The 114,014-nt window shown below is 70.0% G+C and carries 103 protein-coding genes, 2 pseudogenes and 1 riboswitch (2 of these 106 only partly in view); of the genes and pseudogenes, 50 read left to right on the forward strand and 55 right to left on the reverse strand.

Features of this window, described 5'->3' with window-relative positions:
• The 8 genes from tkt to pgl all read left to right on the forward strand — a co-directional run.
• A protein-coding gene (tkt, locus tag ACH34W_RS12365; protein ID WP_395960937.1) for a transketolase crosses the window boundary here: on the forward strand, positions 1 to 467 show its end. 1,660 nt of this gene lie to the left of the window's left edge; only the last 467 of its 2,127 coding nucleotides appear in the window; its start codon lies off the left edge, out of view; its stop codon occupies positions 465 to 467.
• Between the two features lie 48 nt (positions 468 to 515).
• Positions 516 to 1,634 carry a transaldolase gene (tal, locus tag ACH34W_RS12370; protein ID WP_395960938.1) on the forward strand — a complete coding sequence of 373 codons (1,119 nt, stop codon included), beginning with the start codon at positions 516 to 518 and terminating at the stop codon, positions 1,632 to 1,634.
• Positions 1,631 to 3,313 (forward strand): glucose-6-phosphate isomerase, encoded by a 1,683-nt coding sequence (locus tag ACH34W_RS12375; RefSeq protein ID WP_395960939.1) that lies wholly within the window; start codon positions 1,631 to 1,633, stop codon positions 3,311 to 3,313. The genes tal and ACH34W_RS12375 overlap by 4 nt, the downstream gene beginning before the upstream one ends.
• 115 nt (positions 3,314 to 3,428) lie before the next feature.
• Positions 3,429 to 5,123 carry a phosphoheptose isomerase gene (locus ACH34W_RS12380; RefSeq protein WP_395960940.1) on the forward strand — a complete coding sequence of 565 codons (1,695 nt, stop codon included), beginning with the start codon at positions 3,429 to 3,431 and terminating at the stop codon, positions 5,121 to 5,123.
• The gene (locus ACH34W_RS12385) at positions 5,120 to 6,778 is read left to right on the forward strand and encodes a glucose-6-phosphate isomerase (RefSeq protein ID WP_395960941.1); all 1,659 of its coding nucleotides are present in this window, start codon (positions 5,120 to 5,122) and stop codon (positions 6,776 to 6,778) included. The genes ACH34W_RS12380 and ACH34W_RS12385 overlap by 4 nt, the downstream gene beginning before the upstream one ends.
• A gap of 124 nt (positions 6,779 to 6,902) precedes the next feature.
• Positions 6,903 to 8,429: a glucose-6-phosphate dehydrogenase gene (gene zwf / locus ACH34W_RS12390; protein ID WP_395960942.1), complete on the forward strand. Its 1,527-nt coding sequence runs from the start codon at positions 6,903 to 6,905 to the stop codon at positions 8,427 to 8,429.
• Between the two features lies 1 nt (position 8,430).
• Positions 8,431 to 9,381 (forward strand): glucose-6-phosphate dehydrogenase assembly protein OpcA, encoded by a 951-nt coding sequence (locus tag ACH34W_RS12395; RefSeq protein ID WP_395960943.1) that lies wholly within the window; start codon positions 8,431 to 8,433, stop codon positions 9,379 to 9,381.
• Positions 9,378 to 10,160 carry a 6-phosphogluconolactonase gene (gene pgl / locus ACH34W_RS12400; protein WP_395960944.1) on the forward strand — a complete coding sequence of 261 codons (783 nt, stop codon included), beginning with the start codon at positions 9,378 to 9,380 and terminating at the stop codon, positions 10,158 to 10,160. Before ACH34W_RS12395 ends, pgl begins: the two co-directional genes overlap by 4 nt.
• Before the next feature lie 207 nt (positions 10,161 to 10,367).
• On the opposite strand, the gene ACH34W_RS12405 is transcribed toward pgl, so the two are convergent.
• Positions 10,368 to 10,955, reverse strand: coding sequence for a hypothetical protein (locus tag ACH34W_RS12405; protein WP_395960945.1), 588 nt, complete (start codon positions 10,953 to 10,955; stop codon positions 10,368 to 10,370).
• Positions 10,956 to 11,058: 103 nt separating this feature from the next.
• Here ACH34W_RS12405 and ACH34W_RS12410 point away from each other — a divergent pair, with 103 nt between their 5' ends.
• The gene (locus ACH34W_RS12410) at positions 11,059 to 12,270 is read left to right on the forward strand and encodes an Ig-like domain-containing protein (protein WP_395960946.1); all 1,212 of its coding nucleotides are present in this window, start codon (positions 11,059 to 11,061) and stop codon (positions 12,268 to 12,270) included.
• A gap of 59 nt (positions 12,271 to 12,329) precedes the next feature.
• On the opposite strand, the gene ACH34W_RS12415 is transcribed toward ACH34W_RS12410, so the two are convergent.
• The gene (locus ACH34W_RS12415) at positions 12,330 to 13,853 is read right to left on the reverse strand and encodes an alpha/beta hydrolase (RefSeq protein ID WP_395960947.1); all 1,524 of its coding nucleotides are present in this window, start codon (positions 13,851 to 13,853) and stop codon (positions 12,330 to 12,332) included.
• Between the two features lie 170 nt (positions 13,854 to 14,023).
• Here ACH34W_RS12415 and ACH34W_RS12420 point away from each other — a divergent pair, with 170 nt between their 5' ends.
• From ACH34W_RS12420 to ACH34W_RS12435, 4 genes are all read left to right on the forward strand, one after another.
• A complete protein-coding gene (locus ACH34W_RS12420; protein ID WP_395960948.1) occupies positions 14,024 to 15,229 on the forward strand; it encodes a sensor histidine kinase in 1,206 nt (401 codons plus the stop codon).
• Positions 15,230 to 15,272: 43 nt separating this feature from the next.
• Positions 15,273 to 15,941: a response regulator gene (locus tag ACH34W_RS12425; RefSeq protein ID WP_395961186.1), complete on the forward strand. Its 669-nt coding sequence runs from the start codon at positions 15,273 to 15,275 to the stop codon at positions 15,939 to 15,941.
• 76 nt (positions 15,942 to 16,017) lie between these two features.
• A complete protein-coding gene (locus tag ACH34W_RS12430) occupies positions 16,018 to 16,992 on the forward strand; it encodes an ABC transporter ATP-binding protein (RefSeq protein WP_395960949.1) in 975 nt (324 codons plus the stop codon).
• Positions 16,989 to 17,765 carry an ABC transporter permease gene (locus ACH34W_RS12435; RefSeq protein ID WP_395960950.1) on the forward strand — a complete coding sequence of 259 codons (777 nt, stop codon included), beginning with the start codon at positions 16,989 to 16,991 and terminating at the stop codon, positions 17,763 to 17,765. The genes ACH34W_RS12430 and ACH34W_RS12435 overlap by 4 nt, the downstream gene beginning before the upstream one ends.
• A 92-nt stretch (positions 17,766 to 17,857) precedes the next feature.
• Here the strand turns inward: ACH34W_RS12435 and ACH34W_RS12440 are convergent.
• Both ACH34W_RS12440 and ACH34W_RS12445 read right to left on the reverse strand, forming a co-directional pair.
• Positions 17,858 to 17,977: pseudogene (locus ACH34W_RS12440) on the reverse strand (winged helix-turn-helix transcriptional regulator); the annotation flags it as partial.
• A gap of 16 nt (positions 17,978 to 17,993) precedes the next feature.
• On the reverse strand, positions 17,994 to 19,052 hold the full coding sequence (locus tag ACH34W_RS12445) for an amidohydrolase family protein (protein WP_395960951.1): 1,059 nt from the start codon (positions 19,050 to 19,052) through the stop codon (positions 17,994 to 17,996).
• 115 nt (positions 19,053 to 19,167) lie between these two features.
• Between ACH34W_RS12445 and ACH34W_RS12450 the strand changes: the two genes are divergently transcribed.
• On the forward strand, positions 19,168 to 19,656 hold the full coding sequence (locus tag ACH34W_RS12450; protein ID WP_395960952.1) for a MarR family winged helix-turn-helix transcriptional regulator: 489 nt from the start codon (positions 19,168 to 19,170) through the stop codon (positions 19,654 to 19,656).
• Positions 19,657 to 19,705: 49 nt separating this feature from the next.
• Here the strand turns inward: ACH34W_RS12450 and ACH34W_RS12455 are convergent, their stop codons facing one another.
• On the reverse strand, positions 19,706 to 20,089 hold the full coding sequence (locus ACH34W_RS12455) for a RidA family protein (protein WP_395960953.1): 384 nt from the start codon (positions 20,087 to 20,089) through the stop codon (positions 19,706 to 19,708).
• 73 nt (positions 20,090 to 20,162) lie between these two features.
• On the opposite strand from ACH34W_RS12455, the gene ACH34W_RS12460 reads away from it, so the two are divergent.
• Positions 20,163 to 21,101: a LysR family transcriptional regulator gene (locus tag ACH34W_RS12460; RefSeq protein WP_395960954.1), complete on the forward strand. Its 939-nt coding sequence runs from the start codon at positions 20,163 to 20,165 to the stop codon at positions 21,099 to 21,101.
• Positions 21,102 to 21,150: 49 nt separating this feature from the next.
• Here the strand turns inward: ACH34W_RS12460 and ACH34W_RS12465 are convergent, their stop codons facing one another.
• Together ACH34W_RS12465 and ACH34W_RS12470 are read right to left on the reverse strand one after the other, a co-directional pair.
• On the reverse strand, positions 21,151 to 22,158 hold the full coding sequence (locus tag ACH34W_RS12465; protein WP_395960955.1) for a hypothetical protein: 1,008 nt from the start codon (positions 22,156 to 22,158) through the stop codon (positions 21,151 to 21,153).
• A 39-nt stretch (positions 22,159 to 22,197) separates the two neighbouring features.
• Positions 22,198 to 23,067: a LysR family transcriptional regulator gene (locus ACH34W_RS12470; protein ID WP_395960956.1), complete on the reverse strand. Its 870-nt coding sequence runs from the start codon at positions 23,065 to 23,067 to the stop codon at positions 22,198 to 22,200.
• 75 nt (positions 23,068 to 23,142) lie between these two features.
• On the opposite strand from ACH34W_RS12470, the gene ACH34W_RS12475 reads away from it, so the two are divergent.
• Complete coding sequence (locus tag ACH34W_RS12475) at positions 23,143 to 23,289, forward strand: hypothetical protein (RefSeq protein WP_395960957.1); 147 nt, start codon at positions 23,143 to 23,145, stop codon at positions 23,287 to 23,289.
• Here the strand turns inward: ACH34W_RS12475 and ACH34W_RS12480 are convergent, their stop codons facing one another.
• The gene (locus ACH34W_RS12480) at positions 23,290 to 23,715 is read right to left on the reverse strand and encodes a hypothetical protein (protein ID WP_395960958.1); all 426 of its coding nucleotides are present in this window, start codon (positions 23,713 to 23,715) and stop codon (positions 23,290 to 23,292) included. It lies immediately after the preceding gene.
• 163 nt (positions 23,716 to 23,878) lie between these two features.
• On the opposite strand from ACH34W_RS12480, the gene ACH34W_RS12485 reads away from it, so the two are divergent.
• Together ACH34W_RS12485 and ACH34W_RS12490 are read left to right on the forward strand one after the other, a co-directional pair.
• Complete coding sequence (locus ACH34W_RS12485; RefSeq protein ID WP_395960959.1) at positions 23,879 to 24,643, forward strand: hypothetical protein; 765 nt, start codon at positions 23,879 to 23,881, stop codon at positions 24,641 to 24,643.
• Positions 24,643 to 25,413, forward strand: coding sequence for an isocitrate lyase/phosphoenolpyruvate mutase family protein (locus ACH34W_RS12490; protein ID WP_395960960.1), 771 nt, complete (start codon positions 24,643 to 24,645; stop codon positions 25,411 to 25,413). The genes ACH34W_RS12485 and ACH34W_RS12490 overlap by 1 nt, the downstream gene beginning before the upstream one ends.
• Here ACH34W_RS12490 and ACH34W_RS12495 read toward each other — a convergent pair.
• The 4 genes from ACH34W_RS12495 to ACH34W_RS12510 are packed head-to-tail and all read right to left on the reverse strand — an operon-like array spanning position 25,390 to position 28,478.
• Entirely contained in the window at positions 25,390 to 25,713 is a 324-nt protein-coding gene (locus ACH34W_RS12495; RefSeq protein WP_395960961.1) for a DUF1330 domain-containing protein, read from the reverse strand. The two genes, ACH34W_RS12490 and ACH34W_RS12495, sit on opposite strands and share 24 nt — an antisense overlap.
• Before the next feature lie 17 nt (positions 25,714 to 25,730).
• Positions 25,731 to 27,158: an NAD(P)/FAD-dependent oxidoreductase gene (locus tag ACH34W_RS12500; protein WP_395960962.1), complete on the reverse strand. Its 1,428-nt coding sequence runs from the start codon at positions 27,156 to 27,158 to the stop codon at positions 25,731 to 25,733.
• Between the two features lie 56 nt (positions 27,159 to 27,214).
• On the reverse strand, positions 27,215 to 27,796 hold the full coding sequence (locus tag ACH34W_RS12505) for a GNAT family N-acetyltransferase (protein ID WP_395960963.1): 582 nt from the start codon (positions 27,794 to 27,796) through the stop codon (positions 27,215 to 27,217).
• Entirely contained in the window at positions 27,789 to 28,478 is a 690-nt protein-coding gene (locus ACH34W_RS12510) for a carboxymuconolactone decarboxylase family protein (protein ID WP_395960964.1), read from the reverse strand. Before ACH34W_RS12510 ends, ACH34W_RS12505 begins: the two co-directional genes overlap by 8 nt.
• Before the next feature lie 224 nt (positions 28,479 to 28,702).
• Here ACH34W_RS12510 and ACH34W_RS12515 point away from each other — a divergent pair, with 224 nt between their 5' ends.
• Complete coding sequence (locus ACH34W_RS12515) at positions 28,703 to 29,488, forward strand: class I SAM-dependent methyltransferase (RefSeq protein ID WP_395960965.1); 786 nt, start codon at positions 28,703 to 28,705, stop codon at positions 29,486 to 29,488.
• Positions 29,489 to 29,498: 10 nt separating this feature from the next.
• The gene (locus tag ACH34W_RS12520; protein ID WP_395960966.1) at positions 29,499 to 30,374 is read left to right on the forward strand and encodes a DUF4429 domain-containing protein; all 876 of its coding nucleotides are present in this window, start codon (positions 29,499 to 29,501) and stop codon (positions 30,372 to 30,374) included.
• 81 nt (positions 30,375 to 30,455) lie between these two features.
• On the opposite strand, the gene glyA is transcribed toward ACH34W_RS12520, so the two are convergent.
• Positions 30,456 to 31,727: a serine hydroxymethyltransferase gene (gene glyA / locus ACH34W_RS12525; RefSeq protein ID WP_395960967.1), complete on the reverse strand. Its 1,272-nt coding sequence runs from the start codon at positions 31,725 to 31,727 to the stop codon at positions 30,456 to 30,458.
• A 57-nt stretch (positions 31,728 to 31,784) separates the two neighbouring features.
• Positions 31,785 to 31,870, reverse strand: a riboswitch (ZMP/ZTP riboswitch).
• 51 nt (positions 31,871 to 31,921) lie between these two features.
• On the opposite strand from glyA, the gene ACH34W_RS12530 reads away from it, so the two are divergent.
• Together ACH34W_RS12530 and ACH34W_RS12535 are read left to right on the forward strand one after the other, a co-directional pair.
• Positions 31,922 to 32,818: a M23 family metallopeptidase gene (locus tag ACH34W_RS12530; RefSeq protein ID WP_395960968.1), complete on the forward strand. Its 897-nt coding sequence runs from the start codon at positions 31,922 to 31,924 to the stop codon at positions 32,816 to 32,818.
• A gap of 189 nt (positions 32,819 to 33,007) precedes the next feature.
• Entirely contained in the window at positions 33,008 to 34,300 is a 1,293-nt protein-coding gene (locus tag ACH34W_RS12535) for an acyltransferase family protein (RefSeq protein WP_395960969.1), read from the forward strand.
• Between the two features lie 220 nt (positions 34,301 to 34,520).
• Here the strand turns inward: ACH34W_RS12535 and ACH34W_RS12540 are convergent, their stop codons facing one another.
• The 9 genes from ACH34W_RS12540 to uvrC all read right to left on the reverse strand — a co-directional run bounded on the left by ACH34W_RS12540 (position 34,521) and on the right by uvrC (position 43,647).
• On the reverse strand, positions 34,521 to 34,895 hold the full coding sequence (locus tag ACH34W_RS12540) for an RNA polymerase-binding protein RbpA (RefSeq protein ID WP_395960970.1): 375 nt from the start codon (positions 34,893 to 34,895) through the stop codon (positions 34,521 to 34,523).
• A 95-nt stretch (positions 34,896 to 34,990) separates the two neighbouring features.
• A complete protein-coding gene (secG, locus tag ACH34W_RS12545; protein WP_151560601.1) occupies positions 34,991 to 35,230 on the reverse strand; it encodes a preprotein translocase subunit SecG in 240 nt (79 codons plus the stop codon).
• 163 nt (positions 35,231 to 35,393) lie between these two features.
• Positions 35,394 to 36,188: a triose-phosphate isomerase gene (gene tpiA, locus ACH34W_RS12550; RefSeq protein ID WP_395960971.1), complete on the reverse strand. Its 795-nt coding sequence runs from the start codon at positions 36,186 to 36,188 to the stop codon at positions 35,394 to 35,396.
• Positions 36,189 to 36,191: 3 nt separating this feature from the next.
• Positions 36,192 to 37,379 carry a phosphoglycerate kinase gene (locus ACH34W_RS12555; RefSeq protein WP_395960972.1) on the reverse strand — a complete coding sequence of 396 codons (1,188 nt, stop codon included), beginning with the start codon at positions 37,377 to 37,379 and terminating at the stop codon, positions 36,192 to 36,194.
• 73 nt (positions 37,380 to 37,452) lie between these two features.
• Complete coding sequence (gap, locus tag ACH34W_RS12560; protein WP_395960973.1) at positions 37,453 to 38,457, reverse strand: type I glyceraldehyde-3-phosphate dehydrogenase; 1,005 nt, start codon at positions 38,455 to 38,457, stop codon at positions 37,453 to 37,455.
• Between the two features lie 150 nt (positions 38,458 to 38,607).
• The gene (gene whiA, locus ACH34W_RS12565; RefSeq protein WP_395960975.1) at positions 38,608 to 39,588 is read right to left on the reverse strand and encodes a DNA-binding protein WhiA; all 981 of its coding nucleotides are present in this window, start codon (positions 39,586 to 39,588) and stop codon (positions 38,608 to 38,610) included.
• 60 nt (positions 39,589 to 39,648) lie between these two features.
• Complete coding sequence (gene yvcK / locus ACH34W_RS12570; RefSeq protein WP_395961187.1) at positions 39,649 to 40,602, reverse strand: uridine diphosphate-N-acetylglucosamine-binding protein YvcK; 954 nt, start codon at positions 40,600 to 40,602, stop codon at positions 39,649 to 39,651.
• A 40-nt stretch (positions 40,603 to 40,642) separates the two neighbouring features.
• Positions 40,643 to 41,521: an RNase adapter RapZ gene (rapZ, locus tag ACH34W_RS12575; RefSeq protein WP_395960976.1), complete on the reverse strand. Its 879-nt coding sequence runs from the start codon at positions 41,519 to 41,521 to the stop codon at positions 40,643 to 40,645.
• Positions 41,518 to 43,647, reverse strand: coding sequence for an excinuclease ABC subunit UvrC (gene uvrC, locus ACH34W_RS12580; RefSeq protein WP_395960977.1), 2,130 nt, complete (start codon positions 43,645 to 43,647; stop codon positions 41,518 to 41,520). The genes rapZ and uvrC overlap by 4 nt, the downstream gene beginning before the upstream one ends.
• A gap of 73 nt (positions 43,648 to 43,720) precedes the next feature.
• Between uvrC and ACH34W_RS12585 the strand changes: the two genes are divergently transcribed.
• The gene (locus tag ACH34W_RS12585; RefSeq protein WP_395961188.1) at positions 43,721 to 44,842 is read left to right on the forward strand and encodes a mechanosensitive ion channel family protein; all 1,122 of its coding nucleotides are present in this window, start codon (positions 43,721 to 43,723) and stop codon (positions 44,840 to 44,842) included.
• A 29-nt stretch (positions 44,843 to 44,871) separates the two neighbouring features.
• Here the strand turns inward: ACH34W_RS12585 and ACH34W_RS12590 are convergent, their stop codons facing one another.
• Entirely contained in the window at positions 44,872 to 45,375 is a 504-nt protein-coding gene (locus tag ACH34W_RS12590) for a Rieske (2Fe-2S) protein (RefSeq protein WP_395960979.1), read from the reverse strand.
• Between the two features lie 407 nt (positions 45,376 to 45,782).
• On the opposite strand from ACH34W_RS12590, the gene ACH34W_RS12595 reads away from it, so the two are divergent.
• Both ACH34W_RS12595 and ACH34W_RS12600 read left to right on the forward strand, forming a co-directional pair.
• The gene (locus ACH34W_RS12595) at positions 45,783 to 46,166 is read left to right on the forward strand and encodes an STAS domain-containing protein (protein ID WP_395960980.1); all 384 of its coding nucleotides are present in this window, start codon (positions 45,783 to 45,785) and stop codon (positions 46,164 to 46,166) included.
• A 44-nt stretch (positions 46,167 to 46,210) separates the two neighbouring features.
• Positions 46,211 to 46,792, forward strand: a complete 582-nt coding sequence (locus tag ACH34W_RS12600; protein WP_395960981.1) for a GAF domain-containing protein — start codon at positions 46,211 to 46,213, stop codon at positions 46,790 to 46,792.
• A gap of 171 nt (positions 46,793 to 46,963) precedes the next feature.
• On the opposite strand, the gene ACH34W_RS12605 is transcribed toward ACH34W_RS12600, so the two are convergent.
• Positions 46,964 to 47,188, reverse strand: a complete 225-nt coding sequence (locus tag ACH34W_RS12605; protein ID WP_395960982.1) for a hypothetical protein — start codon at positions 47,186 to 47,188, stop codon at positions 46,964 to 46,966.
• Positions 47,189 to 47,456: 268 nt separating this feature from the next.
• Between ACH34W_RS12605 and ACH34W_RS12610 the strand changes: the two genes are divergently transcribed.
• On the forward strand, positions 47,457 to 47,660 hold the full coding sequence (locus ACH34W_RS12610) for a cold-shock protein (RefSeq protein WP_395960983.1): 204 nt from the start codon (positions 47,457 to 47,459) through the stop codon (positions 47,658 to 47,660).
• A 96-nt stretch (positions 47,661 to 47,756) separates the two neighbouring features.
• Here ACH34W_RS12610 and ACH34W_RS12615 read toward each other — a convergent pair whose 3' ends face one another.
• The 12 genes from ACH34W_RS12615 to ACH34W_RS12670 all read right to left on the reverse strand — a co-directional run bounded on the left by ACH34W_RS12615 (position 47,757) and on the right by ACH34W_RS12670 (position 64,592).
• Positions 47,757 to 48,341: a sarcosine oxidase subunit gamma gene (locus tag ACH34W_RS12615; RefSeq protein ID WP_395961189.1), complete on the reverse strand. Its 585-nt coding sequence runs from the start codon at positions 48,339 to 48,341 to the stop codon at positions 47,757 to 47,759.
• Positions 48,334 to 50,853, reverse strand: a complete 2,520-nt coding sequence (locus ACH34W_RS12620) for a 2Fe-2S iron-sulfur cluster-binding protein (protein WP_395960984.1) — start codon at positions 50,851 to 50,853, stop codon at positions 48,334 to 48,336. The genes ACH34W_RS12615 and ACH34W_RS12620 overlap by 8 nt, the downstream gene beginning before the upstream one ends.
• Positions 50,850 to 51,104 carry a sarcosine oxidase subunit delta gene (locus ACH34W_RS12625; RefSeq protein WP_395960985.1) on the reverse strand — a complete coding sequence of 85 codons (255 nt, stop codon included), beginning with the start codon at positions 51,102 to 51,104 and terminating at the stop codon, positions 50,850 to 50,852. The genes ACH34W_RS12620 and ACH34W_RS12625 overlap by 4 nt, the downstream gene beginning before the upstream one ends.
• A gap of 29 nt (positions 51,105 to 51,133) precedes the next feature.
• Positions 51,134 to 52,351, reverse strand: a complete 1,218-nt coding sequence (locus ACH34W_RS12630; protein WP_395960986.1) for a sarcosine oxidase subunit beta family protein — start codon at positions 52,349 to 52,351, stop codon at positions 51,134 to 51,136.
• Entirely contained in the window at positions 52,344 to 54,743 is a 2,400-nt protein-coding gene (locus ACH34W_RS12635; RefSeq protein ID WP_395960987.1) for an FAD-dependent oxidoreductase, read from the reverse strand. The genes ACH34W_RS12630 and ACH34W_RS12635 overlap by 8 nt, the downstream gene beginning before the upstream one ends.
• A 64-nt stretch (positions 54,744 to 54,807) precedes the next feature.
• The gene (locus ACH34W_RS12640; RefSeq protein ID WP_395960988.1) at positions 54,808 to 55,773 is read right to left on the reverse strand and encodes a glycine betaine ABC transporter substrate-binding protein; all 966 of its coding nucleotides are present in this window, start codon (positions 55,771 to 55,773) and stop codon (positions 54,808 to 54,810) included.
• 68 nt (positions 55,774 to 55,841) lie between these two features.
• The gene (locus ACH34W_RS12645; protein ID WP_395960989.1) at positions 55,842 to 57,791 is read right to left on the reverse strand and encodes an ABC transporter permease; all 1,950 of its coding nucleotides are present in this window, start codon (positions 57,789 to 57,791) and stop codon (positions 55,842 to 55,844) included.
• Positions 57,788 to 58,873: a glycine betaine/L-proline ABC transporter ATP-binding protein gene (locus tag ACH34W_RS12650; protein ID WP_395960990.1), complete on the reverse strand. Its 1,086-nt coding sequence runs from the start codon at positions 58,871 to 58,873 to the stop codon at positions 57,788 to 57,790. Before ACH34W_RS12650 ends, ACH34W_RS12645 begins: the two co-directional genes overlap by 4 nt.
• A 34-nt stretch (positions 58,874 to 58,907) precedes the next feature.
• Entirely contained in the window at positions 58,908 to 60,380 is a 1,473-nt protein-coding gene (locus ACH34W_RS12655) for an aldehyde dehydrogenase family protein (protein WP_395960991.1), read from the reverse strand.
• Between the two features lie 100 nt (positions 60,381 to 60,480).
• A complete protein-coding gene (locus tag ACH34W_RS12660; protein ID WP_395960992.1) occupies positions 60,481 to 61,275 on the reverse strand; it encodes an IclR family transcriptional regulator in 795 nt (264 codons plus the stop codon).
• Between the two features lie 14 nt (positions 61,276 to 61,289).
• The gene (betA, locus tag ACH34W_RS12665; RefSeq protein WP_395960993.1) at positions 61,290 to 62,924 is read right to left on the reverse strand and encodes a choline dehydrogenase; all 1,635 of its coding nucleotides are present in this window, start codon (positions 62,922 to 62,924) and stop codon (positions 61,290 to 61,292) included.
• Between the two features lie 132 nt (positions 62,925 to 63,056).
• The gene (locus tag ACH34W_RS12670) at positions 63,057 to 64,592 is read right to left on the reverse strand and encodes a trimethylamine methyltransferase family protein (protein ID WP_395960994.1); all 1,536 of its coding nucleotides are present in this window, start codon (positions 64,590 to 64,592) and stop codon (positions 63,057 to 63,059) included.
• 12 nt (positions 64,593 to 64,604) lie between these two features.
• Here ACH34W_RS12670 and ACH34W_RS12675 point away from each other — a divergent pair, with 12 nt between their 5' ends.
• From ACH34W_RS12675 to ACH34W_RS12695, 5 genes are all read left to right on the forward strand, one after another.
• Positions 64,605 to 65,375, forward strand: coding sequence for an IclR family transcriptional regulator (locus ACH34W_RS12675; protein ID WP_395960995.1), 771 nt, complete (start codon positions 64,605 to 64,607; stop codon positions 65,373 to 65,375).
• A gap of 66 nt (positions 65,376 to 65,441) precedes the next feature.
• Positions 65,442 to 66,113, forward strand: coding sequence for a corrinoid protein (locus ACH34W_RS12680; protein ID WP_395960996.1), 672 nt, complete (start codon positions 65,442 to 65,444; stop codon positions 66,111 to 66,113).
• 11 nt (positions 66,114 to 66,124) lie between these two features.
• Positions 66,125 to 66,976: a dihydropteroate synthase gene (locus ACH34W_RS12685; RefSeq protein ID WP_395960997.1), complete on the forward strand. Its 852-nt coding sequence runs from the start codon at positions 66,125 to 66,127 to the stop codon at positions 66,974 to 66,976.
• Entirely contained in the window at positions 66,973 to 68,772 is a 1,800-nt protein-coding gene (locus ACH34W_RS12690) for an ASKHA domain-containing protein (RefSeq protein ID WP_395960998.1), read from the forward strand. The genes ACH34W_RS12685 and ACH34W_RS12690 overlap by 4 nt, the downstream gene beginning before the upstream one ends.
• Positions 68,773 to 68,785: 13 nt before the next feature.
• Positions 68,786 to 69,364, forward strand: coding sequence for a DUF1638 domain-containing protein (locus ACH34W_RS12695; protein ID WP_395960999.1), 579 nt, complete (start codon positions 68,786 to 68,788; stop codon positions 69,362 to 69,364).
• On the opposite strand, the gene uvrA is transcribed toward ACH34W_RS12695, so the two are convergent.
• Both uvrA and ACH34W_RS12705 read right to left on the reverse strand, forming a co-directional pair.
• Positions 69,361 to 72,198, reverse strand: a complete 2,838-nt coding sequence (uvrA, locus tag ACH34W_RS12700) for an excinuclease ABC subunit UvrA (RefSeq protein WP_395961000.1) — start codon at positions 72,196 to 72,198, stop codon at positions 69,361 to 69,363. The two genes, ACH34W_RS12695 and uvrA, sit on opposite strands and share 4 nt — an antisense overlap.
• A 198-nt stretch (positions 72,199 to 72,396) precedes the next feature.
• Positions 72,397 to 73,257 (reverse strand): SMP-30/gluconolactonase/LRE family protein, encoded by an 861-nt coding sequence (locus ACH34W_RS12705; RefSeq protein ID WP_395961001.1) that lies wholly within the window; start codon positions 73,255 to 73,257, stop codon positions 72,397 to 72,399.
• A 270-nt stretch (positions 73,258 to 73,527) separates the two neighbouring features.
• On the opposite strand from ACH34W_RS12705, the gene ACH34W_RS12710 reads away from it, so the two are divergent.
• The 3 genes from ACH34W_RS12710 (at position 73,528) to ACH34W_RS12720 (ending at position 76,209) form a co-directional block, all read left to right on the forward strand.
• Positions 73,528 to 73,833: a hypothetical protein gene (locus ACH34W_RS12710; RefSeq protein ID WP_395961002.1), complete on the forward strand. Its 306-nt coding sequence runs from the start codon at positions 73,528 to 73,530 to the stop codon at positions 73,831 to 73,833.
• On the forward strand, positions 73,830 to 75,389 hold the full coding sequence (locus ACH34W_RS12715) for an amidase (protein WP_395961003.1): 1,560 nt from the start codon (positions 73,830 to 73,832) through the stop codon (positions 75,387 to 75,389). Before ACH34W_RS12710 ends, ACH34W_RS12715 begins: the two co-directional genes overlap by 4 nt.
• A gap of 73 nt (positions 75,390 to 75,462) precedes the next feature.
• Complete coding sequence (locus ACH34W_RS12720; RefSeq protein ID WP_395961004.1) at positions 75,463 to 76,209, forward strand: maleylpyruvate isomerase family mycothiol-dependent enzyme; 747 nt, start codon at positions 75,463 to 75,465, stop codon at positions 76,207 to 76,209.
• Here the strand turns inward: ACH34W_RS12720 and ACH34W_RS12725 are convergent.
• From ACH34W_RS12725 to ACH34W_RS12735, 3 genes are all read right to left on the reverse strand, one after another.
• On the reverse strand, positions 76,204 to 77,019 hold the full coding sequence (locus ACH34W_RS12725) for a Crp/Fnr family transcriptional regulator (protein ID WP_395961005.1): 816 nt from the start codon (positions 77,017 to 77,019) through the stop codon (positions 76,204 to 76,206). The genes ACH34W_RS12720 and ACH34W_RS12725 overlap by 6 nt on opposite strands.
• Positions 77,020 to 77,101: 82 nt before the next feature.
• On the reverse strand, positions 77,102 to 80,926 hold the full coding sequence (locus ACH34W_RS12730; protein ID WP_395961006.1) for a tetratricopeptide repeat protein: 3,825 nt from the start codon (positions 80,924 to 80,926) through the stop codon (positions 77,102 to 77,104).
• Positions 80,923 to 81,414 (reverse strand): hypothetical protein, encoded by a 492-nt coding sequence (locus ACH34W_RS12735; protein ID WP_395961007.1) that lies wholly within the window; start codon positions 81,412 to 81,414, stop codon positions 80,923 to 80,925. Before ACH34W_RS12735 ends, ACH34W_RS12730 begins: the two co-directional genes overlap by 4 nt.
• A 167-nt stretch (positions 81,415 to 81,581) precedes the next feature.
• On the opposite strand from ACH34W_RS12735, the gene ACH34W_RS12740 reads away from it, so the two are divergent.
• The gene (locus ACH34W_RS12740; protein WP_395961008.1) at positions 81,582 to 82,235 is read left to right on the forward strand and encodes an MBL fold metallo-hydrolase; all 654 of its coding nucleotides are present in this window, start codon (positions 81,582 to 81,584) and stop codon (positions 82,233 to 82,235) included.
• Positions 82,236 to 82,719: 484 nt separating this feature from the next.
• Positions 82,720 to 83,055, forward strand: coding sequence for a LysR family transcriptional regulator substrate-binding protein (locus ACH34W_RS12745; RefSeq protein ID WP_395961009.1), 336 nt, complete (start codon positions 82,720 to 82,722; stop codon positions 83,053 to 83,055).
• A gap of 136 nt (positions 83,056 to 83,191) precedes the next feature.
• Here ACH34W_RS12745 and ACH34W_RS12750 read toward each other — a convergent pair whose 3' ends face one another.
• Genes ACH34W_RS12750 through ACH34W_RS12770 form a run of 5 tightly spaced genes read right to left on the reverse strand, consistent with a single transcriptional unit; the run spans position 83,192 to position 87,141 of the window.
• Positions 83,192 to 84,013: an alpha/beta fold hydrolase gene (locus ACH34W_RS12750; protein WP_395961010.1), complete on the reverse strand. Its 822-nt coding sequence runs from the start codon at positions 84,011 to 84,013 to the stop codon at positions 83,192 to 83,194.
• Positions 84,010 to 85,194 carry an aminotransferase class I/II-fold pyridoxal phosphate-dependent enzyme gene (locus tag ACH34W_RS12755; protein WP_395961011.1) on the reverse strand — a complete coding sequence of 395 codons (1,185 nt, stop codon included), beginning with the start codon at positions 85,192 to 85,194 and terminating at the stop codon, positions 84,010 to 84,012. The genes ACH34W_RS12750 and ACH34W_RS12755 overlap by 4 nt, the downstream gene beginning before the upstream one ends.
• Positions 85,195 to 85,199: 5 nt before the next feature.
• A complete protein-coding gene (locus ACH34W_RS12760; RefSeq protein ID WP_395961012.1) occupies positions 85,200 to 85,814 on the reverse strand; it encodes an RraA family protein in 615 nt (204 codons plus the stop codon).
• Positions 85,811 to 86,476 carry an RraA family protein gene (locus tag ACH34W_RS12765; protein ID WP_395961013.1) on the reverse strand — a complete coding sequence of 222 codons (666 nt, stop codon included), beginning with the start codon at positions 86,474 to 86,476 and terminating at the stop codon, positions 85,811 to 85,813. The genes ACH34W_RS12760 and ACH34W_RS12765 overlap by 4 nt, the downstream gene beginning before the upstream one ends.
• A complete protein-coding gene (locus ACH34W_RS12770) occupies positions 86,473 to 87,141 on the reverse strand; it encodes an RraA family protein (RefSeq protein ID WP_395961014.1) in 669 nt (222 codons plus the stop codon). Before ACH34W_RS12770 ends, ACH34W_RS12765 begins: the two co-directional genes overlap by 4 nt.
• 74 nt (positions 87,142 to 87,215) lie before the next feature.
• Here ACH34W_RS12770 and ACH34W_RS12775 point away from each other — a divergent pair, with 74 nt between their 5' ends.
• The 4 genes and pseudogenes from ACH34W_RS12775 to ACH34W_RS12790 all read left to right on the forward strand — a co-directional run bounded on the left by ACH34W_RS12775 (position 87,216) and on the right by ACH34W_RS12790 (position 92,365).
• Positions 87,216 to 88,121, forward strand: coding sequence for a LysR substrate-binding domain-containing protein (locus tag ACH34W_RS12775; RefSeq protein ID WP_395961015.1), 906 nt, complete (start codon positions 87,216 to 87,218; stop codon positions 88,119 to 88,121).
• A 50-nt stretch (positions 88,122 to 88,171) separates the two neighbouring features.
• The gene (locus ACH34W_RS12780; RefSeq protein ID WP_395961016.1) at positions 88,172 to 88,315 is read left to right on the forward strand and encodes a hypothetical protein; all 144 of its coding nucleotides are present in this window, start codon (positions 88,172 to 88,174) and stop codon (positions 88,313 to 88,315) included.
• 420 nt (positions 88,316 to 88,735) lie between these two features.
• A pseudogene (locus ACH34W_RS12785) lies at positions 88,736 to 89,263 on the forward strand (TerD family protein); the annotation flags it as partial.
• A 1,791-nt stretch (positions 89,264 to 91,054) separates the two neighbouring features.
• Positions 91,055 to 92,365 carry a hypothetical protein gene (locus ACH34W_RS12790; RefSeq protein ID WP_395961017.1) on the forward strand — a complete coding sequence of 437 codons (1,311 nt, stop codon included), beginning with the start codon at positions 91,055 to 91,057 and terminating at the stop codon, positions 92,363 to 92,365.
• 71 nt (positions 92,366 to 92,436) lie between these two features.
• On the opposite strand, the gene ACH34W_RS12795 is transcribed toward ACH34W_RS12790, so the two are convergent.
• Together ACH34W_RS12795 and ACH34W_RS12800 are read right to left on the reverse strand one after the other, a co-directional pair.
• Positions 92,437 to 93,144: a cache domain-containing protein gene (locus tag ACH34W_RS12795; protein WP_395961018.1), complete on the reverse strand. Its 708-nt coding sequence runs from the start codon at positions 93,142 to 93,144 to the stop codon at positions 92,437 to 92,439.
• Positions 93,145 to 93,175: 31 nt separating this feature from the next.
• Complete coding sequence (locus ACH34W_RS12800; protein ID WP_395961019.1) at positions 93,176 to 93,910, reverse strand: FadR/GntR family transcriptional regulator; 735 nt, start codon at positions 93,908 to 93,910, stop codon at positions 93,176 to 93,178.
• Positions 93,911 to 94,033: 123 nt separating this feature from the next.
• Between ACH34W_RS12800 and ACH34W_RS12805 the strand changes: the two genes are divergently transcribed.
• The 7 genes from ACH34W_RS12805 (at position 94,034) to ACH34W_RS12835 (ending at position 101,691) form a co-directional block, all read left to right on the forward strand.
• On the forward strand, positions 94,034 to 95,272 hold the full coding sequence (locus ACH34W_RS12805) for a (Fe-S)-binding protein (protein WP_395961020.1): 1,239 nt from the start codon (positions 94,034 to 94,036) through the stop codon (positions 95,270 to 95,272).
• Positions 95,269 to 96,795, forward strand: a complete 1,527-nt coding sequence (locus tag ACH34W_RS12810; protein ID WP_395961021.1) for an FAD-binding oxidoreductase — start codon at positions 95,269 to 95,271, stop codon at positions 96,793 to 96,795. The genes ACH34W_RS12805 and ACH34W_RS12810 overlap by 4 nt, the downstream gene beginning before the upstream one ends.
• On the forward strand, positions 96,792 to 97,061 hold the full coding sequence (locus ACH34W_RS12815; RefSeq protein ID WP_395961022.1) for a hypothetical protein: 270 nt from the start codon (positions 96,792 to 96,794) through the stop codon (positions 97,059 to 97,061). The genes ACH34W_RS12810 and ACH34W_RS12815 overlap by 4 nt, the downstream gene beginning before the upstream one ends.
• Positions 97,058 to 98,599: an APC family permease gene (locus tag ACH34W_RS12820; RefSeq protein ID WP_395961023.1), complete on the forward strand. Its 1,542-nt coding sequence runs from the start codon at positions 97,058 to 97,060 to the stop codon at positions 98,597 to 98,599. Before ACH34W_RS12815 ends, ACH34W_RS12820 begins: the two co-directional genes overlap by 4 nt.
• Positions 98,596 to 100,011: a gamma-aminobutyraldehyde dehydrogenase gene (locus tag ACH34W_RS12825; RefSeq protein ID WP_395961024.1), complete on the forward strand. Its 1,416-nt coding sequence runs from the start codon at positions 98,596 to 98,598 to the stop codon at positions 100,009 to 100,011. The genes ACH34W_RS12820 and ACH34W_RS12825 overlap by 4 nt, the downstream gene beginning before the upstream one ends.
• Positions 100,012 to 100,039: 28 nt before the next feature.
• Entirely contained in the window at positions 100,040 to 101,101 is a 1,062-nt protein-coding gene (locus ACH34W_RS12830) for an LLM class flavin-dependent oxidoreductase (RefSeq protein ID WP_395961025.1), read from the forward strand.
• Between the two features lie 206 nt (positions 101,102 to 101,307).
• Positions 101,308 to 101,691, forward strand: a complete 384-nt coding sequence (locus ACH34W_RS12835; protein ID WP_395961026.1) for an Lsr2 family protein — start codon at positions 101,308 to 101,310, stop codon at positions 101,689 to 101,691.
• A 41-nt stretch (positions 101,692 to 101,732) separates the two neighbouring features.
• On the opposite strand, the gene ACH34W_RS12840 is transcribed toward ACH34W_RS12835, so the two are convergent.
• The 5 genes from ACH34W_RS12840 to ACH34W_RS12860 form a co-directional block, all read right to left on the reverse strand.
• Complete coding sequence (locus ACH34W_RS12840; RefSeq protein ID WP_395961027.1) at positions 101,733 to 102,953, reverse strand: sulfotransferase family protein; 1,221 nt, start codon at positions 102,951 to 102,953, stop codon at positions 101,733 to 101,735.
• Positions 102,950 to 104,017, reverse strand: coding sequence for a hypothetical protein (locus tag ACH34W_RS12845; RefSeq protein WP_395961028.1), 1,068 nt, complete (start codon positions 104,015 to 104,017; stop codon positions 102,950 to 102,952). Before ACH34W_RS12845 ends, ACH34W_RS12840 begins: the two co-directional genes overlap by 4 nt.
• A gap of 289 nt (positions 104,018 to 104,306) precedes the next feature.
• Entirely contained in the window at positions 104,307 to 105,548 is a 1,242-nt protein-coding gene (locus tag ACH34W_RS12850) for an amidohydrolase family protein (protein ID WP_395961029.1), read from the reverse strand.
• A 43-nt stretch (positions 105,549 to 105,591) separates the two neighbouring features.
• Positions 105,592 to 106,371: an alpha/beta fold hydrolase gene (locus ACH34W_RS12855; RefSeq protein WP_395961030.1), complete on the reverse strand. Its 780-nt coding sequence runs from the start codon at positions 106,369 to 106,371 to the stop codon at positions 105,592 to 105,594.
• 23 nt (positions 106,372 to 106,394) lie between these two features.
• The gene (locus ACH34W_RS12860) at positions 106,395 to 107,282 is read right to left on the reverse strand and encodes a fumarylacetoacetate hydrolase family protein (protein WP_395961031.1); all 888 of its coding nucleotides are present in this window, start codon (positions 107,280 to 107,282) and stop codon (positions 106,395 to 106,397) included.
• A 140-nt stretch (positions 107,283 to 107,422) separates the two neighbouring features.
• Here ACH34W_RS12860 and ACH34W_RS12865 point away from each other — a divergent pair, with 140 nt between their 5' ends.
• The gene (locus ACH34W_RS12865; RefSeq protein ID WP_395961032.1) at positions 107,423 to 108,085 is read left to right on the forward strand and encodes a FadR/GntR family transcriptional regulator; all 663 of its coding nucleotides are present in this window, start codon (positions 107,423 to 107,425) and stop codon (positions 108,083 to 108,085) included.
• A 30-nt stretch (positions 108,086 to 108,115) separates the two neighbouring features.
• Here ACH34W_RS12865 and ACH34W_RS12870 read toward each other — a convergent pair whose 3' ends face one another.
• Complete coding sequence (locus ACH34W_RS12870; protein WP_395961033.1) at positions 108,116 to 108,946, reverse strand: SAM-dependent methyltransferase; 831 nt, start codon at positions 108,944 to 108,946, stop codon at positions 108,116 to 108,118.
• A gap of 116 nt (positions 108,947 to 109,062) precedes the next feature.
• On the opposite strand from ACH34W_RS12870, the gene ACH34W_RS12875 reads away from it, so the two are divergent.
• Both ACH34W_RS12875 and ACH34W_RS12880 read left to right on the forward strand, forming a co-directional pair.
• The gene (locus ACH34W_RS12875; RefSeq protein WP_395961034.1) at positions 109,063 to 111,618 is read left to right on the forward strand and encodes a molybdopterin-dependent oxidoreductase; all 2,556 of its coding nucleotides are present in this window, start codon (positions 109,063 to 109,065) and stop codon (positions 111,616 to 111,618) included.
• Entirely contained in the window at positions 111,615 to 112,568 is a 954-nt protein-coding gene (locus tag ACH34W_RS12880; RefSeq protein ID WP_395961035.1) for an FAD binding domain-containing protein, read from the forward strand. The genes ACH34W_RS12875 and ACH34W_RS12880 overlap by 4 nt, the downstream gene beginning before the upstream one ends.
• A gap of 49 nt (positions 112,569 to 112,617) precedes the next feature.
• Here the strand turns inward: ACH34W_RS12880 and ACH34W_RS12885 are convergent, their stop codons facing one another.
• A protein-coding gene (locus tag ACH34W_RS12885) for a (2,3-dihydroxybenzoyl)adenylate synthase (RefSeq protein ID WP_395961036.1) crosses the window boundary here: on the reverse strand, positions 112,618 to 114,014 show its 3' portion. 271 nt of this gene lie beyond the right edge of the window; only the last 1,397 of its 1,668 coding nucleotides appear in the window; its start codon lies beyond the right edge, outside the window; the stop codon is at positions 112,618 to 112,620.

The following is a 114,014-nucleotide window of genomic DNA, read 5'->3' on the forward strand; positions in this document are numbered from 1 at the left end:
GCGGCAACGGCATCGCCCCGGCCGACGGCGTGGCCAAGGGCGGCTACGTGTTGGCCGACGCCTCGAACGGCTCACCCGAGGTGATCATCATCGCCACCGGCAGCGAGGTGCAGCTGGCCGTCCAGGCCCGCGAGACGCTGGAGGCCGAGGGCACCCCGACCCGGGTCGTCTCGATGCCGTGCGTCGAGTGGTTCGAGGAGCAGGACGACGCCTACAAGCAGCAGATCCTGCCGCCGTCGGTGAAGGCCCGCGTCTCCGTCGAGGCCGGCGTCACCCTCGGCTGGCGCGGCTATGTCGGCGATTCCGGGGAATCGGTGGGCCTGGAGCACTTCGGTGCTTCGGCCGACTACAAGACGCTGTACGAGCAGTTCGGCATCACGGCGGAGCGCGTCGTGGCCGCCGCCCACTCCAGCCTGATCAAGGCCGGCACCGACAACGCGGGCCGCGGCCACACCACCGGCAACTGACTCGCTCTGGCCTAGCACAGCAGACGGCTCGAACTGCAGGAGGAAGCGATGAGTGACAACCTGAAGAAGCTCTCCGACGAGGGTGTGTCGATCTGGCTCGACGACATCAGCCGGGAGCGGCTCCGCACGGGCAACCTCGAGAAGCTCGTCAAGGAGAAGCACGTCGTGGGCGTGACCTCCAACCCCACGATCTTCGCCAAGGCGCTGAGCAAGGGCTCGGCGTACGACGAGCAGGTCAAGGATCTGGTGCTGCGGGGCGTGGACGTCGGCGAGGCGTCGCGCGCGATCACCACGTACGACATCCGCTGGGGTTGCGACGTGCTGCGGCCGGTCTACGACCGCACCGACGGCCTGGACGGCCGGGTCTCGATCGAGGTCGACCCGCGGCTGGCCCGCAAGACCGGCGAGACGATCGCCGAGGCGCGGGCGCTGTGGTGGCTGGTGGACCGGCCCAACCTGTTCATCAAGATCCCGGCGACCGAGCAGGGCCTGCCCGCGATCACCGCGGCGCTGGCCGAGGGCATCAGCGTGAACGTGACGCTGATCTTCTCGCTGGAGCGGTACGGCAAGGTCATCGACGCGTACTTCGCGGGGCTGGAGAAGGCCCGCGAGAACGGCCACGACCTGTCCAAGATCGCCTCGGTGGCGTCGTTCTTCGTCAGCCGGGTCGACACCGAGATCGACAAGCGCCTCGACAAGATCGGCACCGACGAGGCCAAGGCGTTGCGTTCCAAGGCGGGCGTCGCCAACGCCCGGCTCGCGTACGCGCTGTACGAGGACAAGTTCGGCACCGACCGGTGGAAGGCCCTCAAGGACGCCGGGGCGCGGCCCCAGCGGCCGCTGTGGGCGTCGACCGGCGTGAAGGACCCCGACCTTCCCGACACGCTCTACGTCGACCAGCTCGTCGCCCCCGGCACGGTCAACACCATGCCCGAGGCCACGCTGGAGGCGGCGGCCGACCACAGCGACGTCGTGGGCGACACCGTCACGGTCAACTACGACGACGCCCGCGCCCACATGGAGGCCCTCAAGACGGCCGGCGTCGACTACGACGACGTCGTCAAGGTCCTGGAGGACGAGGGCGTCGACAAGTTCGAGGTCTCCTGGAACGAGCTCCTCGGCACGATCTCCGGCGAGCTCGACGACAAGCAGGGGGCAGGCGCGTGACCTCGGTGGTGACCGCCGGCGGGGTGTCGGTCACCATCCGGGGCGCGTACGGGCTCGCTGACCTCGTGGATGAGACCGAGACGGTCCTGGACCGGCTCGTCTCCGACGGCGTCCCGGGTTCCCTGACGTCCCGGCACGCCGGTCTCTGGGGACCGGACGCCGCACGCGCGGCCACCCGGCGGCTGGGCTGGCTCGGCCTGCCGGAGAGCTCGCGGGCGCTGCTCGGCCGCCTCGCCGAGCTTGTCGGCGAGGCGCGCGGCGCGGGGCTCGACCGGATCGTGCTCGCGGGCATGGGCGGCTCGTCCCTCGCGGCCGAGGTCATCGCCGGGGCCGGCGGTGCGGAGCTGACCGTCCTCGACACCATCGATCCGCACCAGGTGGCCGACGTGCTCGCCGACCGCCTCGACCGCACCCTCGTGGTGCTGTCCAGCAAGAGCGGCGCCACGGTCGAGACCGACGCGCACCGCCGCGTCTTCGAGCAGGCGTTCGCCGAGGCCGGGATCGGCGGTGCCGATCTGAGGCGCCGCTTCGTGGTCGTCACCGACCCGGGCTCGCCGCTGGAGGCCGTCGCCAACGCGGCCGGCTACCGGCTCGTGCTCGCCGATCCGGACGTGGGCGGCCGCTACGGCGCGCTGTCCGCGTCCGGCCTGGTGCCCGGCGCGCTGGCCGGCGTGGACGTGGTGCGGCTCCTGGACGAGGCGGCGGCGCTGGTCCCCGCGCTCCAGCAGCCGTACGACAATCCCGCGCTGGCGCTGGGCGCCGTCCTCGGCAGCTCGGCCCTCGGCGGCCACGACAAGCTGGTGATCGCAGACAACGGCTCCGGCCTGCCGGGCCTCAGCGGGTGGATCGAGCATCTCGTCGCAGAGTCCACGGGCAAGGACGGCAGGGGCCTGCTCCCGGTCGTCGTCGAGAGCGTGGACGCGCCCGGCTTCGAGGTGACCGGAGACACGCGCCGGGTCGTGCTGGGCAGCCGCCCGGACGAGCTCGGCGCCGGCCGTGACGCGGGGCTCGGCGTCACGGGCCCGCTGGGGGCGCAGTTCCTGCTCTGGGAGTACGCCACGGCGATCGCGTGCCGTGTCCTCGGGGTCGATCCGTTCGACGAGCCGGATGTGCAGGAGTCCGAGGACAACACCGCGGCGCTGCTGCGGGCCGAGGAGGGCCTCGCCCCGACCGTCGTCCGCACGGCTCCCGCGCTGGTCGAGGGCGCCGTGGAGGTGCACGCCGGCGAGGAACTCCTGAAGGGGGCCAAGGATCTCGCCGGGGTGCTGGAGGCGATCCTGACGGCGGCGCCCGATCGCGGCTACCTCGCGGTGATGGCCTACCTGGATCGGTTCGGCGACGCTTCGGCGGCCGGGTTCCGGTCCTTGCTGGCCGAACGCGGCGCAGGGCTCCGCAAGCGCGCCGTCCCGGTCACGTTCGGCTGGGGCCCGCAGGTCCTGCACACCACCGGGCAGTACCACAAGGGCGGCCCGCAGAACGGGGCGTTCCTGCAGATCACGGGTGGCGTCCGGGAGGACGTCGCGGTGCCGGACCGGCCCTACACGCTGGGGCAGCTGCAGCTCGCCCAGGCGTTCGGAGACCTGCGGGTGCTGCGGTCGCTGGGCCGTCCCACGTTCCGGATCCACCTGCGGGACCGCGACGAGGGCATCGCGCAGCTGACCAAAGTGCTCACAGGCTGATCGTGCGCCACAGCGTGTTCCGGTCGTTCAGTTTGCACGAAATCGTCATCCAGAAGATCGCCGATTTGGTGGCTGTTGCCCGTTCTCTCCTGAAACGATGGCGGTAGGAGGAACGGTGGCCGGATTCGACGTACTGACCCGCGGTGACGCGCTCGACGCGGCGCTGCAGGCTCGCGACTACCTCGTGAGCTGCGGTGTTCCCGGCGCGCTCGCCGCGAAGGACCCCCGGCTCTGGGGGCGGCGCACGGTGGACCACAGCCGGCTGGGCTGGCTGGACCTGCCGTTCGCGTCCCACGGTCTGCTCAACCAGATCGAGGGCCTGGTCTCCGAGGCCCGCTACTCCGGCCTGGACCACATCGTGCTCATCGGCATCGGCGCCGAGACGCTTGCGGCGCAGGCGATCGTCGAGGCGCACTCGCCCGCCGGACGCCCGCTCGCCGTCCAGACCGCGGGCGGTGCCGCCGGCGCCCCGGGTGCCGGCGATGACCAGGGCGCCGAACGGTCCGGCGAGCTCACGGTGCTGGACGGCGCCGACATCGCCGCGCTCATGTTCGCCCTCGAACGCCTCGACCGCACGCTCGTCGTTCTCTCCAGCAAGGCGGGCGTCTCGCTGGAGGGCGACGCCTACCGGCGCATCTTCTCCGCGGCCTTCCGCGAGCACGGCCTGTCCGAACGCGAGATCGCCGGACGGTTCCTCGTCATCACCGACCACGGCAGCCCCCTGCACGACTTCGCGCGCCAGTGCGGTTACCGGGTGGGCCTCACCGACCCCTACCTGCCCGGGCACTACGGCGCGCTGTCGGCCTACGGCCTGGTCCCGGCGTTGCTGGCGGGCGGCGACGTCTACCAGTTGCTCGATGAGGCCGCCGCGCTGGTGCCCTCCCTGGCCCGCGAGGACGAGAACCCCGGGCTGCTGCTCGGCGCGGTCCTCGGCGGCTGCGCGCAGCAGAGGCCGGGCGGCTCCGCCCGCGACAAGGTCGTGCTGCGGGAGCCCGGCGGGCCCAGCGCCCTGAGCGCGTGGATCTCCCAGCTCCTCGCCGTCGGCACCGGCAAGCGCGGCCGCGGCGTGCTGGCGTTCGAACCGCCCGGCAGTCCCGGCCCGGGCCCCGACCTGCACGCCGTGGCGCTCAACCCCACCGCGGCGACCGGCGCCGACGCGGACACCTCGCTGTGGGCGCCGCTGGGCGGCCAGTTCCTCGTCTGGGAGTACGCGACGACGGTGGCGGGCTGGCTCCTCGGGGTCAACCCGTTCGAGCCCGGCGGCCCGGTCGTGCAGGACGCCGAGGACGACGCGGCGACCATCCTGCGGGCGGCGGGCGAGGGCCCGCTGATGTCCGGCGAGCCCGCCTTCGTCGACGGCGACATCGAAGTCCACACCGACCTGGCCCACACCGGCGGCACAGGACTGGACGCCGCCCTCGGCGACCTGCTGAGCCGCATCCCGGCCAACGGATACCTGTCGGTGGTCACCTATCTGTCAGGCGACTTCTCCGGCCGCTATCTGGCGCCCGCCCTGTCCCGCCGCACCGGGCGCCCGGTGTCGTACGGCCCCGGCCCCGGCTACCTGCACGCGACGGGGCCCGTGCACAAGGAAGGGCCGGGCAACGGCGTGTTCCTCATCATCACCGGTGACGCGGTCCAAGACCATCCGGTCCCGGGACGCCCGTACACGCTCGGCAAACTCCAGCTGGCCCGCGCCGTGGCCGAGGTGCGGGCGCTGCGTCAGCGCGGCCTGCCTGTTCTGCGACTGCACCTGCGGAACCCCGCCGAGGCGGCTGGCCGCCTCGCCGAGGCGGCCCGCTCGACGTGACCGTGACGAGCTTCACCGCGGTCGTCTCCGGCAACACGACCGTCACCGCACGCGGCCCTGTGAGGGACGCCGCCGAACGCATGCTGGGCAGGCTCTGGATCGACCAGGTGCCGGTCCGGCTGGCGTCGGAGGATCCGGCCCTCTGGCCGTCGGCCACCGCGGCGGCCGATGACGGCCGCGCGCTCTGCTGGCCTGGCCAGCCCGGGTTCTCCCGCGCGATCCTCCCCCGGATCGACGAGCTTCGTGCGAGGGCCCGCGCGGAGGGGCTGACGGAGCTGGCACTGCTCGGGCGGGGCGCTCCGGCCCGCGCCGCCGGTCTCATCGTCCGCAACTCTGCCGCCGCAGGGCCGCTGACGTTGCTGGAGAACGCCGAGCCCGGTCCGGTGGTGCGCATCGGCGCCGACCGCGAGCGGCTGCGCCACACGATGGTCGTCGTGACGGGGGACGACACCGTCACCGAGACGCTGCGCCGCATCTTCATCCGGATGTTCGAGGACCTCGACCTGTCCCCTGCACAGATCGCCCGGCGTTTCGTCACCGTCGCCGAACCCGGCTGCGCCGCGGCGAAACGGGCGGACGAGGCGGGTCATCCGCTGATCGAGGCACCGGGACGCACGCCGTTCGGAGCGCTCTCCCCGTACGCGCTCGTCCCGGCCGCGCTCGCCGGGACCGACGTGGCCAGGCTCCTCGACCATGCTGCCGAAGTGCTGCCCGCGCTCACCCGCCCGGAGAACAACCCCGGCCTGGTGCTGGGAGCCATCCTCGGCGGCGCCGCCCGGGCGGGCCGTACGACCGTCGTCCTCGGCGACTACCCGGCGTCCCTGCCGGGACTCGCCGACTGGGTGGCGGTCCTGCTCGCCGAGGCGACCGGCGGCCGGATGCTCCCGCTCGTCCAGCACGGCGGCCTGCCGGTCGTCCCGTCCGACGATGTCTTCCTCGTGACGCTGGACGGACGGCCGCGGCAGGACGACGCCACCGTCACCGCTCCCCCGTCCGCGCAGCTGGTGGTCTGGGAGTACGCCGCCGCCGTGGCCGCCCAGCTGCTCGGCATGGACCCCCTGGCGCCCCTGCCCGGCGCTCCCGCGCCGCACGACCCGCCCGCCGGCTCCACGCCGTCCTCCACCGCGCCGTCCCCCTCCCCAGTGGAGGAATCCATGGCGGCCGCCGTGTTGACGGAGGGCGAGCCTGGGCAGGCCGTCGAAGTGCACACCCACGATCCGGTGCTCGCCGGCGCCAGAGATCTGGCCGGGCTGTTCGACGCCCTGGCCGAACGCGTCGGCGCCGACGGTCACCTGGCGATCGTCGTCCACCTGGACCATGACCGGGCCCGCGGGCAGGGCACGCAGGTGCGCCGGCTCGGCGCGCTGCTGGCCGCCCGGTGTGCCCGCCCAGTGACGATCAGCTGGGGCTGCCGTTACCCGGCAATCGGGAATGATCGCCAGGAGAGGGGCGTATACCTGGTGTTGACCGGGAACGTCGTCCACGACGTGCCGGTCCCGGGCCGGCACTACCGGTTGAGCCGGCTCCAGCTGGCGCAGGCCCTCAGCGAGGCCCGCGCGGCTCGGGCCGGCGGCCGCCCGGTGGTCCGGTTGCACCTGCAGAACCGCTGGGCGGGACTCGCCCGGCTGCTCGAATCCGCCCGAGGAGAGGCATGAGGTCGGCACGACCTGCGACAGCCAGAGACATCGCGACAGCCAGAGATACAGCGATAGCCAGAGATACAGCGACAGCGAGAGTCACGGCGACGGCCGGAGATGCACCGGCAGAGGGGGCCACCACGTGAGCACGAAAGACAATCCGCTCCGGGATCCGCGGGACAAGCGGCTGCCCCGGGTGGCGGGGCCCTGCGTGCTGGTGTTGTTCGGTGTGACCGGGGACCTGTCACGCAAGAAGCTGCTGCCCGCCATCTACGACCTGGCCAACCGTGGTCTCCTGCCCCCCGGCTTCTCGCTGGTGGGCTTCGCCCGCCGCGACTGGGACCACCAGGACTTCCGCCAGATCGCCTACGAGTCGGTCAAGGAGCACGCGCGGACCCCGTTCCGCGAGGACGTCTGGCAGCAACTGTCCGAGGGCATTCACTTCGTGCCCGGAGAGTTCAGCGACCCCGGCGCATTCGACGCCCTGGCCATGGCGGTCAAGGAGCTGGACACCACCCGCGGCACCGGCGGCAACTACGCGTTCTACCTCTCGATCCCCCCGAAGTTCTTCCCCCAGGTCGTCGAGCAGCTGCAGCGCAGCGGGCTGGCCGAGCACGACGAGAAGTCCTGGCGCCGGGTGGTCGTCGAGAAGCCGTTCGGGCACGACCTGACGAGCGCGGTCGAGCTGAACGACACCGTGCACCGCGTCTTCCCCGAGGAGTCGATCTTCCGGATCGACCACTACCTCGGTAAGGAGACGGTGCAGAACATCCTGGCCCTGCGGTTCGCCAACACGATGTTCGAACCCATCTGGAACCGTTCCTACGTCGACCACGTGCAGATCACCATGGCCGAGGACATCGGCATCGGCGGCCGTGCGGGTTACTACGACGGCATAGGCGCCGCCCGCGACGTCATCCAGAACCACCTGCTCCAGCTGCTCGCGCTCACCGCCATGGAGGAGCCGACCTCGTTCAGCGCCGAGGCGGTCCGTGCCGAGAAGGCCAAGATCCTCTCCTCGGTCCGGCTGCCCGAGAACCTGGGCCTGGCCACGGCCCGCGGGCAGTACTCGGCGGGCTGGCAGGGCGGCGTCAAGGTGCGCGGCTACCTGGACGAGGACGGCATCCCGCCCGACTCCAGGACCGAGACGTACGCGGCCATCAAGATGGAGATCGACACCCGCCGGTGGGCGGGCGTGCCGTTCTACCTGCGGACCGGCAAGCGGCTCAGCCGCCGCGTCACCGAGGTCGCGATGATCTTCCAGCAGGCCCCGCACCTGCCCTTCTCGCTGACCGACACCGAAGAGCTCGGCGAGAACGCGCTGGTGATGCGGGTGCAGCCGGACGAGGGCATCACGGTCCGGTTCGGCTCCAAGGTGCCCGGCACCTCGATGGAGATCCGGGACGTGAACATGGACTTCGCCTACGGCGAGTCGTTCACCGAGTCCTCCCCCGAAGCGTACGAGCGCCTGCTGCTCGACGTGCTGATCGGCGACCCGCCGCTGTTCCCGCGCCAGGAGGAGGTCGAGCTGTCCTGGAACATCCTCGACCCCGTGACGGAGTACTGGGCGTCCAAGCCCAAGGTCGAGCAGTACAAGTCCGGCGGCTACGGCCCCGCCGGCGCCGACGAGCTCATGGCCCGCGACGGACGCGCTTGGAGGCGAATCTGAGATGAACATCGACCTCACCGACACCAGCACCCGCCGGATCCAGGAGGCGCTCACCCAGGCACGGCACCTGATGGGCGGTCCCGCGGTCGGCATGGTGCTGACACTGATCATCGTGACCGACGAGTCGGCGCAGTACGACGCCGTCCGGGCCGGCACCGAGGCGTCCCGCGAGCACCCGTGCCGCGTCCTGACGGTCATCTCCCGGGAGGCGCGCGGCAGCACCTCGCGCCTGGACGCGGAGATCCGGATGGGCGAGACCGGCCCGGGCGAGACCGTGCTGCTCCGGATGTACGGGCCGCTCGCCGAGCACGCCGACTCGGTCGTGGTCCCGCTGCTCATGCCGGACACGCCGGTGGTGACGTGGTGGCCCGGCGGCAAGGTCCCGAAGATCCCCAGCGAGGACCCGCTGGGCGCGCTGGCCCAGCGCCGGGTGACCGACTCCTATGCGGCCCATGACCGGCTCGGCACCCTGGCCAAGCTGGCGGAGGGTTACCGGCCGGGCGACACCGACTTCACCTGGACGCGGCTCACCTCGTGGCGGTCGCTGCTCGCGGCCGCGCTCGACCAGGACCACGACGAGATCGTCGGCGGCGAGGTGTCCGCGGAGCCCGACAGCCCCAGCGCCGAGCTGCTCGCGGCGTGGTTGTCAATCCGGCTCGGGGTGCCGGTGTCCCGGGTCGTCTCCGACGGCCCGGGCATCACCGGCGTCCGGCTGACCACGACGAGCGGCGACCTGGCGGTGTCGCGCTGCGACGGGCGGGTGGCCACGCTGTCGCGTCCCGACCAGCCGGACCGGCAGGTGTCGCTGATGCGCCGCCCGATGGCGGAGCTGCTGGCCGAGGAGCTGCGGCGGCTCGACCCGGACGAGCCCTACCACGAGGCGGCGGCCCGGTTCGCCAAGGACCTGTCCAGTGCCAAGGCGGCCGCGCCGGAGCAGGCGGACGGCCTATGACCACGCCGACCGTCCTCATCCACCGGGACCAGGCGCTGCTGGCGCAGGCGGTCGCGGCCCGGCTGGTGACCCGGATCGTCGACGTGCAGGCAGCCCGGGGCACCGCCTCGGTGGTGTTGACCGGCGGCGGAGTGGGCACCGCGGTGCTCGCCGAGCTCTGCGCCAGCGGGGCGCGCGACGCCATCGACTGGCGGAGCCTGGACATCTGGTGGGGCGACGAACGTTTCCTGCAGACCGGCGATCCGGAACGCAACGAGACCGGTGCCCGCAAGGCACTGCTCGACCACGTGGACGTCGACCCGGCCCGGGTGCACGCCATGCCCGCCACCGACGGCCCCGACGGGAACGACCCGGAGGCGGCGGCCGAACGGTACGCCGCGGAGCTGGGTACGTCGGCCAGGCCAGAGGACCACGGGCCGGTGCCCTCGTTCGACGTCCTGATGCTGGGGGTGGGGCCGGACTCGCACGTGGCGTCGTTGTTCCCGGAGATGCCGGCGGTCTACGACGAGCGGCCGGTGGTGGCGGTTCGGGGCGCGCCCAAGCCGCCGCCCACCCGTATCTCCCTGACGTTCCCCTCGATCAGGGCCGCCCGCGAGGTCTGGATCCTCGCGGCGGGCGAGGAGAAGGCCAGGGCGGTGCGGCTCGGGCTGTCGAAGGAGGCGGGCCCGGTGCAGGTACCCGTCGCCGGGGCGCGCGGGCGCCAGCGAACACTGTTCCTGCTGGACCGGACCGCGGCGTCGCAGCTGCCACCCGGCATCGAACGCATCGCCTCACCCTGATGTTGTTCCCCAAGCACACGTGGGCGGGCCTCGCCGACGGGACGATCACTTTGGCGTTCCGCCGCTGGGACCGTCCGCGGGTGCGGGCGGGGACGACCTTGCGAACGGCGGTGGGGGTACTCGCCGTCGAGGACTCCCGGTCGGCTACCGGATCTCGCCGCGGGGCGAGACCGTGCTCCAGGCACTGCTCCGGGCGCTCGGAGCGGGCTAGCGCACACCGCGCGGCTTGCGGCGGCCGCCCTTGCGGTCCTTGGAACGGCGGTCACCGAGACCCGGGTCGTAGACGGGCACCCGCCACGAGAGGGCCATGCCCTCCCCCGCCGGGATCTCCGCCCAGCGGTCCGCGGCGGCGCGCAGCGCGCTGATCGCCCGTTCGACGTCCTCGACGCCGACCGGCAGCGGCTCGGTGCTCACGGAACTGTGCATCTTGCGCAGCGCCTCCAAGGCACGCTCGGCCGTGTGGCCTTCCTCGACCGCGTCGTGGATCGCCCCGGCGACGGCCTCCCCGGCGCCGAGCCACAGGCCGTTGGCCTTCATGATCCGCTTGGAGCGCTCGTCGGCGTGCGGCCGCCGCCGACCCTCGACGACCTTCATGTTCGTGAACATGGCGCCCGCCGCGACGCTCCCCCAGAAGGCCCTGGCCAGCCCGAATTCGCGCTCGGCGACGAAATGGGCGAGGTCATGCGGGACCGGGCTGGTGCGGTCGTAGCCGGGCACCCGCACGGTCACGCCGTCGTCCCTGGCGGCGGTGCTGAAATAGACCGTGTCCGACACCCGCTGAAAGATGACCTCCATGCGTCAAGGGTCACGGATCGTCCGAGACGGCGGCAAATGGTTTTCCCCGGACATACTCTGTCGAACGAGGGGAACCCCTTCTCGAATGATGCGGAGGCGCACAGTGGTGAACGGTCGGGCCGGAAGCGCCTGCGCGGCGGCCATGCTCGCGGTGGCCGTCGCCGCAGCCGGATGCTCGTCGGGCGGGAAGGACGACGGCGGGAAGAGCGGCGGAAACGGCGGAGGCGGCGGGAAGAGCGACGCCGCCAAGCTGGCGATCACGCCTGCCACCGGCACCAAGCAGGTCGCGCCCGACCAGCCGGTCACGGTCAAGGCCGACAAGGGCAAGCTGACCGAGGTGACGGTCGCCGACGCCAAGGGACGGAAGGCGGACGGCGCGCTCGCTCCGGACGGGCTGTCGTGGAAGTCGCGGTGGACGCTGCGTCCGGCGACCACGTACACCGTCACGGCCAAGGGCACCGACGACGGCAAAGCGGTCACCGCCACCTCCACGTTCACCACCCTCACCCCGCGCAAGAAGCTCGAAAGCGGCATGGCTCCACTGGAGGGCGAGAAGGTCGGGGTCGGCATGCCGGTCCAGCTCCTGCTGACGCAACCGGTGTCCACCAAGGAGGGCCGGGCGGCCGTCGAACGGTCCCTCGAAGTGCGCATGTCCAAGCCGGTCGAGGGCGCCTGGCACTGGATCAGCGACAAGGAGGTCGACTTCCGGCCCCGCGAGCACTGGCCGTCGGGCTCGAAGGTCCAGGTCGTCGCGCATCTGGCGGGCGTCAAGGCGGGCAACGGGATGTACGGGGTGAAGGACCGCACGCTGAACTTCAGCATCGGGGCCGATCACTACACGAAGATCAACGCCAAGACGCACAAGGCGACGGTGAAGGACGGCGACCGGACCGTCCGGACGATGAAGGTCAGCCTCGGCAAGCCCGGGGACGACAGCTACACCGGCATCATGATCGCGCAGGAGAAGCTCGCGCACATGGTCATGGACTCCTCCACCACCGGCAACCCGGGTGACTACCGCACGCCCACCGACTGGAACGTCCGCACCACCTACAGCGGCACGTTCGTCCACTCGGCCCCCTGGTCGACCGGCTCGCAGGGCAGCGCCAACGTCAGCCACGGCTGCGTCAACGCCTCGCCCTCCGACGCGAAGTGGTTCTACAACTTCACCCAGCGCGGCGACATCATCGAGGTCACCGGCACCACCCGTAAGCTGCGCTTCGGCAACGGGCCGACGCCGTGGGCGATCTCGTGGAACGGCTGGCTCAAGGGCAGTGCGCTCGGCGCTCCAGTCATGGGCCAGCCGCTCAAATAGCATCCAAGCGCTCCAGTAGCACCCACCCGCTCAAGTCGCATACGGGTGACAGGCGCTGGTCAGTCGCAGGTGATGTTGCGGCTGGGCAGGACGCCCGTGGCCAGGTAGCCGTTCACCTGATCGTTGACGCACGCGTTGCCGTACGCCGCCTGGTAGGGCGCGTGGAAGTCGGCGCCGCGCAGGGTGATCAGGCGTGAGCCGCGCAGCAGGCGGTGCAGTGTCCGGCTGTCCTGGTAGATCGTGCGGGTGTCGCCCGTGGCTCCGACGACCAGCGAGGGCAGAGTCGTGGAGACGCGGGTCGGCTCCTCGCGCGGCGTCCTCGGCCAGAACGCGCAGGGATTGATGTTGTGCGCGACGGGTCCGAACACCGGGTGCCGCTTGCGGCTCCGCTGGATCTCCTGCCAGAAGGTCTCGGGATCACGTTCTCCCGCGGCGTCCCCGCACAACAAGGCGAGCTGGGCACTGCCGTAGCGCGATTCCGTCCCGGTCAGCATGAAGGCCAGTTCCTCACCGAGCCGGGCCCCTGGCTCGACCGGGCGCCCGGCGGCGGCCGTCTTGAAGACCTTCACCGCGTCGGCCAGGTCGGAACGCGCCGGGTCGCGGTCATCTCCGAGATAACCGAACAGAAGGCTGGGAAGCACGTTGTCGTCCACCGTGAACTTCCCCACCCGCAGCGGCTTGTCGGCGGCAGCGCCGATGACGCGCTGGACGGTGTCGAGCACCTCACGCCGGGTCGTCCCCAGGCCGTAGACGGCATTCCTCCGTGCCGTCCAGCCGGCCCAGTGCGCCAGCGCCCGCTCGTTCGCCTCGCCGGTGCCCTTGAGGAGCCCCGGCCCCCACTTGGCAGGATCCACCGCGCTGTCGAGCAGGGTGCGGTCGAGCCGCCCGGGGAACATCTGGGCGTAGACGGCGCCGAGGTACGTGCCGTACGAGGCGCCGTTGTAGGAGATCTTCCGTTCACCGAGGACGCCGCGGACGACGTCGATGTCGCGGGCGGCGTTGCGGGTGCTGATGTTGGCCATGAGCTCGGGATCCACCCGGGCGCACCGGTCGGCGAGGTCCTTGGCGAAGGCGACCGCACGGTCGAAGCCGCGGCGGTCTACACCGGCCGACCTGATCCACGTCCCGGCCGGCCAGCCGCAGTCCACGGGCGCGCTGCGGCCGATCGACCGCGGGTCCATGCCGATCAGGTCGTACCGCTTGCCGGCGTCCCCCATGAGGTCGCGGATGTACGGGGGCATGTCGATCGCGGGGCCCGGGCCGCCGCCGTTGATCAGCATGGTGCCGATCCGGTTCGCGCCGCCGGTGGCGGCCAGCCGCGAGATCGCCACCTTGATCGTGCGGCCGCCGGGCCTGGCGTAGTCGAGCGGCACGGTCACGTCGGCACACCTGGCGCCGGCCTTGTCGAGGTCCTTGCCCACGTCGTCGCCGGGGCCGAGGGTGCAGCGCTTCCAGGTGATCTTCTGCGTGTAGAAGCGGCCGAGGCCGTCGGGGTTCGCGTTCGCCGAGCCCGGCACTGCCACGAGTCCCGCGACGGTGGCAAGCCCCGCGCCCGCAACGATCAGCTTTGGGGTGATGGTCATGTGCAACGACGCTATGGAGGGGACGCGGCACGCACAGGAGAGTGCCCTCCCGAATCAGGAGTGGGGCAGGCCGGTCCGCCGTTCCGGGGGCTGGCTCCATCGACCAAAGTCGATGGCGCATCGACCTGCGGTCACTGCCCGGAGACCGCCGGGTCGGTAACGTTGATCGGGTGCAACTGCGGCGGTCGAAGCGCGAGTGGTTCGCCGACGCCGGCGTCACCGCCTTCGCGGCGATGGTGGGCCTCGTCATGCTGGCCGCGTCGCTCGACAGCTTCCCCGACGAGAAGAAGAACGCGATCATCCCCGACATGGCGGTCGGGGCGGTGGGCTGCGTCCTGCTCCTGCTGTTCCGGCGGACCCGGCCGGTGACGCTCGCCGTCGTCCTCATGATCATCCAGATCCTGGCCTCGACCGCCTACGGGCCCGCCGCGCTGGCGGTATGGACGGTCGCCGCCCGTTGCTCCTGGCGGGTGACCGCGCTCGTGGCCGGGGCCAACCTCTCGATCATCGCGAGCGTCTTCAAGCTCGCTCCGATCAGCCCCTCGGAGTACCGGGACGGGCTGGTCACGTTCGGTCTGGGCTACGCGGTCCTCATCACCCTCGGGTTGCTGGTCCGCTCGCAAAGCCAGCTCATCAAATCGCTGCGCGAGCGGGCCCGGGAGACAGAGGAGGGCCAGCGGCTTCGGGTCGAGGAGGCCCGGCTGCTGGAACGCGAGCGGATCGCGCGGGAGATGCACGATGTCCTCGCGCACCGCATCTCCCTGCTCTCGGTGCACGCGGGGGCGCTGGAGTTCGGCCCGGACGCCCCGGCGCCGCAACGCGAGGCGGCGGGGATCATCCGGCAGACCGCGTATGAGGCGATGGAGGACCTGCGCGAGGTGATCGGCGTGCTCCGCGCCGACGCCGCGTTCACCCATGCCGACGCGGGGACGGCCGGCGAACGGGACCGGCCGCAGCCGACGCTCACCGATCTCCCCGCGCTGATCGACGAGTCGCGCGAGGCCGGGGCGCACGTCGTCCTGGACGCCCGTGTCTCCGACCCGGCCGCGATCCCCGCCCGGATCGGCCGGCACGCCTACCGCGTCGTCCAGGAGGGGCTGACCAACGCCCGCAAGCACGCGCCCGGCTCGCACGTGCGGGTCACGGTCGAGGCGGTCGGCGGCGCCGAGCTCACCATCGAGGTCGCCAACCGGCTGCTGCCCGCCTTGGCCGCGCTGGACCTCCCCGGCGCGCGGGCCGGGCTCGTCGGCCTCCGCGAACGCGTCGACCTGGTCGGCGGAACGATCGAACACGGCCGGACCGGAGACGAGTTCCGGCTGCGCGTGTCCCTGCCCCTGCCCGCCCGGCCAGGCCATGACGCCGGGCCCGACCAGTAAGCGACGGTATCTGTCAGTGACGGAAACGGACTCACCCATCCGCGTGCTCATCGTCGACGACGACGCCCTCGTCCGGAGGGGCCTGTCCATGATGCTGGCGGGCGCGGACGACCTGGAGGTGGTCGCGGACGTCGGCGACGGCACCGAGGTCGTGGCGGCGGTCAACCAGCACCGGCCGGACGTGGTGCTGATGGACATCCGGATGCCGCGGATGGACGGGCTCGCCGCCACCGAGCTGCTGCGTTCGCGGCGGGAGCCACCCGAGATCATCATCTTGACCACGTTCGACACCGACGACCACATCCTGCGCGCGATGCGCGCCGGGGCGGGCGGGTTCCTGCTCAAGCACACGCCGCCGCCGGAGATCATGCGCGCGATCCGGCAGGTCGCGGCCGGTGAGCCGATGATGTCGCCGCCGGTACTGCGCCGGATGATGTCGTACGTGGCGGACGCCGGCGTCGACCCCCGGCAGGCCCGGGCCCGCGAGCGGCTGGACGGGCTGAGCGGGGGCGAGCGGGCCGTCGCGCTGCTGGTCGGGCAGGGCAAGACCAACAGCGAGATCGGAAAGGAGCTCTCGCTCAGCGTCGCCACCGTCAAGGCCTACGTCTCGCGGCTCCTCACCAAGCTGGAGCTCAACAACCGGGTCCAGATCGCGCTGCTCGTGCACGACGCGCACGGCGGTGATCCAAGCGACGATCCATCGGACGACTGACCACCGACTTTGGTCGAGCCGGCTCTCGACGCCCGGCCGACGCGCCGGCCCGGCCGTGACCGGCAGCCTTGAAGGCATGATCAGTGTTGAGAGTCTGACCAAGCGCTATCGCGAGGTCAACGCGGTCGAGAACGTCTCGTTCCGCTGCGAGCCGGGAACGGTCACCGGCTTCCTCGGCCCCAACGGGGCGGGCAAGTCGACCACCATGCGGATGATCTGCGGCCTCACCCCGCCCACCACGGGATCGGCGACGGTCAAGGGCGTCCCGTACCGCCGGATCAGCAATCCCGGCCGCCACGTCGGCGTCCTCCTCGACGCCGCCGCGCAGCACTCCGGCCGCACCGGCCGAGAGACGCTCGCCCTCACCGCGCAGGTCCTCGGTGTCGACCAGGAGCGCGTCAGCCAGATGCTCGACCGGGTGGGACTGTCGCCCAAGGCGGCCAAGCGCCGGGTCGGCGGCTACTCACTCGGCATGCGGCAGCGCCTCGGCATCGCCCAGGCCCTGCTCGGCGATCCCAGCGTGCTCATCCTGGACGAGCCCGCCAACGGTCTCGACCCGGAAGGCATCCACTGGATGCGTTCCATGCTGCGTGACTTCGCCGACCGGGGCGGGACGGTCCTGCTCTCCTCCCACCTGCTGCTCGAAGTGGAGGCCGTCGCCGACCGCTTCGTGGTCATCGCGGGCGGGCGCGTCGCCGCCCAGGGCACCAAACATGAACTCCTCACCAAGCCCACCGGCGTCGTGGTCCGCGCCCTGGACGGCGCCGCCCTGCAGGCGGCGCTGGCCCAGGCGGGGCTGCCTGCCCGGCCCGACGGCCAAGGCGCCTTCGTCGTCAACGCCCCCGCCGAGGCGGTGGGACGTGCCGCCGCAGCCACCGGCACCGTGCTGCTCGAACTGCGCCAGGCCAGCGGGGGCGGTCTGGAAGAGCTGTTCCTCTCGCTCACGAATCCATCTCTTGCCAACCCGTCCCTTGCCAATCCATCCCTCACCAACCCGGCCCTTGCCAACCCGGCCGCGGCGGCCCCCGCTACGCAGGAGACACTCCGATGACCGCCATGACCGCGCCGTCCGCCCTGCTGGAGCCGGCCCGCCCGCCCCTCCTCCGGCTCACGGCCGTCGAGCTCCGCAAGATGACCGACACCCGCTCGGGCCGCTGGCTGCTCATCCTCATCGGTCTGACCGCCGTGGCGATGATGCCGGTCGTGCTCTTCGCGGTGCCGAAGCAGGAGCAGACGCTGCTGGAGTTCTTCACCGCCTCGCAGACCGGCGTCTCGTTCCTCCTTCCCGTCCTCGGCATCCTCGCGGTCACGACCGAATGGTCCCAGCGCACGGCGCTCACCACGTTCACCCTCGTCCCTGAACGGCCCCGGATCCTGGCCGCCAAGCTGATCGCGGGCTCGGCGCTCGGTGCCCTCTTCGCCTGTGTCGGGCTCGTGACGGCACTGATCGCCCGTACGGTCGGCGAACTGATGGGCCGTTCGGACGGGAGCTGGTCGCTGAGTCCGGGCCGCTTCGGCCTGACGGTCCTCTTCGCGGTGCTCCTGCTTTTCATGGGCATCGCGTTCGGCATGCTCTTCATGAACTCGCCGCTCGCGATCGCGTCCTTCTTCGTGCTGCCCACGCTCTGGTCGGCGCTCGGCGAGATGATCAGCAAGCTCAAGGGCCCGGCGAGCTGGCTGGACACCAACCGCACGCTCACCGCGCTCAGCGAGCCCGGCATCACCGCCGAGGAATGGGCCCGCGCCGGAACATCACTCGCACTCTGGCTGCTTCTCCCGCTCGTCATCGGGACGATCCGCCTCATCAAGCGTGAGGTGAAGTAGCCGGGCCGGGCAGCTGAAGACGGGGTGACGGCCTGGCCGTAGGCCTCGTGGCGGACGGTCATCGGGGGGCCGTCCTCACCCGCCGTCCAGCGGTCGCCCCAGGCCATGAGCGCGAGCAGCATGGGCACGTGCTCACGACCACGTTCGGTGAGCACGTACTCGTCGCGCGGCGGGCGTTCGCTGTAGGGGCGGCGGGCGAGGATCCAGGCGATCGAGCAGGGGCGTGGATCACGCTCGTACGCGGCGGGCGAGCGTGGGCATGAGGCGGAGGGCGTTGCCCTGGTAGATGGCGTCGCGCATGCGGTCGTTCAGCACCGGGTCGCGTTCGATGCCGCGTGTGGTGTGCCTGACGTCATCCGCCGTCGTCTGCGCCCAGTCGGTGCCGTAGAGAAGCTGCCCGGCACCGGCGGCGGCCAGCAGGGTGGGCGTCGCGTACGGCGACGGCGGCGCGGCCGTGTCGTAGTAGAACCGGCGGACCGCCCGGCGGAAGGCGGCCGGGCTGGGACCGCGTCCCGTTCTGCCAGCGTGCTCGATCCGGCCGCCGATGTACGGGAGGAAGCCGCCGGCGTGAGAGAGGATCACCGAGATCCGGGGATACCGGTCCATCGTCCCGGAGGCGGCCAGGTTGAAGGCGGCCCTGGTCGTGTCCAGCATGAAGTCGGCGATCCAGTCCTCCATTCCCGGGACCTCGATGTGCTCCCCGGGAAGCGAGAAGGGATGGGTGAAGATCACGGCCTGCCGCCGGTTGAGCTCTTCGAAGAGCGGGTCGAACGCCTTGTCCCCGAGGTAACGGGTCCCGTCGTTGGTCATCAGCAGCACGCCGTCGGCCTTGAGCACATCGAGCGCGTACGCGGCCTCCTGCAGTGCGACGTCGATGTGGAGCAGCGGAAGGTAGGCGAAGAAGCCGAACTTCGTGGGGTGCTTGCGGACGAGGTTCGCCAGGTCCTCGTTGATGATCCGCGTCCCGGACACCGCCACGGCCCGGTCGCGGAACGCCATGGACGGGACCGGCGCCGACGCGACACCCATCGCGATCTGGTTGCGCTCCATCGTCTCGAGCGTCTCGGACAGGCTCCACTGCCCCCACCGCGGCCCGCCCTCCGGGGGCAGCAGGCCCTGCTCGACCGCCCACTTGCGCATCTCCTTCGGAACGGCGTGGTGGTGGGTGTCGATCCGGAAAGGGCGGTTTCCGGCGGCCCCAGCGGTCCCGGCGGCCGCGGCGGACGAACCGAGCCCGACCGCAGCCGTGGTGACAGCGGCCGCCTGAAGGGCCTGCCGCCTGCTCATGTGGCGCATCGCATCTCCCATGCTTGAACATCTCCCCTACGTTGAAGCCGCCCAATTTGGGAGCATACAAGAATGTCTCACATGAGACTATATCGGATGCCTCTAAGATGGAGCCGTGCAACCACCGGAGACGCCGTCGGTCCTGGGCGACCCGCGCGGCGACGACCTCGCGCTGGGATTTCTGCTGGCGACAGCGCACTTCAACTCGCGCCAGAAGCTGAACGACCGCCTGCAGCCGTTCGGCATCGAGGTCCGTCACCTCGGCGTGCTGTCGGCACTGGACCTGCACGGGCCGACCAGCCAGCGCCACCTGAGCGAGCTCCTCGACCTGGACAAGTCGGCGATGGTCCGGATCATGGACGAGCTCGAACGGTTCGGGCTGGCCACCCGCCGCCGGGCCGCCCACGACCGCCGCGCGTACGCGATCGAGCTCACCGGCGAGGGCCGCGCGCGCCTGCACTTCGCGCAGGCCGAAGCCGCGGTGGTGGGCGAGGAGATCTTCGGGTGGCTCCGGCCTGCCGACCGCGAGCGACTGGTCGGGCTGCTGGAGGAACTCGTGACGCGGATGGACCGTCCAACGGAGATCAAACCCGGAGGATCTTGATCCTCGGCGAGACCCACGGCGTCCCGCTCACCGGCCAGGTGACGGCGGGTCAGGCGCGGCGGGCGGTGACCTCGATCTCGATGCGCATCCTCGGGTCGGCCAGACCGCAGGAGATCATGGTCGCGGCGGGCCGCGCGGTGCCGAAGGCCTTGCGCAGGGCCGGCCAGCACGGCTCGAAGTCCGCCGGGTCGGGCAGCATGTAGCGGACCCGGACGACGTCGTCGAACGTGGCGCCGGCCTCGGTGAGCGCCGCCTCGATGTTCGCGAGGCACTGCTCGGCCTGGGCGACGACGTCGTCCTGGATGGTCATCGTGGCGTAGTCGAATCCGGTGGTCCCGGAGACGTGCACCCACTCGCCGTCCACCACCGCCCGCGCGTAGCCGATCTGCTCTTCGAACGTGGACCCGGACAGGATCGATCTGCGGTTCTGCATGATCGGGACTCTAGGAAAACGCCAGGTCATACGTCCAATACGCCATATGGGGCCTTGTGATATCTCTGACCATATGATGCTGCCCGCGCCGGAACTCGAACTGCGCCAGCTGCGTGCGTTCCTCGTGGTGGCTGAGACGCGGCATTTCGGGCGGGCCGCCGAGCGGCTGGGCATTTCGCAGCCACCGCTCAGCCAGCAGATCCGCCGTTTGGAGGACCGGGTCGGCCATCCGCTGTTCGAACGGCACGCGCGCGGGGTGACCCTCACCCCAGCAGGCCGAGAGCTGCTTCCAGCCGCGCGGGCCGCGCTCGACCAGGTCTCATCCGGGTTAGACGCGGCCCGCAGGGCCGGCCTCGGTCAGACGGGGCTTCTCCGGGTGGGGTTCGCGGCCTCGCTCGCGTTCACCCTGCTGCCCAAGGTGATCGGCGCGTACCGTGCGCGGTTCCCCGGTGTGCGGCTCGACCTCCGTGAGCTGACGAGCACGCCGCAGGTGGAGGCGCTGCGGACGGGGAACCTCGACGCCGGGTTCGTGCGCGAGGCGCCGTCCGAGCCGGACCTCGCCTCCGTGCCCGTGCTCCATGAACGTCTCGTGGCCGTCCTGCCTCGCACTCATCCGCTCGCCGCGGAACGGGAAGTGCCGGTCGCCGCACTGGCCGAGGAGCCGTTCGTGCTCTTTCCGCCTGCCGAGGGGCCCGCGTTCCACGCGAGGATCCTGCGCGTCTGCACGGACGCGGGCTTCACACCGCACATCGCCCAGCAGGCCGTGGAATGGCAGACCCTGGTCGCCTTCGTCGAAGCGGGCCTCGGCGTCACGATCGCGCCTGCGGGAGTGGCCCGTATCCGGCTGCGGGGCGTCGCGTTCCGCCGCCTCTCCCCCGATCCGGATCCCTGCGTCGTGGCCCTCTGCCGGCCGGCCGGAGAGCCGGGCCCACTGCTCAGCGCGTTCGTGGCAGCCGTGGTCAGCTCAGCAGGCCCGCCTGGTGGGCGAGGGCGGCGGCCTGCACACGGCTGATGAGTATACGGCTGACGTGCATCCGGGCGGCCAGCGTCACCCCTTGCTGTTATTGGAGGGCGGTGAACGGTGGGTGCCCGGGCTCCTGGAGGCAGTGGTAGATCTGCAGGGTGTAGCCGCGGCCTACGGTCACCATCGTGGGACAGTCTTCGCTTGCGTGTAGGTCTTCGAGTGGACGCCAGCTGCCGCTCTCTCCGTCCCATTCGCTGCTGTCGATGGTGAGGAGGGCCTCCACGGGTGCACCGCAGCGGCACCGCAACTCGTCGGGCTCGGCAGGGCCGCGGAAACTCCACGGGGCGGGCCAGCCACCGACCTTCCAGCCGGGAGCCCCCGAGAGGGCGCCCCTGTACCGGGGCTGTTCCGTGTCATCGGAGAAGATGAGCTCTCGTTCGCGGGCGATGACGCGTTGCGCGAGATCCTCGTCCAGCTCGTGGATCGGCGGATACTCCGCCACCTGCTCGGGGTGCAGGACGCATGGAGCCGGTACGTAGTCGGCGAGGCCGACGTAGGCGGGCTCGGGCGGGTCTGACAGGACTTCCTTCACATGGCTGGACTGCCGCCATCGCAAGTGCACTGCTGAGGAAAGCTCGAGGAGTTCGTCGAACGGGCACCAGAGGACTTGCAGCATGTCCGTGCCCCCGGGACAGGGCAGGTCGGGCACGTCTCGTGCGTACAACTGTGCCAGCGGGATGAGCGGCAGGGGCTCGGGTGGCAGCAGGGCCGCGTCGTGTCCGGCGTTGATGCGATCCACGATCGCCTGCTCGTCCGGCGTCAGTAGGTTGGTCCGGGGCGGCCTGGGTCGCGCCCACGCCTCGGCGAGAATGCGGCGGCGCGTCCGGACGTCCTCCAGCGTCGTCAGCCTGTGCACGTCGTGGCCGTCGGCGCAGGTCGGCCACGGCTCGTCGGCAGGCCACAACAACGGCCCGCCCACCGAGCTGTCGTGCACCGTTGGGTCGCCGGGACGCGGGTGGAGGCGAGTGGCGGTCCTGGTCGTACCGGCCAGCTCTGGAAAGAGCGAGACCACGTCCAGCGGGCGCGGGGGCGTCGTGAGTGTCATGCCTTCCCTCAAGATCGATTGTCCGTATCCAAGCACGTCTCACGAGGTCAGGTGATCCAGGAGGGCGGCGGCGGCCGGGTTCGTCGGCTGGGGAGTGCGGCCCACGAGGACCGTTGTACGGGCGGGTTCGGGCTGGCGGATCGTGAGGCAGGGAAGTCCGGCCCGCTCCCCCACCAGGCGCGGAACGATCGCGATCCCGATGCCGGCCCTCACAAGCTCGACCAGGAGCCTGATCTGGGTGACCTCGCAGGTGATGTGCCGATCCAGACCGCAGCTCGCGGCCAGCCGGCGTACGGCCACCTCCAGGCCGGTCCCCGCGCGGAAGTCGACGAAGTGTTCGTCGGTCAGGTCAGAGAAGAGCGCACGACCGTCACCGGCAAGCCTGTGGCCGGGCGGCGTGACCAGGACGAGCTCCTCCTCCCAGGCGCCGAACGCGGTCAGCCCATCCGGAACGGTCGGGCCCGCTGCGGCGAGGTAGGCCAGATCCAGCTCGCGCGCAAGGAGGCGATCGACCAGCTCGCCGACCGGCGCCTCGTGCACGGAGATCTGGACGCCCGGCCACTTGAGGTGGAACGCGGCGAGCTCCGCGGCCAGATCGACCCTGGTCAGGGTCTGGAATGTGCCGATCGCGACACGCCCCGTTTCCAAGCCGGTGACCGCCGCCACCGCCTCGCGTGCCGCCGTCGCGTCGGCCAGGAGCGCACGCGCCGCCGGGAGGAAGGCCTCCCCGGCGGGTGTGAGCACTGGCCGCCGCCCGGTGCGGTCGAAGAGATCCGCGCCGAGATCCTGCTCCAGCTTCCGGATCGACGTGCTCAGCGCCGACTGAACGATCAGCTCCGCGCGCGCCGCCGCCGTGAAGCTGCCGTGCGTCGCGACCGCCACGAAGTGGCGAAGTTGCCGCATCTCCATCCATCTACGTTAGCGATGGCTGGTAGCAAAATGATGTGTTGGACCGATGGCCCGGGCGAGGGCGAGGCTGGATTCATGAACCGCGTGCCCATCCTGTGGTCCGCCGCGTACGGACCCAACCGATCACCTGTGACCCGCTACCTGGCGAGGCGGGCCCTCAAGGTGAAGGCCTTCGCCCGAGATCTTGCCCGTGCGGATCACTACCCGTTCACCAGCTACTAGTCACGCGTACACGGCCACCGAGTTGGAGCAGTTGGAGTAGTCGCCCCTCACCATGCACACGTACATGTAGTACTTGGCGCCCTCGCGAAGGTTGCCCGAGGCGTAATCGTCGTAGCGGGCACTGTGCCCACGGGTGGAGGCGATCCGCTGCGGGCTCGTGGTCAGGTGCGTTTCGACGCCGTAGCCGTCGGCCTGTGTGTCGCTCGCCACGAGCGTGTCCCCCGGATAGGAGCCGCTGGGGTCCTTCAACCATAGGCCGGCACCCACGATGGTGCTGCCGTTGTAGGGATAGATGTTGTACCCGTTGTTCGTCGGGTCGTAGTTGAAGGTGAAGTTGGGAGCGGCGGAAGCGGCGGGAGCACCGGCCAGCAGTGCTCCGGCAGCGAAAATGAACCCTGCCGAGCCTGCCGCCAGTCGCGTTTTCATGCGTCTCATACCGGCCATCTTCATCTAGATGCGCACGACCGGCTTCGAACAGCAAACAAGATTGAGGGTTTCCTAACAACTATCTGCGGGCGGGACGCCAGGTAAGCGATGGCCGCTGAACACTTCGGCTGGCGTCGAAGCGACTCCGCCCTACGTTCGGGGCATGGAGATCCGAGCCCACGCCGACATAACGGCCGTGCTGTCCGATGACCGCTACGCCGTTCCCCCGGTCCCGGGCCACGCCGCACGCGGCACGCTGCAATGGCTGCGCCAGAACGTGTGCCGCTTCAGTGAGGGCGAAGACCACGACCGCCGCCTGGCCATCGTGACCAAAGAACTGGCGCAGATGGACCCCGCAGCCCTGCGCCAAGGAGCCTATGAACGCGCCACAACCATCCTGAAGACCTCCCCGCAAGACCCCGTCGCCGCCGTAGCCCGCCCCGTCCCCACCGCCGTGCTGGGACGTGCCCTAGGAGTGACCGACCTGGACGCCCTGATCAAGGCCGTCCCGATCGCAGCGGCCGTCTACTTGACAGGCACAGACCAGCCCCAGACGGCCGACAGAGCCGTCTCCACCCTCGTCGACCTCCTCTCCCCCGGCTCCGACGAGGAGAGCGCCAACCGCCTGGCGATCCTCATGCAGTCCTGCGAGGCGACCGCCACCCTGATCACCAAGGCAGCCACCCGCACCTTCGTGGACAGCGAGTCGATCATCACGGACACCCTGCGCTTCGACCCGCCTGTCCCCGCCCTCCGCCGCCTCGATCCCAACGGCACCCTGGTGACCTTGGACATCAAGACCGCCAACCTCGAGGGCTTCCCGCACCTGACCTTCGGCGCAGGCAGGCGCCCATGCCCCGGCGCCGATCACGCCGTCCAGTTGGCCGCCGGCGTCCTCGATGCCCTTCGCGCGGAGGGGATCCACTAATGGACTTCCATGCCCTGCACCATGGTGACGAGCCGTTGCTGTTGCCGAACGCCTGGGACTTCGCCAGCGGTGCCCTCATGGCCGGGGCTGGCTTCCCCGCCATCGGCACGACGAGCCTCGGGGTGGCGGGCGTGGCCGGGAAGCCCGACGCCTCGGGCGACACGAAAGACGAAACCATCGTGCTCGCACGGCGGCTGGCTCGGCTGCCGGTCCCGGTCACGGTGGACATCGAAGGCGGATACTCCGAGCGGCCGGACGAGGTAGGTGCACTGGTCAGCGAGCTGGTCTCGTTTGGCATCGCCGGCGTCAATCTCGAAGACGGTTACGCCGACGGGACACTGAGGCCGATCAACCAGCAAATCGCGATGATCGAGGCCGTCAAGGCGGCTGCGCCGGAGGTCTTCCTCAACGCTCGGACGGACCTGTTCTGGCTCGGGAAGGGAACCCTGGACGAGACGCTCGAACGGGCCAACGCGTACGCCGATGCGGGCGCGGACGGCATCTTCGTACCGGGTGCCGCCGAGGACGACGACGTGCGCGCGTTGGTTGAGGGACTCCCCCTACCTCTGAACGTCCTGCACATGCCAGGCCGCACCGACTTCGTCCGGCTGGCCGAGTTGGGCGTTAAGCGGGTCAGTTGCGGCTCGTTGCTCTATCGCGCGGCCCTCCAGACCGCCATCAACACCGCCTTCGGCGTTGCGGGAAAGCCAGCCGACCACCCGGTCCCGTCTTACGCCGACGTCCAGTCACTCCTTGAGGAGGGGGCGTAGGTCTTCTAGCTTGTCGAAGAGGTGCCAGATGTAGGCGGACGAGCCGTTCTCACGGTGCGGGTGCAGGTCCGCTAGCGCCGGGTCGTTGCGGTAGGAGTCGAAGGCCTCCTTGGACTCCCATTCGACGAGGATCAGCACCTGGCGTGGCTCTACTTCGCCGGTGACGGACTCACGGAATTTGCCTAGCGCCACTACCCGGCCGCCGTGCGCGGCTACCTCGCGGGCGGAACGGCGGGAGTAGGCGAGGTACTCGTCGCGGTCGGCGACGTCGAAGAGGTTGAGCGCGTATACCGGGGCCATTCACGCAATTTAACGGTTCAGTGGCCGGTGATGGTGTCGGCTGCGTGGGCCAGGAGTGAGGTGCGGGACGAGCCTGAGGCCGACTCGCGGGCGTCGGCAGCGCGGTAGAGGGCGTACATCGCCTGGACGCCGAGCCACCGGAGCGGCTCGGGCTCCCAGCGGCGGACGCGCCAGTTCACCCAGGGCAGCGCGGTGAGGTCGGTGTCCTCGCGCAGGACGAGATCGCGGAGGGTGCGTCCGGCGAGGTTGGCGGTCGCCACGCCGTGGCCGGTGTAGCCGCCGGCGTGGCCGAGGCCGGACTCGTGGTCCACCACGACGGTCGAGCACCAGTCACGCGGGACTCCGAGAACACCTGACCAGGCGTGGGCGACCTCGCCCTTGTCTGCGACGGCCGGGAACATCTCCGTGAGCATCCGCCACAGGAGGTCGATGGTCTGCGGCTGGGTACGGCCCCCGTCGTCGATCCGCGACCCGAAGCGATAGGGCTTCCCCCGGCCGCCGAACGCGATGCGATCGTCGGCGGTGCGCTGGGCGTACATGTAGTAGTGGGCCATGTCGCCGAGGAGCTCGCCGTTCTCCCAGCCGATGCGCGCCCAGACGTCCGCGGGCAGCGGCGTGGTCACGATCATCGAGCTGTTCATGGGCAGCCAGTCGCGGTGGTGCCCGGGCAGGGCGGCGGTGAAGCCCTCGGTGGCGCGGATGACATGGTCGGCGGTGACGGTGCCGTAGGGCGTGGTCGCGGCCGGGGGGACATGGGCGGTGCGGGGGCGGATCCTGATCACCGGGGTGCGCTCGAAGATCTCCACGCCCAGATCACGGACCGCCTTGGCCAGTCCGCGGGCCAGCGCCGCGGGCTGGACGCGGGCGCAGTGCGGGCTCCAGACGGCGCCGACCGCGCCCTCGATCTCGATGCGGTCGCCGGGTCCCGTCACGACGAGGTCCTCTTCGGTCCAGCCCCACTCGCGGGCGTTCCGCACCAGGCCGGTGAGGCGGGCACGCTGCGCCTCGTTGCGGGCGACGGTCAGGACGCCGCCCTTCACCACGTCCGCGTCGATGCCCTCCTTGGCCGCGACCCGGACGACCTCGTCCACGGTGTCGAACATGGCGCGCTGCAGAGCCACCGTCGCGGCCTGGCCGTGCCGCCGGGCGTACCCCTCGCGGGATCCGGCGAGCTCGCCCACCACCCAGCCGCCGTTGCGGCCGGACGCGCCGAATCCGGCGAACTCCTTTTCCAGAACGACGATGCGCAGATCCGGCCGCGCGCGCTTGAGGTAGTACGCGGTCCAGAGGCCGGTGTAGCCGGCGCCCACGATGCAGACGTCGCAGGCGCGCGCGCCCGACAGGTGTGAGCCTGGCTTGGGCACGCCTCCGTCCCGGAACCAGTACGAGACCTCGCCGTTGACGTGGTCGTCGGAACGCGGCGCGGGCGGCAGAGTCGAACCCATGCCCACATCCTGGCGTAATCACCCTCCAAAGGCATCACGTAGCACTGAATCAGTCGTCATGCATCGATGGAATGGCGTGATCCGTGCCAGCTGACGCGTTCGGCCTGGTAGTGCCCGGGGTCGCCGTTCGGGCGCATGCCCAGCCGTTCGGCCAGCTCGGCCGAGGATCCGTTGGCCGCGTCGATCTCGGCGGTGACCCGGCGCAGCTGGAGTACGTCGAACGCGTAGTCCAGCACCGCGCGCGACGCCTCCTCCGCGAGACCCTGCCCCCACCAGTCGGGTTCGAGGCTGTAGACGATCTCGACATCGGCGCCATGGCCGCGCAGCCCGGCGACCCCGACGAGCGAGCCCGCAGGCGGCACCCCGTCGATCGCGTCGCCGCGGGCGGCCGCCCGGAGCGCCCACAGCCCGTAGCCCTCGGTGGCGAAATCCCGCTGGCTGACCGCGATGATCTCGGTGACCTCCAGGGCCGAGAGCGTCTTGTCGTCGAAGAGGTACCGGCGTACGAGCGGGCCGGTCCAGTGCGCCAGCAGCGCCCTGTGATCGCTCATGCTGACCGGGTGCAGCGCCAGCCGGTCGGTGCGCAGCACGTCATCGCCAAAGATCACGCCGTCGCTCATGCCCACGCCGTCACTCATGCCCACGCTCTCTCCACTCGGGGGCCGGTCCGGGTTCCTTCCAGACCGGGGCGGGCTCGCCCTCCGGCACGCCCGCCCGGAACACACGCAACTGCAGCGCCAGTGCCGCGTAGTAACCGACCAGGGTGACCAGCTCGACGAGGGCGGAACGGCCCAGGGTGGCGACCGCCTCGGTGTAGAGCGCGTCGCCGAGGTCACGTTCGGCGGCGAGCTGCCGGGCCGCCTCGTACACCACCCGCTCGCGCACGTCGCCCAGCATCGGCGCGCGGCCCTCGCGCAGGGCGTCGAGCTCCTCCTCCGTCAGGCCGGCCCGGCGGCCGACCCGCTCGTGCGCGTACCACTCGAAGTCCGAGCGCCAGTGCTCGGCCACCACCAGCGTCGCGATCTCACGTTCCCGTTTGGTGAACGAGGTCTGGAAGCGCAGCGCCGCGCCGAGCTCCTGCAGCGGGCCGCCGACCGCGGGGCTGTAGAGCATGGCGTTGAACGGGCCGAGGAGACGGCCGTCGTCGTCCACGAACCGGAAGACCGGTGCCCGCCCGCTCCGCGGACCGCCGCGCACGGCGTCGTAGACCTCGCGTTGTTCGTCGCTCAGCATTCCCGGCGGCAGGAGCGGCAGCCGGGCGGGACGGCCGGTGGTCACGGGTTGCTCGTTGACGTCCTCACCACTCAGCGGGTCGATCACTTACGGCACGGTATGCGCTCGGGGGACGCGCCTCAACCCCGTCCCGAAAGGTGAAACCGTCAGCTCATGATGACGTAGCCATTCCGTAACAGCGATGGGCGAACGCGAGTGATGTACGCACCACCGCACCATCTGCCAGATAACACGCTGCCAGATGACACACACCTCTCATCCGCGCTGCGTTCATGGCCGGTCCATCCCGGCGGGACTGGGAGGATGGCCCGGTGACCGGCATCTATGACGACCCGTGGGCCTATGAGCTGGCCTGCTCGTTCCGTAACGTGCCCGCCGAGGTGGACGTCCTCCTGTCCTGGTGTGCCGAGCATTCGGGCACGCCGGCCGGGACCGCGCTCGAACTGGCCGCCGGACCGGCCGAGCACGCCCGCGAGCTCGCCCGGCGCGGGATCCGGGCGACCGCGCTGGACCTCAACCCGGCGATGTGCGCGTACGCCGCCGAGCAGGCCAAGCTCGCCGGCCTGGAGGTCGAGGTGGTGCAGGCGGACATGACCGCCTTCGATCTCGGCCGCCGGTTCGGCCTGGTCATCACCATGCTCGACTCCACGTCCCACCTGATGACGCTCGACGCGTTCACAGCGCATCTCGACCGTGCCGCCGCGCACCTCGCCGACGGCGGGCTCTACGTCGTGGAGATGTCGCACCCGAAGGACCGGCTCACCGACGAGCCCAGCGTGGGAACGGCCTGGACGGTGGATCGCGACGGCGTGCACGCCACCGTCCGCTGGGGTGAGCCGTCCGACCGGCTCGATCCCGTCACGCAGATCGCCGACGACCATGTCACGATGACGATCGCCGAAGGCGACCGCGCGCCGCGGGTGATCCGCGACGTCGTGCCCTACCGGTTCTGGACGGCGACGGAGCTCACCGCCGCGATCCGCCTGTCCGGCACGCTGGAGGTGGTGGCTCAGTACGGGGACTTCGGGGAGGTCGGACTCGCTGATCCGGAGGCCTGGCGGATGATCACTGTTCTCCGGCGTGCGGAGCCGTCCTAGGATCTCCTCCATGGAGGTCATTGCGCGCGACGGCACGTGGACGTTCGACGGTGAGGTGCTCCGGATCGTCCCTGGCCGGGACCGGGGCGTGCACAAACTTCGCAAGGCGCTCGGCGAGCTCGTCGTACCGCTGGAGGCGGTGGCAGGCGTGGCGTTCGAGCCGGGCCGCAAGGGCGGGCGGCTGCGGCTGAGGCTGCGCGCCGCCTCAGATCCATTCAGCCAGGCCGTCGCGGGCGGCCTCTCCGATTCCGCCGCCGATCCGTACCGGCTGTCGGTGGACGGCGGGCGCACGGGCGTGGCCGAGTATTTCGTCGACGAGGTGCGCAACGCGATGCTCCTCGAACAGGTGCCGGACGGGCCGTGCGACCGTTACCTCATGCCCGGGCCGCCGGTGCCGGTGAGCGCCTCGGCGGGTGACGGGACGGCCTCGTTCGACGGCGAGCGCGTCCGTCTCGAGTTCAACTGGATGGCGAACTCGAAGAAGGAGGAGGCGGGCCCGCAGCTGTTCGAGCTCGCCGAGATCGCGGGCGTGGAGTGGGCGCCACAGTCCGGGATGGGGTACGGCTGCCTCCGCTTCCGGCTCAAGAAGGGCGACTCCAGGCTCACGGCCGAGGAAGACCCCCAGTGCCTCGCCTGGGGCATCCAGAAGGAGGGCGGCCTGACCGCACTGGTGGCGGCCGCCGTCGTGGCGCACCTGCCGCATCCGGCCGCACCACCGATCGAGATTGAGGCGCCGAGCCCGGAGCCCGCGCAGGCTGAGACTCCGGGCGAGGATCACGACACTTTGCTGCGGCGCCTCCGCGAACTCGGCGCACTCCACAAGGAGGGCATCCTGAACGACGAGGAGTTCGCCACGGCCAAGCAGGCGCTGCTCCGCCGGTTCTGAGACCGGCACGGCGTCAGAACCAGCACAGCGTCAAGACCAGCACAGCGTCAAGACCGGCACAACGTCAAGACCGGCGGGGCGTCACGGCGTCGGTGCCCAGCCGGGCATCGGATAAGCCGCGAGCAACTCGCGCACCTGGTCGGCGATCCGTGCCAGCACGGCCTCGTCGTCCTTGGCGGTGGCCTGCACCACATCGTCGATCCAGGCGGCCACCTGCGGCATCTGCTGCTCGGTCAGGCCGCGGGTGGTGATCGAGCTGGTGCCCAGGCGCAGGCCGGACGGGTCGAACGGCTTGCGCGGGTCGAACGGCACCGCGTTGTAGTTGAGCTCGATCCCGGCGCGGTCGAGGGCCTGTGCGGCGGGCTTGCCGGCGACCCCCTTGTTGGTCAGGTCGATGAGGATCAGGTGGTTGTCGGTGCCGCCGGACACCAGGTCGTAGCCGCGTTCGAGCAGCGCGTCGGCGAGGGCGCGGGCGTTCGCCACGATCTGGCGGGCGTAACCGGCGAAGTCCGGCTGCGCGGCCTCCTTGAGCGCGACCGCGATCGCGGCGGTGGTGTGGTCGTGCGGGCCGCCCTGGAGACCGGGGAAGACCGCCTTGTCGATGGCCTTGGCGTGCTCCGCCGTGGACATGAGCATCGCGCCGCGCGGGCCGCGCAGCGTCTTGTGCGTGGTGGTGGAGATGACCTCGGCGTGCCCGGCCGGCGACGGGTGCGCGCCGCCGGCGATCAACCCGGCGATGTGCGCGATGTCGGCGGCGAGCACGGCGCCCGCCTCCCGCGCGATCTCGGCGAACGCGGGGAAGTCGATGGTGCGCGGGATCGCGGTGCCGCCGCACCAGATCAGCTTCGGCCGCTCCTTCAGCGCCAGGTCGCGGACCTGGTCCATGTCGACGCGGCCCGTGTCGGCGCGCACGTCGTAGCGCACGGGCGTGAACCACTTGCCGGTGGCCGACACCGACCAGCCGTGCGTGAGGTGGCCGCCCATCGGCAGCGACAGGCCCATCACCTTGTCACCCGGGTCCAGGAACGCCATGTAGACCGCGAGATTGGCGGGCGAGCCCGAGTACGGCTGCACGTTGGCGTGCTCGACGCCGAAGAGGGCCTTCGCGCGCTCGATCGCGAGGAGCTCGATCGGGTCGACGTTCTGCTGGCCCTCGTAGTAGCGGCGGCCCGCGTAGCCCTCGGAGTACTTGTTGGTGAGGACCGAGCCGGTGGCCTCCAGGACCGCGGGAGAGACGTAGTTCTCGGAGGCGATGAGGCGGATCTTCTCGTACTGGCGGCGGGCCTCCGCCTCGACCAGCCCGGCGATGTCGGGATCCTGGTCGTGCAGATGGGGAATGGCCGGCTGATGCATGACAACCTCCGCGCTGATCACACCCGGGGCTCGTGACGGGAACCCCCGGCTGAGGGACCCGTACACCCAGGCGCGCGGTGTGCGGACGGTCTTCGCTCCCCGGTGGTGGCTCCACCTTGACTGCGCCAGTCGCGTGGCCGCAAGCATAGCTCAGCTCGGATTGACGGAATTCCGTAAATCCGTAATCTGGAGTCATGAGGACTTTCGCCTTGCACGTGAGCCGCTTCAAGACGCTGATCATCTTCATCGGTGCCGTCCTCGCCCTGTCGACGTACCTGCATGGCAACCGTTGGGTGCTGCTGGCGGCACTGTTCATGATCGTCGCGGGGTTCGCACTGATGCTGGTGCACCCGGCCCGGCTCGCCCCGCAATGCTTCGCCGGCAGGCCGCTGAACGCCCCGGCCGCCGACGACGCTCATGCCGACGGCGCGCCGCGCTCCATTCAGGCGCCGGTACGAGGCAGCTGGGTCCCCGTGCACAGCCCGGCCGACAAGGTGCCCAGCCACGGCGTGGACGCGTATGGCCAGACCTACGCCATTGACCTCGTCCATCACACGGACGAGGAGGACGACTGGTCCGGTGTGCACGCCTGGCCTCCGGCGCGGCGGGCCGGGACCTTCTCCGGCTTCGGACAGCCGATCTTCGCGCCGGCCGACGGTGAGGTCGTCCGGGTGGCCGGCTGGCACCGCGACCATTGGAGCCGCAACTCGTGGATCGCGCTGCCGTTCATGATGGTCGAGGCCATGGTGCGCGAGCTGGGTGGTCCCGGCTTCATTATCGGCAACCACGTGATCCTCGACCTGGGCGACGGCACGTACGCGGCGTTCGCCCACCTCAAGCGCGGCTCGATCAAGGTCAAGCCCGGTCAGCGCGTCCGGGTCGGCGAGCACATCGCCGACTGCGGCAATTCGGGCAACACCTCCGAGCCGCACCTGCACTTCCAGCTGATGGACCGGCCCCGGCCTATGATCGCCAACGGCGTGCCCTTCGCCTTCGAGCGCTACGAGGTCGACGGCGAGGAGCAGCGTGGCGTCCCGGGCGGCCACCGCCCGTTCACCGTGCCCACCACCGATCACGCCCCGGCACCTTGACGATGCCGCAATAAGAAAGTGATTAAACTTCAATGAATCCGTGAGGATCGGGCCCGGGCATGTCACCGGTGCCACTAGGGTCCCTGGATGACCAAAACCGGACAACCCGCCTCACCTATTCCGGGAGCCGTGCCACCGGGGCCCGCGTCGGTGGGTGCCGAGTCAGCGGGTGGCGTGTCACCGGGTGCTGTGCCACGGGGTGCCGCGTCAGCGGGTGCCGGGCGGCTCGGCTGGCTGGACGCGCTGCGCGGCCTCGCCGCGCTCACCGTGGCCTTCCATCACGGCACGGCTCGGTTCATGCCGTCCTTCCACAAGGACGTGCTCGCGTGGTTCGACCCCGGGTTGGCCGGTGTTCTGGTCTTCTTCCTGGTCAGCGGTTACATCATCCCCGCCTCGCTGGAGCGCACCGGCTCGCTTCGCCGGTTCTGGATCAGCCGGGCCTTCCGGATCTATCCGCTGCTCCTGGTGGCGCTGGGCGCGGTCCTGATGCTGGAGGCGGCCTCGCTCGACGTGCTCCCCGGCGGTCTCGTCGACGCGTACGACCCGATCGCCCTGGTGACGTCCCATCTGACGATGTTGCAGGATCTCCTCGCGGTGCCCAGCGCGCTCAAGGTGATGTGGACGTTGTCGTACGAGATGGTGTTCTACCTGCTGGCCGTCGCGTTCTTCACGGCCGGGCTCCACCGGCGGTCGAGCAGCATCGCGCTGGCCCTGACCGTCGCGGCCCTGCTCCTCGCGGGCGTGCTCCCCAGCATGGCGCTGGCCACCGGCGCCGGAGTCACCCCGGTCGTGCTCGGCACCGGCATCACCGTCGTCACCGCCATCGGCCTCGCCTGCTCGCGCAGCCCGGGGATGCGCCGGGCGGGCGCGTTCCTGGGCGCGGCGGTGGCCGCCGGGCTCCTGCTGTTCAACGCCCGCATCCCGGCCTGGGAAGGGTTGATCATCCTCGCGGTCATGTTCACCGGCACCGCGCTGCACCGGGCGGAACAGGGCCAGATCCGGTGGCGCTCGGCCGTCCTCACGGCCGCCGCGGTGATCGGGGCCGCCTGCGTGCTCGGCATGACGCGGCTGGCCGCCTGGAACCCGGAGACCACCGACTGGGCCGTCCGGCGCGCCTGGATCTCCGCCGTGCTGGTGGCGGCGCTCGTCTTCGCGATCGGGTACGCGCTCCGCCACCGCTCCATGCCGCGGATCCTGACCTGGCTGGGAGTGATCAGTTACTCGGTCTACCTGCTGCACCCGGTGGTGCTGGTGGTCCTGGAGGAGATCGTAGGGCGGTCCCCCGCCGACCGCCCGCTCCTCATGATCGCGTTCGTCGCCGCGCTGCTCCCGCTCTCGCATCTCACCCAGCGCCTCGTGGAGGCCCCCGCCCAGCGCCTGGGCCGCCGTCTGGCCCGCCGCGCCGAGCCCTCCGCCGCGCCGCCCAGGCCGCCCGTCCCCCGGGAGGCACCCGAGCCCGTCCTGGCCTCCGCCGGCCCCTGACCCCGCCGACGACGGACCCGGCAACGACAGACCCGGCAACGACAAAGGGCCCGGCTCTCCCGATCGGAGAGCCGGGCCCTGTCGTATCTGTGCATCCTGTGCGTCGCACCCTGTGCGTCTGCGCCCAGCGTGTGGGCCGCGTCAGCGTGTGGTCCGCGCCAGCGTGTGCGCCGTGTGCGCCGTGTCCGTGCGTCCGCCGGTCTCGGGCCGGCGGCAGGCCTCAGACGCGGGCAGCGGCCTCCATGGCGGCCTTGACGGCGGCGCGCTTCTGGCGCAGCTTGGCCAGGGCCTCCTCAAGGATGGCCTCGCCGTCCTCGTCGCTGCGACGCTCCTTCACGTACGCCAGGTGCGTCTTGTAGGGCTCCGTCTTCGGCGGAGCGGGGGGATTGTTGGAATCCTGGCCCGCCGGGAACCCGCAGCGCGGGCAATCCCACGTGTCGGGCACCGCGACGTCCGTCGCGAAGCTGGGGCGGGTCTCGTGCCGGTTGGCGCAGTAGAAGGTCACCCAGACACGGGGGGCTGCATCCCCGCGCTCGGCCTCTCCCATCGGCCCTGCCCCGACACGGCTGCCCCGAATCGCGTTGCCACTACCCACGGACTACTCCTCGCTCAAAGTTCCGCTGCCGCCCGCCTGCCTGACCCCAGGGCGGAGCGGCGATCGTTCGTGTGTCGCCTGCCTGCCTGCTCGGCTCAGGCGCCCTTGCTCTTGAACAACAGCCCGAGGACGATGATCGAGGCGAACCAGATCACGCCCGTGCCGATCGTCAGCCGGTCGAGGTTGCGCTCCACCACCGACGAGCCACCCAGCGAGGACGACACGCCGCCGCCGAACATGTCGGACAGGCCGCCGCCCTTGCCCTTGTGCATCAGGACGAGGACCACCATCAGCAGGCTCGTGAGGATGAGCACGATGGACGTTGCGAGAATCACTGCAGTTGCGCCTCTTCTGGCCACCCCCGCTGACGCGGGGCTTGTCGTATTCAAGGACGGAGGAACGAGCCGGGCGGTTTACCCGTCAGCTACGAAGGGTACGACGAACTCTTCGCTGGTTCGTCAAGAACCCCCATGTCGTCGCCGAATTGATCAGAATTGATCAGACGGGCAGGTCCCGGTACCGGCAGATCTTGACGAACTCACCCGGGTCGAGGCTGGCACCTCCGACCAGTGCCCCGTCCACATCGGGCTGGGCCATGATCCCGGCGATGTTGGCGCCCTTCACCGACCCTCCATACAGGATACGTACGGAATCGGCGATCTCGCCGTCATACAGCTCGGCGAGCCGCGCCCGGATCGCGCCGCAGACCTCCTGGGCGTCCTGCGGGGTGGCGACCTCGCCGGTGCCGATGGCCCAGACGGGCTCGTACGCGATCACGATCGTCCTGGCCTGGTCGGCGGGGATCTTCTCCAGCCCGCCGTCGACCTGGGCCAGGGTGTGGGCGACCTGCTCGCCCGCCTTGCGGACGTCCAGGCCCTCGCCGACGCACATGATCGGCGTCAGTTCATTGGCGAAGGCGGCCTTCACCTTGGCGTTGACCTCCGCCTCGTCCTCGGCGTGGTACTGGCGGCGCTCGGAGTGCCCGATCACCACGTACGAGCAGCCCAGCTTGGCCAGCATCGCGCCGGAGATCTCACCGGTGTACGCGCCGGACGCGTGCTGGGAGATGTCCTGCGACCCGTACTTGATCTGGAGCCGGTCGGCGTCCACCAGCGTCTGCACCGAGCGGATGTCGGTGAACGGCGGCAGCACGACCACGTCGACGGCCTCGTGGTCGGCCTCCTTGAGACCGAACGCGAGCTTCTGCACCAGCGCGATCGCCTCGAGGTGGTTGCGGTTCATCTTCCAGTTGCCGGCCATCACCGGCTTGCGGGAAGGAGCCTTGGGAGCCATGGTTCAGTCCTCCAGAACCTGCAGGCCGGGCAGCGTCTTGCCTTCGAGGTATTCGAGGCTGGCACCGCCGCCGGTGGAGATGTGGGAGAAGGCGCTCTCGTCGAAGCCGAGGGTCCGCACGGCCGCGGCGGAGTCGCCGCCGCCGACGACGGTGAAAGCGCCGGAGTCGATCAGGCCCTGCGCGACGGCGCGGGTGCCGTGGGAGTAGGGCTCCATCTCGAAGACGCCCATCGGGCCGTTCCAGAACACCGTCCTGGTCCCGGCGAGACGGGACGCGAAGAGCTTGCCGGACTCGGGGCCGATGTCGAGGCCGATCCGGTCCGCCGGGATGGCGTCGGCAGCCACCACGCCGTGGTCGGCGTCGGCGGCGAAGGCCGTCGCGGCGACGATGTCGACCGGCAGCACGAACTCCACGCCCGACTCCTCCGCCCGGCGCAGGTAGTCGCGGACGGTGTCGAGCTGGTCCTCTTCGAGAAGGCTGTTGCCGACCTCGTGCCCCTGGGCCTTGAGGAACGTGAAGACCATGCCGCCGCCGATGAGGATGCGGTCGGCCTTGCCCAGGAGGTTGTCGATCACGCCGAGCTTGTCGGAGACCTTGGAGCCGCCGAGCGCCACCGCGTACGGGCGTTCGACCTCCTCGGTGAGCTTCTTCAGGACCGCGACCTCGGTGGCGATCAGGCCGCCGGCCGCGTGCGGGAGCCGCTGGGGGACGTCGTAGACGCTGGCGTGCTTGCGGTGCACCGCGCCGAAACCGTCGCCCACGTACACCTCGGCGAGGGCGGCGAGCCGGTCGGCGAACTCGCCCCGCTCGGCGTCGTCCTTGCTGGTCTCCCCCGCCTCGAAGCGGAGGTTTTCCAGCAGCGCCACCTGGCCGTCGCCGAGGCCGCTCACCGCAGCCTGGGCGGAATCGCCGACGACGTCGCCCGCGAACGTGACGTCGGCCCCGAGCAACTCCCCCAACCGCCCGGCAACGGGCGCGAGCGAGAACTCAGGCTTCACGTCGCCCTTGGGACGGCCGAGATGGGCGCAGACGATGACCTTGGCGCCCTTCTCCCGCAGCGCCGTGATCGTCGGCACGCTGGCCCGGATCCGGCCGTCGTCGGTGATCTTCCCGTCCTGCAGGGGAACGTTGAGGTCCGTGCGGACCAGCACCCGCTTCCCGGCGACGTCGAGATCGTCAATCGTGCGCATCGAAACGCGTGTCCTTCCGGAAGACGACGCCGCCGTGATCACGTGCGAACGTGATCACGGCGGAACGGGCCGATTAGAGGCTGCTGCCGACGAGCTTGACGAGGTCGACGAGGCGGTTGGAGTAGCCCCACTCGTTGTCGTACCAGCCGACGACCTTCACCTGGTTTCCGATGACCTTGGTCAGGCCGGAGTCGAAGATGCAGGAGGCCGGGTCGGTGACGATGTCGGAGGACACGATCGGGTCCTCGGTGTAGGTCAGGTAGCCCTTCAGCGGCCCCTCGGCGGCGGCCTTGAACGCGGCGTTGACCTCGTCCACCGTGACGTCCTGGCCGAGCGTGGCGGTCAGGTCGGTGGCCGAGCCCGTCGGCACCGGGACGCGCAGCGCGTAACCGTCGAGCTTGCCGTTGAGCTCGGGCAGCACGAGGCCGATGGCCTTGGCGGCGCCGGTCGAGGTCGGCACCACGTTCAGCGCCGCCGCACGGGCACGCCGCAGGTCCTTGTGCGGGGCGTCCTGGAGGTTCTGGTCCTGGGTGTACGCGTGGATCGTCGTCATCAGGCCCTTTTCGATGACGAAGTTGTCATGCAGCACCTTGGCCAGCGGGGCCAGGCAGTTGGTGGTGCAGGACGCGTTGGAGATCACCGTGTGGGCCGCCGGGTCGTACTTGTCCTCGTTGGCGCCCAGGACGAGGGTGATGTCCTCGTTCTTGGCCGGCGCGGAGATGATGACCTTCTTGGCGCCGTTGTCGGCGTGCACCTTGGCCTTCTTGCCGTCGGTGAAGAAGCCCGTCGACTCGACCACGATGTCGATGTCCAGGTCACCCCACTTGAGGTTGGCCGGGTCACGCTCCTCGAAGGCCTTGATCGCCTTGCCGCCCACGATGATCTCGTCGGCGGTGGCGGTGACCTCCTCGGGGAAACGTCCGAGGATGCTGTCGTACTTGAGCAGCGTGGCGAGGGTCTGGTTGTCGGTCAGGTCGTTGACCGCCACGATCTCGACGTCGGCCCCGCTCGCCTTGACCGCGCGGAAGAAGTTACGGCCGATGCGGCCGAACCCGTTGATGCCTACTCGGATGGTCACGGAACGACACTCCTCGTACGTCGAAGTCCAGCATGCTGCAGAGAAGCCCCCTGGCCCCTCCATCTGCGACCCTACCGAACCCAAGACCCGCACATCGCCACCGGCGGCGTGTGATGTGAAGGGTGAGTCGCACTCCCCCATCAGAGGGATTTACGGCGACAGCATGTCCGCTGTCAGATTGGCTTCTGTGCCGGGGACGCCCTGGTCTTGAGCGCGTTTGTCGGCCATGGCCAGCAGACGCCTTATACGGCCCGCGATCGCGTCCTTGGTGAGCGGCGGGTCGGCGAGCTGGCCGAGCTCCTCCAGCGAGGCCTGCTTGTGCTCCAGGCGCAGCCGGCCCGCGTTGACCAGGTGCTCGGGGGCGTCGTCGCCGAGGATCTCCAGCGCGCGGGCGACCCGGGCGCCGGCCGCGACGGCGGCGCGGGCCGAGCGGCGCAGGTTGGCGTCGTCGAAGTTGGCCAGCCGGTTGGCGGTGGCCCGGACCTCGCGGCGCATCCGCCGCTCCTCCCAGGCCAGCACGCTGTCGTGCGCGCCGAGCCGGGTGAGCAGCGCGCTGATCGCGTCGCCGTCCCGCACCACGACCCGGTCGACCCCGCGGACCTCCCGCGCCTTGGCGTGGATCTTGAGCCGGCGGGCGGCGCCGACCAGGGCGAGCGCGGCCTCCGGTCCCGGGCAGGTCACCTCCAGTGACATCGAGCGGCCGGGCTCGGTGAGCGACCCGTGCGCGAGGAACGCGCCGCGCCAGGCGGACTCGGCGTCGCAGGCCGCACCCGCGACCACGTGCCGGGGCAGCCCGCGCACGGGCCGCCCGTTGTTGTCGATCAGACCGGTCTGCCTGGCCAGGGACTCGCCGTCCCGGAACACCCGGACCACGTAGCGGTTGCCCTTGCGCAGGCCGCTGGGCGCCAGCACGACCACATCCGACGTGTGCCCGAACACCTCGGCGATGTCCTTGCGCAGCCGCCGGGCGGCAGAACCGGTGTCGATCTCTGCCTCGATCACAATGCGTCCGCTGACCAGATGCAGGCCGCCGGCGAAGCGCAGCAGTGTCGACACCTCGGCCTTGCGGCAACACGGCTTCATGATGGACAGCCTGCTCAGCTCGTCCTTCACCACACCGGTCATCGCCATAGATGAACCCTCCCCCTAATGAACTTCCTGCAGTCTGGCCGATCGCGGCCCGCGCGGTTGTCAGTCAGCGAATATCTGTACGAAGGCTTGGGCCAGCAGGGTGGGATCATGACGCGGCGACCCGTCCGCCGCGGCGACGTCGGTGAGCACCAGGCTGCCGCCGAGGGCCTGTACGGCCTTGTCCAGCGCCGCGGCGTCGTCGACGACGCCGCGGTCTGCGAGGACGACGTCGATCCGGAGGTCGGGGGCGTGCGCCTGCAGCACCTCGAGGTGGTTCTGCGGCGAGAAATCGTCGGTCTCCCCGGGCTGCGGCACCAGATTCAAGGCGACGATCCGCCGGGCACGGGTCTCAGTCAAGGCCCGGGCCAGCTCGGGGACCTTCAGATGCGGGAGAACGCTGGTGAACCAGGAGCCCGGACCGAACACGACCCAGTCGGCCTCCTGCACCGCCTGCAGCGCCTCGGGGCACGCGGGCGGGTCGGTCGGCACCAGGGACACGCTCAGCACCGTCCCGGGCGTCTTGGCGCACGCCACCTGGCCCTTGACCCTGGAGACGGCGTCCGGGTGAGCCGGGTCGGCGCCCCGTACCTCCGCCACGATGTCCATCGGCACCGACGCCATCGGCAGCACGCGCCCGTGGGCGCCGAGCAGGCGGCCCACCCAGTCGAGCCCCTCGACGGCGGAGTCGGCCCCGAGCAGCTCCCAGAGCGCGACGATCAGCAGGTTGCCGACGGCGTGGTCGTGCAGGTCGCCCTGGCTGCGGAACCGGTGCTGCGCCACGTCGCGCCAGGTCTGGCCCCACTCGTCGTCGCCGCAGAGCGCCGCCAGCGCCATCCGCAGATCGCCCGGCGGCAGCACACCGAGCTCCTTGCGCAGCCGGCCGCTGGAGCCGCCGTCGTCGGCGACCGTCACCACGGCGGTCAGCCGGTCGGTCACCCGGCGCAGCGCCGACAACGACGCGTAGAGGCCGTGGCCCCCGCCGAGCGCGACGACCTTGGGCCCAGGGGAGTTCACCGTGCCGCTCGTCTCCTCGTGCCGGACCTGATCGGAACGCTCACTCACGACCGAGATCACGATGGGCCACCTGAACCTCGATGCCCTCGTCCCGCAGCCGGGTGGCGATTTGCTCCGACATCGCAACACTACGGTGTTTGCCGCCTGTGCATCCGACAGCGAGCGTGACGTAGTGCTTGCCCTCGCGCTCGTAGCCGTCGGTCAGCAGCCGCAGCACCTCGGTGTAGGCGTCGAGGAACTCCTTGGCGCCGCGCTGAGCCAGCACGTATTCGCGCACCGGGGCGTCGCGGCCGGTCTGGGGCCGCAGCTCGGGCACCCAGTGCGGGTTGGGCAGGAACCGGCAGTCGACGACGAGGTCGGCGTCGACCGGCAGGCCGTACTTGTAGCCGAACGAGAGCACGGTGGCGCGCAGCCGGGACTCGCCGGTGTCGTCGCCGAAGAAACTGACGATCTTGGCGCGCAGCTGGTGCACGTTCAGATCGCTGGTGTCGAGGACCAGGTCGGCCTCGGCGCGCACCTCGCGGACCCGCTCGCGCTCGCGGGAGATGCCGTCGATCAGGGTGCCGTCGCCCTGCAGCGGGTGTGGCCGCCGCACGCTCTCGAAGCGCCGCACCAGGGCGGCGTCGGAGGCCTCCAGGAACACCACGCGCGGATGCACGCCGCGGGCCTCCAGATCCTCGATCGAGGAGTGCAGGTCGGCGGTGAAGGCGCGGCTGCGCACATCGACCACGACGGCGATGCGCGGCACCGCGTCCTTGACCCGGCCGCCGAGGTCGGCCATGGTCGCCAGCAGCCCCGGCGGGAGGTTGTCGACCACGAACCAGTCGAGGTCCTCCAGCGACTTGGCGGCCGTGCTGCGCCCCGCCCCGGACATGCCGGTGACGATGACGATGTCCGGGACCTGTGTCTCGGCGGTCATCCGGGCTCCCCCCTGTGCTCCCCGTCGTCGGTGCCCGCGCGTTCCTCGCTCGCCCGTTCCTCGCTCGCCCGTTCCTCAACCGCCCTGGTCGCGGACCCGCCCGGGACCGGCGCTCCCCCGAGCGCGGCGGCGATCTGCGCGGCGCTGCGCAGCCCGATGCCCGGCACCTCGGCGATCTGCTCGGGTGTCGCTTCCTTCAAGCGTTTGAGAGAGCCGAAATGTTTCAGCAGGGCCTTGCGGCGGGCCGGGCCCAGGCCGGGAACGTTGTCGAGCTCGCTCGCCGTCATCGTCTTGGAACGTTTCTGGCGGTGGAAATTGATCGCGAACCGGTGCGCCTCGTCCCGGACCCGCTGGACGAGGTACATGCTCTCGCTGTTGCGCGGCAGGATCACCGGGTCGTCGTCGCCGGGCAGCCAGATCTCCTCCAGCCGCTTGGCGATGCCGCACAGCTCGATGTCGTCGATGCCGAGCTCGTCCAGCGCCCGCTGCGCCGCCGCGACCTGTGGCGGACCACCGTCGACGACGACCAGGTTGGGCGGGTAGGCGAACTTGCGTGGACGGCCGGTCTCGGGGTCGATCGGCTGGTGCGCCGCGCCGATCTCTGCGCCGCTCTGCGGGCCGCCCTCCGGGCTCCCCGCTGTGCCCCCTTCCGGCGCCCTTTCCAGCCCCTCTTCCAGCTCGGCCTCCATGGCCGCCTCGGGGTCGCCGAGGGTGTCGAGCTCGCCGGTCTTCTCGCTCTCGGCGAGGTAGCGCTTGAACCGGCGGGAGATCACCTCGTGGATGGACCGGACGTCGTCCTGCCCCTCCACCGCCTTGATCGTGAAGCGGCGGTATTCGCTCTTGCGGGCGAGCCCGTCCTCGAACACCACCATGGAGGCGACCACGTTGGTGCCCTGGAGGTTGGAGACGTCGTAGCACTCGATCCGCAGCGGCGCCTCGTCCAGGTCGAGGGCGTCCTGCAGCTCCTGCAGCGCCTTGCTCCGGGTGGTGAGATCGCTGGCCCGGCGCGTCTTGTGCTGCTTGAGCGCCTCCATCGCGTTGCGCTGAACGGTCTCCAGCAGGGCCTTCTTGTCGCCGCGCTGGGGCACCCGCAGGTGCACCGGGCCACCGCGCTGCTCGCTCAGCAGCTCGATCATCGCCTGCTCGTCCGGCGGCATCGCGGGGACCAGGACCTCGCGCGGCACCGAGTCGCTCTCGCTGTAGATCTGGATGAGGAAGTCCTCGACCAGGTCGCCGGTGGTGACGGCCTCGACCTTGTCGACGACCCAGCCGCGCTGGCCGCGGATGCGCCCGCCCCGGACGTAGAAGACCTGGACGGCCGCCTCCAGCTCGTCCTCGAAGAAGGCGATCATGTCGCAGTCGGTCGTGTCGCCGAGCACGACGGTCTGCTTTTCGAGCGCGCGCTCGAGCGCACGGATGTCGTCGCGCAGCCGCGCGGCCCGCTCGTACTCCTGTGACGCGGCGGCCTCGCGCATGTCGCGCTCGAGCCGCTTGATGAAGCGGCTGGTGTTGCCCGCCATGAAGTCGCCGAAATCCTCGGCGAGGAGCCGGTGCTCCTCGGCCGTCACCCGCCCCACGCAGGGCGCCGAGCACTTGTCGATGTAGCCGAGCAGGCAGGGCCGGTCGAGCTGGTGCTGCCGCTTGAACACGCCCGGCCGGCAGGTCCGCACCGGGAAGACACGCAGCAGCTGGTCGACCGTCTCCCTGATCGCCCACGCGTGGGAGTAGGGGCCGAAGTAACGCACTCCCTTGCGTTTGGCGCCTCGCATCACCATCACCCTTGGAAACTCCTCGTCAAGGGTGACGGCCAGATACGGATAGGACTTGTCGTCGCGGTAACGGACGTTGAACCGGGGGTCGAACTCCTTGATCCACGAGTATTCGAGCTGCAGCGCCTCGACCTCGGTGCCGACGACCGTCCAGTCGACGCGGGCGGCGGTCTGCACCATCGTCTGCGTGCGGGGGTGCAGACCGGCGAAGTCGGCGAAGTAGGAGTTGAGCCGGGAGCGCAGGCTCTTGGCCTTGCCCACGTAGATGACCCGCCCGTGCTCGTCACGGAAGCGGTATACCCCCGGCGAGTCTGGGATGGACCCCGGGGCGGGTCGGTAGGTCGCCGGATCTGCCACGTCATAAAGCCTAGTGGGCGCAGCCGACAACGCAGATCTCACAGGGTGATCCAGATCTCGATTCGGACCCGTGATGATCGGAAAGGGACTACCGGATGGCATCCAGTCCGCGATCAAGATCAAGGGAGGTCGTCCGGACGTGTCCGCGCTCTGGTCCTGGATCATTCTTGCGATAGCGGTCATCACCTCGGTGGTCGTGGTGGAGGGAGGCCGGCGCCTGCTGGCCGGCCGGTTGTCCGCGCGGTGGCCCGCGGTCGGGGCGGTGGCCCGCCGCTGCACCGCGCCCGCGTTCGCCACCGCGGCTGTGATCAGCTCGAACGCGGCCATGCCGTACCAGTTGCTGGGTGCCGGCGCGAGCGGGGTCGTCCGGCACGGGATGCGGATCGCGGCGATCGGCGCCGCCACCTGGCTGCTCCTGCGGATCTCGTACGCGCTCACCGACCCGGCGCTGAACCGGCTGACCCGCATCGAGGGCGAGCGCAACCGCCGCGCGCGGCGGGCCCGGACCCAGATGATGCTGCTCCGCAGGATCGCGGCGGTCGTCGTGGTGGTCGTCGCGGTCGGCGCGGCGTTGTTCACGTTCCCGGCTGTGCGGGCCCTCGGAGCCGGAGTGCTGGCCTCGGCCGGTGTGGCCGGGCTGGTCGTCGGCATCGCGGCCCGGCCGACGCTCGGCAACCTGTTCGCCGGGCTGCAGCTGGCGTTCAGCGACGCGCTGCGCCTTGACGACGTGGTGGTCGTCCAGGGGCAGTGGGGCCGCGTCGAGGAGCTGACCCTGTCGTACGTCGTGGTGCACCTCTGGGACGACCGGCGGCTGATCCTGCCCGTGTCGTACTTCACCGAGCAGCCGTTCGAGAACTGGACCCGCCACTCCAGCAGGGTGATGGGCACGGTGGTGGTCCACGTGGACTGGTCGGTGCCGGTCGAGGAACTGCGTACCGAGGTCTACTCGTTCCTGCGCGAGAGCCCGCTCTGGGACCGCCGCGAATGGGTGCTGGAGGTCACCGACGTCCTCCCGAACGGGCTGGTGCAGGTCCGCGCCCTGATGAGCGCCGCCGACTCAGCCAGCGCCTGGGATCTGCGCTGCGACGTACGCGAACACCTGGTGCGCTATATCCGCGAGAACCACCCCCATGCCCTGCCGAAATTCCGCACGGAACTCCCCGAGCCCCTCCTCTCCCATGCCGATGGCCGGTAGAGGGGCCCGGGACCCGCGGAACGCGGCCGTCAAGCGAGCTTGATCTGCCCGTCCGCGACCGTGACCTGCTTCTCCTCCAGCGGCTCGGTCGCGGGGCCCGCGGCCACCGAGCCGTCCGCGATCTTGAACTTGCTGCCGTGGCACGGGCAGTTGATCGTGCCGCCGGCGACCTCGTCGACCGGGCACTTCTTGTGCGTGCAGATCGCGCTGAACGCCTTGTACGCGCCCTGCGTCGGCTGGACCACGACGACCTTCTGGTCCTTGAAGACCTTGCCGCCGCCGACCGGGATCTCGCTCGCCTGCGCCAGTGCGGCTCCGCCACCCGCATTCGGCGACTGCTGCCCAGCCGAGCCGTCTCCCCCGGAGTCACCCGAGTCGTCGGATCCGCCGCACGCCGCGACCACCCCTGCGGCGCCGGCTAGCCCGACTCCAATGAGAACCCCGCGCCGGGTGTTGCCCCCCTCCGGTGCCGCAGTGGCCGGCTTCTCGATCTCTTCCACCTGCGATGCGGGCTCCATCACCATGAACTTCATACCTCCGTGTGCGGCATTCGATTACTCCCCTGTCACAAGGAGGAACGGATGCGTCACGCGGACGGTTCAATCCTGAACTGATCAGCTGCGAGCGATCCCGGTCCCCCGCAGATACCCTTCCCACCAGGCTCGAGCTTGACCTTTCCCGACCATGCCGTGCGGCTATCGTGGCCGGGCGCGATCGCAGTTGAAGGCGTACACTCATGTCGAGCGAGGGTCTGCAGGTGCCGACAGCAAAGCCGGCGTCGCCCTGGTTCTCACTTCATGGGCCCCCGGGCCCAGACAGGTCCGGCGCCCATGCCGCCGCATCACCAGCTCCGAAGCCGCTACGCGGGATGAGGCCCACGCCCCTCGCCATGTCCGGCAGCGCCGCCGGCCTTCACAGCCTTGGATCGGAGATCCGGCCCATGACCGACCACGTTTCGCTGGACGACGCCGGAATGACCCTCGAACGTTCGACCGGGCACCTCCTCATCACCCTCCGGGGCGAGCTCGACATCGCGTCCATCCCGGAGCTCCGCGGTCCGCTGTACGTGGCCCTGCGGGACCCCGGTCCCCTGGTGGTCATCGACCTCTCGGGCGTGACGTTCTGTGACGTGTCCGGCCTCGCCCTGCTGGTCGGAGCCCGCCGCCGGACGGCGGCGCGCGACATCTCGATCGTTCTCGCCGGACCCCGGCCGCACATGGAACGGCTGCTGAGCCTCACCGGCCTCAAGCGCGCCTTCACCATCCGCCGGTCGGTGCGCGACGCGCTCCAGCCGGGCCCCGGCGCCCGTTCGACCGCGGCGTGACCGCGGCCGAGGGCACCCCTACGAGAGCCCAGGTGGTCCAGAAGATGTGGAATGACGAGATAGCGGACGACGAGGTCGCGCCGATCAGGTGGGGCCCCGCCGGACGGACCTGGAGCCCCGGGGACCCCGAACGGCTCACGGCGTCATTCGACCTGATGGCTGCGGTCCTGGACGGCACCGGCCTGCCGGAGATGCTCGTACGCGTCGCGACGCACGCACGCGTCATGGCCCGGGCGCGCCTGGCCTTCATCGCACTACCGCAGGACGACCCCAACCTCCTGCGCGTCGACATCGCCGTCGGCGACGACGGCGACCGCATCCACGGCCTGACGGTCCGCCGTGGCCGCTCGATGATCGGGCGCGTGTTCGCCACCCGGCGCGCACTGTCGGCGCGGGTGGCTGTGGATCAGGCCCTCACGGGCCTGCCGGCCGGTCCCATCCTGCTGCTGCCACTGGAGACGGGCGAGGCCACCCGCGGCGTGCTGGCCGTGGTCGGCCGTCCGGGCGATCTGCCGCTCAGCGCCTCGGTCACGCGAAGTCTCGCGCTGTTCGCGGGCATGTCCGCCACCCTGATCGAGCTGGCCGAGGAACGCCGTGCGGCCGACCGGACCGCAGAGCTGCGTTAGCGGAGCCGCGTTGGGGAACGCGGAGTCATCAAGGGACACAGAGTATTTGAGGGACGCAGAGTTATCGGGAAACACGGTGTTGCGTTGAGGGACAAGGGGCGCGGATAGGGAGCACGAGACTCGGGCCCGTGCCCCCATCCGGGGCCCGGGCCTGGTCCGGCCTCGGACGGCTCAGAGCTTGAAGAGCTTGGCGTAGGGCGCGATGATCCGCGCCTTCACCGTGCCGAAGTCGACGAGGACGGCTTGCCCCTCGACCTCGAGAACGCGTCCAAGACCGTGCTTGTCGTGAGTCACCTGGTCGCCCAGCTCGAACTCCTTGACCGGCGGTGCCGGGAGCGGAGGCTTGAAGGGGCTGGTCGGCAGGTGTCGCCGCTTGGCGGCTCGAGAGGGTTTCATCACTTGCCAGTATGCGCCACCCGGGACGATTCCGGGGCATTTCCCCGGTACCTGACCTTGAATTTTGCGTTGACGGGCACGCTTGGGCAGGTGGCCGGGATGTGTGCTATCGTAGATGCGTTGCGGTTCCCATAAACATTGTTGTGTGCGCCTGACGGATCCATCTCAGGCGCTTTTTGTTTTTTCTGGATCTTCCGGATGGGCTGTCGCGGCGTCCCCGTGCCCACAAGGGGTGGGTTCGGGGCCTATCCAGAAGAAGGAGATGGCTATGGCCACCGGTACGGTCAAGTGGTTCAACGCGGAAAAGGGCTTCGGCTTCATCGAGCAGGACGGCGGAGGCCCCGATGTCTTCGCTCACTACTCGAACATCGCTTCGCAGGGCTTCCGTGAGCTCCTTGAGGGCCAGAAGGTCTCGTTCGATGTGACCCAGGGCCAGAAGGGCCTCCAGGCCGAGAACATCGTTCCCGCCTGACCCGACCTGCTGACGATGCCCTCGGCGGGCACGGCCTCACGGCCGTCGCCCGCCGGGGGCATCGTGCGTTTTCACGGTGGTCAGGCTGCAGGTCGTCTAGGAACGAGCCAGATGTTCGGTCATGGCGTCCAGGAGCCAGCGGGTCAGGTAGTCGGCGTAGGACGAGCGGACGAAGATCCGGTAGTCATGGGGCGCGGTCTGGTGCAGCACTATCTGGGCTTGGGCGAGGTTCGTCTGGGCGCAGGTGCCCGGAGTGAAACTGCGGGGATGCAAGTCCAGGGCGCAGCCGTGGCGGAGGACTTCTTGGGCGGCGGGCCCGCTCAGCTCCAGGACGGTGCGTGCCGCCGAGACGTCCACGGCCGAGCCGCAAGTGCCGCCACAGTCGCCGCCTATCGCGGAGAGCAGGCCTGCCAGGAGACCGAGCGCGCGGTTCTGGCGGTCGACGACGAGATACCAGCCGGGGCCCATCCAGAGGATGTGCGGGTCGCCCTTACCCGTGGCCCGGTGGGGGGCGGGGATCTCGCAGGAGAGGAACTGACCCACGCGAGGGCCGAAGGAATCGGCGTCTTCGTCGTCCAGGCGGAGTTCGACCTGGGACAGGAAAGGCAACTCGCGTAGGCGGGCAGGGCCTCCGGTGCGGGCCAGCGCGCCGGAGAGATGCTCGATCGCGCTTCTAGGCATCGCCGTCACGGCGGCTCCCCTCCTTGTCATAGGCGATCGGGTCGGTGACCTCCACGGGGATGGCCCTGGTGGAGTCGACCGCGTAGATCCGTTCGCCGAGGCGGCTGCTCCCGTCAGCGAGGAGCGCCAGGGCGAATGAGCCGATCGTGCCTCGGTAGGCAGAGGTCACGTGGCCCTGCATGGCAGTCGCCTCGGGAGCGGCGACGAGCTGGGAGCCTTCGGTCAGGACGTGGGACTGGTCGAGGGGGCGCAGGCCCACGAGTTGTTTGCGGCCGGGACGGGTGGTGTCGGGGCGTCGCAGGGACCGGCGGCCGAGCCAGTCGCCGTCGGATGCCACAGCCCAGGACAGGCCCGCATCCAGGGGTGTGACCGTGCCGTCCGTCTCTTGACCGGCGATGATGTAGCCCTTTTCGGCGCGGAGGACGTGCATGGTCTCGGTGCCGTAGGGGGTGGCACCGGCCTTGATCACCGCCTCCCAGAGGGTCAGGCCGTGCCAGGAGGGGACGTTGATCTCGTACGCGAGTTCGCCGCTGAAACTGATGCGGAACACGCGGGCGGGCAGGCCGGCGACGACGGCCGGACGGACCGCCATGAACGGAAAGGGCTCCGGAAGGACCGTGAGGGTCTGGAGCGCGTCCCGGGAACGGGGTCCCACGAGGGCGACCGTGGCCCACTGGTCGGTGACCGACGTACAGCGGACCCGCAGGTCCGGCCACTCGTCCAGCCACTCCTCCAGCCAGTCGAGGACGATGGCGGCGTTGCCCGTGGTCGTCGTCAGATGGAAGTGGTCTTCGCCCAGCCGCGCCGCCACGCCGTCGTCGAAGATCATGCCGTCGGTGCCGCACATGACGCCGTAGCGGCACCGGTTGATCGCCAGGGTGGAGAACCGGCCGGTGTAGACCCGGTCGAGGAACCCGGCGGCGTCCGGGCCCTGGACGTCGATCTTGCCCAGGGTGGACGCGTCGAGGGCGGCGACGGACCCGCGGGCCGCCCGGCATTCGCGCAGGACCGCCTCCTCCATGGACTCGCCGTCGCGGGGGTAGTACCAGGGGCGCTTCCAGTCGCCGACGTCCTCGAAGACCGCGCCGTGCTCCTCGTGCCAGCCGTGCATCGGCGTGCGGCGCGCGGGAGACAGCAGGTCGCCCCTGTCCCGCCCGGCGAGGAGGGCGAACGAGATCGGCTCGACCGGCGGGCGCTGCGTCGTCGTCTGCTCACCGAGGAGCCGGGCGGTGATCACACCCGAGGTGCGGCCCTGGTCGGCGGCGGTGCCGATCGTCGTGTAGCGCTTGACGTGCTCGCCGGAGGCCAGGCCCGCCCCGGTCGCGCGTCGCACGTCCGCGAGGGTGGCGTCCCGCTGGAGATCGACGTACACGCGCGAGGCGTCGCGTTCAGGGACGTGTTCGGCGGCGCGGCCGGGGACGCCGAGCGCCGTGCCCACGACCTCGATGTCGCCGCGTTCTCCCCCATCCGGGACGAACGCGGCGTGCTCATCCGACCAGCGCGTCCGGCCGCCCGCCTGCGAGTAGAGGCTCAGGTTGGGGCTCCAGCCACCGGAAACGGCCAGGAGATCGCAGGGCACCCGTTCGCCTCCGACGAACGCAGCGCACAGGACACCGTTCTCGTCGGCCTCAGTGCCTTCCACGGCAAGCCCGGCGCGCGCATCCACGATGCGGGCGATCTCGATGCCCGCGGCTTCCAGCGCGGCAGCTGAGCTAAGGGCGTCGTCGTGTGCGGCGAAGACCACGGCCCGGCGGCCCGGCAACACGCCGTAACGTTCGACGTAGGCGGCCGCGGCTCCGGCCAGCATGATCCCGGGCCGGTCGTTGTCCGGGAAGAGCATCGGGCGTTCGAGTGCGCCCGTGGCGAGCACCGTCCGTTCCGCGCGGATGTGCCAGAGGCGCCGGCGGGCCATGTACGGGGGCGCGTCATCGCCCAGATGATCCGTGCGCCGTTCGACGGCCACCAGGAAGTCATGGTCGTAGTAACCGGTGACGGTGGTGCGTTTCAGGACGGTGAGGTCCTTGTGGTGCTGGAGGTCGCCGCTCAGCTCGGGCTGGTCGTCGGCGAGGATGACGCGCGCCCCGGACGCGGCGGCCATGCGGGCGGCGGCGATCCCCGCCGGGCCGCCGCCGACGACCAGGACGTCGCAGTGGGCGTAGGTTTTGTCGTAACGGCTGGGATCGGGCCGATCGATGAGTCGTCCACGACCGGCGAGCGACACCGCGCGCAGGCCCTCGTACACCTCCAGCCGGGTGGCGGGCACCATCGGCTCGCCGGGACCCGACTCGACCTGCACGAACGCGTTCGGCTCCTCGGCACCGGCGCTGTAGACGCCGCGCGGACGTCCGCTGTAGGTCCCGCGCGCCACGATCCGAACGCCATGCGCCAGCAACGCGGAGGTGAGGGTGTCGCCCGGGTGCGCCTCGTACGCGACTCCGTCGAAGGTGACGGTGAGTGTGCGGGAGCGGTCGATGCGAGAGCCGCCCGCAGACGTGCGGAATGAGCCGGTCATGAGGGGATCTCCGGGCGGATCTCGTACGTGACCGTGTGCCTGGCCACGTTGAACCAGCGGCGGCAGCCCGCCGTGTGCACCCACCTCTCCTCGAACCACCCCTTCGGGTTGTCGCGCATGAAGAGGTAGTCGGCCCAGGCCGTGTCGTCCAGCGCCTCCGGATCGGAAGGGAAGGCGATGCGCGCCTGCCCTCCGTACCGGAACTCGGTCTCCGGCCGGTCTCCGCACCACGGGCACGGAATCAGCAACATCGATGGCCCCTCGCAACTTCAGTCATCACTCAGTGCGCCACGGCGGCGGCGCCGTGTTCGTCGATGAGCGCGCCGGTGGTGAAACGCTCCAGCCCGAACGGCTCCGCCAGCTCATGCGGGCGCCCGTTCGCGATCGTGTCGGCGTAGACCGCCCCGGCGCCGGGTGTGGCCTTGAAGCCGCCGGTCCCCCAGCCGCAGTTGATGAAGACGTTCCCGACCGGCGCCGGCCCGAGGATCGGCGAGGCGTCGGGGGTGACGTCCACGATGCCGCCCCAGGTCCGCAGCAGGTGCGCCCGTTCGAAGATCGGGAAGAGCGCGACGGCCGCTGCGATCTGCTGCTCGATCACGTGGAACGAGCCGCGCTGGCCGTAGCCGTTGAACGCGTCGATGCCGGCGCCCATGACGAGCTCGCCCTTGTGCGCCTGGCTGACGTAGACGTGCACGGCGTTCGACATGACGACCGTGTCGAGGACCTGTTCGAGCAGCTCCGACACCAGGGCCTGCAGCGGATGGCTCTGGAGGGGCAGCCTGATGCCGAGCATGGCCGCGAGCACGGACGTGTGCCCGGCGGCGCACAACGCCACCCGCCCCGCGCCGATGACGCCCCGGGAGGTCTCGACGCCGGTGACCGCGCCGTCCGGCGCCCGCCGGAAGCCGGTGACCTCGCAGTTCTGGATGAGGTGAACGCCGCGCTCATGGGCGCCGCGGGCGAAACCCCAGGCGACGTGATCGTGTTTGGCGATCCCCCCACGCGGCTGGAACGTGCCGCCCAGGACCGGGAAGCGCAGCTCGTCGCTCGTGTTGAGGATCGGCACGAGCTTCTTGATCTCGCCCGGGGTCAGCCATTCGGCGTCCACCCCGTTCAGCCGGTTGGCGTTGACGCGACGCCTGCCCTCCCGCACGTCAGGGAGGCTGTGCGCCAGGTTGAGCACCCCGCGCTGGCTGAAGAGGATGTCGTAACCGAGCTCGTCCGCCAGGCCCTCCCAGAGCTTGAGCGAGTGCTCGTAGATCGCGGCGCTCTCGTCCCACAGGTAGTTGGACCGGATGATCGTCGTGTTGCGGGCCATGTTGCCGCCGGCGAGCCAGCCGCGTTCCAGCACCGCCACGTCGGTGATGCCGTGCCGCGCGGCCAGGTAATAGGCGGTGGCGAGGCCGTGCCCGCCCGCGCCGACGATGACCACGTCGTACGTGCCGTTCGGGGGGCGGTCCTCCCACAGGAAGTCGGGATGCTCGAACGGTCTATCCACGCAGGCGCTCCATTCCGGGGTCGAACAGCGGCTCCACCGCCACCGTGGCGGGGATCCGCCGGTCGAAGTAGCCGATCTCCAGGGCCGTGCCGGGTGTCGCGAGCGTGCTGGGCAGCCAGGCGTACGCGATGCCCCGTCCGATCGTGTACCCCCAAGCGGCGCTCGTGACATAGCCGACGGGGGCACCGTTCGCGAACACCGGTTCCTTGCCCATGACCACCTCGTCGAGCGTGAGGCAGGCGAGCCTGCGCTCCGGCTCCGGTTCCTGCTCCGGCCGACTGGAGTCTGCGGCCGCGTGCGCCTCGCGTACGGCGAAGCCGAGCCCCGCCTCATACGGGTCGTGTTCGCTCGTCATGTCCACGCCGTACGACCGGTAGCCCTTCTCCAAGCGCAGGCTGTTGAACGCGCCGCGCCCGGCGGCGATGACCCCGTGCTCCTGGCCCGCGGCCCACAGGGTGTCCCAGAGCTTCAGCCCCATGTCGGCCGAGCACGACAGCTCCCAGCCCAGCTCACCCACATACGACACCCGCAGCGCGACGACCGGCACCATCCCCACATACGTCCGGCGGCAGCGGAAGTACCGGAACGCCTTGTTGGAGAAGTCGTCCTCGGTCAGTGGCTGGACGAGATCCCGAGCACGTGGCCCCCAGACACCCACGCAGCACGTGCCCGCTGTGACGTCCCGTACCACCACGTCATCAGGCGCGAGCCGAGCAAGGTGATCCGCGTCGAGCACGGAGTTGGCGCCCACCTGGAACTCCCGCTCCCCCAGCCGGGCGACCGTGATGTCGCTCAGCACCCGGCCGTGCTCGTCGAGCATCAGGCAGTACGTCACGGCGCCTGCGCCGGCGCCGGCGACGGCAGCGCCGCGATCGAGCCGCCCGGTCGTCACCCGGCCCAGGAACGCCTGCGCGCCCGGCCCGATCACCTCGATCCGCTTGAGCGCCGTCATGTCGTACAGCGCGACGCGCTCGCGCGTGACCTGGGCCTCGGCGCCGACGATCGGCGACCAGTGACGCGCCGCCCACGCATCAGGTTCGTGGATCTCGCGGCCTTCGACCAGCGGCGCGTTCGACGCGTACCACTGCGGGCGTTCCCACCCGGCGGCCTCAAGGAAGACCCCGCCGAGCTCCTGCTGCCGCAGGTAGAACGGGGTGGTGCGCAGCGGTCTCGGCTCCTCCATGGGTTGGAGCGGATGGATGATGTCGTACACCTCGGCGTAGTTCTGGCAGCCGCGTGCGAGCACGTAGGCGGGCCCGCGCTGATGCTCCTCGAAGCGCCCCACGTCGCACTCCCTCGGCGGCGTGACCGGGCGTTCACCGGTCATCCATTCGGCCACCGCGCGGGCGATGCCCGCCGAGTGCGTGATCCAGACCGCCTCGGCGAACCACAGCCCGTCCACCTCGCGCGACGGCCCGAGGAGCGGGAGGTTGTCCGGGGTGAACGAGAACAGCCCGTTGAAGCCCTCTTCGATCTTCGCCTCGCGCGCTGCCGGGAAGAGCCACCGAGTCTCGTGCCATGCCTCGGCGAAATCACCCTCGGTGAACGACGCCATCGCGGTCGGCTCGAGGTCGCCGGGCGCCACCGGCAGCGGGCGGTGGCCGTAGTTGCCGATGGCCAGCCGGTCGAAGCGTTCCCGGAAGTAGAGGTCGGCCCCCTGGTGGCGCAGGATGGGGTGCCGCACTTCGCGGTCCGCACCAGCGAGGCGGGCGAGCGGGTTCGTGAACGCGAGCTGGTGGGCGACCGGGGTGAGCGGCAGCGCCACGCCCGCCATCCGTGCGATCTTCGGACCCCAGATGCCGGCGCAGCACAGCACGAGATCGGCCGGTATCTCACCTTCGGAGGTGACGACGCCCGCGATCCGGCCGCCCTTCACCACGAGGTCGACGACCTCCTGCCCACCTCGGAAGACCGCACCGCGCTCCTGCGCGGCCGCCGCCTGGATCGCCGCCGCCTCCACCGCGCGCGCCGCGCCGTCGGACGGCACGTACAGCCCGCCCAGGACCCGCTCCGGATCGACCAGCGGATGCAGCCGAGCGCACTCGTCCGGCTCGATCACCCGCGCGCCGATCCCCCACGCGGTGGCCCAGCCCTGCCGCCGGTGCAGCTCGGCGAGCCGCTCCGGCGCGCAAGCGAGCTCCAATCCGCCCACCCGGTCGAACGTGCCGAGCTCTGAGTACTTCGCGACGGTGTACGCGGCGAACTCGGCCATCGCCTTGACCGGGTTGGTCTGGAAGACGAGACCGGGGGCGTGGGAGGTCGATCCCCCGGTCTCGTACAGCGGGCCCTCGTCCAGGACGGTGACGCCGGTCCAGCCGCGCCGGGTCAGCTCGTCGGCGGTGGCGCAGCCGACGATCCCGGCTCCGATGATGACCACGCGGGGCTGAACCACGACCCGCACCTCCCGTGTACGGCTCACTTGGGGCTTACCTAGGGCTTACCGGCTTACCTAGGGCTTACTTGGGAATCCAGGCCTGCCACTTGGACTTGTTGGCGTCGATCCACTTCTTGGCCGCCTGCTCGGCGGTCATCGAGTTGTTGGTCATGTCGTTGGCGACGCCGTTCTGGTCCTCGTTGGTCCAGGTGAAGCTCTTGACGAGCTGGTAGGCCTTGCCACCCGAGCCGGCGAACTTCGTGCTGACGATCTTGTCCAGGTCCATCTCCGGGTAGTCGCACGCCACCTTCTTCGGGTCGGCGTCACAACCCTCGGTGTACGGGGGAAGCTTGACCCGAGACAGCTTGATCTTCGAGAACAGCCAGTGCGGGTCCCAGAAGTAGAAGAGCAGCGGTTTCTGCTGCGACTCCGACTGCTGCGCGGACTTGATCAGCGTTGCCTCGCTGCCGCCCACGACCACCTTGTAGTCGAGCTTGAGGTTGGTGATGAGCGCCTTCTCGTTGCTGACGTACGAGGGGTCGCCGAACAGGAGCTGCCCCTTGCCGCCCGACTCGGACGTCTTGAAGACGGAGGCGTACTTGTTGAGGTTCTTCCAGTCGGTGATGCCGGGGTACTTGCTCTCCATCCACGACGGGACGTACCAGCCGATGACGCCCTTGTTGCCGGTCGACCCGGCGACGGCCGCGACCTTCTTCTGCTCGATGTACTTCTTCTTCAGATCCGGGTGGCCCCAGTTCTCGATGATGACGTCGACCTCGCCGGACTCGAAGCCCTGCCAGGCCACCTCCTCCTTGAGGTTCTTCTTCTGGACCTTGTAGCCGAGCTCCTTCTCCAGCAGCTCGCTCACGACGGCGGCGGACGCCTCGTACCCGACCCAGGGGTTGATCGCGATGTTGACGGTGCCGCCGCCACCTCCCTTGGAGCCGCCGCCCCCGTCCTCCACCTTCGCGCCGCCGCCGCACCCGGCCAGCGACAGGCCTATCGCGAGCCCGGCCGCGATCACCGGAACGACCCTTCTCTGCTTCATGTTCTCGTCTCCTCTGGTCAGAGCTTGCGTGCGGCTCGTCGTCGTCAGGCTTTGTGCGCGGCTCGTCGTCAGGCTTTGTGTGCGGCTTGGAACTCTTCGGAACGACCTCCAGCCCCTTGCGTGATGCGGTCGAGCATGACCCCGAGCAGCACGGTCGCGAACCCGGCTGCCAGGCCCATCCCGAAGTCCTCCTGCTGGGAGAAGCCCGACACGACGTCGTAGCCGAGCGCGCCGGCGCCGACCAGGCCGCCCACGACCACCATCGCCAGGACCATGACGATCCCCTGGTTGGCGGCGAGCAGCAGCGCCCGCCGGGCCATCGGGAGCTGCACCTTCCAGAGCACCTGGCGCGGGGTCGACCCGGCCGCCGTCGCCGCCTCGACCACGGTCGGCGAGACGTTGCGGACACCGTCCTCGACCAGCCGGATGACGGGCGGCACCGCGTAGATGACGGCCGCGACGATCGCGGTGAAGCGCCCGGCGCCGAAGAGCGCCAGCGCGGGCAGCAGGTAGACGAACGACGGCATCGTCTGGGCCGCGTCGAGCACCGGGCGCTGCACGGCGGCGTAGGTCCGCGAACGTGCCGCCACAACGCCCAGCACCACACCGATGACCAGCGTGAGCCCGACCGCGAAGAGCACGGAGGCCAGCGTCTGCATGCTGTGCTCCCACTGGCCCAGTCCGGCGATCGCGACGAGGCAGATCCCCGCGATGAGGGCGGGCACCAAGCCGCTGATCCGGAACGCCAGCAGCATCACCGCCGCAACCATCAGCCACCACGGGCTCGTGGTCAGCAGCTCCTGGAGAGGGTTGAGCAAGGCCTCGGTCGCCGCGTTCTTGAGGGCGTCGGTCACGGTGTAGAGGTTTTTCTCCATCCACTCGACCGCGTCGTTGGCGTACGGCGCGAACCGGAACTCCAGCCCTGCGGGGAACTCCGCGGACAGGACGCGGCCCAGCACCACGCCGATCACGGCGATCGCACCGCCCGCCGCCAGCACGATGCGACGCTCGCGCGGGTCCGGGGCACCGCCCTGACCGGCATGCTGCAGGGCCTCGGCCCGCCGGCTCGCGCCCATCGTCAGCCGGTCCAGGACGATGGCGAGGACGACGACGGCGAGTCCGGCGTCCAGCGCCATGCCGACGTTGATGCGTTCCAGGCCCTGGATGATGTTCTCGCCGAGCCCCGGCCCGTCGATGAGCGCCGTGATCACCACCATCGACAGCGCCAGCATGATCGTCTGGTTGACCGCCAGCGCGAGGGTCGGCCGCGCCATCGGCAGCTGCACCTTGCGCAGCGTCTGCCAGCGGGTCGAGCCGAGCGCCACCGACGCCTCGACCGTCTCACCCGGCACGTTCCGGATGGCGAGCGCGGTGATCCGGATCGTGGCGGGCACGGCGTAGATCATCGTGACGACCGTGGCGGCGGCCGGGCCGATCAGGAAGAACAACGTCAGCGGTGCCAGGTAAGCGAACGCCGGCATGATCTGCAGGACGTCGAGCACCGGGTTGACGGCGTTCCGGATCCGGTCCGAACGGCCCGCGAGCACCCCGAGCGGCACGCCGATCAGCAGCGAGAGCAGAACGGCGGTGAGCGTGAGGGCCAGCGTGTCGACGCTCTCGTCCCAGAGCCCGAGCACGCCGAAGCTCAGCACGCCCGCGACCGCCAGCCCGCCGACGCGCCAGCCCGCGAAGACCAGGCCGGCCGCCCCGGCGATCGCGGTGAGCCCGGGCCAGCTCACGAACTGAAGGACCGACTGGAGGGCCTCGAAGAGATTCCCGATGCCGAGCCGGATGTAGTTGACCACGTAGAGGAAGATCGGGCTGGAGTTGCGGTTGTCGTCCACCCAGTCGCGCACGTCGGTCAGGAATCGGAACGTTCCGTGTTCCTCGTCATGGGTCAGGACCCAGGTGCCGCTGAACGCCAGATAGAGCACGACGAAGAGCACCGCGGCGCCGGCTTCAACGGCACCGCGCGGGATGCGGGCGGGCAGGCCCCGGGCCAGCTGGACGTCGGTCACCGCGTCTCCCCGTCCGCGACGACCGACAGGACGGCGTCCCGGTCGACCACGCCGTCCAGCTCGCCATCGGTGACGACGCGTACCGGCCCGTCCGCTTCCAGCACCGGGCGGACCGCGTCCCGGACCAGCGTCGAGCCCGGCAGCTCCGGACCGCCCGCGCCCTCGCCCGGCCGCGCCTCGCGCGCCAGCCAGCGCAGCGTCAGCACGTTCGCCTTGGCGATGTCCCGGGTGAAGTCAGCGACATAGTCGTCGGCCGGCGCCCCCACCAGCTGCTCGGGTGTCCCGGTCTGCACGATCGCGCCGTCCCGCATGATCGCGATGCGGTCGCCGAGCTTGAGCGCCTCCGACAGGTCGTGCGTGATGAACACCAGGGTCTTGCCGACCTCCCGGTGCAGCCGGATGACCTCGTTCTGCATGTCCCGGCGGATGAGCGGGTCGAGCGCGCTGAACGGCTCGTCGAAGAGCAGCACGTCGGGATCGACCGCGAGCGCCCGGGCCAGGCCGACCCGCTGCCGCATGCCACCCGACAGCTCCTCCGGGTAGGCGGCGTCGTACCCCTCCAGCCCGACCAGCCCGAGGATCTCCCGCGCCCGCGCGTGCCGGCGTTCCCGCCCGATGCCCTGGATCTCCAGGCCGTACGCGACGTTGTCGATGACCCTGCGGTGCGGCAGCAGCCCGAAGTGCTGGAACACCATCGCGATCCGGTGCCGGCGGATCTCACGAAGCTCGCGTGCGGTGGCCCGGGCCATGTCGTCGCCGCCGATGAACACCTCACCCGCGGTGGGCTCCACGAGCCGCGCCAGGCACCGGACGAGCGTGGACTTGCCGCTGCCCGACAGGCCCATGACCACGAACACCTCGCCCGGGGCCACGTCGAAGTCCACCTCGCGGACTGCCGCCGTGCAGCCGGTCTTCTCGCGCAGCTCGGCCCGGGACAGCTCGGCGTCGGGGGTACCGATGACGCGGTGCTCCCTCGGCCCGAAGATCTTCCATAGTCCCCGTACGGAGATCATCGGCTCGCCCGGTGGCGTGGTCACGGCCGGTGTCGTGGAATCGGCTCTGCTCGGAGTTCGAGCTGTCATATCACTCCATCGGGTCGGGTCCGTGTGCCGCGGGTCAGCCTCCGAACCACCGCTGGGGGCGTGGCCGCGTGTTCTGCCAGATGTGCTTGGTCTCCTGGTATTCGGCGAGCCCCGCCGGGCCGAGCTCGCGCCCCACGCCGGACTGCTTGAACCCGCCCCACTCGGCCTGCGGGACGTACGGGTGGTAGTCGTTGATCCAGACGGTGCCGAGCCGGAGCCGGTCCGCGACCCGCCGGGCGAGGTCGGCGTCGCGGGTCCATACAGCGCCCGCCAGGCCGTAGATGGAGTCGTTCGCGAGCTCGACGGCCTCGGCCTCGGTCACGAAGGTCTCGACGGTGAGCACCGGGCCGAACGACTCCTCCTGGACGACCCGCATGCCGCTCATGCAGTCGTCGAGGATCGTCGGCCGGTAGTAGAAGCCGTCCCGGAGCCCGGGATCGCCGGGCCTCCGCCCGCCGCAGCGGAGGGTCGCGCCCTCCGCGAGCCCGGCGGCGACGTACGCCTCCACCTTGGCCAGGTGCCCGGCGGAGATGAGCGGGCCGGTCTCGGCGTCCGGGTCGAACGGCCCGCCGAGCCGGATCCGGTCGGCGCGTTCGGCGAGCTCGGCCACGAAGGGCTCGCGCAGGTCACGGTGGACCAGGAGGCGCGTGCCCGCCGAGCAGACCTGGCCGGAGTGCAGGAAGACAGCGGTCAGCGCCATGTCCAGCGCGGCTTCGAGGTCGGCGTCGGGGAAGACGATGTTGGGGTTCTTGCCGCCCAGCTCCAGCGCGATCTTCTTCACGGTGCCGGCCGCCGCCGCCATGACCGCACGGCCGGTGACCAGCCCGCCGGTGAACGAGACGAGATCGACCGCCGGATGCTCGACGAGCGGCGCGCCCGCCGTGGGGCCCGCGCCGAGCACGAGGTTGGCCACCCCATCGGGCAGCCCCGCCTCGATCAGCGACCGCATCAGCAGGATCGCGGTGGACGGGGTCAGCTCACTCGGCTTGAGGACGAAGGCGTTGCCCGCGGCGAGCGCCGGGGCGACCTTCCAGGAGGTCTGCAGGAGCGGATAGTTCCAGGGTGTGATGAGCGCGCACACGCCGACCGGCTCTTGCACTACGTGGCTGACGACGTCGTCCCGCCCGTTGTCGGCCACGCGGCCCTGGTCACCGGACATGCAGAGTCCGCCGTAGTAGCGGAAGACGCTCACGACGTCGGCGACGTCATACTCGCTCTCCACCGCGCGCTTGCCGGTGTCCATCGACTCGGCGCGGGCGATCTCGAACCTGTCCCGTTCCAGGATCTCCGCGACCCGCAGGAGCAGCGCGCCGCGTTCGGCGGCGGGCAGGCGCGGCCACGGCCCGTGGTCGAAGGCCTGGCGCGCGGCGAGGACGGCGGCCGCGGCGTCGGCGGGCCCGCCCTCGTCGACGGTGACGACCGGCGTGCCGTCGGCGGGACAGACGATCTCGCGCCGGTCTCCCTTGTCGGAGCCGACCCAGCGCCCACCGATGTGGAGATCCGGCACGTCACCCCTCGGTTGGTCGCTCACGGTTTCGCGCGACAAGTTGCATCACTCGCAACACGTCTTTCTATGGCCGACAGTGAAGCCCCGAGCAGCAATTCCGTCAAGGGGTCCAGCCGAGCCGCCGCGAGATCTCCTCGCCCGCCCGGCGCACCGAGGCGGCGACCACCGGGACCCGATCGGGGGGCAATCGGAAGCTCGGGCCCGAGCCGCTGACCGTGGCGATGACCTCGTCCGCGGCGTCGCGTACGGGGGCGGCGATGGCGGTGAGGCCGAACTCCAGCTCGTCGATCGCGGTCGCGTAACCGCGCTCGCGCACGACCCGCAGCTCCGCCTCCAGCTCCCGGCGCCCGGTGATCGTCCGGTCGGTGAGGCGTTCCAGGGGGCGGGCGAGATGATCGGCCAGCCGTTCGGGCGAGAGATGAGCCAGCAGGACCTTGCCGTTGGAGGTGGCATGCGCGGGGAGCCGCTGGCCCACCCAGTCCTTGGGCTGGAGCGCGGACGGCCCGGCCACCTGATCCACGTACAGGACCTCGTACCCCGACAGCAGGCTCAGGTTGACGGTCTCGCCGATCTGCGCGGCCAGCTCGCGGCACACCGGCCGGCCGATCCTGACGACGTCCATGCGCGCCGTCGTCGCGCCCGCCAGCCGTACGATGCCGAGGCCCAGCCGGTATTTGCCGCGCTCGTTGTCCTGTGCCACGAGCTCGCGGTTTTCCAGCGCCGACACCAGCCGGAACGCGGTCGACTTGTGCACGCCCAGCTCGGCGGCGATCTGGGTGACGCCCATCTCGCCCTCCCGCGCCAGGATCTCCAGCACGGTGACGGCACGGTCCACCGACTGGACGGTCACGGGACCGTCGGGGACGGGACCGTCTGAGGCGGGACTGTTGCCCATTGGGGAACGGTACCTCAGCGGTGCCGGTGGAAGCCGATGTGCTCGGGCGGGAGCGGGGTGGCGCCGAGGATCAGGTCCGCGGACTTCTCGGCGATCATCATGACCGGGGCGTAGATGTTGCCGTTGGTGATGTAGGGCATGACGGAGGCGTCCACCGCGCGCAGGCCGTCGAGCCCGTGGACGCGCATGGTCAGCGGGTCGACGACCGACATCGTGTCCGTGCCCATCCGCGCCGTGCAGGAGGGGTGCAGCGCGGTCTCGCCGTCGCTCGCCACCCACTTCAAGATCTGCTCGTCGGTCTCCACGGCGGGCCCGGGCGACAGCTCGCCGCCGTTGTACGGGCCGAGCGCGGGCTGGTTGAGGATGTCACGGGCGATGCGGACGGCCTCCACCCATTCGCGACGATCCTGCTCGGTGGACAGATAGTTGAACCGCAGGGCCGGATGCTCACGCGGATCGGTGGAGCGGATCTTCACCGTGCCGCGGGCGTCGGAGTACATCGGGCCGATGTGCACCTGGTAGCCGTGCCCGCTCGCCGATGCGGTGCCGTCGTACCGGATGGCGATCGGGAGGAAGTGGAACATGAGGTTCGGGTAGGCGACGTCGTCGTTGCTCCGGGCGAAGCCACCGCCCTCGAAGTGGTTGGTCGCCCCCGGGCCTGAGCGCAGGAACAGCCACTGCGCGCCGATGAACGGCCGCCGCCACATCTTCAGGGCAGGTGCCATGGAGACAGGCTGCCTGCATGCGTACTGGACGTAGACCTCGAGGTGGTCCTGGAGGTTCTCGCCTACGCCGGGGAGGTCCTGAACGGGCTCGACGCCGAGCGCGCGCAGCTCTGCCGCGTTCCCGATGCCTGACAGCTGCAACAGCTGCGGGGTGTTGATCGCGCCTCCGCAGAGGATGACCTCGCCCGCCCTGACCCGCAGCGGCGTACGGTCGCGCCCGCGCGTGAACTCCACCCCCACGGCCCGCGTTCCCTCGAAGAGGACGCGGTTGACGAACGCGCCGGTCGCCACGGTCAGGTTGGGCCGGTGCATCACCGGGTGCAGGTAGGCGCGGGCGGCGCTGAGCCTGCGTCCCCGGTGGAGGTTGCGGTCGAACGGACCGAAGCCCTCCTGCTGGTAGCCGTTGACGTCGTCGGTCCGAGGGAAGCCCGCCTGCTCTGCCGCGTCGAAGAACGCCTGGAAGAGGGGGTTGGCGGCGGGGCCCGTCTCCAGGACCAGCGGCCCGGAGTCGCCGCGCAGGTCGCCGCCCGCGAGGCGGTTCTCCATCCGCTTGAAGTACGGGAGGCAGTGCGCGTAGTCCCAGGTCTCCATGCCGGGGTCGGCGGCCCAGCGCTCGTAGTCGAGGGGATTGCCGCGCTGGAAGATCATGCCGTTGATGCTGCTGGAGCCGCCGAGGACCTTGCCGCGCGCGTGGTAGATCCGGCGGCCGTTCATGTGCCGCTCCGGCTCCGACTCGTACCGCCAGTCGTAAAAGCGGCTCCCGATCGGGAACGGCAGCGCTGCGGGCATGTGGATGAACACGTCCCACCGGTGGTCGCGCCGGCCGGCCTCTAGCACCAGGACGCGATTGCCGGGGTCAGCGCTGAGCCGGCCCGCGAGCGCGCTCCCAGCCGAACCGCCGCCCACGATGACGAAGTCATACATACCGTCCTCCAGCCCCCACCCACCACCCACCACCCACCACCGTCAACGGACAAGCTCCGCTTGGCGGCCGCGGGAGCCTACCGTAGCCTCGGACGATGGCGACCGGGCCCCTGGCGGCGATCCGGCAGTCACTCAGTCACCGAGCTCGATGCGGCGGCGGGCGACGTAGTCGTCGAGCTCGGCGCGGATCGCGTCGTCGAGCGGCGGCGGCTCGTACTCGGCCAGCCGTGTCCGCGCGATCTCGGCGGCACGCGCGGCGGTGTCCTGCGCGCCGCCCTTCATCCAGCGCTCGTAGTTCTGGGACGAGGAGAGGAACGGGCGGTAGAAGCACGTCCGGAACCGTTCCATCGTGTGCGCCGCGCCCAGGAAGTGCCCGCCGTGCCCGACTTCCTCATGCGCGCCGAACGCAAGCGACGCCTCATCGATCTCCAGTGGCGTGAATTCCTGCTGGAGCATCTCCAGCAGTTGCAGGTCGATGATGAACTTCTCGTACGAGGCGACCAGCCCGCCCTCCAGCCATCCGGCGGCGTGCATGACCCAGTTGGTCCCGGCGAGGAACGTCGGGAGCATCGTCATCAGCCCCTCGTACGCGGCCTGCGCGTCGGGCATCTGCGAGGACGTGAGCGCGCCGCCGGACCGGAACGGCAGGCCGAAGTGGCGGGCGATCTGGCCGGTGCAGAGCAGGCCGGTCGCGGACTCCGGGGTACCGAAGCAGGGCGAACCGGACTGCATGTCGATGTTCGACAGGAACGAGCCGAAGATGACCGGTGTCCCGGGCCGGATGAGCTGCGACAGGGCGATGCCCGCCAGCGCCTCGGCGATCTGCTGGACCAGCGCGGACGGGATGCTGACCGGGGACATCGCGCCCATGAGCAGGAACGGCGTCAGCACGACGGGCTGGCCTGCGGCGCTGTACTCGAACTGGGCATCCAGCATCCGCTCGTCCCAGCGCAGCGGCGAGTTGCAGTTGATGAGCGAGATCGTCACCGGGGTCTCCTCGATGGCCTTGCGGCCGCCGAAGAGGATCGCCGACATCTCCAGCGTGTCGCGCGCGTTCTCCCCTGATACGACATTGCCCATGTAGACGCGGTCGGTGAGGGTCTGCAGGGCGTACACCATGTCCAGGTGCCGAGAGTCGAGAGGCGCGTCGTTCGGCTCGCAGATCACTCCCCCGGCTGAGTCGAGCGTCCCGGAGGTCTGCGTCAGCATGGCCAGCTGCCGGAAGTCGTCCATGGTCGCGTCGCGGCGGACCTCGCCCTCGCGGATGAACGGCGGTCCGTAGACGGCGCCGAACGCCATGTGGTCGCCGCCGATGTGCAGCGAACGCTCCGGGTCGCGGGCCTGGACGTCGAACTCGCGTGGCGCCTTGGCCACCTGTTCGAGCACGAAGTCGGGGTCGAGCCGGACGACCTCGCCCTCGACCCGCTGGCCCGCGTCCGCGAACAGCCGGAGCGCGCGGGGGGACGCGAACTCCACCCCGATCTCGGTCAGCAGGCGGCGCCAGCCGGTGTCGAGGACGGTGATCGCGTCCGGCGAGAGGATCTCGTAGCGCGGCATCCGATTGACGAACATCCCGGCTCTCCTCACGCGCGAGCCTCTGGGCGTTTTGCACCCTTGACGTCGTTCCGCCCGGAATTCTACGCTCAAGTCATGGAACCAAGGTTCCATAATATGGAACTCATGGAACGCACCTCCGGCACCGCTCCGGCGCCCTCCGGAACCCAGGCCATCGACCGGGCCGCGGAGCTGCTCCGGCTTGTCGTCGAGTCGGCGCACCCCCGCACGTTCACCTCGCTGGTGGCCGAGACCGGCCTGGCCAAGTCCACCGCATCCCGGCTCCTGCAGGCCCTCGAACGCCACCACCTGTTGCGGCGCGACCAGGACGGCGCGTTCCGCGCGGGCCCGGTCCTCACGCAGTACGCGCTGCGCGGCGACATCACCGACACCCTCGTCGACCTGGCCCAGCCGACCCTGGAACGGCTGGGCGAAACCACCGGCGAGACCATCACGCTGGCCGTGCCCAGGGCCGGCTCCGTCATCACGATCGCGCAGGTCGACAGCAGTTTCCTGCTCAGTGCGACGAGCTGGATCGGGCTCGACCTGCCCACCCACTGCACCTCGTCCGGCAAGGTCTTCTACGCGTACGGGAGGCTCGCTCTTCCGGACGGCGACCTGCCGGCGCAGACCGAGCACTCCGCCACCAGCGCCGCCGAGCTCGCCCGGGAGTTCCCCGAGATCCGGCGGCGCGGCTACGCCGTGGCGCGCGACGAACTGGAGATCGGCCTGGTCGCCGTCGCCGCACCGGTGTTCGCCTCCGACGAGGTCGTCATCGCGTCGATCGCGGTGACGGGCCCGACCGCGCGCCTCGACCGCCGCCGCACCGCGGAGGTCGGCGCGCTGCTGGCGGCGGAGACCCGGTCGCTCTCGGCCCTGCTCGGCCACCATCCCTGAAGGCCACCACCGCTGAATGGCCACCACCACTGAGGCTCGGCCACCACCCCGGAGGGAAGGCGCGGCATGACACCAGACGAGATCCTGACAGGCCTCTACGACGAGACGCTCGTCGGCAACGCCCCCCGGGTGCTGGAGCTCACCCACGCGGGCCTGGCCACGGGGCTGCCGCCGGAACGCATGCTCTACGACGCGCTGATCCCCTCGCTCGAAGAGGTCGGCGCCCGGTTCGAACGCGGTGACTTCTTCGTGCCGGAGATGCTCATCGCGGGCAAGGCGATGGCGGGCGCGCTCGAAGTGCTCCGGCCGCTGCTGGCCGAGACCGGCGCGGCCTCCGTCGGCACGTTCCTCATGGGCACGGTCAAGGGCGACGTGCACGACATCGGCAAGAACCTGGTGAACATCATGCTGGAGGGCGCCGGGTTCCACGTGATCGACCTGGGCGTGCAGGTGGGGCCGGAGAAGTTCGTGGCGGCGATCAGGGAACACCGGCCGGATGTCGTCGGGTTCTCGGCGTTCCTCACGACGACGATGCCGATGTTCAAGGCCAACATCAACGCGCTCACGAAGGCAGGGCTGCGCGACCAGGTGATCGTCATGGTGGGCGGCGCCCCCGTCACCCAGGAGTACGCCGACGCCGTGGGAGCCGACGGCTACGCGGCCGATGCCTCGGCGGCGGTCAAGCGCGCCAAGGAACTGATCCAGCGACGCCGCGCCTACGCGGCACCTCCTGGCTGAGAGGCACAACCATGCACACGACCCTGCGAGGGCGCGGTGCCGAGGTCGTCATCGGCCCGGACCGCCCGTTCTGCGTGATCGGCGAACGCATCAACCCGACCGGGCGCAAACGTTTCGCCGAGCTGCTCCGGGCGGGTGACCTGTCCCGCGTCGAGCAGGACGTGCGCGAGCAAGCCGCCGCGACGATGCTCGACGTCAACATGGGCGTGCCGCTCGCCGACGAGGCCGAACTGCTGACACGGGCCGTCCGCATGATCCAGGACCTCACCGATCAGCCGCTGTGCGTCGACTCGTCGGTGGTGGAGGCCCTGGAGGCGGCGCTGGCGGTGTACGACGGCAAGGCCCTGGTCAACTCGGTGACCGCGGAGGACGAGCGGCTGCACCAGATCCTGCCGCTGGTGAAACGGCACGGCGCCGCCGTCATCGGCCTGCCCAACGACGAGGACGAGATCCCCGAGGACCCGCACCGCCGGCTGGAGCTCGCCCGCAAGATCGTCGATGTCGCGACCGGCACGTACGGGATCCCGCCGGAGGACGTGCTCATCGACCCGCTCGCCATGCCGGTCGGCGCCGACACCACCCTCACCCTCAAGACGCTGGAGACGATCGCGCTGATCAAGGCGGAGCTCGGGGTCAACATGACGCTCGGCGCGTCCAATGTCTCGTTCGGCATGCCGGACCGGCCCGCGATCGGCTCGGCGTTCCTGCCCATGGCGATGGCGTACGGCCTGACCAGCGCGATCATGGACGCCCGGAACCCGCAGCTCGTCCAGGCCGTGCGGGCCGCCGACCTGCTGCTGGGCAACGACCCCTGGGGAGGCGCCTGGATCGCCGCCTTCCGCAGCCGGGAGTCTGCCACGTGACGCGCGTCCGGCTGGTCTACCGGCTCGACGACGGGCGCGAACGCGAGGTCAGCGTGCCGCCGGGCGTCACCGCGTTCGACGCCGCGAGCTGGCACGGGATCGCGATCGACTCCACCTGCGGCGGGCACGGCACCTGCCGCAAGTGCGGCATCCGCATCGCCGCCGGGTCCGTGCCGCCGACGCCGCTCGACGGACGGGCGTACGAGGCGGACCGGCTGCGCGACGGCTGGCGGCTGGCCTGCCGGGCGGTGGCCGGGCAGGACCTGACGATCGAGGTGCCGCCGCTGGTCACCCGGCCCAAGGCCGCCACGATCGGTGTCGGCCGCCAGGTCATCCTGCGTCCCGCCGTGCAGAAACGGTATGTGGAGCTGGCCGAGCCCGACCTGTCCGACCAGCGTTCCGACCTCGAACGGCTCCAGGACGCGCTCGACGATCTACGCCCGCACGCCGACCTGGAGATCCTCCGGCGCCTCGGACCGGCACTGCGCGAAGCCGACTGGAAGGTCACCGCGGTCGTCGCCGACGACGTGCTCATCGGCGTGGAACCCGGCGACACCTCGGACCGCCGGTTCGCGATCGCGTTCGACCTCGGCACGACCACCGTCGTCGCCACGCTGCTCGACCTGGCGACCGGCGCACCGCTGGCCGCCGCGTCCCGGCTCAACGCGCAGCAGCCGTTCGGCGCCGACGTGATCACCCGCATCAGCGCCACCATGCTGGATCCGGAGGCCCTCCCCCGGCTGCGCGACCTCGCCCACGCCACCCTCGGCGAACTCGCCGATGAGGTCTGTAAGGAGGCGGAGGTCGAGCCGGGCGAGGTCTACGAGATCGCCGTCGCCGGGAACGCGACGATGACGCACCTGGCACTCGGCCTGGACCCTGAGCCCCTGGGCGTCGCACCGTTCATCCTTGCCACCCGCAGTCTCCCCCGCGTCCTGGCCGCCGACCTCGGTGTCCACGTCCACCCGGCGGCGCCCGCGATGCTCTTTCCGGCTCTGGGCGCGTACGTCGGCGGCGACATCGTGGCCGGGCTGCTGGCTTCGGGCATGGACCGCGACCGGCGGCTGCGGCTCTTCATCGACGTCGGCACCAACTGCGAGATCGTGCTCGGCTCGGCCGCAGGCCTGGTGGCCACCGCCGCACCCGCCGGGCCCGCGTTCGAAGGAGCCGCGATCCGCTGCGGGATGCGCGCCGCCACCGGCGCCATAGAGACCGTCCGCCTCGCTGAGAACGGTGTGGAGCTCGGCGTCATCGGGGACGTGGAGCCCACCGGCCTTTGCGGCTCCGGCCTGGTCGACGCAGTGGCCGAGCTGGTCCGGGTGGGCCTCGTGGACGCCTCCGGCCGCCTGGTAACACCCGAGAACGCCCCCTTGCTCCCCGAACGCCTGACCGAGGTGAATGGCGAACGGGCGTTCATCCTCTATGGCGACATCCACCTCTTCCAGCGCGACATCCGAGAGTTGCAGTTCGCCAAGGCGGCGATAGCCACGGGCTGGAGCCTCCTCCTGGAAGAGACCGGCATCGACCTCACGGACATCTCCCAAGTCCTGCTGGCAGGCTCGTTCGGCACCTATCTCTCCCCCGCCAACGCCATCCGGATCGGCCTCGTCCCCCCGCTGCCAGTGCCGCGTGTGGTCAGCGCGGGGAACGTCGCAGGCGAAGGCGCCAAACTCGCACTGCTCAGCCTCCGCGAACGAGCCGGTGCCGACGCTCTGCTCAAGGAGGTGAGATATGTCGAACTCTCCGACCGCTCCGACTTCAACGACCGTTTCATCGCCAACCTCGCCTTCCCCTGACAAGATCGCCGTAGTGGCCTGCGGGGCACTGGCGCCGCACATAGCTGAGATCAGGACCCGCCGTGGCTGGCCGGTCGACATCCACGCCCTGGCCCCGCTCCTGCACAACCACCCCGACCGTATACCGGCCGCAGTCGAAGATCAGGTCAGCTTGCTGCGCTTCTCGTACAACCGCGTCGCCGTCGCCTACGCCGACTGCGGCACCTACGGAGCCCTTGACGAGGTCTGCAAGCGCCTGAACGTGCGCCGCCTGAACGGCTCCCACTGCTACGAGATCTTCGCCGGGCCCGGCTCCTGGGAGGCGCTCCTGAACGAGGAGCCCGGCACCTACGTCCTCACCGACTTCCTCGTCCGCTCGTTCCGGCAGACCGTGATCGCCCAGCTCGGCCTCGACCACCACCCTGAGCTGCACCCCGACTACTTCCGGCACTACCGCCGCGTGGTCTGGCTCGCCCAGTCGCCCACGCCCGAACTCCGCGCCGCAGCCGAGGCCGCCGCCGCGTCCCTCCGCCTCCCCCTGACCGTCCTGCCTGTCGGCACACAAGGCCTCGAAGCAGAGCTGGAAAGTCTCCTAGACGATGCGGACCCCTAGTCGAGCATCTTGGCCAGGAAGGTGCCGGTGTGGCTGGCCTCGACCTTGGCGACCTCCTCGGGGGTACCGGTGGCGACGATGGTGCCGCCACGCGAGCCGCCCTCGGGGCCCATGTCGATGATCCAGTCGGCGGTCTTGATGACGTCCAGGTTGTGCTCGATGACGATCACCGTGTTGCCCTTGTCGACCAGGCCGTTGAGCACGCCGAGGAGCTTGCGGATGTCCTCGAAGTGCAGGCCGGTGGTCGGCTCGTCCAGCACGTAGATCGTCCGGCCGGTGGAGCGCTTTTGCAGCTCGGCGGCCAGCTTGACGCGCTGTGCCTCGCCACCCGACAGGGTCGGCGCGGGCTGGCCGAGGCGGACATAGCCGAGGCCGACGTCGTTGAGGGTCTTGAGGTGCCGGTGAATGGCGGTGATCGGCTCGAAGAAGACCGCGGCCTCCTCGATCGGCATGTCGAGGATCTCGGAGATCGTCTTGCCCTTGTAGTGGACCTCCAGGGTCTCCCGGTTGTAGCGGGCGCCGTGGCAGACCTCACACGGGACGTAGACGTCCGGCAGGAAGTTCATCTCGATCTTGATGGTGCCGTCGCCGGAGCAGTTCTCGCAGCGGCCGCCCTTGACGTTGAAGGAGAAGCGGCCCTGCTGGTAGCCGCGCACCTTGGCCTCGGTGGTCTGCGCGAACAGCTTGCGGATGTGGTCGAAGACACCCGTGTAGGTGGCCGGGTTGGACCGGGGCGTACGGCCGATCGGCGACTGGTCGACGTGCACGACCTTGTCGAGCTGGTCGATGCCGTTGACCCGCTTGTGCTTGCCGGGCACCACGCGCGCGTTGTTGAGCTGCTTGGCGAGCGAGTTGTAGAGGATGTCGTTGACCAGGGTCGACTTGCCGGAGCCCGAGACGCCGGTGACCGCGGTGAACACGCCCAGCGGGAACGCGACGTCGACGTTCTGGAGGTTGTTCTGCGCGGCGCCCTTGACCGTGACCTCGCGGCCCTTGGTCCGCGGCCGGCGGATGGCCGGGATCTCGATCTTGCGGCGGCCGGCCAGGTAGGCGCCGGTCAGGGACTTGTCCGAGCTGAGCATGTCCTCGAGCGTGCCGGACACGACGATCTCGCCGCCGTGCTCGCCCGCGCGCGGGCCGATGTCGACGATCCAGTCGGCGGCCTGGATGGTGTCCTCGTCGTGCTCGACGACGATCAGCGTGTTGCCCATGTCACGGAGCCGGATGAGGGTCTCCAGAAGCCGGTGGTTGTCACGCTGGTGCAGGCCGATGGACGGCTCGTCCAGCACGTACAGCACACCGACCAAGCCGGAACCGATCTGCGTGGCCAGCCGGATCCGCTGCGCCTCGCCACCGGCGAGGGTGGCCGACGCGCGGTCGAGGGTCAGGTAGTCGAGGCCCACGTCGAGCAGGAAGCCGAGCCGGGCGTTGACCTCCTTGAGGACCCGCTCGGCGATGTGCGACTCGCGCTCGTCCAGCTCCATGGCCAGCAGGAACTTGGCGCATTCGCCGATGGGCATGGCCGCGACCTCGGCGATCGACTTGCCGCCCATGGTGACCGCGAGGATGACGGGCTTGAGCCGCGCGCCGTCGCAGGTCGGGCACGGGATCTCCCGCATGTAGCCCTCGAAGCGCTCGCGGGTCGCGTCGCTCTCGGACTCGGCGTGCCGCCGCTGGATGTAGGGGATCGCCCCTTCGTAGGCCGTGTAGTAGGAGCGCGTCCGGCCGTAACGGTTTTTGTAGCGGACGTGGACCTGGGTCTCGTGGCCGTTGAGCACGGCCTTGCGCGCCTTGGCGGGCAGCTTTTCCCAGGGGGTGTTGAGGTCGAAGCCCATGGCGTCGCCGAGGGCCGACAGCAGCCGCAGGAAGTAGTCGCTGACATGCCCGTTGGACCACGGCTGGATCGCGCCCTCCCCCAGCGTCTTCTCGACGTCGGGGACGATCAGCTCGGGGTCGACCTCCATGCGGGTGCCGAGGCCCGTGCAGTCAGGGCAGGCGCCGTAGGGCGAGTTGAACGAGAACGAGCGCGGCTCCAGCTCGTCGAACGACAGGTCGTCGTACGGGCAGTAGAGGTGCTCGGAGAACATCCGGGTGCGGTGCTCGTCGTCCTCGGGAAGATCGACGAAGTCGAGCACGATCGTGCCGCCGGCCAGCCCCAGCGCGGTCTCCACCGAGTCGGCGAGCCGCTGGCGTGCCGAGTCTTTGACCGCGAGGCGGTCGACGACCACCGCGATGTCGTGCTTTTCCTGCTTCTTGAGGCGCGGCGGCTCGTCGAGCCTGATCATGACGCCGTCGACGAGCGCGCGGGAGTAGCCCTTGGACTGCAGCTCGCGGAAGAGCTCCAAGTATTCGCCCTTGCGGCCGCGGATGACCGGGGCGAGCACCTGGAACCGGGTGCCCTCCTCCAGCTCCAGCACCCGGTCGACGATCTGCTGCGGCGCCTGGCGGCTGATCGGCCGGGCGCACTCGGGACAGTGCGGGTGGCCGATCCGTGCGTACAGCAACCGCAGGTAGTCATAGACCTCGGTGATGGTGCCGACGGTCGAACGCGGGTTCTTACTGGTCGACTTCTGGTCGATGGACACCGCCGGGGACAGCCCCTCGATGAAGTCCACGTCGGGCTTGTCCATCTGCCCGAGGAACTGCCGGGCATAGGCCGACAGGGACTCCACGTACCGGCGCTGCCCCTCGGCGAAGATCGTGTCGAACGCCAGACTCGACTTGCCGGACCCGGACAGCCCGGTGAACACGATCATGGAGTCCCGCGGCAGGTCGAGCGAGACGTCCTTCAGGTTGTGCTCGCGTGCTCCACGCACGATGAGTCGGTCATGCACAGCGTTCTTCCCGGTTCCTCTTTGGGGCGCGGCGAATAGAGACAGAAAACGTCGGTCTCAGGCTAGCCAGGGGGTACGACAGAATCCCTGTCCTGCGACAACAGCGGCGAGCGCCTTCGCATTTCGAACCGTACACGTGTTCGAAGATCTCTCGCCACCGGAACGCGTCCGGCTCGCCACCCGCCCCAAGCGGGCGGGCTACCTGTGCACTTTAACCCCGACCACGTTGTAGGTGGTGTCGGGCGTCGGCGTCGTCGTGAACCGGGCGTTCGGCAAGTAGAGGCGTCCCTTGAACGAGGCGACCGTGCTGGGCACGTCGAAACGGGTGTCGCTGATCCGCCGGACCACCCGCGCCGAGGTGCCAGACCGGTTGAGCTTCAGGACGGCGATGACGTTGGAGCGGTTCTGCACCACGTACAGCGTGTTTCCGTGCCGCAACATTCCGTCGCCGTTGACCAGCGACTCGCCGCCCAGATCCACCGTCCGCGTCACACCGGTCTTCGGGTCGACCCGGAAGAGCTTCCCGGCGTTGCTCTGGACGATCAGCAGGGCCTTGCCGTCCGGCGTCGACTCGATGCCGTTGGCGTTCGGGCCCGTCGGGTTGAAGACCAGATCACCGCTCAAGGCCAGCCGCTCGACCTTGTTGGGCAGCCCGTCCCGCCCGAGCCGCATCTTGTACAGCGCAGGCTGCGGAGTGGCGGAGTCGGTGAACCACGCCGTGCCGCGCGTCACAAGGACGTCGTTGATGAACGTCGGCGTCCCGCTCGTCAGCTGGTGGCTGGAGATGATCCGCCCGGTCCGCGCGTCCACGACTCGCGCCGTCCCTGCGGGCCCGCCCGCCGCGAAGATCCGCCCGCGCCGGTCGAGCTTGATCCCGACCGTCGGCGTGCCCGGCCCCTGGCTGATGACCGAGCCCTTCCCGGTCCGCAGATCGGCCCGGTAGATGTCCCCGTCCGCCAGCGACCCGACATAGGCGAACGGCCCAGACCCGGTCGCGATCCCCTCGGGCCGCCACCCGTTCGGCAGTTGGAACTCACCGACCAGACCCCCACGATGCACAGAGGCCTCCGCCGGAGGCAGAAAGGCGACCCCAAGGATCCCAGCGGACACGACGGCACCAGCACGGCGCAACATAACGATCACTCCCTCTCGGAAGATCAAGTCTTACATCGCCGTGAACATCATTAAACCCCCCACCCCTGGCCACACCGCGCCATCCCGGCCGAGCCGGGCTGGAACGTTACACCTCGTGGACACGACCGAAATCCGCCTGAAACGGCTGTCCGATGGGGTCACTCCTCAAGATCCACTGATTGACGAGGAGGGGCTGTGGGCGTGCCGGCGGACGAGGAACTCGACAGGTTGATCACGGCACGGCTCGCTCTTGCGGGGGTTGACCTGGATCAACTGCCCGACAAGCCCGACCCGGCGACGGGCGCGCCCACCCGCGCGCAGGCGATGGAGTATTTGCGCACGTTCCTCGCCGGTCCCAAGGTCGACGGGCAGCGGAGGGGCGGCCGACCCGCGGCGTTGAACACCTGGCGGCCCCTGGCCGACGCCACGCTGGCGCAGCAGGTCGCCGCGCCTCTGGAGTACCCGTCCATCGTCCAGGCCTGGACGGGAGAGGCGCGATGAGCCGCAACGTCTCCCGCCGTTTGTTCCTGGCCCGTACAAGTGCGGTCACGGGGGCTGCGGCTCTCGCGACGGTGCCCGCCCGGGCTCAGGCCGTTCCGCTGAAGACCTCGCTGCCGGACGTTCAGGTCCGCAAGGCCGTTCTCTCCGATCCCACAGAGGCGACACTTGCCGAGGCCGCCTGGCTGATCCGGCGGGGCAAACTGACCTCGACCGCGCTTGTACGGGCATATCTCGAACGCATCGAGGCTTACGACGCGACCTACCAGGCGTATGCGACGGTCACGGCGAAGCAGGCGCTGGCGGATGCCGCCAAGGCCGACCGCAGGCGTACCGGGCCCCTCGCAGGCATCCCGCTCTGCATCAAGGACAACTTCTTCACGGCGGGCGTGCGCACGGCAGCCAACTCGTTCATCTTCGACACGTTCACTCCCCCGTACGACGCGACCGCCGTCGCCCGGCTCAGCAAGGCAGGCGCGATCATGCTCGGCAAGGGCCAGATGGGGCCGCTGGCCACCACGCGCGCGACCACGCCCGACGGCCGGATCACCACGGTGAACGCGTGGACGCCGAGTGATCCCCGCGTCGATCCCGGCGGCTCGTCCACCGGGCCGGCCTGCGCGGTGGCGGGCCGGATGGCCACGTCGTCGATCGGGACGCAGACCGGCGGGAGCATCGTGCTGCCGTCCAACCAGCAGAACCTCACCGGCCTCAAGCCGACGATGGGCCGCACCTCCGTGTACGGGGTGATCCCGCTCTCCTACACCCGCGACCACGTCGGCCCCCTCGCCCGCGACGCGATGGACGCAGCGATCATGTTGTCGGTGCTCGCCGGGCCGGACGCGCACGACCCGCGTACGCTCGGGCTCCCGCGTCCGCCCGACTTCGTGCGGTCGGCAACCCCGGTACGGCGCGACGGGAAGGCACGGCTGCGCCGCACGACCCGGATCGGCGTGCCCGCCGACTACTTGAGCACGTCCGATCCCGAGGTGCTGGCGGCCCGCAAGGAGTTCCTCGCGACCCTGGAGAAGATCCCGGGGGCGCGCCTGGTGAACGTCACGTACCCGGCCGACTGGGGCTTGCTGACCGGCACGTTCAACGACGCGCGGCTGGCCGAGCGCACCGAACCGTTCCGGCCCTTCTTGCAGAAGGACCTGACCAAGTTCGGAGTCTCACTGCTGAGCTGGCTCGGCGGCCTGATGTTGTCCGGCGACGAGTGGATCACAGCCCAGCGCGCCAAGGCGCATTTGCTGGAAGAGGTCCTGGACGACGTGCTGGAACGCTGTGACGTGGTGCTGCAGACCTCGCCGGTGCCGTTCGACATCCTCGGACTGCCCGAGATCGGCTTCCCGATCGGCTTCGACGCGGGCGTTCCGGTGGGCACGATCCTCGGCGGCGGGCCGTACGAGGAGGACCGCCTGCTGGAGGTCGTCGCCGCGTACCAGGCGGTGACGGACTGGCATTGGCGCCGCCCGGCCAACCCGCCCGCGGGCGGAGTGCGCGCGAAGGCCGCACCCCGGCGCCTGGATCCGTTCGAGGCGGCCGAGGAGAGCGCCTGACACAGTAGCCGTGGCGTCGTTCACTCCTAGCTTCGCACCGGGGAGTATGGACCCGGACGAGAGGAGTGGCGTCATGCGCGACTGGAGAAAGGTCCTGGAGGAGATCGACTCGGGGACCGAACGGGTCGTGACCACGTTGTCCGGGCTGTCGGACGAGGAGATGGCCGCCCCCTCGGCGCTGCCGGGGTGGACGCGCGCACACGTGGCCACCCACATCGCGCGCAACGCCGACTCCCTCTGGAACCTCCTCGAATGGGCGCGGACGGGCGTGGAGATCCCGCAGTATCCGAGCTTCGCGGCGCGCGACGCCGACATCGAGGCGGGCGCCGCGCGGTGCCGGTCCGCGCTGGTCGCCGACGTCCGGGCGACGGCCGCGCGGTTCTCCGAGCAGGCTCGTAGCCTGCCGTCTGCGGCGTGGGACGCGAAGGTACGGGCGATGCCGGGGTTCGAGCATCCCGCCTGGTATTCGGTGTACCGGCGCTTGAACGAGGTCGAGGCGCATCACGTGGATCTCGCGGCGGGGTACGGACCGGCGGACTGGCCCGAGACGTACGTGCGGTGGGCATTGCCCTCGACGCTCAGGGATCTGGCCGCCCTCCCGGCCGAGTTGCAGGGCGAGGTCGGCGGATTCCGGCTCATCGCGACCGACACCGGCGAGTCGGCTGATCTCGGCAACGCGGCGGGACCGGTCATCTCTGGCTCCGGCCGCGCGTTGCTCGGCTGGCTCAGCGGCCGTTCCGACGGCTCCGGCCTGGCGCTGCGCCCCGACGGGGCGCTTCCCGTACCGCCACCATGGCCGCACGCGCCCAGCGGCCTATGAACGCCAGCCTCCCTCCGGCTCTGCGCCACCTGGATTGGCGGCGCCTGGGCTAGCGGCGCCTGGGTTGGCTGCGCCTGGGTTGGGCGCGCCTGGGTTGGGCGCGCCTGGGTTGGGCGCGCCTGGGGCCAGGTCTTCCAGGTCTTCGTCGTCGCCGGCCAGACGGTGGAGGACGTCCGGTGAGCGTGCGATGATCATGTTGCGGGTGACCGCGAGGCCGCCGCGGACGCGTTCGCCGGCGAGGATCTGGGCGACCTTCCGGCGGCCCATGCCCGCCCACCGGCCGAGGTCCTGCTGGCAGACCGGCAGCCGGACAACGACCGTCCCGTCCTCTGCAGGGTCGCCGAAGCGCGCGAAGAGGCGGAGGAGGCGCGTGCCGAGGCGCCGTTCGGCGTTGTCGGGGAAGTGCGAGATCCGGAGCTCGTTGGCGTCGCGGAGCCGTTCGGCGAGGACGCCCGCGACCGCCCACACCCACTCGGGATCCGCGTTCAGCACCGTCCGGAAGCGGTCGGCGGGCAGCACCAGCGCCTGGACCGGGGTGAGCGCCTCCACGTTGGCCTCGCGCACGCCGCCGTCCACGGCCTCCAGTTCCCCGACCAGGTCACCGGGGCCGAGCACGTCGAGGATGACCCGTTCTCCCGCCTGGTCGACCCAGACCTGCACCGCCCCCGAGCGCAGCACGTACACCTGGGACGACCGGTTGTGCTGGCGCGTCAGGAACGCGCCCTGCCTGATCAGGACCGAGGTGCCGGCCTCCTCGAGCGCCCTGCGCCCCGGGCCGGGCAGCGCGGTCCAGAACGTGCTGATGACCATCGACGCCCTCCCCATTCAAGTGAACGCGGCAGTGCGACGATGAACTGCGTAAAACGACACACGTGAGCTCGGCCAATAAAGATCATTCTGCCTCGGGCACCACCTCCGCGTCATTGCCCTCGGACTCCAGCCACATGTCGATGGCGCGCATCCGGCGGGTGCAGTCGTCGGCTGCGGTCTCGTCGCCGAGCGCCACGTGCGAGTCGCGCAGCTTCTCGAGCGCGGTGCGCTGGCCGCGGTGGTCGCCGACCTCGCGGCGGATGATGATCTCGGCGGCGAAGTGCCCGGCCGCTTCGGGATGGCGGCCTTGCCGCTGGCAGGCGCGGCCCATGGTGTGCATCGAGTACGCCTGCTCACGGGCATCGCCGAGCCGGATCGCCAGGTCCAGCGCCTCCTTGCCGGTCGCCAGGGCCTCGTCGGTGCGGTCGAGATCGAGGTAGATCGCCGCGAGGTGGACCAGCGCGGTGCCCTCGCTGTGCCGGTCACCGACCTCGCCCAGGACGCGCAACGCCTCCAGTTCGGTCTGCAGCGCCTCGTCAAGGCGGCCACTGCGGCGCAGTACAAGGGCGTAGGTGTCCAGGCCGGTGCCCAGCCCATAGCGGTCGCCGATGTCGCGGCGGATCTCCAGGGCTTGGGTGGCGGCGCGTTCGGCCTCCTGGTGCAGGCCCAGGCACAGATAGGTACGGGCGACGCTGCCGAGCGTGCCGGCCAGGCCATCTTGGGCGCCGAGCCGGTGCCACAGGTCGAGCGCTTCGAGACCGAGTACGAACGCTTCCTGGTAGCGGTTGAGGCGCCGCATCACCATCGACAGGTGTTCCAGGTCGTGCGCCTCTCCGTGCAGGTCGCCGATCTCACGGCGGATCTCCAGCGCGCGGGCGATCTGTTCGCGGGCCTCCCGGTAGCGGCCCAGCCGCCAGTGCACGATGCCGACCTGAGCGAGAGCTTCGGCTTCGCCATGCCGGTCTCCTATCTCCCGCTGCAGCCGCAGCGCGTCGCCGCAGTAGGTGAACGCCTCGGCGAAGCGGGCGGCATCGCACATCAGCCGACCCAGGGTGGTGAGCGCGCGCGCCTCACCATGACGGGCGCCCAGGGCCCGGTAGGTCTCCAGTGCCTTTTCGGCGTCCTGCTGTGCCAGGTCACGCAGGCCCAGCGAGGTGTACACGCGCGCCAGCTCAGTCAGGGCCTGGGCCTCACCGTGCCGGTCGGCGAGCTCCTGCCGGATGAAGAGTGCTTCGAGAGCATGGGACACCGCGGCGTCGATGGCCCCACGCCGCCGGTGCACCCGTGCGATGGTGAGCAGTGTCTCGGCCACACCCGCCGCGTCACCGATGTGACGGCGGATTTCCAGCGCCTTCCTCGCGTTCTCCAGGGTGGCCTCGTAGTCGGCCAGGCCAAGGAAACTCTTGGCGAGAGTCTCGTGCCCTCTGGCCACACCGCTGCTGTCGTTCAGGGACTCGTGGATGGCGAGCGATTTTCGTGCTCGTTCGATCGCTGTCATGTAGCGGCCGAGCGCGCCATGCACGTCGGCGAGGGTGGCCAGCGCCAGCGCCTCGCCCCGACGGTCGGGAGGATCGGCGGAACGGAACCCGCGCCTGGCGTCCTCGCCGTAGCCGATGGCCTGCACAGACCCGCCGAGGTCGAAGTGTGCCACCGCGAGGTTGTGCAACATGACCGCCGCCGCAGGCCAGTCCTCCTCTGTCCGAGCAGCCCGCAGCCCCGCCAGATGCACGGCGATGTTGTCCTCGCTGTAACGCCGGAACTCCTGGAAGTCGAACAACGAGTCGGCCAACTCCCAGCACGTGCGATGCAGACCGTGCTGAGCCGCCAGATGCACAGCAGCGACCAGGTTGCGCCGTTCAGCCTCAAACCACGCCAGGCTCTGCGCCCGCTCCGCCGGGTCTGGTGGCGACGCCGGTTCCTCGGCGCCCTCCAGTACGGGACGTCCCCCTAGGCCCAGCGCCTGCCCCGCCTCACGCGCCTCCGCCAGGTAGGCACCCAGCAACCGCCGCTGCGCCGCGAGCCGGTCGTTGTCGTCGTCCTCACTCAGGCCACGTTCACGGGCGAAGTCCCGCAACAGGTCGTGCATACGGAACCGGCCAGACGACACATCGTGCACCAGATACGCCTGGCACAACCCGTCCAGCAGCTCATGTGCCTCGGCCACCGGCCGATCCATCAAAGCCGCCAGCGCGGTGGCAGTGAAATCTGGCCCGGGAACGAGCCCGATCCTGCGGAACGCCTCGCGCTGATCGCGGCGCAGCCCTCGATAGGCGACATCGAAGGTCGGACTGAGCACACCATGCAATCCGCCGGTCGCAGGCAGGCCGCTCGTGGCGATCCCCGGCTCGTACGGCGCCGGCGCCGGCTCATCGTGGTCCGCCAACTCCCGCACCGCGTCGGCGATCGACTCCTCGGGATTCTCCGCCAGCCGCCCCGCCATGATGCCCAGTGCCAGCGGCAGGAACCCGCACTCGCCCGCGAGCCGTACCGCCGCCTTCTCGTCGTCGCGTACGCGGCGGTCCCCCGGTCCAAGGACGGCGGCCATCAGATCGACCGCCTCCTGCGGCATCATCTCCCGCAACTCCAGCGCCCGGATGTCGGCGCCGTCGAGCAGGTCCGGCAGCTGCCGCCGGCTGGTCACCATCGCCAGCCCCGCCCCCATGGCACTCAGCAGCGGCCGGACCTGCTCGGCCCCCGCCGCGTTGTCCAGCACCAGCAACACCCGCCGGTCGGCCAGCACCGACCGGCACTGCGCGATCAACCCGCCCTCCGTACGCGGCAGCTGATCGCCCGGCACCCCCATCCCCCGCAGCACCTGCCCCATCGCCTCCCCCGCGGTGACAGGAGCCCGCGTCGTCCCCCGCAGATCCACGAAGATCACCCCATCCGGGAAACGGATGGAGACCCGATGCGCCCAGTGCAGAGCCAGCGTGGTCTTCCCGACCCCGGCCATCCCCTGAACTATCACCGCCCGCGGCATCTCCGTCTGGGAGACCAGCAGGTCCAGTTTGCGCAGCCCGACCTCGCGGCCGGTGAAGAACGGGTTGTCCGGCGGCAGCCTCAGCACCGGCGGGCCACTGTCCGACGACTGAAGCCGTACGGGCGAACGAGTGGCGATCCGTACGCTGATCGCCTCCTCCCCCACCGGCATGGCAGGCACGGGAACCGCAGGACGCGGCGGCTCCGGGGCCGCAGGCCACTCGTCTCCCCACGGGCTGGCCGCCCGCCGCAGCGCCTCCGGAGCGAGAACGGTCAGCGGACGGCTGCGGCTGTCCAGGATGCCCTTGGACCTCCATACCCGGAACCAGCGCACCAGGGTCTCGCGGGAGATGCCCGCCCAGTTCGCCAGATCGGCCTGACTGAGCCGCAGCGGAATCTGCACACCGTGCGCGGTGGCGACGCCAAACCGATGCGCCAACTCCAACAAGTGATACGCCAGACGCTGCGGATGCTCAGCCGCCCGTACCGCATGACGACGTCCGCCATAGGCGTCGCCCTCGGCAATGGTGTGCATCATCGCCTCGGCCACCTGTGGATTGGCCGCAAGCAAACTGGCGAACTGCCGCCGGTCGATGCGCAGCACCGATATCTGATCCAGCGCGGCCACCGTCCCCCGCTGCGGATGCCCCCACGGCGCGAGCGTCCCCACCAGATCGCCCGGCCCGAACAGATCGATGATGGACTCATCGCCTTCGCTGGAGTCCACGAACTCCTTCGCCACCGCGTTCGACACGGTACGCGCGTTCGCCTTGAACACAACGAACACACCCGGCGCCACCACTCCCTGGTGGCAGACCATCCCGCCCTTGGGGATCTCCGAACGCCGCCCCATCGCCCGCAGCGCCTGCCGGTCCGTGACCGCGAGCCGATCCCAGAAGCTGCCTCGCCTCACATCGTCGTCGATCACAGCGCCACCATCGCCATCGTCCAGATGACGAACGACACGGCCGTCACCATCCCCCACACCACCGCCCTCCAGGACAACTCCGAGCAGCGGTGCGCCGCCGCCAGCAACCGGCGCAGCTCTCCATCCCGCACCCGAGCGTCAAGCGCGGTGTCCAGCGCGAACGGCTTCCATGGCACAGCCGGATCGAGCGGCGACCCCGTGTTGCCCCGGGCGGTACTCAGCGCCGCCACCAGCGTCATCCGCGACCGGACCACGAAGCCCGCCGACCCCGCGTAAGCAACAACGAGCACCCCGAGCAGGACCACCTGAATGACCCCGGGCCGAACCGCGGCCAGCTGCGCGATCACTCCCACTCCGACCACCACCAGCAGCACCGCCGCGATGAGCCCGTCCTGCCCGCACAGCCGCACCAGCGCGCAGGCCTGCCGCAGCAGTTCCTCTGGAGCGTCGTCCCCGCGCGGAGGGCCGACCGGGGAAGTCCTCGTCACCACCGCGTCACCGTCCTCTCGACCTGACCTTCCACGAACGATCGTGCGTCAAGAATCCGTCAGGAACCACCCGGTACGGCACGCTTGCGCTGAGTCTGGTGACTCAATTCCTGCCTGCCGGCCCCGCATGAGAGAGGATGGAGCCGCGAGCACCCCGAGGAGGACACATGAGCTACACCGGTCACGTCGAGGTCGGCGGCAAGCCCGACGTCCGGGAGCTGCCCGGTCTCTCGATCACCAAGGTCGCCGTCGGCCCGTACGACAACAACGCCTACCTGCTCCGCTGCACCGCGACCGGCGACCAGCTGCTCATCGACGCCGCCAACGAGGCCGCCCGACTCCTTGAACTCATCGGCGACGGCCCCCTCAGCCGCGTCGTCACCACCCATCGCCACCAAGACCACTGGATGGCCCTGAGCGACGTCGTTCAAGCAACAGGCGCCCCCGTCGTAGCCCACCCCTTCGACATCGAGCCCCTCCCAGAACCCGTAGCCGAACCCGTAGAGAACGGCGACACCCTCCAAGTAGGCCAAGCCACCCTCGAGGTCATCCACCTACGCGGCCACACCCCCGGCTCGATCGCCCTCCTCTACACCGAAGCCGACCGCCCCCACCTCTTCACCGGCGACAGCCTCTTCCCAGGAGGCGTAGGCAACACCTGGGGCGACCCGACCCGCTTCAAACAACTCATGACCGACGTAACCGAGCGAGTCTTCGACCGCCTCCCCGACAACACCTGGTTCTACCCCGGCCACGGCAAAGACTCGACCCTAGGCCGAGAACGCCCCAGCATCCCCGACTGGTGGCACCGCGGCTGGTAAACCCTCAGCCCAACAGCCGCCAACACCACAATCCAGCCAACACCAAAGCGCCCGGCCTTGCACCTCATGTCAGGGCATAGGGCGTGGTGGGTAGCTGTCCGCGGCAACAGTGCTGGTGGCGATCGTGGTGCCGCTTGAGTGGAGGATCCAGACGACGCCACACTGGCTCACGTGGCTGTGCTTATGCGCGCCGACTCGGGGAGCGGCACAAGCCAGTTCACGCGTCCCGGCCGCCGGCTGCCGTACTCGATCGGATTCACCATCGACTAGCAGGCCCAGGAGCCGATCCTCGCCGTCCCCGAACGGGCCTGGCAACAGACCTACAACGGCGACGGACAAGTTCGGGACGGCGCATGGGCCACCGAGATCACCGACATGCTCGACCTGTCGTTCTGGGCCGAGGGCATGCGGTTCATCGTTCGCCGCGAACGTCCCCACCCCGGCGCGCAGCTGCGCTTCACCGACGGGGCGTACACCGCTTCACTTGCTTTGTTACCAATGCCAAGACCGGCAGCTCGCCGACCTGGAGCGGACGCTCGCCGGCGACGGCGCGCGACCACGGATTGTGTTCCGAACCGCCGGCCACGAACCCATCGTGTCCATGGTGCGGGCGGGCATGGGCTCGGCGGTGCTGCCATGGCTCGCCCTCCACGGATCCGATGCCTGGTCCGACGACCGGCTCAGCATCCACCAACTGCAGCCATCGCCCACCTGCACGTGGTACCTGTACTGGCCGGCCGGACGCACCCAATCGCCACTCGCGACCCGGGCCATCGACATCGCCGTCGAAGGCGCCAAAGAGCTGGCCAGCCAGATGTGACATCGGACGAGTTCCGATGTGCCAGATCTGGCAGCCGCGGCACCCGAGCATCTGGTGGAGGTGTTGTCCGGGTCTGAGTGGCGGGGCTGCTGGTCCCTCTGGGCCGGCTTACGTCGTCTTTCCCACGGCCGAGCGGTCAGGAGTGGGCGTCGGCGCGTGAGACGAGGTCGGCGATGCGGGTCCACATCTGCGGCGGGTTGGAGTACATCGGGAAGTGGGCGCAGTGCTCGATCTCGGCGAGTTCGACACTGCCTTCGGCCAGGGCGCGGAGATAGGACAGGGCGTTGTTCTGCTTCCCGTACATGAACATCTTCGGCGTGGGGAGTTGGAGGAACCGGTCGAGTAGCTTGCCGTGGTCGGAGAGATCGACCATGGACTCGAAGATCACCCTGACCGCTGCGGCCCGGATCTTGTGGGGAAGGCTGGAGGCGTACAGGGCGCCACCGTAGAAGCGTGAGTTGCCGACGCGTTCGGCGAACCGTGCCAGGAACTCGTCGGGGTTGTCGTGGGAGTGGGTGAGGATCTGTCGGCTGAGGAAGCAGTCCTCGGGTGCGAGGTTGCCCTCGATGTTGGTGAAACTCGCGATCCTGGTGGGGTCGCTGTCGGCGAGCAGGAGTGCGGTCAGGCCGCCCATCGAGTGCCCGACGAGGTGGAACCGGTCGATCTGCCGGGCTTTGAGGACCTGCTCGGCAACGGAGACGAGGAAGGGGATGGAGACGGCGGCAAGGTCCGCGCAGGTACTGGTGCCGCAGCCGGGCGCGTCGTAGGCGAGGACGGGGCGGTCAGCGAGCCGTTCGTGCTGGATGACGTCTGCGTAGTCCTCCTTGGTCGAGCCGAAGCCGTGGAGGAACACCAGGGGTGTGCCGGTGCCGCCTCGGTGGAGGCCGGACACCTCGATGCGGGTTGCATCGACGGTGAGGGGGAGGGTGAAGCGTTCGAGTTTCCTGACAGGGCTCATCGGGCCTCCTCGATCTGTCGTACGGTCGGCTCGGGCGTTCCCGTGTGCCCGAGGGCGGTTATGAGTCGGTCGATCGCGGTGATCAGCGTGTGGTCGTCGACGGCGAAGCACACGCGCATGCGACCGGGTGCGTTGAACGCCTCGCTGGGGACGACCGCGAGATGGGCGGTGTCGAGGAGCCATGCGGCGAGGTCGGCGCTGCTGGCCCATCCGCGGTCGCGGAGCAGTGCGCTGACGTCGGGGAAGGCGAACATGCCGCCGTCCGGCAGCGGGCAGTCGACGCCGTCGATACGGTTCAGCGCCTCCACCAGCAGCGCACGCCGGCGCCGGTAGTCGTCGGCGGCCTCGACGGGCGTGGCGGTGTCGCCCAGGGCGGCGAGGGCGGCTCGCTGGTTGACCGTCGGCACGTGGGTGATGGTGCGGGAGACGTGCAGTCGCGCTGAGGCGATGATCTGCGGTGGTGCCGCGAGCCAGCCGACGCGCCAGCCGGTCATGGCGTGTTCCTTGGACACTCCGCCGACGATGACGGTGTGGCCGCACAGGTGCGGGGCCACCTGCAGGATCGACCGGTGGGTACCGGTGTAGTCGAACGCCCGGTAGATGTCGTCGCTGACGACCCAGATGCCGTGCCGCTGCGCCCAGTCGGCGATCTGCCGCAGCGAGGACGCGGGATGGACGGCGCCGGTGGGGTTGCCGGGGCTGGAGAGAATCACCGCCCGGGTGCGCGGGGTACGGCAGCGGTCCAGGGCCTCGGCCGAGACACGGTACTCCTCGTCGGTGGCGACTGGGACGGGGGTGCCGCGGGCGGCGGTGACGACCTCGGCGTGCCCGGGCCAGCCGGGCGCGGCGACCAGGACCTCGTCACCGGCGTCGATCAGGGCCTGGCCGGCGAGGAAGAGGGCATGCTTCGCGCCGAGGGTGATCTGGACGTCGTTCGCGCTCCAGGGGAGCCGGGTGTCATCGGCGAGGTTGGTGGCGACGAGCGCGCGCAGGGCGGGGTCGCCCTGGGCCGTTCCGTAGTGGTGGGTGGCGGGGTCGCGGACGGCGGTCACGGCGGCTTCCACGACCACGGCGCTGGTGGCGGCCTGGGGCTCTCCGGCGGCGAGGGTGATGACGTCGGCGCCCTGGGCACGGAGCGCTTCGGCCCTGGCGGCCACAGCGAAGATCGGGTTGTCCGTCATCGGCGTCACCGCCCGGCCGTTTCGAAGTTGTTGTACAGGTCGAGGGTGCTGTGGCCTTCCCGCAGCCGTTTCATCAGCTCGTTCTCGTGGGTCACGCGCGCGTCGGCGCGGTCGAGGATCCGGTCGATGTCGGACGCGGGAAGGGCCACGACTCCGTCGACGTCACCGACGATGAGGTCGCCGGGGTGGACCGTGATGCCGCCGACCTTGACGGGACACCCGAGAACGCCGCGGAAGTCCTTGCGGGTGCCGAGGATCGCGTTGTTGCGCGAGAAGACCGGGAAGCCGAGCGCTGCGGTCTCCGCGGCGTCCCGGACGCCGCCGTCGATGAGCAGGCCCGCGATCCGGCGGTGCTGGGCGGCCACGGTGAGGATCTCGCCCCAGTGGCCGAAGCGGGCGCCGCCGACGTCGGCGACCAGGACGGAGCCGGGTGGCGCCTGTAGTACGGCGTGGTGCAGGGCGAGGTTGTCGCCACCGGCGCCCTGCACGGTGAACGCCGGGCCGCACAGCCAGGCACCGGTCCACAGCAACCGGATCTCCGGGGACAGCGCCACGTCGAGTCCGGACGCTTCGGACAGGGTCGCGCTGGAGTGGCCACGGGCGAGATCGTTCGTGCTCACGAGGGGGCCTTCCGGGTCTGAAGCGAGTGGTAGCCGTGCTCGGCGCGCGCCCCGGCAAGCGTGGCACCGCCGCGGACGGCCGCGACAATGGCCTCTTCGACGCGGTCGATACGCCGGGCGAGGTCCGCGACCTCGTCCCAGTGCGCGGCGGGGACGACCACGGCGCCGTCGTCGTCGGCCACGAGGATGTCGCCGGGGTGGATGAGGACGCCGTCGATGGTGACGGCCGTCTGGACGGCGGCCACCCGGACGCGGTCCTTGCCGGTGCGCATGAACCGGGAGACCGACCAAATCGGGTATCCGGCGGCGGTCGCGACGGCGACGTCACGGCAGGCGCCGTGGATCACGGTGCCCGCGATGCCGCGCTGGTGGGCGGTCTGGCTCATGATGCCGCCCCACACCGTACAGTCGCTGCGGCCGGCGTTGTCGATCAGGATCACCGCGCCGGCGGGCACGTCGTCCAGGAAGTCGCCCACCGTGCCGCCGGCCTCGTCAACCGGCTCGTAGGTCACCGTGAAGACCGGCCCGACGACCCGCTGGCCCTCACGCAACGCGCCGATGCCGTGGAGGGATCCGGGGAGCCCGAGCGAGTCGAGGGCGTCGGAGACCGACGCGGTGGACAGGCCGGTGGCGAGGTTCGAGATACCGGTGGGGGCGCTCATCGGGCCTGCTCCTCCTTCTGTCCGGCGAGGCGGGCGTCGTGCATGGCCTGGGAAAGGGGCGTGCCCGCGCGCACCTCGTCTGCGATGGCGCGCTCCCGGACAACGATCGCGGTGGTGATCTCCGCCACTTCCTCGGCCCGGTCCCGCGGGACGACGACAAGACCGGTCTCATCGGCGACGACGACATCGCCCTGCTCGACCGCCAGCCCAGCGACGTTGACCGGCTCGCCGGCGGAGCGCTGCTGCAGCCTGCCCCGCGCCGTGACCGGGATCGAACCCCGCGAGAACACCGGGAAACCCAGCTCGCGTGCCTCCGCCACGTCGCGGCACACGCCGTCAGCGACGACACCGCGGACCCCGCGCTGGACCGCGCCCAGGCTCAGGATGCCGCCCCAGCACGACACGTCGGTGCGGCCCTGGTTGTCGACGACGATCACGCTCTGGTCGTCCGAGCTCTCGACGGCCGTGGTGGCGATGTGGGCTCCGGCAGGGCCTTCAGTGCGCGGTTCGAGCCCCACGGTGACGGCGAACCCCACGACCGCCGCGGGCCCCCACACCGGACGGATGCCACCAACTCCGGAGGGAAGCCCGAGCTGGTCGAGCGCGTCGCTGACCGCGGCGGAGTCGAGCGCCGCGAAGCGGTCCAGGAGAGGTGAGTTGCCCATGGCTTCCACTTCAACAGCCTCCAGCTATATTCGGAAGTTCTGATTTCCTCTATCAGTAAGAGGCTGAGCGAATCATGGTCGAGATCCGGCAGGCCCGGTACTTCGTCGCGGTCGCCGAGGAGCTCCACTTCGGCCGCGCGGCCAAGCGGCTGCAGATGTCCCAGCCACCGCTGTCCCAGGCGATCAAGCAGCTCGAACAACAGCTCGGGTGCGAACTGCTGCACCGCACCCAGCGGTCAGTCGCCCTCAGCCCCGCCGGAGCCGTCTTCCTGGACCACTGCCGCGCCCTGATCCGCCACGCCGAGGAAGCCGAAGCCGCCGCCCGGCAGGCCGCCACCGGGCGCGGCGGGCGACTGAGCCTGGGCGCCGTCGCCTCGGCCTTCTCCTGGCCCCTGCCGCTCGTGCTGGAGCGATTCCACGAGGCCCTGCCGGACGTCGAGATCCGCACCCAGGAGATCGACACCCACGAGGCCGCAGTGGGGCTGCTCGACCGCTCGCTCGACTGGGCGATCGTGCGCCAGACCGCGCCGGTGCGCGGCACCACGGCGACCTTGCTCTTCGCCGACCGGTTCGTCGCGGCTCTGCCCCTCCACCACCCCGCCGCCGATGCCACCGGCCCGTTGGGCCTGGCGGACCTCGCGGGCGGCCCGTGGGTGTGGCTGCACCGCCACATCTCCCCCGACTACCACGACGCCATGGCGACCATGTGCCGGGCGGCCGGATTCAGCCCTGTCCCGGCCCATTGGGCGCGGTCGGTGATCTCGCAGATCGCCATGGTCGAATGCGGGCTCGGCGTCACCATCGTGCCCGCCGCGGCATCCGCGTCACGCCCCGCCGTCCGCTTCAGACCACTCCATCACGCGACGGCGACCATCGACCTCACCGCCATGACGAGATCCAACCCCGGTGCGCTGGCCGAACACCTCACAGCCATTGCGACACAACTGACCACGGCACAGGCACCACCGCCGCACAATTGACTTCGAAGGGCGAACACAGAGGTCCGGTAACGGGCATTCGCATGGCGCGGATGTTCTCCGAGGAGCAGCTGGAGCGGTTGCGGTCATTTCCCGACATCGGCCGTGATGATCTGATCCGCTTCTTCACGCTGTCGCCGACGTGGCGTTTTGTGGATCCGAGGCGTGCGCCTGGTGATCGGCTTGGGCTTGAATGATCACGAGCATGGCCGGCACCTACAGATCTGGCGGGCAGGTGGACCCGTAGGCGCGCTCAACCTTGGCCAGATCAGCAGGCCGACCAGGATGAAGAACCCATCATTTAGCTGGCGACCGAAGTTTTCTGATGGAGCAGCACCTCGATGTTCTTCGTAACCAGTACCGATATAACGCGCCGCTGTGCAGCGGAAGCGAAACCTGGTGAGTTCCGGGTTCGACCGGGATTCGGCGTGACGAATCTCGTTGTGGCCGGGTGTGGCCGCTCATGTACGCAGAGTCTCAGCGGCTTGCTGATCCGCATACACTGGCGTCGCGTGTCCAGGTGATTGCCTTTCGCGTCACATGAATCTGCAGCATTCACCGCTCCCACTGTGCGCGCAAAATCAGGCACGAGCTGGGGAGCGAACAAAGTGCAGCAGATGTCCAAGGGCGCCAACATCGACCTATCCAGCTCGACCACGGTGACCGGCCCGCTGACCGTGGCGTTGAGCTGGATCGATCCTTCCGGTGAAGGCGAAGCCGATGTCTCAGTACTTTTGGTCAACGGCGACGGCAAGGTCGGCAGTGACGCCGACTTCGTCTTCTACAACCAGCCGGCAACCGCCGACGAGTCGGTCCGTCTGATGGGCAAGACACCCACTGCCACTGGCAGCGAGGACGGAATCCTGGTCGACCTGAGCACCTTGCGGTCCGAGGTACAGCGGGTGATCATCGCTGCCAGCCGCTACGCGGGAGCGACGTTCGGGGCCCTGGACGACCTGCGCCTGGCCATCTCCGACAGCACCGGAGAGGCACTGCTGGCCTTCGACATCAAGGACGCCGACACCGAGACCGCGTTCATCTTCGGAGAGCTGTACCGCAGAGGCGACGGCTGGAAGTTCCGGGCAGTCGGCCAAGGCTACGAGTCGGGACTGGCGGGCCTTGCCGCCGACTTCGGCATCAACGTCGACAACAGCGACGAGGAAGAAGAAAGCCAACCACCGTCCCAGCCGACCGGCACACCCGACACCGTTCAGCCGGACCCGTCGGTTTCAGTCGTGGGAGCGGCCCCGCATCTCCCAGGGGCGCCGTCCGGGGACGAACAGCGTCCCAAGCGGGTGCGGACGGTCAAGAAGAAGACCACCGTCGCCAAGGCCGCCAAGGCCAACCTGGCCGAGCACGCCTCTTGGCAGCACGCGCGTCTGTTCCCGGTCAACGGACTGCGCAACGATCAGGAACGCGAGACGCGGGCCACCGCCACACTGCTGGCGGTGATGGCCCAGGTGCCCGAGTTCGGCCGCCGCCTGACCGCCCGCTTCAACGCCCCGGCCGGCACCATTCAGACCTTCGCCGAGGCTTCCTTCAAGCACGGCGACGGCAAGGTCCGGCCCGACGGCGTGCTGCGGGTGGCCAGGGCCGGCAGGATCTGGACCGCCCTGATCGAGACCAAGACCGGCGGCAACTCCCTCAAGGCCGAACAGGTCCAGGCCTACCTCGAGGTCGCCGCCCGCCACGGCTACGAGACCGTGATCACCCTGTCCAACGACCTGGCCCTGGACAACGAGCACCCACTGAAGGTCGACAAGCGGCTGCTGCGCAAGGTCGCCCTGCGCCACCTGTCCTGGGCCGAGGTCGCCCACGAAGCCGACATGCTCTGCCACCACGACGGCGTCGCCAACCCCGTCCACGCCTGGCTGCTCAGCGAACTTCTGTACTACCTGCGTCAGGACAACGCCGGCTGCCAGGGATTCCGCGACATGGGCGCCGCCTGGGTCCCGGTCCGCAACGCCGTCACCTCCAACACGCTGCGGCTGGGTGACAGACGAGCCATGCAGGTCGCCGAAAGCTGGGAGAAACTGATCCGGCAACTGTGCCTGCGCCTCAGCGGCCAGACCGGCCTGGCCATCGCCCCGGTGCTGCGCAGACGGCGCGACGGAGACGCCTCAGTACGCCGCCTGCAGACCGTCACCTCACTGGTGGAGACCGGACGCATGAGCGCCGAGATCCGCATCCCCAACGCCGGCGGCCCGGTACTCCTCGAAGCCGACCTGCGCACCGGCCAGATCGAGACCACCGTCGAGATCCCCGCCGCCGAACGCGCACGCACCCTCACCCGCGTCCAGTGGCTACTGCGGCAACTCAACAACGCCCCACCCGAACTCCGCATCGAAGCCCTCAGCCCCGGACACCCCGCCGGCCCTTGCGACCTGCTCAAAAACCTCACCACCGAACCCGGCCTGCTCGTACCCCAGGACGCCAAGCAGATCACCTCCTTCCGGCTGACCCTCTCGTCCGGCATGGGCACCAAACGCGGCACCGAGGAAACCGGATTCGTCCGCAGCGTCGACACCGCCATGGACCGCTTCCACCAAGACATTCTGCAAGCCCTCAAACTCGAGGCCACGACCTCCGAGACCAAGTCCGCCACCTGATAGCCCGCCACACGACCACCAAACAATGGCGTCAAGCAGGAACAACACAACGGCCGCATCTCATCTATCTCTGACCAGAATCCTCTTCGGTCTGCAGTCAGCAAGGCATGCCCAGCCCCTCCGGGCCGAGTAGACCGCCGGAATCTGTGGGTGACGTTCTCGGTGAAGCGCTATGCCTGCCGATGAGCGTAACGGGGGGACCTCAGACAGCCGGGCGCCATCGCCATGCGTGTCAGTCGCAAAATCATTCTGAAGCTCTGGCCGTCTCCTGGGAGAAGGGACGCCAGTCGGGAAGAGGTCTGGCCGCGGGCTGTGTCCCCTCATAGGGTGGCGGGCGTGATCGGCAAACTAAAGACGCTGCTCAGTCGGTTGGCCACCAACGCAAACCTTGACCTCTACTGCCTGATCATCACAGCGTTGCTCTTCACCGTGCTTGGCGGGCTCGGTATTTCCGACGTGAAGACGCTCTCTTCCGCCGTCCTCGCGTTGCTGGCCTTCTTGGCGTTCTCCCAGATCAAGTCCCGGAACCAGATCAGCACGATCGCACGGATGCGTGCGGGTGAAGACGTGGTCTCACTTCACATGGAGTTCCCGGAGGAGTACCACGCACGCAGGGCGAGGGCGCGGACCTTTTTGTTCATCGGCATCGCGGGATCTAGAACGATCCAGACGATGCGCCAGAATCTTCAACGGGCATTGCTGGCAGGCGGAAAGGCTCAGATCCTCCTGCTCGATCCGACCGATGAAAGACTCGTCCGCCAAGCGGCCCGCAATCACGCTTCGGAGGTCAGCCCCGAGAGGCTGCGTGGACGTATCGAGGCCAGCTTGGACGACCTGTCCCATCTGCGCGAGTCGACCGGAGGTGAGCTGGAAGTCCGGGTTAGCCCGTTCGTGCCCAAGATCGGTTTCAATGGAATCGATCTGGAGTCCCGTGACGGCGCGATCCTCGTGCAGCACTACGAGCACCGGTCCCAGCGCGAAGCCGCCCCGATCCTGTTCCTCGAACACCGGGACGGCCACTGGTTCGATCACTTCGTGGCCGAGTCCCGCCGCATGTGGGAAGACGGGCTCCCCTGGCCGCTGGGTCACGAAAGCCGCCTGGCCAAGATCCCGCATCCGTCGTTCACGGATGGATTCGGCGAGGAACTCGATCTCCGGCTCGCCGCGTCCCGACAACTGTTCGTCACCGGTGTCGCCCGCAACAATCTCGTGCACTCCCGATACGGCGTCCTCGAACGCCTTCTGCGGGAAGGCTGTCAGATCCGCATCCTGCTGATCGATCCGGACTCGCCAGCTGTGGCGGTCGCTGCGGACCGCTACTACGCCGAGCGCTCCGCCGCCAGCCTGAGCGAACGCATTCGGCACACCTTGCGTCTACTTGAGCGGCTCAACCGCACCGCCGGTGGGCTGACCGTCCGACTCACCGAACATCCTCTGGCAATCGGAATCGTCGCCGCCGACTGGGCCGTCCCGGACGCGGCCACGCCACCCGCCCTTTTCCTCGAGTACTACACGTACCAGGCGTCTGGCGAACCGAAGTTCACGCTGCAACCAGAGGACCCGTGGTTCGCACATTTCCTCAACGAGGCCACGGTTCTCTGGGACGCCGCGAGACCCTACCCGCTCTCCGCTGATTAAGGCTCTAGCTATGCGGGTGCAGTGTGCTGAGATCCACTTCGCCTCAGAGTCCTCGGAATCGGCGAGGCGCGTCAGCTTCGGACGAGGAACCAGGGCAGCCCCACGTAGTCGGCCCAATCGGGGCCGTGCGGGAGTTCGCGGCGGGGGAGGCCGTCGGGACGGATGATGGAGCCCACGATGGTCGCCGGAGTGTTCGAGGCCAGTACGCGGCCCGTCGAGTTGATCAGGAGGGTGGCGGGGCCCTCCGTGTTGAGGATGGGGAGCATCACGCGTTCGAAGTCCGTCGCGCGGATGTCGGCCGCCGCTACGCCGAAGAAGCCCTCGTCGCTCGTGATCGGGGCGGAGAACGTGAGGATGTACTCGTCAGTGCCCGCGTAGTCCACGTACGGGCCGACCACCGCCCGGCGGCCGGTCCGGTACGGGACGTCGAACCACGGTGCCAGCGGGTACTCGTAGCTGCCGATGTGGTCCGGGTCCAGGTCGACCGCAAGGGGGAACAGGTCGCCGGCCGCGGCGGGCCTGCGCCACCACTCGAGCCACCTGGACTGGTCGGCCAGCGTTCCGGGCGCCGCGATCACACCGGTGCCCGCGCATAGATGCCGGCTCGACAGGTGTTCGAGCACTGTGGGGCGGATGCACGCCATGTCCGACGTGGTCGGGGCGCGGCCCTCGGTCATGGCTCGGCGGTGGACGTCGACGGTCAGTGACCGGAGCGTGTCGATGCCGTCGAACGTGTCCCGGACCAGGGCCTCTACCGAGGCGTACGTCATCGCTTCCATGGCTGCTCCACGGTCGACGTCGGGCTTCACTCTAGTGCACCAGCTGCAGGTGGAACTCGATCAGCCTGGAAATGGCCAGTTCCACGTGCTCCTCGACCAGCAGGCGCGCGCGATGGCCGTCCCTCGCCTCGATCGCGGCGACGACGGCACGATGCTGGGCGACCCGCTCGTCGCGCTCGACGGCCTCTCCCAGCGGGATCCACAGCAGCTCGCCCACCTCGCCCTGCAGGTCGATCGACTGGCGGGTCAGGCGGGTGGACTGGGCGGCTGCGGCGAGCTCGATGTGGAAGCGGCCGTCGGCGCGGCGTCGTTCGCCTGCGGTCTTCGCGGTGGCCAGTTGGTCCACCAGACCGGTGAGGAGGGCGATCTGGTCGGCGGACGCGCGCGACGCGGCCAGCTGGGCGGCGGTGGCCGACACCGCCAGCAGGTGGTCGCCGATCTCGCGCAGCTCGTGGACGCCGGTCTCCCGCAGCGTGGTGCGAAGGCGGGACACGGATGCGTCGACGGGCGCGCGGACGAACGAGCCGCCGCCGCGCCCGCGCCGCGTCTCGACCAGACCGCGCTGGCGGAGCAGCATCAGCGCCTCGCGGAGGGTCACGGTCGAGACGTTCAGTGCGGCGGCCAGCTCCAGCTCGCTCGGCAGCTGCTCGCCGTCGGCGATCAGGCCCAGGCCGATGGCCTCGCTGATCCGCCGGGCGACGACCTCCACCCGGCCGCCGTCCTGGAGCGGCGCGAAGACGACATGCCGAGCACCGACGTCCGTCACCCGCGTCTCCTCCTTTAGTGGTCCACGCGGAGCCTAGCCCGCGGACCAGTGGGTCTTGTCATTTGAAATATGAAGTCATAGTTTAATTTTACCCGTGACCACGGTCACATGTGGAGGAGACACATGACGGAAACCGAGCCCCCCACGTCGGATCACGCGCCGGTGACCATGGAGTTCCTGTCCGACTGGCGCAACGCGGCCTACAACTGTTTCTCCTCCGGCCACAAGTTCTGCCGCGAGGTCTGCCCGGTCATGCAGGTGACCCGCAACGAGTCGTGGACCCCGACCGCCTTCCACGCCAACGTCGTCGCGATGGAGCAGGGTGAGCTGACGGTAGAGGACGTGGCCGAGGACTACGTCAACTGCACCCAGTGCGGCGCCTGCGAGCTGCGCTGCCCCAACACCCTGTTCACCGGCGACTTCTACCGTTTCCGCACCCGCACCGTCGACCTCGTCAAGCAGATGCGCGCGCTGGCCGTGGACAACGACATCCACCAGCCCGGTTACCGGCTCTGGAACGAGCGCACCGACGAGCGCACCCACGAACCCGTGCTCGGCGACGTCCCGGTCAGCCAGGACAAAGTCCGCGACTGGGCACATGGCCTCGACCTCCCGATCGGCGGCGAGACGATCCTCTTCGTCGACTGCGAGGCCGCGTTCTACCGGACGTCGGTGCCGCGTGCGGTCGCCCAGCTGCTCCAGCGCGCGGGCTACGACTTCGGCCTCATGCGCGAGCAGTGGTGCTGCGGCGGACCCGCGGCCGAGATGGGCTACCGCGACCAGGCGCGGCGCTTCGCCGAGCACAACCTCGCCGACTGGCGCGCGAGCGGCGTCCAGCGGGTGCTGGTGCTCGACCCGCACGACTACATCACGTTCACCGAGGACTACCCGGGCTACTTCGGCGCCGACTACGACATCGAGATCGTGCTCGTCGTCGAGCTGCTCGCGCGGTTCCTCACCGAGGGCAGGCTGACCCCGACCCTGCCGATCGAGCGCACGATCACCTACCACGACCCGTGCCGGCTCAACAAGCGCAAGGGCGTCTGGCAGGAGCCGCGGCAGATCCTGCGCGCGATCCCCGGACTGACCTTCCACGACGTCGACCGCGTCACCCAGTGGTCCTACTGCTCCGGCGGCGGGGGCGGGCTCCCGGTCGAGAAGCCGGAGCTCACTGCGAAGATCAGCGCCGCCCGCCTGGACCAGGCCGCCGAGCTCGAGGTCGACACGCTCGTCTCGGCCTGCCCATGGTCCGAGCGGCCGCTTGCCGAGGCAGGCGAGGCACGCGCCATCGACGTCGTCGACCTCCACGAGCTCCTCGCCGAGTCCTGTGGCATCGACGTGGGCGGGAGCACGGGCCGGTGACCGCGCAACACACCGCGCAGCTGACCGACCGGGTGCTCGGCGAGCTGGTCGACGCCCTGGGCGGCGAGTACGTGCTGACCTCCAAGACCGCGCGGATGAACCGGGCCCGCGTGCCCGCGCCGTTCCCCGTGCACCGGTGGCGTGAGCGGATCCCGGACCTGGTCGTCATGCCCGCCACCACCGAGGAGGTCGCCGAGGTGGTGCGGATCGCGAACGCGCACCGGATCCCCATCGTGCCGAGGGACGGCGGCACCGGGCTGACCGACGGGGCGGTGCCGGAGCGGCGCGGCATCGTCGTGGACGTCAAGCGGATGAACGAGATCAAGGAGATCGACCTCGACAACCGGACCTGCACGGTCGGACCCGGCATCAACATGCTCAAGCTGAACGAGGTCCTGGCCCGGCACGGCCTGATCTACCCCGACGACCCGGCCTCCTACCCCTGCTCGCTCGTCGGCGGGCGGATCGGCACCAGCGGCTGGTCGCTCGTCGGCTCACGGTACGGGCACACCAGGGACCTGGTGCTGAGCTTCGAAATGGTGCTCCCGACCGGGAGGGTGATCCGGGTCGGCGACGGCGGCGGGCGCAAGGTGTCCAAGAGCTCCAGCGGCTACCAGCTCAAGCACCTGTTCATGGGCCACCAGGGCACGCTGGGCATCGCGACCGAGGCGACCTTGAAGCTGTATCCCAAGCCGGAGGCGGAGTTCTCGCCGTTCTGGGCGTTCGCCGACTTCGACTCCGCCTATGCCTGCGTCGGGCGGCTCGCTCGCGCCGGCGTGGCGACGTTCGCGGGCGCCGTCCTGTTCGACGAGTGGAAAGTCGACTACCTCCGCCGCGACGACGAGGCCTACATCCCGCAGCCCGCCGACGTGCGGGCGCTCGTATGCGCTGCCGCATACGGCAACGAGGACGAGGTGCGCGCGGGCGGCAAGCGGTTGATGCGCGTCGCGCGCGACGCGGGCGCGCGCTATCTCGGAGACGAGATCTCCCAGGGCGACTGGGCCGCCAGGCACGACCGGTACGCGACGCCGCTGCACGGGCGGACCGCGGCCGGGCAGGTCGCGCCAATGTCGTGGCACTGCGAGGACGCCGCGATCGCCTACACCGATCTGCCCGCGGTCCGGGTGCGCTGGCACGACATTGTCGCCCGGCTGCGCGAGCGGCACCCGGTCTTCGACGACTGGGGGATGTTCTTCTACACCAGTGCGGACACCGGCGTTGACTACCTCACGGAGATCGACGTCGGCATCTGGGAGCAGGAGCTCGACGACGCGGCGTGGGCCGCGTGGGTGGAGGCCAAGCGAGACATCGCGAAGGTCTCGCTGCGTTATGGCGGCTCGATCAGCGCATGCCACGGCTCGTGCCGTGAGGGCGAGGTCGACCTCGTGCCAATGGAACTGGGCGGCGGCTACGACGTGATGCTGCAGGTGAAGAAGGTGTTGGACCCCAACAACATCATGAACCCCGGCAAGTACGGGCTGCAGCGCGCCTACGAGGACCTGCAGAGCGAGGAAACGCCATGAACGGGTACCGCTACGACGAGCAGCACACACCACCGTCGGCCAGGCAGGTCAGCGATGTCGCGGTGGAGCGCTTCGAGCACATCTTCGAAGTGGACCCGAGGCTCATGACCGTCCACGTCGCACAGCAGCTCTTCCCCAACTGGGACACGCTGCGCATCGCGGCAAGCCGCGGCGACCATCTCGAGTGGATGCACCGGCACTGGGCAGGCACCGTCCTTTCCGGACAGGAGCTGCTCGACGAGATCGAATCGGAGGACGGCCGGTGACCGACACCGGTGCCCGGGCAGACCACTCCCCGGACACCGACGCCAGGCAACTCGCCGACCTCGGCTACACCTCGGAGTTCCGGCGGGACATGAGCCTGTGGGCGAACTTCTCGCTCGGCTTCACCTACTTGTCGCCGGTCGTCGGCATCTACACGCTGTTCGCCGTCTCGCTGGCCGCGGCAGGCCCGCCGATGATCTGGAGCCTCGTCATCGTCGGCCTCGGCCAGCTTCTCGTCGCGCTGGTCTTCGGTGAGATCGTGTCGCAGTACCCGATCGCGGGCGGGATCTACCCGTGGGCGCGGCGGTTGTGGGGCCAGAAGTGGGCCTGGATGACCGGGTGGGTGTACGCGATCGCGCTGCTGGTCACGATCGCGTCAGTGGTCTACGGCGCCGGGCCCTACCTGGCCTCCCTGCTGGACCTCACGGCGTCGACGAACACGACGGTCGTCTGCGCGCTGGTCATGGTCGTGGTGGCCACGGTGATCAACCTGGGCGGCACGCGCGTGCTCGGCATCGCGGCGGTGATCGGTTTCGGCACGGAGATCCTTGGCGCGCTCGTGGTCGGCGGGTGGTTGCTGATCGCCGAGCGGCAGCACGACTTCGGAGCGCTGTTCGACAGCTTCGGCGCCGCGCCGGAGGGCTCCTACCTGGCCGCGTTCCTCGCGGCGGGCCTGATCGGGATCTTCCAGTACTACGGCTTCGAGGCGTGCGGGGACGTCGCGGAGGAAGTGCCGGATGCCAGCCGGCGCATCCCGAAGGCGATGCGGATGACGATCTACGTCGGCGGGGCGGCGGCGACGTTCGTGTGCCTCGCGCTGGTGCTCGCGGTGCCGGACTTCGGCGCGGTGATCTCCGGCGCGGACGCCGACCCGGTCGGCGGCGTGCTCACCACGGCGTTCGGTTCGTTCGGCGCCAAGGTGGTGCTGGTCGTCGTGCTGGTGTCGTTCCTGTCGTGCGCGATGAGCCTTCAGGCGGCGGCGTCGCGGCTGATCTACTCCTACGCCCGCGACCGGATGCTGCCCGGCAGCGGCCTGCTCGCCCGGTTCTCCCATCAGCGTGGCGTGCCGCCGTACACGCTCGTGGTCGCGGCCGTCGTGCCCACGGTGGTGGTGCTGGTGTCCGGGTTCTCCGAGGACGCGGTCACGAAGATCGTCTCCTTCGCGGTGCTCGGCATCTATCTCGGCTTCCAGATGGTCGTGCTCGCCGCGCTGCGCGCGCGGCTCAAGGGCTGGCGGCCTGCCGGGCCGTTCACGCTGGGGCGCTGGGGGGTCGCGGTGAACGCCGGCGCTCTGGTGTACGGGGTCGCGGCGATCGTGAACATGGTGTGGCCGCGCACCCCGGACGCGCCCTGGTACGACGACTACCTTGTGCTCCTGTCCGGCGTCGTCGTCGCAGGGGCGGGATTGCTGCTGATGATGACGTTGCGGCCGTACCGGCACAGTACGGCGACCGCAGGCGACGCGGCGACCGCAGGCGAGGCGATGACTGCAGGCGACGCGATGACCGCAGGCGACGCGATCTCCCGGGAGGGCGAATGAAGAAGGTACAGAACTTTGTCGACGGGTCCTATGTGGACGCGGCCGACGGTCGCACGGCCGAACTGGTCGATCCGGCCACGGGCACGGTGTTCGCGTCCGCGCCGGTGTCCTCCCCGGCGGACGTCGACCGGGCGCTGACCGTCGCGCGGGACGCGTTCGCCTCGTGGCGGGACGCGACGCCCGCCGAGCGGCAACTGGCGCTGCTGCGGTTCGCCGACCGGATCGAGGAGCGTGCGGACGAACTGCTGGCGCTGGAATGCGAGAACACCGGCAAGCCGCTGGAGCTGACCCGGCAGGAGGAGTTGCCGATGCTGCTCGACCAGCTGCGGTTCTTCGCGGGCGCCGCGCGGGTGCTGGAGGGCAGGTCGGCGGGAGAGTACATGCGCGGGCACACCTCGTGGGTCCGGCGTGAGCCGGTCGGGGTGTGCGCGCAGGTGACACCGTGGAACTACCCGGCGCTGATGGCGCTGTGGAAGTTCGGGCCCGCACTCGCGGCCGGGAACACGGTGGTGCTCAAGCCGTCCGACACGACGCCGGTGTCGACGGTGTTCCTGGCCGAGCTGGCCGCGGAGTTCCTCCCGCCTGGAGTGTTCAATGTGATCTGCGGTGATCGGGACACCGGAGCCGCTCTGGTGTCGCATGAGATCCCGGCGATGGCGTCGATCACCGGCTCGGTGCGGGCCGGGCGCGAGGTGGCCGCCGCCGCGGCCGCCGACCTGAAGCGGGTGCACCTTGAGCTGGGTGGCAAGGCGCCGGTGATCGTGTTCGACGACGCCGACATCGCCGCCACCGCGGAGGCCATCGCCGGAGCGGGGTACTTCAACGCCGGGCAGGACTGCACTGCCGCGAGCCGGGTGCTGGCCGCGCCGGGCGTCCACGACGACCTCGTCGCCGCGCTCGCCGAGCAGGCCGCCGGCACGTCGACCGGTGTCGACGGCGACTACGGCCCGCTGAACAACGCCGACCAGCTGGCAAGGGTCAGCGGCTTCGTCGACCGGCTGCCCGACCACGCGTCGGTGGCCGCAGGCGGCGGGCGCGTCGGCTCGCAGGGCTTCTTCTACGCCCCCACAGTGGTGTCCGGCCTGCGCCAGGACGACCAGATGGTGCAGCAGGAGGTGTTCGGCCCGGTGATCAGCGTGCAGCGGTTCACCGACGAGGCCGAGGCGCTGCAGTGGGCGAACGGTGTGGAGTACGGGCTCGCGTCGTCGGTGTGGACGCGCGACCACGGCCGGGCCATGCGGATGTCGCGGGAGCTCGACTTCGGCTGTGTGTGGATCAACACGCACATCCCACTGGTGGCGGAGATGCCGCACGGCGGCTTCAAGCACTCCGGCTACGGCAAGGACCTGTCCATGTACGGCCTCGAGGACTACACGAGGATCAAGCACGTCATGTCCAACGTGGACGTTTAGTCGCGTCGCTTCGAAAGGTGCGCACCCCATGCGGTTCAGCTTCGTGATGTTGCCCGACTATCCCCTCGACGACACGATCGAATCCATCAAGCTCGCCGACGAGCTCGGCTTCTACGGTTGCTACGCGGCGGACGAGACGTGGCACAAGGACCTGTGGCTGCTGTTCGCCGCGGCGGCGGACAAGACGGAGCACATCCGCTTTGGCCCGAGCCTGTCGGCGGTCACCCTGCGCGAACCGACCCTGATCGCCCAGGCGACGGCGACGCTCGACGAGCTGACCGGCGGCCGCGCCGAGTGTGTGCTCGGCTCGGGCAACTTCGGTCTGCTGGCGCAGTACGGCATCGACTGGGCGAAGACGAAGCCCCTGTCCCGTCTGAAGGAGGCGCACCACGTCGTGCGCACGGTGCTGGACGAAGGCGCGATCACCTACGACGGCGAGTTCTTCTCGTACAACGGTCTGTTCACCTTCGCGCGGCCGGTGCAGGAACACGTCCCAGTGAAACTGGGTGCGATGCGCGGCCCGAAGTCGTTCCAGGCGGCCGGAGAGCTGACCGACGGTGTTCACCACGCGCTGAGTTACACCAAACGGGCCTACGAATACATGGTGGAGAACGTCCGCATCGGGGCCGAACGCGCGGGCCGTGACGCCGACACGCTGGACCTGGGCGCCTGGATCGTCTTCTCGACGGGCCCCGACTCCCGCGCCGCCAAGGACGCCGCCCGCGCGATGGTGGGCCTGTACGCATCGTCGATGCCTGCCGAACAGCTGGCACGCAACGATGTGGACCCGGCCGACCTGACCGACATCATCGCCGCCGTCGGCGAAGGCCGGGTGGACCGCGCGTTCGAGCTGACGTCGCCGGAACTGGCCGACAAACTCTCGGTGGCAGGCACCCCGGAGGAGTGCGTCGAGAAGATCAAGGCCGAGATCACGTCGACCGGCGTGAACCATCTGGTCCTGGCCATCACGGACGCGGCGTTGGTCAAGGCCTTCTCCGGTATGGAGCTTCCCGGCGTCGCCACCATGCGCGACCAGCTGCGGCTGGTCCACGACCAGGTGATGCCTGCCTTCGCAGGCCAGCCCGCGTAACCAGGGCGCAGTGTGCCATGGGACTCTCGGCGACGAGCGTCTCGGCGAGATACAGAGGTCCCGCCGCCCAGTCGTATCATTGAGGACCTCACCATGAGGGGGACGGGTGGGATCTGCACCGCCGTGGGCGTTCAACCGGCTTGAGCCGCGCACCCGGACGCAACCCCGGAAGCCTGACCCCACTCTGAGCACGGCAGGAGACACCCATGGCACAGCAAACAGTCGTTGAACTCGTTGACGACATCGACGGCAGGCCGGCCGACCAGACCGTGCGCTTCTCGCTTGACGGCGTCGCCTACGAGATCGACCTGAGCACCAAGAACGCCAACATACTCCGCGCAAACCTGGCCCCCTTCGTCGAGAAGGCTCGCAAGGCATCGGTTCGGGCTGCGCGCCCAGGTCAAGGCCCTCGCGCCACCAACGGCCGCGAACGGTCCGCTGACATCCGCACGTTGGCCGATCAGAACGGCACCACAGTCAACGACCGCGATCGGATTTCCAGCGTCACCGACACGTATGAGGCCGACGATCCCAGCAGGGCCAAGCCCGCCAAGCATGTGCCGACGATAGAGTTCCGAGCACCTCAGTAACGGGCCTCTGTATGGCACCCGGGTGAGCCATCCGAGATGGCTCAGGGGCGGGGTGGGGTGGTCCAGGGGGTGAGGCGGTTGCGGAGGCTTGTCGCGTCCAGGCCGAACTCCTCCGGCGTATAGCGGTGCGGTTCGCGCTGGTCGGGCGGGTGCGCGGCATGGTAGGCGTTGATCATGGCGTCTAGGTCGGGTGGAGCGAGTCCGGCGCCCATGTAGACGCGATCCAGGACGTCACCGGTCGCGTGCACCAGGTCTTCGTAGCGGACATCGATGATCGTGAGGTCGGCCGCCTGGGGAGAACGACGGAAGGCGTGGGCGCGGCGCGACCACAACTCGGTCTGCCCTGCCTGGAAGCGGCCGACGTCCGCAGGGTCGACCTCGTCGCTGTAAGTGGAGCGGAAGACGCAGAAGAGGCTGGCGCCGGACGCGACCGTCTGGACGATGTCCCGGTGGAGGAAGACGACGCAGGCGCCGGGAAAGGCAGCCGCCAGGCTGGACAGTTCCGCCGTGTGGGCGGGCGCCTTCAGCAGCCAGCGGCGGCCGTCCGCGCCGTCGAGGGTGTTCAGGGTGTGGCGGTAACTGAGATAGGTGCCGGTGAGATCCTGGCCGGCGAGCCACCGCGTGTAGCCGTCGAGGCGGACAGTGGCGCTGTAGCCCCAGTTCCTGAAGGCGGAGCCCAGGCCGACGACGCACTCCTCGGGCAGGTACGGCCCGTAGTCGTGGACGCCGGCGAGGGCCGGGTTCAGCTTGTCGAGCAGTGCGAAGGCCTTGGCGCTGCCGTCGATCAACTCCCGGCGCCGGTCCGGGGATGCGCCGGCGAACTTCCATGGAACGCTCAGCTCGGCCGACAGCGGGGCGCGGAGTCGCGGATCGGTCGCCAGGAGCCGGAACAGGAACGTGGTCCCGGTCCGCCATCCGCCGGTGATGAAGATAGGAGGTGGGTCAACGTGCGCGTCCGCTCCGGCCACCTGGTCCATGGCGAGCCGGGTGCGGAGCGCGGACACTGCGGAGTCGCGGACCATCCTGGTCCCGAGCGCGTTGAGACGGCCGTCCACGCGTGCCGATTCCACGTAACGCTCCAACCCTTCACGCCATCCTCCGCTATCAGGGAGGTGCACGGTGTCGGCGCCGCGGAGCGCCTTGGCGATGACCATCTCGGGGTCGAGCGTGTACGCGCCGGGACGAGCGGCGCGGTCGGCCTCGGCGGCCGCATAGATCTGCGCGGCGGCGGGGGTGCGCTCCGGCGGGTGCCACGCCGTCATCGCCGACTCCGAAGATCGTCGATCTGGCACACGCGGGTCGAAGGTAGCGGCGGCGCCTGCACGGCCTGCAGCCAGCGCAGCACGAACAGTCCGGCGGGTCGTCCTTCGGTGTCGAGCCAGTCGGCGTCGCCAGGGTCCTCTGCGGCCAGGACGAAGCGGTACCGGCCGTCGTTGACGCGGGCCGTGGCTCCGGTCCGCGACACCCGCCGGTGCCGGTAGTCGAGAGAGTTGAGGAAGCGGCTGTAGAGCACGATGTTCCAGTGCCGGCAGGGCACGGTCTCGCCTTCGACGACCAGGGCCTCCCCGGGTTCCAGCCGCCAGGCGCCGCGCTGGTAGTGGATGCCGGGTTCGGTGTAGGCGGCACCTCCCGCCATCTCGGTCCAATGGTGCACGGTGTTGGGGGTGACCTGGCCTTCGACGGCGGCGAAGGCGGCGGGGATCACCTCGACGGTCTTGGCGAGCCGCCTGAGCTGGTACTGGAAGCGCGCCGGGTCGATCGGCGGCGGTGGCCGCGGCGGGCTGACGGGTTCGATGGCGCACCAGCCGTGGCGGTCGGCGGCCTCGTCGTCGTGGAAGTGCCGTACCCACAGCTGCCCGTTCCCCTCGGGCAGCGGCAGCCACGCGCCGTCGTCCGGCCGGGTGCCTCCCACGAGCAGGGAGTAGGCGCCGGACGCGTCGAAGCCGAGCTGGTCGCCGTCGATCCGAGAGGCGGCGGTGACCTCACCGGACGCCGCCGCGTAGGCGGTGATCGACATGTAGGCGGCGTCGCCGGGGTGGCCGGTGAGGCGGTATTGACGATCGCCGCGCACGTCGGCGACCCAATAGCGGGTGTCAGGATTGTCCATGAAGAACTTCGTCCGCCAGCCGTTGAACGGCACCGGCTCGGGCCGTTCCCGGTCGATCTCGAACCGGGCGAGCTGGTGGTGCAGGCCGCGCAGCAGTGCACGGAAGGCGTCGGACCGCTCCGTCGCGTCCAGATGGGCCGTGTTCTCGCCGAGTCGCTTCCCCGCGGCGCGCAATGACTCGACGAGGTCGAACCACGCCTGTGACTCGTCGCCGCTCATGACGCCTCGCCGCTAAGCGCCGTGCTTGCGATCGCTGAACACCTTCGCGCCCACCAGCCGCACGTCCGGTCCCCAGATCCCCACTCGGTACGTGTCACCCATCGGCTTCCTCGCTCCCGCTCACCTGGACGCCTGCCAGACAGGGCGCTAACTTACAGATCGTAAGTTATCCAGGCAAGAGGCCGTGTCCCCGCCGGGGAGGACCCTTTCGGTCGACCTTCGATGCGGGTGACGGAGAGAAGAGCAGGGCACCAGCGGGGGTAGCCGGTGCCCGCGAGGAGGATGGCTGTCAGGTGTGCGCCGGTTGCTGCTCCTTGTGGAAACGGCCGTCCTTCATGATGTAGTGCAGCTTGCCGTGGTCCTGCAGGACGGTGATGTCGGCGAGGGGATCGCCGTCGACCAGGATGAGGTCGGCGAGGTAGCCAGGCTTGACCTTGCCGAGCTCGTGGGGGCGGAGCATGATCTCGCCGCCCAGCGCGGTGGCCGACAGGATCGCCTCCATCGGGGTGAAGCCGAGGCGTTCGACGAAGTGTTGCAGGTCGCGGGCGTAGGTGCCGTGCGGTGTCCAGGCGAACCCGTAGTCGCCGCCGGGCAGGATCCGGATGCCGCGGCGGTGCATCTCGCGCAGCCCCTCGGTCGCGATCTCCAGTTCGCGTTTGTAGCCGACGGCCTCGGCGGCCTCCTGCGGGAACCCGAACGACTCGGCCTCGTGGAGGGTGGCGATCAGCCAGTTGATGCCGGGGGCGACGAACACCCAGTCCTTGTTGGCCTCCAGCAGGTCCATGCCCTCGTCGTCGGTGAAGCTGGCGTGGTAGATGATGTCGACGTGGTGGCGCACGCACATCTTGACGCTCTCGGCGCTGCGCGCGTGGGCGCAGACGCGCTTGCCGCGGCGGTGGGCCTCGGCCACGGCGGCGGCGACCTCCTCGTCGGAGAAGTAGGTGTCCTCGGCACGCTGTGAGCCGGTGATCTCCTCGCCGGTCATGGACAGCTTGATCTGGTCGACGCCCAGATCGACCAGCTCCCGGACGGCACGGCGCATGCCCTCGGGACCGTCGGCGAACTTGGTGATCGACTTGACCAGCGCGCCGCCGGTGACGGCGATCTCCGGGCCGTTGGCCAGGTAGCGCGGGCCGGGGATGCGGCCGGCGTCGATCGCGTCGCGGCACACCACGTCCAGGCGGTCCTTCGCGGACGCGGCGCCCACGCACATGGTGTAGCCGGAGTCGAGATAGGTGCGGGCGGACTCGAGGCAGGACAGCAGGTGCTCCTCGACCGGCATCGTGCCCAGACCGTCCAGGTCGGCGCTGTTGTTCCAGCTGAAGTGGGTGTGTGCGTCGCACAGCCCGGACATCAGAGTGCGGCCGCGGCCCTCGATCACCCGGGCACCCGCCGCGTGCGCGGGGTCCACCGCGCCCACGACGGCGATGCGGTCGCCGTCGACGAGCACGTCACCGGGATAGGGGTCGGCGCCGGCGGAGTCCAGGATCCGGACGTCACGGAAAAGGATCTTGTGGGGTGGGTTCGGCATGGCAGGTGCTCCCGGCGGTGACAGCGATGGTGTCGAACGTGGTTCAGAGGAATTTCAGGAGGTGCTCGGTGGTGGGGCGAGCGGCCTCCAGAGCCGTCCAGTGGCCGACGCCGGGGAGGATCTCCACTGTGGCGTTGCCGTGGGCGCCGGCGAGTTCGGTGCTGGCCTCCGGCGGGCCCACCTTGTCCTGGTCGCCGGTGATCAGCAGCAGCGGCAGGGCGGAGTCGATCGGGCCGGGGTCGGTGGCGGCAGCCAGAGCCTCGCAGTTGCGGGCATACCCCTCAGGGTCCTGGCGCATGACGAGTTCACGGACGAAGGCGGCGGCCTCGGGACGGTCGCGGCGGGTCTCCTCGGACAGGGCATTGGCGACCACGCCTGGCGCCACCGCGGCGGTCCCCCGCTCGCGCAGCACGGCCGCGCGGTCGCGCTGGGCCTGCCGCACAGCCTCGTTCGGCACCCGTACGGCGCCGAGCAGTACCAGCGCGGAGACCTTGCCGGGGTGGCGGGCGGCCAGGGCGCGAACCACCAGGGTGCCCATCGAGTGCCCGACGACCACGGCCGAGGGCACGTCCAGCTCGTCGAGGACCGCGGCCAGGTCGTCGGCGTGGCTGTCGATGCTGATGTCCCCGGCGGTGGGCGAGCGTCCCGCCCCCGCCGCGTCGACCCGGATGACCTGGAAGCGCTCGGCCAGGGCGTCCGCCTGTACCTGGTAGTAGTTCGAGGTGCCGCCCAGGCCGTGGACCATCAGGACCGCCGGGCCCTGTCCATCGACCTCGACCGCAAGTGTCCTGCCGTTGATGTTCACGTTCGCCTCTCTGCTCATCGTGGTTCGGCCGACGTCGTCGCTCAGCCGACGCGGTTGCGCAGCGTGCCCAGCCCGGTGATCGTCACTTCGATCACATCGCCGGTCGTGAGGAACCGGGGCGGATCGAAGCCGATCCCGACCCCGGCGGGGGTCCCGGTGGCGATCAGATCGCCGGGGAGCAGGGTGATGCCGGCGGAGATCGTGGCGATCAGCTCCGGGATGTCGAAGATCAGGTCCTTGACCGGGGCGCTCTGCCGCCGCTCGCCGTTGACCGTGGTCTCGACCCGCAGCGCGGCCACGTCGGTGATCTCGTCCGCGGTGACCGCGTACGGACCCATGGGGCAGTGGGTGTCCAGCGACTTGCCCAGGAGCCACTGCTGGTGGTCGCGCTGCAGGTCGCGGGCCGTCACGTCGTTGACGATCGTGTAGCCCCACACGTGCTCGAAGGCCCGCTCCGGGGAGATTCCCCGCCCGCCCCGGCCGATGATCACGCCGAGTTCGCCCTCGTAGTCGAGCTCGGCGGTGACGCCGAAGTGCGGGTCGATGCCGGTGCCGGGTCCGGTGACCGACGTCGTCGCCTTGCTGAAGATGATGGGCTTGTCGGGCAGGTCCTCGGAGCGGCTGGGGGTGTCGTAGCCGCTGCGCCCGAACTCCACCGCGTGGTCGCGGTAGTTCTTGCCGACGCAGAACAGATTGCGACGCGGGACGGGGATCGGCGCCAGCAATTCCACCGAGTCCAGGGGCAGCCCGGGCCGATCGCCAGCCGCGTTCCGCAGCACCGACCCCAGGTCGTCCCAGCTCTCGATCAGTTCCAGCATCCCGGTGCCGGGCGGCAGCACGGCGGTCGCGTCATGGACGACCCGGCGCTCGGCGTCGACGACGCCCACGCGCCGCCGCGGCCCGGCCGAGTCCGCGGACGAGAAGGTCACCAGCCTCACAGCATGAACCAATCTGAACCATTGAACCAATATTGTGCCCGCCACTGTATGTCTCGATCGTTCTCCCTGTCCAGACGCTACTCGGATGGCGATAATTGGTCTCAATTGGTTCAGGTGAGTACCATCGAGCGGTGACGACCGTCGAGCACTCGCTGCGGACCCTCCTGCAGGAAGGGCTGCGCAGCGGCGCACTGGGCCCTGGCGCCAAACTGCCCACCGAGCGCGCCCTGGTCGATCGCCTCGCCGCGCCCCGCAACGCCATCCGCCGCGCCCTGGAGACGCTGGAACAGGAGGGCCTGATCGTCCGCCAGGTGGGACGCGGCACCTTCCTGACCGATGCCACCGCCCCGCCCACGGAGGCGGCCCCGGCCGACACCAGCCCCACCGAGATCATGCAGGTCCGGCTGCTGATCGAGCCCCCGGTCGCCGCGCTGGCCGCCCGCGTCGCCACCCAGGCCGACCTGGACCGCATCGCGCACTGCCTCGACCGCGGTGGCCGCAGCGACGGCTACCAGGACTTCGAGACTTGGGACACCCGGCTCCACCACGCCATCGCCCAAGCCGCCCACAACGGGCTCCTGATGAGCATCTTCGACGTCATGAACACCGCCCGCGCCCTGCCGATCTGGGGCAGCCTCAAACGCCGCACATCAACCCCCGAGCGCCTGCGCTGCTACCACACGGAGCACTCCGCCATCGTCGAAGCCCTGCGCGACCGCGACCCCGAAAGCGCCCAGGACACCATGCGCCGCCACCTGCAAAACGTCGCCGACAACCTCCTGGGCCGCCACTGATCACCAGGCACGTCGCTTGAGCTTCTGCTGTCAGGGTTTGCGGGCGAGGGCGGCCACGGCGAGGTTGAGTACGGGGTCGTCGGCGATGTGGTCGTCTGGGTCGGGGCGCCAGTCGGGGACGCGCACCACGCCCGGTGGGACGAGGTCGAGGCCGGTGAGGAAGGCGGCGACCTGGTCGGGGGTTCGGAAGGTGCCGCGGCCGATGCCCTTGCGAAGAGCGGCTTCGGCGGCCTCCTCGCCTGAGGTGCCGGCCTTCACCAGGTGGTGGAGGAACACATAGCTGCCGGAGGGCATCCGGGCCATCAGCCGGGCGATGATGCCGCCGGGGTCTTCCTCGTCGTTGAGGTAGTGCATGATGCCGCACAGCAGCAGCCCGACGGGCCGGTCGAGATCGATCAGGCGGCGCAGCGCCGGTTGTTTGAGGAGCTGTTCCGGCTGGAGCAGGTCGCCGTCGACCACCGTGGTCGTGGGGTTGTTGGCCAGCAGGGCCCGAGCGTGGGCCAGGACGACCGGGTCGTTGTCCGTGTAGACGACGCGGACCTGAGGGTCGATCGCGTGCGCGACCTCGTGGACATTGCCTGCGGTGGGCAGCCCGGAGCCGATGTCGATCAGCTGGCGGATGCCCGCGTCGACGACCAGGTGGCGGATCGCGCGGCGCAACACCGCGCGTTGTGCCTGTACCCCGAGGTGGACTTGGGGCAGGACGAGCTTGATCTGATCGCCGACCACCCGGTCGGCGGCGAAATTGTCCTTGCCGCCGAGCAGGAAGTCGTAGACGCGGGCGATGTTGGGCTTGGAGGTGTCGAACCCAGGAGGCGCCTGCTCCTGGGCTGCGGACTGGTCGTTGGCCGGGCCTGTCACTTCGTCACCTCCTGGCGTCCTCATCTGGATGGATCCCGTCAGCGTAACCACCGCAGATGCCATGATGTCCGCAAACAGCGGGTTGAATGCGAAATCAGTGGTGGAGGAGCCGGCTGGTGAAGTTCACGATGAACGGGCGCCCCGTGACGGTGAGCGGCGCAGCCGGTGAGACGGCTGTCGGTTTCATACGCGAGAACGCGGGGTTGACGGGGACGAAGCCCGCCTGTGGCACCGGGGTGTGTGGAGCCTGCACCATCTTGGTGGATGGGACCGCGGTGGCCGGTTGCCTGACGCTGTGTTCCGACCTCGACGGGCGTGAGGTCACCACGGTGGAGGGGCTGGGCGGCACGCATCCCGTTCAGCGTGCCTTCGCGGCGCATGATGCGCTGCAGTGCGGCTACTGCACCCCCGGCTTCGTCGTGGCGGCGGCCGCCTTCGTCGATGGATGGCGTGCGGAGCATGGTGACACCGCGCCGAGCCGGGAGCTGATCGCCGAGGCGCTGGCCGGGAATCTGTGCCGGTGCGGCGCCTACCCGGGCATCTACGCGGCGGTCGAGGCAGCCTGCGCCGGCGAGCACGACGACGAGCGTTCCGATGAACCGCCCGCGCGGGTGGAGGCACTGGAGAAGATCACCGGTGCGGCCCGCTACACCACCGATGTACGGCTGGACGGGCAGCTGGAAGGCGTGATCGTACGTTCCGGGCACGCGCACGCCGAAGTGACCTCGATCAACGGCCAGGGGGCACAGCTCGTGGAGCTGCTCGGCACGGATCGAATAGCGCGCTATGCCGGGCAGCCCATCGCGGCGGTCGCCGCGCCGACCCGGGCTGAGGCGCTCGCCGCCGCCGCGCGAGTCCAGGTGGAATACAGGCCGTTGCCCGCCGCCTTGTCGTTCGCCCCGGAGAAGGCGCCCGACGCCCCGGCCGTCCACCCCTCCAAGGACGGAAGGCGAAGTGCGCCGCGATCCAGCGAGGGCCCGCCCAGCCCGGCCCGCTGGCGCGGCAATCTGCGGGGTCCCTCCGGGCTCAGCAAGCGGCCCCGCACCGCGGTACGGCGTATCGAGCAAGCTCGGGAAAGAAACGACGAGCGATTGTTCTCTGCGACCTTCAGTACCGCCGTGCAGGCGCACACCGCCCTGGAGCCACACGCCTGCCTGGCCCGCTGGGACACGAGCGGCGACCTGCACCTTCATGTGTCCACGCAGGCGGTCGACAGGCTCGCCGGCCAGGTGGCCAAGCGGTGGAAACTGCGGCCTGAGCAGGTTCATCTGATGGCCGAGCACGTGGGCGGCGGTTTCGGCGCCAAAGTGAACCTGACCAGTGAGGTGGTCGCCGCGGTCGAGCTGGCCCGGCTGACCGGCGCGCCGGTACGGGTGGTGCTCGACCGGGCCGAAGAGCTCATCGACGGCGGCAGCCGCCCGGGCACCCGCACCGAGCTGGCCATGGTCGCCGATGCCGGGGGCGAGCTGGCGGCCTTGACCATGGACGTCTACGGCGACGGCGGAGTCGCGGTGGCGAACAACGCCGCCTCGCTGGCCCGCTACATCTACGGCAACGCACCCCGCCGGCTGCGGGACTTCGATGTCGTCACCAACCATCCGCCCGCCGCCCCGTTCCGTGGTCCGGGTCATCCGCCGATGCTGTGGGCGCTGGAACAGGCCGTTGACGAGATGGCCCACCGGCTGGGCACCGATCCCATCGAGCTGCGTCGCCGCTGGGACGGCAACCCCAAGCGCCAAGCCCTCTACGACTGGGCGGCGGAACTCACCGCCTGGCGCGATCGGCCCGCCACCGGCGACCAGCAAGGGAGACACCGCCGTGGTGTCGGCGTCGCCGTGGCCAACTACCTGTACTTCCTCGATCCCGGCACCAAGGTCGAGCTGACCGTTGAGCAGGGCGTCGTCGTGGCCCGTACCGCCACCCAGGACGTAGGCACCGGCAGCCGCTCGGTGATCAGCCAGGTCGTACGAGAAACCCTGGGCGTCGCGGCGGATCGGGTACGGGTGGAGATCGGCCGCACCGGAACGGTGCACGGTCCGGCAGCGGCCAGCAGCTGCTCGACGCCGTCGATCGGCCCCGCCGCCCACGACGCCGCCCACCGGTTGCACAAGGCGCTCAACGGCCGCTCCCTGGACGACGCGGACGGGCTGCGGGTGGTGGGCCGCCGCCCCCGGGATCGCTGGGGCTACGTCACACCCGTCCCGATCGGCGACTTCGCGATCGGACGCGGCTTCACCGGCGCCATCTACGTGACCGAGGTGGAGGTCGACACCCACCTTGGAAGCGTCCGCGTCACACGGGTGTCGTGCGGCATCGCCGCCGGTCGCGTCTATTCGCCCCGGCTGGCCCTCAGCCAATGCCACGGCGGCGTCATCCAGGGCATCGGATACGCCCTGTACGAGCAACGCCACACCGACCCGGCCACGGGCGTGGTGATGACCGACAGCCTGGCCGACTACCGCATCCCCGGCATCGCCGACACCCCGGAGATCACCGTGCACTTCCACCAGGACGGCTGGGACCACGTCAAAGGCCGCGGCACCGGCCTGGGCGAGGTGTCGACCATGGGCGTGGCCGCCTCGATCGGCAACGCCGTCCGCAACGCCACCGGCTGGCGCCCGCTCGACCTGCCGATCAGCCCCGACCGTCTCCTGCAAGGACTCGCCGAATGATCCCCGCCGGCCTCGACCAGACCCTGGAGGCCCTCCGCGCGGGCGCCCTGCCGCGCGCGGGCGGCACCGACCTCCTCGCCCGTCCGCACACCGCACGAACACACACCGCACAGGCAATCGCCGACCTGCGCGACGTGGCCGAACTGGCAGGGATCCACCACCTCCCCGACGGCTCAGCCCGGATCGGCGCCACGACCACGATCGCCCACCTCGCAGGCGATGAACGGCTGTCCACCACACACCCGGCGCTCGTCGCGGCCGCCCGGACCCTCGCCACCCCGCAGATCCGCGCGACCGCCACCGTCGGCGGGAACCTGCTGCAACGCAACCGCTGCCCCTACCTGCGCAACCCTGCCTTCACCTGCCATCAGACCGGCGGCGACGACTGCCCGGCCCGCACCGGCTGGCACTCGTGGGCAGTGGTCATCGACCACAGCGCCTGCATCGCGCCGCACCCCTCATCGCTGGCGGTCCCACTGCTCGCCTACGACGCCCGCGCCGAACTCCACCCAGGCGGCGCCATCCCGCTCACCGACCTATACGGAGACGGCACCGACCCCACCCGCGACCACCAGCTCACCAGCGAACAGCTCCTGACCGCCGTTCACATCCCGGCCCCACCCGAAGGTGAACGAGCCGTCCACCAACGCACCACCGCCCACGGCACCACAGACTGGCCACTGGTAGAAACCACCGCCCGCCTGCTCATCACCCGCGGCACCATCGAGTCCGCCGCCGTGGCAGTCGGCGGCATAGCACGCACACCGCAACGCCTCACCGCCGTCGAAACCGCCCTGATCGGCCAGCCCGCCACCACCGACACAGCCGACACCGCCGCCGCCCACGCAACCGCCGACTGCACTCCCCTCCCCCAGGCCCGCCACAAGACCCGGATCCTCCACCACACCGTCCTCGACACCCTCCACAAAGCCCTCGGCGATACGGCCTGAAGGTCGGGCGCATGGTTCGCCTAGCCTGGAGGTCGGGCGCATGGTTCGCCTAGGCGGAGCGGGACTCCGTGTCCAGCCTCTGGGCGATGTCAGCCCGCAGCGCTTTTTTGTCGATCTTCCCGACCTTGGTGGTGACGAGTTCGTCCACGACCACCAGCCGGTCGGGATATTTGAACCGCGCCGCGCCCGCGCGGTCCATGACTCCGTGCACATCTTTCAGGGTGACCTGATGCCCTGCCTCCGGCACGACGTAGAGGCACACTCGCTCGCCCAGTTCGGGATCGGGCATCGCGACCGCAGCGGCCAGGAAGACACCGGGGACCTGGTAGGCGAAGTTCTCCACCTCCTCCGCGGAGATGTTCTCCCCCGCCCGGTTGATCATGTCCTTGTCCCGGCCCTCGACGATCAGGTTGCCGTCGGAGGTCAACCGGACGATGTCCCCGGTGCGGTACCAGCCGTCCGGAGTGAACGCGCGGGCGTTGTGTTCTTCGGCCCGGTAGTAGCCGCGCGGGGTGTAGGGGCCACGCGTGATCAATACTCCGGGGGTGCCCTCTGGGAGCGGCCGGCCCTCGTCGTCGACGACGAGGATCTCGTCGCCGGGGCTCATCGGGCGGCCCTGCGTGGTGCAGATGACCTCTTCGGGGTCGTCGAGCCGGGTGTAGTTGAGCAGCCCTTCCGCCATCCCGAACACCTGCTGGAGGGTGCAGCCGAGCGTGGGACGGACCCGGCGGGCGACCTCGTCGGCCAGTCGCGCGCCGCCGACCTGGAGTACGCGCAGCGAACCGAGGTCGCGGTCGGGCTCGTCGTGGCGGTGGTCGAGCCAGCGTTGCGCGATGGCGGGAACGACCGCCGTGGCGGTCACCCGCTCCCGCTCGATCGCCGCGAACGCGGCATCGGGACGCGGCGTGCCCATGACGACCCGGCCGCCGCACAGCAGTGTGCCGAGGAGTCCAGGGCAGGCCAGCGGGAAATTGTGGCCCAGGGGCAGCGCCGCGTAGTAGACCGTGTCGGGCCCGAAGCCCGACACCTCGGCGCTACGTCTGGCGTTGTACAGATAGTCGTCGTGGGTGCGGGCGATGAGCTTGGGCAGCCCGGTGGTGCCGCCCGACAGCAGGAAGAGCGCAACCGACCGGCTGTCGGGGCGATGAGCATCCACTGCCGCCCGCGGCGCCGATCCCTCTGGCGGGGCGCACAGGGCGTGCAGGTCGACCGCCCCGGGGGCGGTCGGCTTTCCCAGCACCAGCAGGTGTTCCAGAGTCGGGTTGTCCTGCTGGACGGCGACGGCCATCGCCTGGTGGTCGAAGTCCCTGAGCACGTCCGGGACCGCGATCGCCACGGCCTCGGAGTGGTCGGCGAGGTAGGCGATCTCGTGCCTGCGGTGGCCGGGCAGCGCCATCACCGGGATCACTCCCAGGCGCAGGCAGGCCAGGGTGAGGACGGCGAACT

This window comes from Actinomadura sp. 6N118, assembly GCF_044326415.1.
In the GTDB taxonomy this organism is placed as follows: domain Bacteria; phylum Actinomycetota; class Actinomycetes; order Streptosporangiales; family Streptosporangiaceae; genus Spirillospora.

Coding starts and splice junctions, on each gene's coding strand:
- tal (WP_395960938.1), top strand. CDS start 516: ATGAGTGACAACCTGAAGAAGCTCTCCGACGAGGGTGTGTCGATCTGG.
- ACH34W_RS12395 (WP_395960943.1), top strand. CDS start 8,431: ATGAACATCGACCTCACCGACACCAGCACCCGCCGGATCCAGGAGGCG.
- pgl (WP_395960944.1), top strand. CDS start 9,378: ATGACCACGCCGACCGTCCTCATCCACCGGGACCAGGCGCTGCTGGCG.
- ACH34W_RS12405 (WP_395960945.1), bottom strand. CDS start 10,955: ATGGAGGTCATCTTTCAGCGGGTGTCGGACACGGTCTATTTCAGCACC.
- ACH34W_RS12415 (WP_395960947.1), bottom strand. CDS start 13,853: ATGACCATCACCCCAAAGCTGATCGTTGCGGGCGCGGGGCTTGCCACC.
- ACH34W_RS12430 (WP_395960949.1), top strand. CDS start 16,018: ATGATCAGTGTTGAGAGTCTGACCAAGCGCTATCGCGAGGTCAACGCG.
- ACH34W_RS12435 (WP_395960950.1), top strand. CDS start 16,989: ATGACCGCCATGACCGCGCCGTCCGCCCTGCTGGAGCCGGCCCGCCCG.
- ACH34W_RS12445 (WP_395960951.1), bottom strand. CDS start 19,052: ATGAGCAGGCGGCAGGCCCTTCAGGCGGCCGCTGTCACCACGGCTGCG.
- ACH34W_RS12455 (WP_395960953.1), bottom strand. CDS start 20,089: ATGCAGAACCGCAGATCGATCCTGTCCGGGTCCACGTTCGAAGAGCAG.
- ACH34W_RS12460 (WP_395960954.1), top strand. CDS start 20,163: ATGATGCTGCCCGCGCCGGAACTCGAACTGCGCCAGCTGCGTGCGTTC.
- ACH34W_RS12465 (WP_395960955.1), bottom strand. CDS start 22,158: ATGACACTCACGACGCCCCCGCGCCCGCTGGACGTGGTCTCGCTCTTT.
- ACH34W_RS12470 (WP_395960956.1), bottom strand. CDS start 23,067: ATGGAGATGCGGCAACTTCGCCACTTCGTGGCGGTCGCGACGCACGGC.
- ACH34W_RS12475 (WP_395960957.1), top strand. CDS start 23,143: ATGAACCGCGTGCCCATCCTGTGGTCCGCCGCGTACGGACCCAACCGA.
- ACH34W_RS12480 (WP_395960958.1), bottom strand. CDS start 23,715: ATGAAAACGCGACTGGCGGCAGGCTCGGCAGGGTTCATTTTCGCTGCC.
- ACH34W_RS12485 (WP_395960959.1), top strand. CDS start 23,879: ATGGAGATCCGAGCCCACGCCGACATAACGGCCGTGCTGTCCGATGAC.
- ACH34W_RS12490 (WP_395960960.1), top strand. CDS start 24,643: ATGGACTTCCATGCCCTGCACCATGGTGACGAGCCGTTGCTGTTGCCG.
- ACH34W_RS12495 (WP_395960961.1), bottom strand. CDS start 25,713: ATGGCCCCGGTATACGCGCTCAACCTCTTCGACGTCGCCGACCGCGAC.
- ACH34W_RS12500 (WP_395960962.1), bottom strand. CDS start 27,158: ATGGGTTCGACTCTGCCGCCCGCGCCGCGTTCCGACGACCACGTCAAC.
- ACH34W_RS12505 (WP_395960963.1), bottom strand. CDS start 27,796: ATGAGTGACGGCGTGGGCATGAGCGACGGCGTGATCTTTGGCGATGAC.
- ACH34W_RS12520 (WP_395960966.1), top strand. CDS start 29,499: ATGGAGGTCATTGCGCGCGACGGCACGTGGACGTTCGACGGTGAGGTG.
- glyA (WP_395960967.1), bottom strand. CDS start 31,727: ATGCATCAGCCGGCCATTCCCCATCTGCACGACCAGGATCCCGACATC.
- ACH34W_RS12530 (WP_395960968.1), top strand. CDS start 31,922: ATGAGGACTTTCGCCTTGCACGTGAGCCGCTTCAAGACGCTGATCATC.
- tpiA (WP_395960971.1), bottom strand. CDS start 36,188: ATGGCTCCCAAGGCTCCTTCCCGCAAGCCGGTGATGGCCGGCAACTGG.
- ACH34W_RS12555 (WP_395960972.1), bottom strand. CDS start 37,379: ATGCGCACGATTGACGATCTCGACGTCGCCGGGAAGCGGGTGCTGGTC.
- whiA (WP_395960975.1), bottom strand. CDS start 39,588: ATGGCGATGACCGGTGTGGTGAAGGACGAGCTGAGCAGGCTGTCCATC.
- rapZ (WP_395960976.1), bottom strand. CDS start 41,521: ATGACCGCCGAGACACAGGTCCCGGACATCGTCATCGTCACCGGCATG.
- ACH34W_RS12585 (WP_395961188.1), top strand. CDS start 43,721: ATGATCGGAAAGGGACTACCGGATGGCATCCAGTCCGCGATCAAGATC.
- ACH34W_RS12590 (WP_395960979.1), bottom strand. CDS start 45,375: ATGAAGTTCATGGTGATGGAGCCCGCATCGCAGGTGGAAGAGATCGAG.
- ACH34W_RS12595 (WP_395960980.1), top strand. CDS start 45,783: ATGACCGACCACGTTTCGCTGGACGACGCCGGAATGACCCTCGAACGT.
- ACH34W_RS12600 (WP_395960981.1), top strand. CDS start 46,211: ATGTGGAATGACGAGATAGCGGACGACGAGGTCGCGCCGATCAGGTGG.
- ACH34W_RS12605 (WP_395960982.1), bottom strand. CDS start 47,188: ATGAAACCCTCTCGAGCCGCCAAGCGGCGACACCTGCCGACCAGCCCC.
- ACH34W_RS12610 (WP_395960983.1), top strand. CDS start 47,457: ATGGCCACCGGTACGGTCAAGTGGTTCAACGCGGAAAAGGGCTTCGGC.
- ACH34W_RS12615 (WP_395961189.1), bottom strand. CDS start 48,341: ATGCCTAGAAGCGCGATCGAGCATCTCTCCGGCGCGCTGGCCCGCACC.
- ACH34W_RS12620 (WP_395960984.1), bottom strand. CDS start 50,853: ATGACCGGCTCATTCCGCACGTCTGCGGGCGGCTCTCGCATCGACCGC.
- ACH34W_RS12625 (WP_395960985.1), bottom strand. CDS start 51,104: ATGTTGCTGATTCCGTGCCCGTGGTGCGGAGACCGGCCGGAGACCGAG.
- ACH34W_RS12640 (WP_395960988.1), bottom strand. CDS start 55,773: ATGAAGCAGAGAAGGGTCGTTCCGGTGATCGCGGCCGGGCTCGCGATA.
- ACH34W_RS12650 (WP_395960990.1), bottom strand. CDS start 58,873: ATGACAGCTCGAACTCCGAGCAGAGCCGATTCCACGACACCGGCCGTG.
- ACH34W_RS12660 (WP_395960992.1), bottom strand. CDS start 61,275: ATGGGCAACAGTCCCGCCTCAGACGGTCCCGTCCCCGACGGTCCCGTG.
- betA (WP_395960993.1), bottom strand. CDS start 62,924: ATGTATGACTTCGTCATCGTGGGCGGCGGTTCGGCTGGGAGCGCGCTC.
- ACH34W_RS12670 (WP_395960994.1), bottom strand. CDS start 64,592: ATGGAACCTTGGTTCCATGACTTGAGCGTAGAATTCCGGGCGGAACGA.
- ACH34W_RS12675 (WP_395960995.1), top strand. CDS start 64,605: ATGGAACGCACCTCCGGCACCGCTCCGGCGCCCTCCGGAACCCAGGCC.
- ACH34W_RS12680 (WP_395960996.1), top strand. CDS start 65,442: ATGACACCAGACGAGATCCTGACAGGCCTCTACGACGAGACGCTCGTC.
- ACH34W_RS12685 (WP_395960997.1), top strand. CDS start 66,125: ATGCACACGACCCTGCGAGGGCGCGGTGCCGAGGTCGTCATCGGCCCG.
- ACH34W_RS12715 (WP_395961003.1), top strand. CDS start 73,830: ATGAGCCGCAACGTCTCCCGCCGTTTGTTCCTGGCCCGTACAAGTGCG.
- ACH34W_RS12720 (WP_395961004.1), top strand. CDS start 75,463: ATGCGCGACTGGAGAAAGGTCCTGGAGGAGATCGACTCGGGGACCGAA.
- ACH34W_RS12725 (WP_395961005.1), bottom strand. CDS start 77,019: ATGGTCATCAGCACGTTCTGGACCGCGCTGCCCGGCCCGGGGCGCAGG.
- ACH34W_RS12740 (WP_395961008.1), top strand. CDS start 81,582: ATGAGCTACACCGGTCACGTCGAGGTCGGCGGCAAGCCCGACGTCCGG.
- ACH34W_RS12750 (WP_395961010.1), bottom strand. CDS start 84,013: ATGAGCCCTGTCAGGAAACTCGAACGCTTCACCCTCCCCCTCACCGTC.
- ACH34W_RS12755 (WP_395961011.1), bottom strand. CDS start 85,194: ATGACGGACAACCCGATCTTCGCTGTGGCCGCCAGGGCCGAAGCGCTC.
- ACH34W_RS12765 (WP_395961013.1), bottom strand. CDS start 86,476: ATGAGCGCCCCCACCGGTATCTCGAACCTCGCCACCGGCCTGTCCACC.
- ACH34W_RS12770 (WP_395961014.1), bottom strand. CDS start 87,141: ATGGGCAACTCACCTCTCCTGGACCGCTTCGCGGCGCTCGACTCCGCC.
- ACH34W_RS12775 (WP_395961015.1), top strand. CDS start 87,216: ATGGTCGAGATCCGGCAGGCCCGGTACTTCGTCGCGGTCGCCGAGGAG.
- ACH34W_RS12780 (WP_395961016.1), top strand. CDS start 88,172: ATGTTCTCCGAGGAGCAGCTGGAGCGGTTGCGGTCATTTCCCGACATC.
- ACH34W_RS12795 (WP_395961018.1), bottom strand. CDS start 93,144: ATGGAAGCGATGACGTACGCCTCGGTAGAGGCCCTGGTCCGGGACACG.
- ACH34W_RS12805 (WP_395961020.1), top strand. CDS start 94,034: ATGACGGAAACCGAGCCCCCCACGTCGGATCACGCGCCGGTGACCATG.
- ACH34W_RS12815 (WP_395961022.1), top strand. CDS start 96,792: ATGAACGGGTACCGCTACGACGAGCAGCACACACCACCGTCGGCCAGG.
- ACH34W_RS12825 (WP_395961024.1), top strand. CDS start 98,596: ATGAAGAAGGTACAGAACTTTGTCGACGGGTCCTATGTGGACGCGGCC.
- ACH34W_RS12830 (WP_395961025.1), top strand. CDS start 100,040: ATGCGGTTCAGCTTCGTGATGTTGCCCGACTATCCCCTCGACGACACG.
- ACH34W_RS12835 (WP_395961026.1), top strand. CDS start 101,308: ATGGCACAGCAAACAGTCGTTGAACTCGTTGACGACATCGACGGCAGG.
- ACH34W_RS12840 (WP_395961027.1), bottom strand. CDS start 102,953: ATGACGGCGTGGCACCCGCCGGAGCGCACCCCCGCCGCCGCGCAGATC.
- ACH34W_RS12845 (WP_395961028.1), bottom strand. CDS start 104,017: ATGAGCGGCGACGAGTCACAGGCGTGGTTCGACCTCGTCGAGTCATTG.
- ACH34W_RS12850 (WP_395961029.1), bottom strand. CDS start 105,548: ATGCCGAACCCACCCCACAAGATCCTTTTCCGTGACGTCCGGATCCTG.
- ACH34W_RS12855 (WP_395961030.1), bottom strand. CDS start 106,371: ATGAGCAGAGAGGCGAACGTGAACATCAACGGCAGGACACTTGCGGTC.
- ACH34W_RS12880 (WP_395961035.1), top strand. CDS start 111,615: ATGATCCCCGCCGGCCTCGACCAGACCCTGGAGGCCCTCCGCGCGGGC.